The sequence below is a fragment of the Pseudomonadota bacterium genome (genome assembly GCA_018823285.1).
In the GTDB taxonomy this organism is placed as follows: Bacteria; Desulfobacterota; Desulfobulbia; order Desulfobulbales; family JAGXFP01; genus JAHJIQ01.
In genome coordinates, this window is record JAHJIQ010000042.1 from 1 (window position 1) to 115,343 (window position 115,343).

Here is a 115,343-nt window from a genome sequence, read left to right on the forward strand (position 1 = left end):
TTCACTCTTCACTCTTCACTCTTCACTCTTCACTCTTCACTCTTCACTCTTCACTCTTCACTCTTCACTCTTCACTCTTCACTCTTCACTCTTCACTCTTCACTCTTCACTCTTCACTCTTCACTCTTCACTCTTCCGTCCGGTAGATTCGTAAGAAAATCGTCGATCCCGGCGAGCATTTCCCGGTATTTCGGGTTCCAGGTCAAGCGGCGCATGGTTCCTTTGGCCAGGTGGTGGCGAGTGATCTCGCCATAGGGGATGTTTTCGCCGGTGCGGCATTCCTCGGATTTTGCCGAGCTGAAAAAATAATGGAGACAGTTCAGGTAATCGCCGTTTGCGCCGTAGTGCGTATCCGTTGGCGGAATGGTGATGGCGGTGTGGGCGGAACTGAGAATGTTTGCTGAAGTTCCACCAACGGCAGAGACCGTGATTCTGGGATCGGAAAAAGAGTTTGTGCGTTTATCACCATAGATCAGGAGCCGGCTTTCCGGAGACGGGATCTTTTTCATGAAAAAATCAATGGTGAACTCCGAATCGACCGTCCGGTCCTCCCGGCTGAGCACCGTGAAAGCAGGGAGGGTCAGGCGGTTCTCCGCAGAGAGGGAGGCGATTTCCCTGGTCAGGAGGTAAACCTGGGCGGCGCTGTTGGCGGCAAAGGATTCATACCTCGCATAATCGACACTTTTTCTGGTGATCAGCCAGGTTTTGAATGTGCTCAAGGTCCCGGCAAGCCGGTCGAAGCCGGTGTTCACTTTCAGGCAGGGAGAGAAGAGAAAGAGCCCGGCGACCCCGTCGGGATTTTTCAGGGCGTGCAGCACGGCAAGCGCCCCGCCGGTTGAAAAGCCGCCGATAAATACCCGGTCGACCTCCCGTTTCAAACTGCTCACCCCGTATTCGGTGGCCTTCACCCACTCCTCCATTGTCACTTCGGTCTGGTCGCCCGGAACGGTGCCGTGACCGGGGAGGAGGATGGCGCGGACCAGAAAGCCACGCTCGCGAAAATGACGGCCAAGGTCCCGCATATGATAGGGGGAATCGAAAAGCCCGTGGATCAGCAGGATGCCGTTGACCGGTTTCCCGTTCTCCTCGGGGACCATTTCAAAGGGCAGGTTTGCTTCAATGATTTTCTCCCGGTCCGGCCCGTCAAGATCGATTCGACTTCCCTCGATAATCTGCCGGTAATGGCGGATATAGGTCCGGAAATCAGAATCCGGTGTGAGCGTGAAAGCGCTGTTCAATCCGGAGGGTTTAAGACCCGGAACCTCTTCATTGCAACCGGGCAGAATGATGAGAAGCAACAGGATCAGAAAGTGAGAGCGGTTTTTCATTTGGAAGTCGGAAGCCGGAAAAATAGTGGAGATCGGTAACAACGGTGATTACTCAATCTTTCTTTCCCGTGTCCTCAGGCATTTGTTGGTGAAGCTGTCGAACTCACGGCATGAGATGCTGATAAAGAGGGAGTTTCTTCTGTCAAAGCTGCAGGAGGTGGTGTAGTGACAGGTTTTGCTGAAATCGTCCCAGTGCTGGCATTCTTCCGTGCAGGTGAGGTCGCCTGCACTGATGATCTTTTTTTCGTGCAGGCAGAGTTTGTTGAAGTCATCCCAGATCTGGCATTCGGCAATGACCACAGGCTCAGCGGCGCTGCTCCGGTTTGCAGCGCAGATGACATTCAGGCCATCGGAATGGTAGTTTTCTCCCGGAGTGAGATAGATGTTCTTCGCAACGGACAGAGTCGGAGTGGACAGAAGTAAAATGATTGCAACTAGGCTATAGCTGTTCCGCATGCTGACTCCTGGTAATGTTATGTCGGCCGCCCGGGCCGAAAGCCTCAAGCTCAGGAAAATCCGGACCGGGAGGAGCATCCGGAAAGGGCCCCTGCCGGAATGGAAGATTTTCCCGAACCAACCCGGTAACTCCCGGCGGAGATGGTTTTGCTGACATTGGTGCTGCCGCATTTGCTGCATTCAATTTTTTCGCTATCTTCCGAAGAGGTTGCAATGACTTCGAAAACCTTACTGCATTTATTACATTTATACTCAAAAATAGGCATGGTATTTCTCCCTGGAGTGATGTTTTCGAGCTGTTTAATGAAAGTCTAAAATAACTATTCGGAGGGAGTTTGTAAAGAATCGGGTTGCTGATTTTTCCGATATTTTGATTTACGGATTCCGCGGTCGGAATTATAAAACTCTTCCAGTGACTCTTCGACAGTCCGCCTGGCTCAAGCTTACCCTTCGACAAGCTCAGGATGAGCGGGATTCGGCAGGCTCAGGGGAAGCGTGAGTTCGGCGAACTGTCGAAGGATGGCCCAATTTATTTCCGGAGAAAACTGATGAATACTGAAAATGGCCCCCTCTCCAGACCGGTGGTGATTCTCCTCACGGCGGCATCTTTCGTTGTGGTCATTGCCGGCCTGAAATCCGCCCAGAGTATTCTGGTTCCTTTTATGCTTGCCGGGTTCATCGCCATTGTCTGTGCGCCGTTCCTCTTCTGGCTGAAAAAGAGAGGGCTGCCCGACTGGCTGGCACTGGTCGCTGTTATTGCTGTCGTCTCCCTGATGGGGACGATGGTTGTAGCCCTGGTGGGTAATTCCGTAAACGATTTTACAAAAAACCTGCCTGCGTATCAGGCGCAACTGGAAGCCAAAGCAACCGCTCTTACCGCTGTTCTCGACCGGGTTGGGGTCGATCTGTCACAAGGAGGGATTACCGAACTCGTTGATCCGGGGGCATCGATGCGTTTTGCCTCATCGCTGTTGCGTGGTCTCGGCAATGCGCTTTCCAATGCCTTTGTGATCCAGCTCACCGTGATCTTTCTGCTTCTTGAAGCGGCCGGATTCAGGGACAAGGTGCGATCCGCCCTGGCCGAGCCGGAATCTTCACTGCAGGGTTTTGACCAGTTTGTTGAGAGTGTGAACCGCTATATGGTGATCAAGACCTGGGTGAGTCTGGCTACCGGTCTGGTGATTGCCCTGTGGCTGGTGATCCTCGGTGTTGATTATCCGCTTTTATGGGGGCTTCTTGCCTTTCTTCTGAATTACGTGCCGAATATCGGTTCGATTATCGCTGCGGTGCCGGCGGTGCTGCTTGCTGCCCTCCAATTCGGGTTGGGTTCGGCGCTTCTGGTCACCGGAGGATATTTGGCGGTGAATATGGTCGTCGGCAACGTGGTGGAGCCCCGCTTCATGGGCAAGGGGCTTGGCCTGTCGACCCTGGTGGTTTTTGTTTCCCTGGTCTTCTGGGGCTGGGTGTTCGGCCCGGTGGGCATGCTCCTCTCCATGCCCCTGACCATGGTGGTGAAAATCGCGCTGATGAGTTCGGACGAGACCCGCTGGCTCGCGATCATGATGGGCGGGGAGGGGGTTAGGAATGAAGAGTGAAGAATGAAGAATGCAAAATGTAAAATGCAAAATTAATGGGTGAGAGGAAAAGAAATTCCAGCGGATGAAGTGAGTTTTTTTAAACGATTTCAGCCGTTTATATTTAAAAAAATGCTTGACACCGGAACAAATCAGGCCAAGATTTCTTCACTCTTCACTCTTCACTCTTCACTCTTCACTCTTCACTCTTCACTCTTCACTCTTCACTCTTCACTCTTCACTCTTCACTCTTCACTCTTCACTCTTCACTGCCCTTCCTCTATTCCACCACCGGCAGGATAACGGTGAAGGTGGTCCCTTTGCCGACCGTGCTGGTCACAATAATCTCGCCCTCGTGTTTTTTGATGATGTCGTAGGCGATGCTCATCCCGAGACCTGTTCCCTTGCCGACCGCTTTGGTGGTATAGAACGGCTCGAATATCCTGCCCAGTTTGTCCTCGGGGATGCCGCAGCCGGTGTCTGAAATTTCCACGAAGAGCTTGTCGTGTTCCCGGCCGGTCCGGATCTTTATTTCCCCACGCTCCTCAATGGCCTGAGCGGAGTTGATCAGGATATTCATGAAGACCTGGTTCAGTTCCATGGGGAAGCATCTGGTCTGGGGGAGTTCTCCATATTCCTTGATCACCTCGGCCTTGTATTTCAGCTCATTCCAGATGATCTTGAGGGTGCTTTCCAGGCATTCATTGAGGTCGGCCGGTTTCATGACCTGTTCGTCGAGCCGGGCAAAACTCTTCAGGTTTCTGACAATTTCCGTAACCCGGCCTGCCCCGTCGATGGATTCCGTCACCAGGTCCTTGATATCATGCAGGACGTGGTCCACCTTGAATTTTTTCTTCTGGTTCGCGATCTCTTCCATGGTGGTCCGGTCAAGTTCAAGGGGGGCCAGAATAGCGGAAAGGGCGGTCATGAAACCACTCAGCTTGTCTCCGTATTTGTCGAGAGTGTTCAGGTTGCTGGTGATAAAGCCCATCGGGTTGTTGATCTCATGGGCGACCCCGGCGGCCAGCTGGCCGATGGAGGCCATCTTTTCCTGCTGCAGGAGCCGGGTGTGGGTCTTTTTCAGTTCATCGTAGGCCGTGAGCAGTTCCGCATTTTTCATCTGCAGAATATGCATCATGTTGTTGAAATACTCTCCGGCCCGGTGGACCGGATCGACGGTCGCTGAAAGGAACACCTCGCATTGCATGCAGGTGTCATGTTTATCCACAAAGGTCCCCTGGGGAATCCCGCCGCAGAAGGTCCCGGCAATCTGCCAGCAGCGCATTCCCGACGGTTCGCCATAGCATTCACAGTCTTTGCTGGTGCAGTTCTTGGTTTCGTAGCATTTGCCGAGGGTGGGATTATTGTACCTGACCTGCAGGTCCTGGAGATTGATTACCGACAGGATGTGGGTCGATATCTCATCCAGCGCCTGCTGCAGTTTGAAACGGTTTTCTTCGATTTCCCTGTTTTTGACCTCGAGATTCTGCTGGCTTTCCAGAAGTTTCCGCTCCGCCTTCTTCCGCTCGGTGATGTCGATGGCAAATTCAATCATCCGGGTCAGCGTGCCGTCTTTATCGAACAGGGGGTAGCCGTGGACATCGTAATGTTTTTGCCGTCCCTCCTGGTCAAAATGAATATGTTCCAGGGTGACCGGGCCACCCGTTTGCCGTACTTTATCCAATGGGCAATGACAGCCGCCGTTACGGCCGCAAGGGGTTTCGCTTTTGTGGGTCAGGGCGTGGCAGGTGGTGTTCCGCCAGGTGGCCGGATCACCGGTGGCCGGGTTGGCCATCTCGATGGAGTAGTCGGCAACGTTGATCACATAAAAGGGATAGGGGATGGCGGCGAGCACTTCATTCAGAAACTCGCTCTGGCGCTGGAAGTCTTCCTTTGATACCGTGGTCACCCGTAAGTTTTCGACCATTTGGTTGAAGGATTTGCCGAGGCGGCCGATTTCGTCATCACTTGAAACCTCGGCCCGTACGGCAAGATCGCCCTCGCCGAGTTTTTTGGCGGCGTCCGCCAGTTCTGAAAGAGGGCGCGTCAGCCTGTTGGTCAGAAACCCGCCGAGAATGGTCACAATGACCAGGGCCAGCAGGATCAGGCCGACGATCAGCCAGAGTATGTTGTCGGCGCTCCGGGTGATGATTTTCTCGGACAGGCCGACATGGGCCCGGCCGAGTTTCCCCTCCATGATCGGCGCAGCGATATCCAGAACATCTACCTGCCCCATCCGGAACGGCACGATCCTCGTGTCGTCATTCCCGGTTGCCGGATTAAGATCTTTCAAGGCCTCGGGGAAGCCCATCGCGAAGGTATGGGCGACGATTTCGCCCTCCTGGTCCTGGACGAACATGTAGATGGCGTCATTGTCGTGTAGGGAAAATTCGCTGACCGCAATGTTTAGTCTGACAAACTGTTTTTCGAGGAGGTAATCGACACTCATTTCGGCCAGGTGTCTGGCGATAAACTCTCCCTTTTCAGAGAGTTCCTTTCGCAGCTTCTCCTTCAGCACGGGGACGACCAGGGTGACAAGGAGCAGACCCAGGACCGATACCGAACCGATCAGGAGAAGAAATATCTTTGCCCGAAGAGTCTTTATTTTCATAAATCGTCGCAAGTAAAGGGGCCTGTTTATTGATCCGGGTTTTTGTGTTTTGCCAGCCAGGTTTTCATTTCCCTGACCGAGTCGTAACGGCTGTCTTCAACGGGCCCGAATTTTTCGATCATCATCCCGGCCAGGATTTCCCGCCCTTCGGGGTCTCTGTGCGCATTGAGAAAGACCTCCCTGATCCGGGACAGAAGCTCCGGGTCCATGGCCGAGCGCACCGCCACCGGCGGGATGCCGTACGGCGGGGATTTATGGATGACCTTTGTTTTCGAGGTGTGGACCGGATCTTTCCGGTTCGCGTATTCCCAGATCAGGCTGTCGACGGCGGCGCCGTCAACGAGCTTCATGGCCACCGCCTTGATCGATTTGTCGTGGGCATAGGTGTATTCGTAGCTGCTGAAAAATGAATCCGGGGTTTCATTCATCTTTGCCAGCATATAGGTTGGGACAAGGGTCCCGGTGTTGGACTGGGGGTCGGTGAAGGCGAATTTTCTGCCTTTCAGTCCGGCGAAATTTTCCACCGGGCTGTCAGCGGGGACGATCACATAGGAATAGTAGACCGATTCGCCGTAAGCTTGAGGTGCGGCAAGCGGTTGAAGGTTGAATTCCTCAATGCCGTCCACATAGGGGCCACTGCAGACAAAGGCCATATCGAGCTTTTTCTCGCGGAGCAGGTCGTTGATCTCGGCATAACTTTCCTTGTCGACATACTCAACGGGGCGGCCGATTTTATCCGCGAGGTAGTCCAGAAAGGCGCGGTAATAAACAAGGCCCTCCCTGGGTGTAATCATGCCGCCCACCGCAAAGCGAAGTACTTCCGAGCTTGTCTTCTGGCCCGGGTCGGGTGTCGGAACCGTTTTCGTCATGTCGACGGTGGGTTTCGAGTCGCAGCCGGAGACCAGCAGAAACAGGGAGAGAACGAGGATTCTTGTAAACAGGCAGGTTCCGGATTTCCTGGAGAGTCGGCACATGGTTTCACCCGATATTCAGTCGCTGAATTAATGAAATGATTTGGTCCCCTGTAAACGGTCTCAATTTTCTGATTTATCTTAAGGTATTGGTTTGCTGTTATAAAATGATCCCAAGTCATGGTGGCATTCCATGATTAGAATCAAGAAGCCAGAAGCCAGGAGCCAGAATGACTGATTTTTTCACCCTTCGGGTACTCACTTCAGTACCCCCTTGAAGGGTATAAGTCTCGATGTCTCGCAAGCTCGCTTTCGCCCAGGGGGCATAAGTTTCGTATAAGCAGGCACGCTGCTTAACTTAACGAATCGGTACGAGCAGACAAGCTGCTCGACTCAGCTATAAGCTTTCTCCTGGCTTCTGCCTTCTTGCGGGATACAGGAGAGAAAAAATCGCCATACCCCCTTTATTATTGGGAGGTTAACCTGGCTCAGAAAGTTGAGTAAACGGTGAAAACCCCTGCAATTCTTCTTCATCATAGAGTTTTGGAGAACCACATGTCAAATAGATCGGATCAGTTGTCTGACTCGTCACTGATCCGGACGATCTTTTCCTGGTCACAGTAATAGGTGATCAGCTGGTCGAAAAGATCCTCCCGGCCGGTATAGATGCGGTTTGAACCGCTTAGGATCTGCTCCAGCGCTTCACTGTAACTGTCCACCCCGACGAGGCACTCATGGATTGCCCGGTCGCCCTTGCGGCTTTCCATCATCTTTTCCAGATAGCGGTTGACATTTGCCCAGTAGAGATGGTTTTTGCGGAACTGCGGGTCGTTCTTTTTGGCTTTTTCAATCTGGGCGTCCATGACCGAGCTGAGTTCCTGCCGGAAAAGATGATCGTAGATCCTGCCGGCAATCTTCACCGGGCCCTGGGTGGAGGTGCCGACGCTCTTGTGGCCGCCGGTGTTGGTGGTGAAGGAAACGATCATGGTCAGGTTCTTGTCCTGATGGTCAAGCCGGTTCCGGTAGGGGTTGAAATGGCTGACAAAAAGGGATGACCGGCCGGTAGGCGAGGTGCCGGTCTTGCCGGAGACGAGGTCCCGGTGGAACCTGAACTCGTGATTCATCGACGCCCCGGTTCCCCGGTTGCAGATCTCGTAGAGCGCTTTCATGGTGTCGTCCCGCTCCTGTTTCGCGTCAAAGAGCAGCACCGGTTTTTTCTCCGGATCTTCCGCCCGGTCATAGATCACGTTGCCGTTTACCCTGATCCGTCTGACCAGGGACGGTTCGCGGTAATAACCGTCGAGAAAGGCGCCGTAAATGCCGAGCCACTGCTGGACCGGCACTTCCGAGGCGCCGATCCCGAAGGGCCAGAAACGGGCGTCATCCTGGTTGTAATCAAGGCCTGCCTTGTCGAGGCCGACCAGCATGGAACTGCGCAGGGCCCGGTTTGAGTAGAGCCGGGCAAAAATTGTGTTGATGGAAAGGACCTGGGCGTCCAGCAGGGTGTATTTTCTTCCCAGATACCGGTTTCTTCCGGTGCCCTCGGCGTCATAGCCGTATGAGTTCCTGGGCAGCCAGATCTTGCGTCCTTCGCTTTCCACATATTTGTATTCGATCGGTTTATCGGCAAAGAGGGTGGAAAGGTTGGCATTGTTGTTGACCATCGCATAATAGGCGATGATCGGTTTGATCGTTGATGAAGGGGTGATTTTTGCATTCTTGTCCATCAGGTCGATCAGGATGTTGCCACCATCCCCCTTGTCCTGGGTGTTTTTGCCGAGGCTGAATTCCTTGCCGCCGATATGGGCGATCACGTCCCCTTCATGATCGATGATCATCACTCCGACATTGAGATGGCGGAAGAGATTCTCCATGAATCCGGTAAAATTGCTGTATGGGGGGTTCGTGTTCCGGTCCTGATAGGATTTCAGGTCTTTCAGCCAGATGTTTCTGTTGCGCTTCTCGAGAATCTGCCGGTAGCTGCGGCTGGTCAGAAAGTCGGTGATGGTTTCCTTGATGGTCCCGGCCAGGGCAAGATCGACCTTGGTCTCGATTTCCACATCGCCGGCCACATCCAGCAGGAGCTGCGGCCCGGTCACCCGGTTGCCGTTCAACAGATATTCCCTTGAACAGATGTCCCTGATAACGTTCCATGAGGTCCAGCCTTCCTCTCCGTAAAGCGGGGAGTTGAACGGGCGAAGCCCTATCCGCCTGATCGATTCCTCGTCGTCCAGATACCACTCCTGATATTCGGCCGGGCTGATCTCCTCTCTCTTGAGCATATAAGCGAGAGCGAGGTTTACTTTGCTGAGCGAATCCTGTGCATGTTTCCGCATGCCCGGGTCAAGTTCAGCAAAACTGCTGCCGGTGGAGATTGAGTACAGGGCGATCTGGCGGTTGTGGTTCGGGATGAATGAGGCGATGGTGAGGAGCTGCTGGATGGTGAGTGAATCGAGGTTTTTCCGGAAGTAGTTCTCGGCGGCGGCAGGGAAGCCGTAGATGTTCTGGCCGACGGGAACGGTATTGAGATAAAAATCCAGATTTTTTTCCTTGCCGAAAATTGACACAAGCTTGTAGGCGGTGATCATTTCCTTCAGCTTGTTGGCAAGGGTCCGGTCCGTGTTGCCGAGCACTTTTTTGGCATTCTGCATGATGATGGTGCTGGCGCCGCGTTTCCTTCCCCGGAGAGTGTCGATGGTCGCCCCGATTATATTGGGCCAGCTCACCCCGGCATGGACCATGAACATGTTGACGTACCAGGGGTTGTTTTCATGGGGAAGAAGGAAATGGTCCTCGCAGGCGAGGAGAGCGTTTCTGACCCGGTCGGGGATCCGGGCGGTCACCGTTCGTTTCCCGTATGATTTTATGATCTCGCCGGAGGTCCCGACAATATTGGCGGAATGGGCATATGACTCAAGACTGTCCGGCAGTCTGTCGAGCATTGCGGTGTCATAGAGGGTGTGGGCGATCATGACCTCGATGAAGTGCTGGGTCGGCCCCGGGAAATAATTGAGGATAAAGAGTGTGACGAAGGTGATGCTCCCCCATTTCAGACTGCGGGGAATCCAGATCCCGAGCCAGAAAAGAAAACGGCGAAAGGGGCTTTCCCAAGGGAAAACCATTTTTTTCCGGGGGTTTTTTTCCAGTTCTTCCAGATACTCATGGTAACTCTTTTCGAGGTTGCGGCTCTCTTTGAGTTTCTTGTGGAGTTTTTTTTCATCCACGATGCCCTGCAGGTCGGCCTGTGAGAACAGGTACCTGAAGGCTTTGTACCTGACGGCGCTCTGCTGGCTGTCAAGCGGCGGCGGTTCAGGGGCCGCATGGTCATTCGCTTTCCTGTCGGGGCCGTTATCTTTTGGGTCAATGGTCAAAATATCGTTCTGGGTGAAATCGGTTTGTTTTTTTGCGCTACTTCAGATGATCGCATCTGCTCTCAAATCCCCCACCTGTCAGAATTTATTATAGATGGAGCGACAACAAAAAGTGAAATCATAATTACCGGTCTTGCAAAAAGCCACGAGACGGACGGACAGTGCCATCTCACTTGTTACCTTATTGCCGGCCAATCCGGTCATCCGCCTTTTTACGAAACCATCATAATCCGGAGTCCACCATTTTTCTGTCAGAGGGGTTGTCTCTGCAATACCTATCGGCATGAATGAAGGAAGAGTTGTGAAAAAATGCATCTGATCCGATCCGGAAACCGGCATAAAGCGAGCTGGCGTGACATCAAGACTTATACCTCAAGGGGGTACTGAAGTGAGTACCCGCATGGGTGAAAGCTGCTGGATTCCTGGTAAATCCCGGAATGACAGACCGGTTGGAATCGTGTGATAAACAAGAAAACGATTTTATTTGATAAAAGGACCAGGAAATCAGAGAATGGTTACGGGAAACTATTTCTGAAGATTAATCAGGTGACCGATAGAGTATTGAGAGCGGTTTGTTACCAATACCAATGACGGGTTTGTTTGAAATTGATAGAATTCCATTGCCATAAATGCGGTTTTAAGCGGGGCGCGGCTGCCAGGCACCAGGGGCGGAGGGTGAAATGCCCGGGGTGCGGGGTGCCGGGCGTTATCGGTGTTTCCGCTGACAGGATTGCCGCATTTTTCTGTGGTTCCTGCGGATTGGTCAAAAAGACCGGCATAGTCAATCTGGGGCGGAAAAGGGGGTGCCCAGAATGTGGAACATCCGGAGAGGTGATCGATATCACCAACGGTGTGCCTTCAGTTGGACCCTCTAAAGTATCCACGTCTCCGGCAGTTGGAGGCGGGGTTGGCGATCTCTTCAGGAGGCCCTGGTTTAAAACCGTTCTTGCGACCGGCGGATTCATGTTCATCTTTCTTGTTGCCTACCTGTTCGTGGGCGGGCAGGCGGGATATCTTGCAGCGACGATCAGCATCCCTTCCCTGCAGGACCGGAAACCGCCCCCAGCTCAAACCAGGGATTCCTCCCAGGAAAGAAACCGTCTGGTTGATATCCAGCATCTGTTGAGCACGACCCGGGATCTCTCCGGTCGTGATCTGAACCGGGTGAATTTTTCGACCCTTGACCTGCGCAAGGTCAATTTCAGGTCTGCAAATCTCCAGGGGGCCGATTTTTCCAAGACCAATCTCCAGAAAGCAGATCTGCGTGATGCGGATCTCGGCGGCGCCAGACTGTTCAATGCCGATCTTTCGGGGGCGGATCTCACCGGGGCAATTCTCGCCGGGGCTGTCCTGAATAAAGCCGATCTCACCGGGACAATCCTGGCCGGGTCTGATTTCACCGGAGCCGAGCTGATCAAGAGCAGTATGGTTGAAATCAATGCAACCGGAGCGGTTTTTGCCGAGGCCATTGTCTACGAGGCGGACTTCAGCAGGGCGCGACTCCAGGGAAGTTCTCTTGCCGGGGCCACCCTGACCAGGGTGAATTTTTCCGGCGCTGACTTTTCCGGCGCCAATCTTTCAGGAACTAATCTTACCGATTCGAATCTTGCCGATTGCACATTTGCCGAGGCTGATCTCCGCAAGGCAAACATGGTGGGGCTGACTCTGGACAGGTTGAATTTTCAGAAGGCGGACCTGCGCGGCGCAAGGCTTTACGGGAGCAGTCTGATCAAAACGGATATCCGCGAGGCCGATCTCTCCCACGCCGATCTCAGCATGGCACGCCTCGAAAAGGCCAATGGTGTACGGGCGATACTGAATTCCGCGAACCTGCATGGGGCCGACATGAACAATATGATTGCCAGGTTTGCCGAGTTCAAGGAGTCTGACCTGAGCGGGTCTGTCCTTTCATATGGCGACCTGAACGGTGTGGTAATGAGTGGCGCCAATCTGACCGGAGCTGTTCTGGAGCATGCGATCCTCACCAGGAGCAATTTCAGCCGGGCAAACCTGACCGGTGCGGTGTTGCGCGAGGCCAGGCTTGCCGATGAATCGGTGCTTATTGAGGCAAACCTTACCGGCGCCGATCTTGCCGGAGCAGACCTCAGAGGGGCGGACTTCACCAGCAGCAATCTGACCGGCGCGAACTTGCGAAAAACCCGTCTTACCCGAACCCTGTTAAAAAATGCCTGGCTGAACAACGCCGATCTCAGCCAGGCTGATCTCACCCATGCCGATCTCTCGAACGCCGACCTGAAAGGGGCAAATCTGACCGGGATCAATCTTACCTCGGTCACCAATCTGCGCCTTGATGGTCTGCGTTCGGCGGTGCTGAACGATGTCAAACTCACCCGGTTTGATCTTCGTCATGCCAATCTGGCGGAGGCGGTTCTTGTTCATGCCGACCTCGAGGATGGTGATCTGTCCAATGCCGACCTTTCCAATGCGGACCTTAGCAAGGCGAATCTTTCAGGGGCGGACTTGCGGTGGGCCAATCTGACCGGCGCCAATTTTTCCGGCGCCGATCTTTCCGGCGCGAATTTCAACGATGCCGATCTGAACCGGGCCGACTTTAAAAATGCGAATCTTTCAGGAGCAAGTCTCCTGAACGTCAAGAATCTGAAACGCGCCAGGAATATGGATGGGAAGGTGTCAGCCGCAGAAAACGCTTCTTCCGGAGAAGAGCATGAGGTGCATGAAAGTATTGGTGCCGAATCTCAAGCTGTAGAAACTAAATCGGAAAACGGGGTCAAGATCTGGGGACTTGATGTTGAAGGGTATGGCCTCTTTACCGACAAATATCTGCATGTGGCCGATCCCGGAAAGCTCTACGAGAATTTAAGCGAGGTCGAGGTCAATCTCCTGAAACACCAGATGTTTTCCAGGAGTAATGAGTTGGCTGAAGGAGGCGGCGCGGTTGCCGGTATTCTTTATAATGTGAATTTCATTCCGGCAAATCGGGAAATCCCCCTTGATATCCAATGGATTTCACCCGACGGGTCGGTGGTGTCAGCCTCGGCCGAAGTGGTCAAATACCTGCAAAGGCGGGTTGCCGTCGCCAGATTTGCTTCCGGACGCAAGTTCCGGCCGGGCGCCTGGAAAGTCAGATTTTATTCCGCCGGAAAGTTGATTGCCGAGCAGGGCATGGATCTCCTCACCCCGGTCAAACAGGTTGCAAAAGAAAGGTCAGACGCCCCACCGGTTGAGGAAAAGGAGCAGATTGCAAGCCTCACCAGCAGCAAGAAGCGGAAGGTGCGATAAGGGCAATGAAGAATGGAGAATGAAAAATGAAGAATGATTGGTACGATTCGAGGGGACGAACGAAACCGCAATGACCTGCCAGTTCTGTCTCGGTCTTGAAAATCCGGAATAAAAACCATTGTTGTTGCATGCTACGTTGTGGTAGTCTTGTTCCTGGCTTCGATTCCTAAGGGTTCAGTGAAAAGGGGGGAATGATGAACCATGTTTTTTTCGTTTCGTTTCACATTCTGCTGTTTGTAATTGCTTCGGTAACCACCGCAATTGCTGATGGATTTTGGCAGGATCCGGCAACCGGAATGGAATTTACCCGCATCCAGGGCGGCTGTTTTCAGATGGGGCAGGGTGAATCCGAAAAAGAAACCCTTGAGCGTTTGCCGAGCCTGTTCTCAAGCCGCGCCAATTTCGGGGATGAACTGCCCCGGCATGAGGTCTGTGTCGGTGACTATGCCCTTTCCAGCCACGAAGTAACCGTAGCGGAGTTCCGAACATTTACCGAAGAAACCGCCTACCGGACCGATGCTGAAGTGGATGGCGGCTGTATGGAATATCCGATCCCCGGATACCGCTGGAAAACAGCGGACCGGACCTGGCTCGACCCCGGTTTCCGTCAGAAGGACAATGAACCGGTGGTCTGTGTTTCATATTATGATGCGGTCGCTTTCGCAAATTGGCTCTCCGAGAAAGACGGGAAAAGAAAATTCCGGCTTCCCACCGAGGCGGAATGGGAATATGCGGTGCGCGAGGGTGGCGGTGACAAAGTGTATGGCGCTGCCGATGAACTTGGTGAGACAGGCTGGTTTGTTGAAAATTCTCCCAGGAGAACAAGCCCGGTGGCCACCGGAAAAGCGAACGCTCTGGGAATCAGTGATCTGAACGGCAATGTCTGGGAGTGGGTCGGTGATACCTATGCCGGCGACTATTACCGGACAAGTCCCCGCCAGAACCCGACCGGCGCCGCCGCAGGCCCCTTCAAGGTGGTCCGCGGCGGCAGCTGGAACAGTTTCGCCTGGCATTGCCGGGCAGCCAATCGTGAGTTTCTGCAGCCGGTTCATCGGGACACGGCCACCGGGTTCCGCCTGCTCTTTACCGAGTAAACTCCCCCACCAGCCCCGGAATAAATTTACACCACGGTGATTGCGCTGTCTCCGGGGTCGGTCACTTCGCCGATTATCGCAGCGGTATGGGCACCCCGGGCAATGATTGCTTTCAGCGCTCGTTCGGCCTGGGCCTCCGGGATCGAGAGCAGCAGCCCGCCGGAAGTCTGCGGGTCGAAAAGCAGTTCCTCGGCAGAGCCCGACAGTTCTGTTCGCAAACACAGATGTTTGGCGGAAAGCGCCCGGTTGGCCTTGTTGCTGCCGGTTGTTTCACCCTTCCGGTACATATCGAGAGCGCCGGAGAAGATCGGGATGGCGGCAAAGGTCAGAATCATGGAGACTTTACTGCCCCCAGCCATTTCCAGGGCGTGTCCGGCAATCCCGAACCCGGTGATGTCGGTGCAGGCATTGATCTCGAACTCTTCGGCGGCCTCGATGGCCGGACCGTTCAGGGCGGCAATGAGCGGCAGGGTTTCCCGCTCGAGTTGCCTGAAAGTGAATTTGCCCGAGCGGACCGCATTGAACAGCACCCCGGAACCGATCGGTTTGGTCAGGATCAGCTTGTCGCCGGGTTTTGCCCCGACATTTCTGATCAGGCTCTCCGGGTGGACAATCCCGTTCACGCACAGGCCGAACTTCGGCTCCTCATCGTCAACGGTATGGCCGCCGACCAGGGACGCCCCCGCTTCCACCACCTTGTCGTGGCTGCCTTTAAGGATGTCCGCGAGAATCCCGATATCAAGCAGCTTGCTCGGAAACATCACCACGTTCAGGGCGGTCAGGGGCCTGCCACCCATCGAGTAAACGTCGGAGATTGAGTTTGCCGCGGCGATCTGCCCGAACCAGTAGGGATCGTCCACCGGCGGGGTGATGAAATCAACGGTGTTGATCATCGCAATCTCATCGGAAAGCCGGTAGACGGCGGCATCGTCCGACGTTTCATAGCCGACCAGAAGATTTGCATCATCCGGAGGGGTGAGACCTTTCAGGGCGTCCGACAGGACCGTCGGACCGATTTTGGCCGCTCAGCCGCAGGTGCGGGCAAGGCCGGTCAGGGTTTTTTTCTTCAGCAGATTTTTGAACATTTACGTTTCCTCGAATTCGTTGTCTCGCAAACAGTCGTTGCCCGAACTTACCAGCCGGATGGAGGATGGTCAATCATTGTTGCGCTTCCATCTCACCATTATCTTGAGCCTGGATATTCAGCTAATATGCAGGGATGTGGGGCGCGGAAAAGTAAAAGGCTTGACAGGCATGACCGACTTTTCATACCCTGATGTAAGGGAAAGAGATCGGATGTCGGCATGTGGATCAACTATCAGGAGGGACAGATGGCACGCTGGTATGATGCCCATGAAAAACTGGGCAAAAATATTGACAAACTGAAATACACCGAGAAGAACCTGCGCGATTTTCTGCTCTCGAAAGTGATGCGGATGATCAAGCAGCACGATCCCCACCTGCTCGATAAATTTGTCGACCGCTTCCCCCTCGATATCAAGCGCCGCCGCTGGTACGATCAGGACCCTTATCTCTGGCTGATCATCAACGGTCTTGAATATGGCAGGCAGGAACTGCTTGACGAGGTGGGTAATCTTCTGGAAGAGGAACAGGCGAGACAGGCGGCGGACAAAGAGAGTGAAGAGTGAAGAGTGAAGAGTGAAGAGTGAAGAGTGAAGAGTGAAGAAATCTTGGCCCGCACCGTTTTGGTGTCAAGCATTTTTTTTATAACCGTGCGAAATCGTTTAAAAAAGCTTTATTTCATCCATTGGAATTTCTTTTCCTCCAGCCCATTAATTTTCTGAATATCACTATATTTCAACTATTGACCCTTCGCCAGGCTCAGGGTGGACGAACTGCAGTCATACCGATCATCCTGAGCCTGTCGAAGGATGGCCCGGCCTGCTTGCCACCTGCATGGCCTGATCTTAAATATGACGCCGTTTCGAGATGTTATAGAGGTGCGTTATAAGCTGGCTGAAGATGAGTGGTAATCAGATAATAAAATGAATAGTAGAAATTGTAACGGGGCACTATCTTTTCCTGGCTCCTGGCTCCTGGCTCCTGGCTCCTGGCTTCAATTATTCCAGAAAATGCCGGCCCCGGGCGGTTTCCTGAAACGAATCCACTTCCCGATTAATGCTGCCTCCGCCCCTGTTTATCCCTGATTTTCCTCCAATCAGGTTGTCGAGCGATTCGATCATCTCATCAAGATGACGGACCCCATCGCTCAGTTCACCGGCGGTTTCGGCAAATTCGCTTGCGTCGGCCGCGTTTCTCTGGACCATCTGGTCCTGGCTGCTGACGGCGGTGCTGACCTGATTGACGCCCTTTGCCTGTTCACCGGAAGCAGAGGATATCTCAGCCATCATCGTTACGGTTTTACCGATCAGTTCTTCAATCTCGGAAAAGGCGTAGCTTGTCTTTTCGACCATATCGACACTCTGTTCGACCTTGCTTGAGGTGTTTTCGATAAGCTGCTCGGAGTCTTTGGCAGCAGATGCCGCGCGCATGGCCAGGTTGCGGACCTCATCAGCTACCACCGCAAAACCTGCCCCGGCCTCACCGGCCCTGGCTGCTTCGACAGCGGCATTCAAGGCGAGGAGGTTGGTCTGGAAGGAGATATCGTTGATGGTCTTGTTGATCTTCGAGGTTTCCACACTGGCCGTTGAAACCTGTCCCATGATGCTGGTAAGTTCTCTCATCAGAAGATTGGCCTCTTCAACCTTGTCGTGGACCTGGGAAATGAAGGTGTTGGCCTGATCGGAGTTTTCCGCGTTCTGTTGAGTCATCGAGGAGATCTCTTCCAGAGAGGCCGATGATTCTTCAAGAAAAGATGCCTGGGCGGTGGCGTTGTCGGCCAGGCTGGCGCTGGCGGCGGTGATTCGGTCGGCCAGGGAGCTTACCTGGGCGGAATTGTTCTGCAATCCGTTAACGGTGCCGCTGACCGGGGTTACGACCCATTTCTTCACGAAAAAGGCCATGACCCCACAGATCACGATCAGAACCAGCATCATGCCGAATGCGGTTTTGGTCAGCAGGTTGGTCTTGCCATCAAGAATGGCCTGGCCTGCGGATTCGGTTGCTTCCGCCTCCGATTTTTTTGCCAATGCGTTTATCCTGGCCAGCAATTCATTATTTTCAGTGTCGATCCTGGTGAAGATGTTTTTAACCTCCTTGACGGCCTGAAGCCCGTCAAGGCTCACCTGGATATCCACCTTCAGGAAGGTGAAGTCCTTCTTGATCCGATGGGAGTACGTTTTGGCCGCCCCTTCAGCCTTGTTGCCGAATGTGTACAGATCCGAAGGTTTCGGGTTTTCTGAAATGGTGTACTGGATCCATTTGACCGCCTTGGCATTGGTCAGCAGCTTATTGATGACCTCATTGGCCGAATCGAAATCATAGCTCTCCACGTGGGGAAAGATCTGGTTGCTGATGGCCGTGACCAGGGTCTCGTAGGAGGTGTCGTATAGCTCGCTGATGATGCTTTCAGTCCGGTTGCCGGCTTCACCGAGTTTTCCGATCATCCCTTCAAGATTATTATTCAGCAGAATTCCGGAGCGCTCCTGATTTGTCCTGACTACATTCAGCAGTGTGGAAACCACTGACCGTGAATTGTTGTTGGCGACGATATTGACGCCTATGGTTACAAGAGTCAGCGCCACCAGCAGGATTGAGGTGATTCCCAGAACGAATTTTTTCAGGATGCTCATGGTGAAACCCCTAAAAATGTTCCCTGCAAATGCGGGGCCTTTCGTTGAATTCGGTCAATGAAAGAGCCCGCGCATAATCCTGATCGGGTCGGATTCGCTTTTACCAGCTGTAATTCAGCGGATCGATCTTTCCTTTTGCCATCAGATCCAGGGAGAACTTGAGGTGTGAAGTATCGAAGGCGGCCATATTGGGACTCCCGAAGGCGTCTTTTGCGGCGATTGCCGCGTCTTTGATCCTGGCGGCAAGGACCGCAGGGACCGCCTTGGACACGGTTAAAACATTATCCGGATTTCCTTCGATGGAAATACCCGGCATTCTGTACATGTCAAGTTCCGGGAATTTGTCCTTGTTGCCGTTCCACCACCAATTCTTGACCACCCCGGCCTTGGCTTTCCCTGCTTTCACCGCGCCGCAGGTGGCGCCGTGGTTGGCGGTCGGGATGGAGGCCAGGCCGTTGGTGGCTGCTTTGGCGCTGGATTCTCCTGATGAGGCGCCCTTGGCAAAAGCAATTTCAGCCGGGCTGTTCTTGAGAATGGCTTCAGGGTCGCCGCCTTTTGGATAGACCAGCACGCCGGAATAGAGTTCCTTGCCGTCCATGTTCTGGACCAGGGCGGTGCCGATACCGCGGGCGTTGATGATCGCCTGAACGAAGGAACCGACATAGACGATATTCATTTCTTCCCTGGTGAAGGCATCAAGGATCTGGGGGTAGTTCTGGGCGATAATCGGCCTGATGGTCAGGCCGGACTTTTCAGAAAGGGCATCGGTGATCGCTTTGGCCTGCGGCGCCTTGCTTTTCCAGCCCGGCGGGAACCAGCAGGTCAGGGTTTCGGCGCTGGCCGCAGAGGCGGCGATGCAGCCGAGGAATATGAATAACGCAGCCAGAAATCCCACGGTCTTTTTGAACATGTTCACTCCTCCCATATTGTTTGTGATGCCGGTTGATGCCGAAAAAATTGTATTCAAACAAAAGTCTAGCACAATATGGCAGGTGTTTTACAAGTGGTTTCTTCCAGAAATATTGAATGTTTCAGGAGGGCGATTGTCTCTTGATAGGCAATATGTGAATCTGGCCGTCGAAAGTCGTCAAAGAATGTAGGATCAATATGTTATGGACGCAACCTTTCTGCGTGGTGCAAACAGTCGTGGATACTCTGAAAAATAAAGGGGCTGCCGCGATATGCACCTCGCGGCAGCCCTTGTGTCGGTAAATCTGTTCTGTCTGGTCAGATCTCTTCGGAGAGGGCCATGACCATGGCGCCTTTGGCTGTGGTGTTCAAGGGGTTTCTGGCGATCCTGACCTGGGAGATTTCCACCGGCAGATTGTAGTTCTTTAAAGATTTGCTGAACATCTCCTGGAAACCTTCGGGCATCACGGTGCCGCCGGACAGTGCGATCGGGATCGGCTGGGCGATCTTCGGAATCTTGTCCGACGACTGCAGAACATCCTCAAGACTCTGCAGCAGGGAATCGATCAGGTCCTGATAGTAGATATGGAGGGCGGTTTCCACCCGGTTTGTCGGCGGTTTGCTCAAGTTCAGTGACGCCTCCTTGATCACCTTGACCTTGGTGGCCGGTTCGCCGAGCGACAGGCCGACCATGTTGTCGATATAGTCGCCGCCTTTCTGGATCGAGTAAGTAATGACCGGCACTGAAAGATATGCCAGGCAGATATTGCACATCCCGCCGCCCATGCTGATCCCGATGCCGGTGAAGTTGTCATTGGCGAGCTCCGACATCACCGTGGCGAGCCCTTCGTTGATTGAAATGGGTTTGTAGCCCTTCTCGGTCAGGAACATCTTGATGATCGATTCATGATAGACCACCGAGTTTGTGCCGCCGACGGGCTCTCCCGGCATCGAGAAGCAGATGGTCTCCCCGTTGCCCTTGGATTTTTTGATCAGGGTGGAGATAATCGACTTCATCACCGTGACCCCTTCCGGCTCCTTCGCTGACAGCAACCCCTTTTCCATGGTCCGGCGGGTGTTGGTGTTGAACATGTTGGCGAAGTTGTCGGCCGAGTAGCCGAGAATATAGAACTGCTTGTCCTTTTCAAAGAAACTGACATCGTTGTCGAGCAGAATCTTCTTGGTGAACTTGGCGTAGGGGATGGTGAAAAAAGCGTTCAGCTGTTTCACGGTATTGATGTGTTTGCCGTTGTTCTGGGCCATGACGATGTGGCTGGTGCCGATATCAAGCCCCACCGGCCCGGAGGGGAGGACCGCCTCCTCGCCGAGTTCCTTCTCTCTGGAGACGACTGATTTCTTTGCAGCGGCGATAGCGGTATCGATGTTGCCCATTTCTTCACTCATGGTTTTGCTCCCTTTGATCTTCTCGACATGCTGCCGACAGTTGACCGTTTCAGCTGCAGATGTCGAATTTGTCTTTTCCGAACTGGTTGCCCTTAAACATTCTGTAAAAAGCTGCTATGATCAGCAGGCGAAAATACCGGGAAATGAGGACCTGTTACCCTTTCATCGTGCTTTTTCCCTTAAATCTTTAATTATCCTCTCAAAATTGAATGAAATGTTCAAACAAATAAATTATCCCCGGGATTTACCGGTTGCCGCAGCACGGGAAGAGATCGTGGCCGCTATCCGGGAAAACCAGGTGGTGATCCTTGCCGGCGACACCGGTTCCGGCAAGTCGACCCAGCTGCCGAAGATGTGTCTGGAGGCGGGGCGGGGAGCGGAGAAGATGATCGGCTGCACCCAGCCCAGACGGCTTGCTGCAACCTCCGTTTCCGCCCGGGTCACCGAAGAGCTTGGCGAAGAGGGGAGGGAACTTGTCGGCTGCAAGATCAGGTTTGCCGACCGGACCGGCAGCGCGACCCGGATCAAGTTCATGACCGACGGGATCCTGCTGGCCGAGGCGAGGCGAGACCGGGAGCTTCTCGCCTATGACACGATCATCATCGATGAAGCGCATGAACGAAGCCTGAATATTGATTTCCTGCTGGGCATCCTGCGCAGGCTGGTCGACAGGCGGCCCGACCTGAAAATCATCGTCACCTCGGCCACCATCGATACCGCGAAATTCGCCGCAGCGTTTTCCGGGGCGCCGGTCATCCAGGTTGCCGGCCGGACCTTTCCGGTTGAGACCATCTACTTACCGCCGGAAAAAGATGACGAGGAAGGAGGCCATGTCGGGCAGGCGGTCGAAGCGGTCCTTGATCTGCACAAACGAGATCTCTCGGGCGATATCCTGGTCTTCATGCCGACCGAAAACGATGTCCGGGAGTCGGTCGATCTCTTGCGCAAGGCCCTTGCCCACGACCCCGGGGTCAAAAGGGAAGCGGTGGTCCTGCCGCTTTTCGGCAGGCTGTCGGGTAAAGACCAGAACCGGATCTTTCACCCGGTCCGGGGAAGAAAGATCGTGGTGGCGACGAACGTTGCCGAGACCTCGATCACCGTTCCCGGCATCCGCTATGTGGTCGATTCCGGACTCGCCAGAATCTCGATTTACAACGCCCGGGCGCGGACCAGAAAACTGCCGGTGCGCCCGATTTCCAGGGCGAGCAGTGATCAGCGGCGAGGCCGTTGCGGCCGGACCGGGCCGGGCATCTGCGTGCGGCTTTATTCCGAAGAGGATTATCTGAACCGGGATGAGTTCACCAGGCCCGAGATCCAGCGGTCCGACCTTGCCGAAGTGGTCTTGCGGATGCTCTCCCTGCACCTTGGCGATCCGGGGACTTTCCCCTTTATCGACCCGCCTTCACCCCAGGCGATCCGTGATGGTTTCAGCCTGCTCTTTGAACTGGGGGCGATCAGGATGAAAGGGGGTGACCGGCGTACCGCCCAGCTTACCGCACGGGGCAAGATGATGGCGCGCCTTCCCCTTGACCCGAGAATATCGCGGATGATCCTGGAGGCGAAAGAGCGCAACTGCCTGCGGGAAATTTCGATTATCGCTTCCGCCCTGTCAATCCCCGACCCCCGGGTCCGGCCTGCGGAACATGAAAAAGAGGCGGACGCAGCCCACGAGAAATTTTCCAAATCCGGCTCGGATTTCCTTTCATTTCTGGCCATCTGGGATGAGTGCGGCCGGCTGCCGAGTTTGGGACGCTTGAGCCGCTTCTGCCGGCAGAATTATCTGTCATACCAGCGGCTGCGGGAATGGCGTGATATCCATGGCCAGATAGTGTCTATCCTGCAGAGGGAAAAGGGGTTCCCACTGAACAGCGGTGAGGCCCCCCTCGATGCGGTCCATCAGGCGATCATGAGCGGCAGCCTGCGGAACATCGGATTCATCAAGAGCAAGAACATTTACCAGGGAGGGCATGACAGCGAGGTCATGATCTTTCCGGGGTCGTCTCTGTTCAACAAGGGCGGCAAATGGATCATGGCCGCCGAGTTCGTGGAAACATCGAGGCTCTTTGCCCGCTGCGTCGCGAACATCCGGCCGGAATGGATCGAGCCGATGGCCCGCCATCTCTGCCGCTACAGCTGGAGTGAGCCGCACTGGGAAAAGAAGCGGGGCCAGGTGGTGGCCTTTGAGAATGTGACCCTCTTCGGGCTCATCATCGAGGCGCGGCGCAAGGTCAACTATGGGGCGGTCAAGCCCGAGGAGTCGCGCCAGATCTTTATTCAGGAGGCGCTCGTTGCCGGTGAGCTTGGCGGTGACTTCCCTTTTCTTTCGCACAACAAGGGACTTGCCGAAAAACTGATCGAGATGGAAGACCGGGTCCGGGAACGGGACATCATGGCCGACGACTGGACACTCTTCTCCTTTTATGAAGAAAGAATCCCGGCCGAGGTCTGGGACCGGAACACCCTGAAAAGGCTGCTGAAAAAGGTCGGTGATGATGCGTTCCTGATGATGCGGGAAGAGGACATCCTCAAAAATGAGCCGGGTGACGAAAAACTTGCCGCCTTCCCCGATGAAATCGAGATGGGCGGGTTTTCCCTGAAACTTTCCTACCGGTTCGAGCCGGGGGCCGAAGACGACGGAATTTCCGTTCATGTCCCGGTGGAGCTTGTCGAGCATATCGAACCCGGGCAAATGGAGTGGCTGGTGCCCGGCATGCTTGAGGAAAAGCTGGTCTTCCTTCTGAAAGCCCTTCCCAAATCCCTCCGCCGACCGCTGGTGCCGGTGCCCGACACCGCCGGAAAACTTGTCGCGGCTCTTCCCTTCGGCCGCGGCCATTTTTTCGGGGTGCTGCGTGACCATATCCGCGCCCTCTACCAGATCGATATCGAGCGCCATAACTGGCAGGTGGACGCTCTTCCCGACCATCTGCGGCCGCGATACTGCCTGCAGGACACCACCGGCAGGGTGATCAGGGCCAGCCGGGATTTTGCTGATATCGCGACGGCCCCGTCCGCTAAGGTGATCGGCGAATCTTCGGAGACCGTCGAAAAGATCAGGGGCCGGTACGAAAGGGAAGGAGTCTGCGAATGGGATTTTGAAGGGCTGCCCGAGAGAATCGCGGTCAAGGACAACCACGGCAGGTTGCAGGGTTTTCTCTGGCCCGCCCTTGAGGAGAACAGTCAGGGCGGAGTCAACGTCCGGTTGTGCTCAAGCCGCACGGAGAGCCGGGCTCTCACCCGGCGAGGGCTGCTTGCCCTTTATCGCCCCCTGTTCAACAACTTCAAGGGGGTCAAAAAGGAATTCGCGGTCTCCCAGGAAAACTGGGCGCTTTTTGAGGGCTTGCCGGGCAGGGTGGAATTCAATGAATCCTTACGCTGGTTCATTCTGGAGGAAGTGTTTTCCACCAGGGAGGGACGGATTCCAGGGCGTGATGAGTTTGAGGAGAGAGCGGCCGCGGTCAGGGGTGAAGGCATCTTCCGCCTCGGCCGTCGGCTCCTGGACCAGGTGGTTGCCCTGCTTAAGGAAAGAAGAGCGGTTCTCGACCTGATTGTCCGGTTTCATGGGATTACCGTCAAGGGTCGCAAGGAGGTCTCGGCGGATTTTCACGACCATCTCGCCAAAGCGGTGCCCGATAATTTTCTCGACATCTTCGACGGAGCGAGGATGAAGGCCGCGATCCGATCCCTGAAGGCGCTGCAGATCCGGATCGAAAGAGAGCATGCCGACCCCGCCAGGGACCGGGTGCGGTCCGGGAAGGTGAAAATTCATGACGAGAGGCTGGCCGTGGCCATATCCCGGCAGGTCTTTTCGCCCGAGTATGACCGCCAACTGGAGGAGTTCCGGCAGATGGTCGACGAATACCGGATCTCGGTCTTCGCCCAGGAACTGAAAACCGCCTTCCCGGTTTCTGAAAAAAGACTCGAAGAGAAGTGGCGGGAATTGAACGGGCTTTTGTAAAGAAGCGTCGGAGGTGTGAGAGGCGATTTGTGAGACGTAAGGTTAAAGGGTGCAGAATGAAAATGCCCAGCGAGTGCCTTCCCCGCAGCTTGTCGAGGGGAGGTTTCAAGAGAGAAATACTGATTGTGGTCACAACATTACTTATTGATATCAAGTGGTTATCAGTATTCTTACACCAAAAGAGGCCCTTCGCCGGTGGTTTCTCCTGTTATTCACCTGGGTAGAAAATACCTTGCTCCAAACAGCCTCGATAAAATTGGAATTATCGAGGGATTAACTTTGGCTGAAAATTTTACCCATTGGGATAGCGCCGACTACCTGAAAAACGAAGAAGACTCGGTTCTTTATTTCAAAGCCTGTGCAGCCTGATTCGCCATGCCTTGGGCGTTATTGCCCGCGCCAGGGGCATGAGCCAACTTGCCCGGGAAACCGGCCTGGCCCGGGAAGGTTTCTTTCAGCCCTTTCGGAAACAGCGGGGACAGTTTATGTGACTACTGCTACCTCCCGCGGTCTCCGTGGGGACGCAGCCGTCCACTAGAATCAAACAGGCTCAAAACAGGGGGCAGTCGTAGAGTTTGAATTTCGGATCGTTGGTCATGACCGGATAGTTGTTAACCATACTCTGGGCAACAATCAGCCGGTCGAAAGGATCTTGGTGATGAAAAGGCATATCCTTGAGAGGCAAAACGTCTTGGCCCTTGAGATCGAGGATTTCAAAGCCGCTCTCGAGGCAAAGTTCCACGACATCGAAATCGACAACCAGCTTACCCAGCGATGCTTTGATCATTAACTCGGCAAGAGAGACCGAACTGACGTAGATCGTATTGGTCATGGTTTCAAGGGCAGCCCGTTGTCTCTCATCCAATCGTGTCGGCTCCGCCGAGGCCCAGAGCAGGATATGGGTGTCGATAAGGATTTTCATTTCACCCTTCTGGTATAAGTCTCGAAGTCTCGCAAGCTCACTTATCAGTATGAGTAGCCGAGCTGCTCAACTCAGCTTTATCGTCACCGTAAAACATCGCGTTGATCGTTTCGTCTTCATCCATGATGTCGTCCGGCACCTTGAGTTTGCCGGCCAACAACCCCAGCCGTCGTTTTCCCTCGGGCTTGTGGGGCACCAAGTCAACCAGGGGCAGGTTGTTCTTGGCGATGACCACCTTCTCGCCGTGATAGGCCATACTGATCAATTTTGATAAATTTGCCTTGGCTTCCGAAATATTGACGATCATCGTGCACCTCTCTGAATATGCTTATGACCTACCGTACCAAAGTTGGTCAAGTTGGTCAATCTTGAAAAAGGAAACGAAAAGTCAATACTGAAGTTGATAAGTGAGAAGGAAATTAGAGTCGGGGGGCTCCTTACCTATTGAGATGGTGGATCCACAACGATCAATGTGAATGTGCTGCTTGGTCAAGCTTATCCGCTACCCATTGGTTAATACTTTTCCCGCTCACTTCCGCAGCTTGAGCAACTGCCGCATGGACCTTTGGCGGGATACGCAGCATCAATTTACCGGAAAATGGCTTTTGGGGTTGCTTGCCCGCTTTTTTGCATGTCTCCAGATAGTCGTCAACCGCCTCCGCAAATGCCATGCGTAATTCACTCACGGCTTCACCGTGAAAGCCGACAACATCACTAATACCTGCGATGTGGCCGATAAAGCAACTATCTTCATCACTGTATTCAATGCGGGCGCTATACCCTTTATGTTTCATCGTTTTCATGCCTTCACTCCTGCTTGTTTTAAAAAAGAACGTGCGTCCCTTACCTGGTAAGGTTTTGCTTCTTTGTGAGGATGTGGTCTGTGAAAACTTACCACGACATCGTTTAAGACAAATCGAACTCGAGAACCATCCCCTTCTATCAATTTTGCACCTAACGCCAGAAACAGTGATTCCATCCGTTTAAAATCAAGGTTCATCGGAACTGGATTTGTGAAAATAGCTCGTAATGTACTTTGCTGTTTACTGTTCATGTTTGGCATGATAGCAATAAATGATATCAGAATCAAGCTCGAGTCTTTGCGCTTTTCGTAAAAACCAGGACACTCCCCGGTTTCTAAAAAGTGAAAAAGGGGCACATCAGTATGCTTGGCTAGTAACAGTTTATTCCCCCCTGGCATTTAAGGAGTGAGGAGGGACATCCTTTAGTAATTCAGTTTGCTGCCGGATCACAATCAGCTCATTCTTTCCAATGCCATTCAGATTATCCGTTGAGGGCGGAGAATTAAGACCATGAATTCTCTAGGTTGAACATCTACAGTCCAGACTCCACCCTTGTCGCCCGTTCCCCACCAGAGGGGGCAACAAGGGTTTTCATGGAGTGAGGTATTTTCAGGTCAGATCAGTGGATGCGTGACTTTTCACTGCCTGCTGATGTTTCCCGGGTAACGGTCATCTCGGACATCTTCTCTTCCGGGCTATTTTTCGGGATGAGAAACATCTCATACTCCAAGGTATTGTCGTCCACAAACCTGGTGACACTACGCCAGGTCACGTGACCTTTGTCCGGATCGTCATAACTGCTCTCCTGGGTGATGGTCTTACCGTCGCTTCCGATAACACCTTCGAAATAATAGATGCCGGTGCTCATGGTGTCGATCCAGATCGACTCAAAACGCTCTTTCTGGTTGTCGAAACCGATGAGATTGATGCCGGAGAAGGGTTCTCCCATCATCTCGCCGGTGTACTCCTGTTGAAGGTATCTCCCGCCCAGGATCATCGTCTGTACGCAGGTGCCGGAAGTCTCTACCGGCGGCTGATCACCTCCCATCCAGGCCCTGGTATGGGTGACCCAGTGGCCTTCCAGTCCGGCCAGGAGCTTATGCGGAGCTCCGGGGGTGGCCATTTTCTTGAAGTTTTCCATCATGGATTGGATATCCGTCTTGCCTTGCAGGTTCTTTTCAGTCGTCATATCACACCTCCTGTCATTGTCACCAATCGCGGCGAATCTGCCGGGGTGCATGAGGAGAATTAAGATGAATTTCTTCTTTCCTTCTACCTGTTGAAAAAAGTATTCACTTCCCGGTTCCGACGCCAGATCTAAATAGCTTGTTGCGCGAGCATCCAGGTCATAAAGGAGACTTTTCAGAGGGTCGGTGATGGATCATAATGGGGAATGGACATGTTTTGTAATCATGAAGATCGCAAAGATTTTAGAAGGGTACCGGGGTTGACATTTTGACATTTGTTTCATTGCGCTATCGAAGGAAAAGCAAAGGGGGCACCTTCATTGCCATCTCCGGAAAAGTCATGACTGATTGATCCGGAATGCGTGCCGAAAAAGCCAGCCATGAATCCGTGAGCGTTTGAGAACGGAGCAGACCCAAGGCGACCAGGAATTTGCAACCAACCCGTCTTGATGATGGAAATCTTCTCCGCCCTCTCCTGCCTCATCGCCGCAGGCGCTTATTTGAAATTTCAGCCTGCTTCACACCGCCCCTCTTCCGGAATAGATCTTTCCCTTGCAACCGCAAATCATTACGTTGACATTTTCCAGGAACTTGTGCGAATATCATAAGTAATGATTTTTTACGCAGGGACAGGGAGTTGAGAACCCTTCCGTGAAAGAGCGAAGAGGACAACTGTGGAATATGTCGGATGGCATAATCGACCAGCCATGAATCCTCAATAAATTTACGCAGAAATGATCAGACAACCCGGGATGAGTACCCCTCAAGGTCAGATGACAAAGCTGAAAGATTTAGGAAATGCTTTGCAGGATTGCGAAAGGAGATATGACGAACTCCTGCGGGCGGTCACCGATTATACCTATACCGTGACAGTTGAGAATGGGGCCGCCGTTAAAACAGTCCATAGTGAAGCCTGTGTCGGGGTGACCGGATTTGCCTCGGCCGAATATGATGCGCAACCCTATCTCTGGCTGGATATGATTCACCCGGAAGACAGGGATGTGGTTCTGCGACAGACCGCCGACATCCTGGCCGGACAGGACTCTTCGATCCTTGAACACCGGATCCGCCACAAGGACGGATCGATCAGATGGATCCAGAACACCCTGCTGCGCCGCCATGACCCGAATTTTAAACTCATCGCCTATGACGGCCTGATTCGGGATATCACGCAAAGAAAAAATGATGAGGCGATCATTTCCGAGCGGACCAGCGAGCTTGAACGGATCAATGAAGAGTTGCGGCTGGAGATTATCGAACGGCAGGAGGCGGAAAAAGCCCTCCAGGAAAGCGAAAACAAACTGAAGAATATCTTCAACACCTCCATTCCAATCTGCATCACCAACACCGACTACCAGATCATCTTGTCCAACGAGGCATACAAAAATCTGCATCATCTGAATGAGCAATGTGAGTATCCGGTGAAGTGTTTCGATTCACGCCCGGGACCGACCTGCATGACCGATGCCTGCCCGATGATTAAAATCGCCGGTGGTGAAAGGGAAGTGCTTTGTGAATCGACAAAAATAAATGATGACGGCAGCAAACAATATTTCATCGTCACCGCCCGGCCGTTCCTCGACCGGAAGGGCCGACTGATCGGGATGATCGAATGCTTTCAGGAAATTACCGAAAGAAAAACCGCGGAAATTGAACGGGATAAACTCATTGAGGAATTGCAGACCGCTTTATCCGAGATCAAAACCTTAAGAGGGATCCTGCCGATCTGTTCCTACTGCAAAAATATCCGCAATGATGAAGGATATTATGAACAGATCGAAGGGTATATCCACAAACATTCCGGGGTGGATTTCAGCCATACGATCTGCCCCGAATGCTACAAGAAAGAACTGCAAAGAATAGAGGCGCACAAGAAAAAGATTTGATTCCGCCAACCGCCTGGGCAAAGGGTTGATTCCTGACCGCGGCCTGTAACTTTCCCGTCGGTCTCAGGGGAAATCAGAGGGGATCCGACCTCTCCTGCCAAGGATCCTGCACCCGATATCGATAATGATCCTCCTGTAAAATCCGCACGAAGGACGGCGCTTGGCAGATCGTTATTCAATAATCATCACCGCGCAGTGTGAGGCATGGTGGAGGAGTTTGCTTGAGGTGGAACCGAAGATGAACTCTTCGTTATGGGTGAGTCCTCGCCGGCCTGCTACCACGATACAGCAGCGCAACCGCGCCTGTTCTTCCAGGATTGCGTCACCGATGGAAACGCACTGCCGGACGGAGAGCCGCGTATCGATCCGGTTTTCCGGAAAACCCGCGTCCTGCAGGATTTTGTGGTAATCGGCAAGGGCCTTTTCCACGGTCAGTTTTTTTTCTTGCAGCCAACTCACGCGTTCCGCATCGTTCGGGAAATAATCCTCGGACGGTTCCGGGATGATCGAGAGCAGGGTGACGAACACATCCCGGTAGTCCCCGAAAAAATCAGCCACATACATCACCGCCCTTCGTGAGTTGTCGGATTCGTCAACGGCCAGCAGCAGATGCCGCTCCCGGTCTCTCCGGGCAAGATCGGTAAAGTTGTCCTCGCTCATGACGTCCTCCCTGTCAGTGAAACCAGATCGGCCCGGGCCCTTGCCAGGTCATCGAGCATCTGGTCCGTGGTTTCATAGAATATGTTTGCCCCTCTGGAAAAATGGAGCAGAATCCGGTTCAGGGACTCCGGAACATACGGATAGATCTTCCGTAGATTTGCCACCCTGTTCTTGTACGAGATGTTCAGGTCTTCGCCCCACAGGGTATCAAAGAGTTCCTTCTGATCATGGTAAAGGTCCGCAACCAGAACGTCGCCGCGTCCGGTCAGGAAGATCAGAATATTGCCGAGTCCCTGCAGGTCGAAGCTGAACAAGGACTCGCCGTGCATGAAGTTGTAGTCGAAGTCGATCCAGCGGTTGATGTTCAGCTCCCGGTCGCGGATGATGTGGTCGCGCCTGATGTCGCCGTGTTTTTCCCCGTGGTCATGGAGAAATTTGATCGCTTCGACCAGCTGGATGTATTCGTTCAGGACCTGGGGGAAATAATGGTGGAAATAGTCGTGATGATCTTCGCCGTAGCCGGTGATGAGTTCGTCGTAGCGGCGGCCGTAGATGTAATCAAGGATGCGGACATTGTTGCCGGCCGCATCGAGGACCCAGCGACCGTGCATGAAATTGTCGTGATTGCGGACCAGATCCAGGATGCGGCCCTCTTTTTTCGGGCTGCGGAAGCATTTGATGACGACCTCGCCGATCTTCGTCTCGAATTCTTCATGGAACACGAGTTTGAGGATTCTGGTCGCGCCGTCGGTGAGATCGATGGCCCGGCGGACCCAGTATTTCGGCTCATCGTCCAGGCCGAATCTCCCTTCCTTCTCATACCCCTTGACCAAAAAAGGCGTGTCGCCGAGCAGGACCACGTCATTATATTCGACCCGGATGAAATCGCTGGTGTCGGTGATGACCTTGAACCTGTCCGGTATCCTTTTGGGATCGGTGTGACGGGCCATGAGCTCGCGGAGCACAGCTCTGGAGAATGTTGTCGATTCGTCCATGGGGATACCATCCTTTGTTTATGGTATCACCGACGCCGGGGGGGAATGCAAAGTTTTTCTTGGTGTATCGGGAGGCGCGATGGTGTCAGGGAGACTGAGCGCACCATCGGGGAAGGTTCCGGTTTGATATCGATCATCCGGTGGGTGTCGGTCGGGGCCTGCTGTGAGCCTGTGGGAAAGAGCTATCGGATCTCGAATAATGGTGGTGAAGAGTCACGCCCGTCGCTGAAGGTGGAATGGATTTCGGCGAACCCCCGGTTTGTCACGGAAGGATGGACATCCGGGCTGGGGGAGCTGGCAGTGTAGGAAATGAGGGCGTCCGTCCCTGCAGATGAATCCAGTAATTTTCTGATCCTGTCCTGGTCCAGATTTTCAATCAGTCCCACCAGACCGGGATATATTTTCGCGTGATAGCCATAGCCGCCGTGGGTCATCTCATCCAATGCCCGGGACTTGGACCAGTTGTTGAAAATGATCCGGTAGGCGGCAATCATGACTCCTGTCCTGTCCGAACCATGCCAGCAGTGGATCAGGATCGGGCCTTTCCTGTTCTTGATAATCCGCAACGCCTCGATGATCTGTTCTTCCGTGATATTCCCGGTGTTGATTTTTATCCGGTGAAGCAGGAAATTTTCATCGGCCAGGTCATCCGTATCACTGTGGTATTCCCTCAAGTTCAGAACTTCCCTGATGCCAAGGGCAAGAAGGTCGCTGATGTCTTCCTCGCCGGGTTGTTCCGAGCGGAAGACCCCTTCGTCCACCGCGTGCAGATTTTCTAAATTGGTGCCGATGATCGGCCGGGCCCATGTTTCAGGCCTGATCCGGGGATTCGCGTAACAGATGGACGAGATGAGGAGAAAAAAGAGCAGGAGGTATATTTTCATAGTGACATTCTCCATGATGAGAATCCAGAAGCCAGAATGACTGATTTTAAAGCTTTTCTCCTGGATTCAGACTCCTGGCTTCTGGATTCTGGTGGAATACAGGCACGAACAAATCGCTAAAACCCCTTTATTGTCGGGATATCAACCAAACTCAGAAAGTTGAGTCAGTATTTACTCAGAATGTAGACGATGTGCACTCCGATCCCTGCGATGCCTGCGCCGATGTAGCGAAGTGTCGCCGACCCCGTTGCGGTTTTACCCGAAACAATGCCGATCAGCACCCCGGCGATGTGGATGCCCGCGGTCCCCGAGAGAAATCCTGTTGCGTAGATGATCGGGGTGACGATGGTCGGCATTTCGGTGCCGTGGGCGTGGCCGTGGAAGAGGGCGAAAAAACCGACAAAGAGCATGGCCCAGACCTGCGGCAGTTTCTTCTCGAGAGCGAGCGCGATGCCGAGAACCAGGACCGAGATCGCGATACCGTATTCCACCCCGGGGACGTTGATGTTCCGGGTGCCGATCATTGCGCCGACCGCCATTACCGCGACAAAAGTCGAGGGGACGGTCCAGATGGCCCGGCCGCCCATCTGGGCGCTTAAGATGCCGACACTGAGCATCGCCAGCAGATGATCGAAACCGAGCACCGGGTGGGTGAGTCCGGAGAGAAAGCTGCCGTCGCTTCCCATGGTATGGGCGAAAGCGGGGGTGGGCAGGAGAATGGTGGTGAGGATGATGATGAGCGTTCTCATGATTTTCCCTGTTGCTTGAAGATGGATTGCCGAGTTCGCAAAAAGTCGGGAGAGATGACCGGCGTGATCTTCGACATGCTTACCCTTCGACAAGCTCAGGGTGAGCGGAATGACAATCACCAGACAAAACCGCTCATCCTGAGCCAGTCGAAGGATCTACCTGAGCCAGTTAACCCCCCGCTCATCCTGAGCCTGTCGAAGGATGGGTTTTTTGACCTTTTGCGAGTTTGTCATGTCTTGATTCTCGTCTGTTTTTCGGAGAGGGAAACTTCAGCCTCCGAAGGCCTTACATAGATCGGGACCATGGTAGCCGGGTCGCCGATTTTGTCATCCTGAAAATATCCCGAACCGATCATCCCGACGGTTGCTGCCCGGGGCATGAAGGAAGCGACCGGAGCGGGCAGGTATTTCCCGCCAAGCTCCCTGCGGAAGAGTTCCCCGTACACCTCGGTGCCGTTGCCGATAAAGAGGGTTGGAGACTCGATCATCCCGGTCAGGTCTCCGGGGTGGATGACCAGGTATTCACCGGCCAGCGCCGGGCGTCCGTCGCTGTCGCATTTGTACAAAGCACAGTAGATTTCGTTTTTCCGGGCATCGATCACCGGGCAGATCATGGTCCCCGGCTGCCCGGTCATCTGCAGGGCCAGCGCGTCGAGAGTCGGGACGCCGACCAGGGGGATCTCGCAGGCCATCGAAAATCCCTTGGCGGTGCTGAGCCCGATCCGCAACCCGGTAAAGCTGCCGGGCCCGAGGCTCACCGCGATACAGTCGAGGTCAACCCACTCGACCCCGCACTCGCGCATCACATACTCAATCTGGCTGGTGATTCTGCGGGAATGGGTGGTTGTGGAGTTGATCGTGTTTTCGGCCAGACAGACATCCCCGGCAAGCAGGGCGACGCTGCCGCACTGGGTGGCGGTCTCGATGGCAAGCACTTTCGGGCCGGGATCTCTGCCCTGATCAGGTCTCTTTACGGTCATGGTCAGCTTGCTCCGGTCAACCGGTAGTGAAAACTCTGACCAGATCATTATAAAAAACAAAGACCATCAGCGAGGCAAGAATGACCAGGCCGAACTGCTGACAGATTTCCTGGGCCCGCAGTGAAACGGGTTTGCGCCTGATGGCTTCGTAGGTGAAGAACATCAAGTGGCCGCCGTCTAAAATCGGGATCGGGAAGAGGTTCAGGATTCCCAGATTGACGCTGATCAGCCCCATGAAATAGATGAGATTCATCCAGCCTGCTTCCATCTGCTTGCCGGCAAGCTGGGCGATGAGAATCGGGCCGCCGAGTTCGCTGGCCGGGATGACCGACTGGATCATCTTGACGATCCCGAGCAGGGTCAGATAGATGAAACCCCAAGTCTGGTTGAAACCGGCAAAAATGGCCTCGATAATGGAAATCTTTTCATAGGTGACTTCATCGCTGCGGACGATTCCCAGCATGTATCTTTTCTCAACCTCTTCTCCGAACAGGTTGCGGCTCGGCAGGATCTCGGGGGTGGCGGTGATCGTGAGTTTTTCTCCCTTCCGTTCAAGAAGAATGGTCACCGGCTCACCCTTGCTGTGGCTGATAATATCGGAGACATCGGTCCAGCTCATGGTGTCCTGATCGTTCAGGGAAAGAATCCGGTCTCCCGGTTCGATGCCCGCCCGGCTGGCCGGAGATTCGGCGGTGATCCCGCCGATCACCGTATTGTCAACCGGGGTGGGAAGACCGGCGATGGCGAAAATCATAAAAAAGAGAAAGACCGCGAACAGGAGGTTGAACAAAGGCCCGCCGAAAACAATGAGAAAACGCTGCCAGACCGGTTTGTCGGAAAAAGAGCGGGCCTTGTCCTCGGGAGCTACTTCCTCGCTTGGCTGCTCGCCGAGCATTTTCACATAGCCGCCCAGCGGAAAGGCGCTGAGCAGATACTCGGTTTCACCGGCAAAAAAGCCGGTGACTTTGGGGCCGAAACCGAGGGAGAATTTCAGGACTTTGACCCGGAAGAGTTTGGCGAAGAGGAAATGGCCGAATTCATGAACGAAGATGAGCAGGCCAAGGACGATGATAAAAGAGATCACTGAATTCATGGTTTTGTTTAACTTGAGATTAGAGTTGATTCTGTCTGATATTCCCGCATTCTGTGTTGCAGAAGAAACCGCTCATTTTGGCGATTGAAGGATTCAGTCGGCAGAATTAAGTAGTTTGAATGCAATTTTCGCATTCAATTTCATACGGTTATTTCGTCGTTCCGGAGTTAACCCGAAATGTCGTAATGTGGCCTAAAAATTGAAATTTTCTAAAATAATAAGTTTTCAGCTCGTACCTTTCAACTGACTATACTTGATATGCAGAGATTCAACCACCGATTCGGCGAGAACTCTCGCTTCGATGTCGGCGGCCAGGATGTTTTCCAGGGTGGAGGCGTCACCCGCTTCCATTCTGCTCACGGTTTCAGAAACGGTCAGTGAGATCTCGGGAAATCTGATCCGGCCGTCGAGGAAGGCATTGACTGCGACCTCATTGGCGGCGTTCAATGCCGCCGGCAAGGTCCCCCCGCGTTTGCAGACCTGATAGGCGAGTTTTAAAGCCGGGAACTTTTTAAAATCGGGGGCCAGGAACTGGAGATCAGGAGCCTTGGCCAGATTCAGGCGGGGCAGCGGCAGTTTCAATCTTTCCGGGAAGGTGAGGGCGTATGCGATGGGAATCTTCATGTCCGGGACACCGAGATGGGCGATCACCGAGCCGTCAAGAAATTCAACCATCGAATGAACGATGGACTGCGGATGAATGAGGACCTCAATTTCTTCGATGTTCATTCCGAAAAGAAAGTGGGCTTCAATAACTTCTAGACCCTTGTTCATCAGGGTCGCCGAATCGATCGAGATCTTTCTGCCCATACTCCAGTTGGGGTGGGCGAGGGCCTCTTCGGGAGTCACGTCCCACAGTTCACGCTCCGGCCTGCTGTAGAAAGGGCCTCCGGAGGCGGTCAGGATCAGGTGGGTCACGTCTTCGCGGCGGCCTGCATCAAGCCCCTGGTCAATGGCGCTGTGCTCGCTGTCGACGGGGTGGATGTGGACCCGTTTCCGGCGGGCGGTCTCCATCACCAGATTCCCGGCCATTACCAATGTTTCCTTGTTGGCCAGGGCGATGTTCTTGCCCCCGTTGATCGCGGCAAGGGTCGGGGTGAGGCCCGCCGCCCCGACAATGGCCGAAACCACCATATCGGCGGAAGGGACACAGGCGACTCTTTCATTCCCCTCGGAGCCGGAGAAAACCCTGCTCCGCCATTTTTCCGGCAGAATTCCGATCAGTTCACCGGCAAGGGCTGGGTCGGCCACCGAGACAAGTTCCGGGTCAAAGGCATCGATCTGTTCCTTGAGAAGCCTGATATTGCTGCCGGCGGCAAGCCCTGCAACCCGGAAGCGCCCCGGATACTGCCGGACCACTTCGAGTACGTTACGGCCGATTGATCCGGTCGATCCGAGTATTGATATGTTCCTGGCCATGGTCGGGTAAACGTACTCCGGATGAATGGATCAGCTGGTGAGAAAGCCGAAGTGAATCATATAGAAGAGAACCGGGGTGGCGATCATCAGGGAGTCGAGCCGGTCGAGAACCCCACCGTGCCCGGGGAGGATATTCCCGGAATCCTTAACGCCCATGGTTCTTTTAATCACCGATTCGGTAAGGTCGCCCATGATGCCGACAAAGGTCAGGAAGATGGTCAGAACGGACATTTTTACGATTGAAAACCCTGGAAAAAGCAGGATGCAGACGATGATCGCGGCGGTAATGCTGCCAAGCAGTCCGCCGATGAGCCCTTCGATGGTTTTCCCCGGGCTGATCGCCGGAGCGAGCTTGTGGCGGCCGAGATATTTGCCGGAAAAGTAGGCTGCGGAGTCGGAAAAGACGGTGATGATGGTCAAAAGGAAAAGCCAGTGGGTTCCCTTGGGAACGGTGAGCAGCAATGTGAAATGGGAGAAGCTGAAGCCCACATAGAAAATGCCGAAGCCAAGCCTCTGCATCAGCACAAAACCGTTCATCTGGCTGTTGACGTCGTTTAAGGTGGTATACCGGGAAAGGGCATAGACAATCAGAAAGAAAAGAGCGATGAAGAGGGCGGCGGAAACCGTTTCCGAATTGCCTTCGTAGGCGGCCAGAAGCGGGAAGAGACCGAGCAGAATGCCGGTGATCCTGTCATGGCGGCTGAATTTGGCCAGGGTCATAACGTAATATTCGTTCAGGGCCATCGCGCCGAGGCCCACGAACACCAGCCAGAAAAACCAGAAAGGCCCGTAGAGGAGAAGGGCCAGCCAGCCGATGCCGATGATAACCCCTGTAATGATTCTGGTTCTGGTCATTTTGCAAGCACCTGTTCAGAAGTTTTGCCGAATCGCCTCTGCCTGGATTGAAAATCCTTCAACGCGTCGATGAACTGCTCTTTCCGGAAATCAGGCCACAGGGTGTCGGTAATCAGGATTTCAGCATAAGAAAGCTGCCAGAGCAGGAAATTGCTGAGCCTCGATTCCCCGCCGGTCCTGATCAGCAGATCCGGGTCCTTCAGGCCTGCGGTATCGAGATGGGTAGAAATTGTTTCTTCGGTGATCGCCGTCGGAGAGAGCGCCCCCGTGCGGCATTGCTCCGCGATTTTCCGGACCGCCCTGGTCAGTTCGTCACGTCCGCCGTAACTTAAGGCGAGATTAAGAACCAGGCCGTCGTTATCCTTTGTTCTTTCGGAAACCGAGACCAGGATCTCGCGAACCTCAACGGGCAGCCTGTCGATCTGTCCGATAGTGCGCAGGGAGACATTGTTTTTGACCAGAGCGTCGAGTTCGCTCCGGAGAAACGTTTTCAGGAGTCCCATCAACGCCTGTACTTCGACCGCCGGGCGGTTCCAGTTTTCGGTTGAAAACGCATAGAGGGTGAGTGCTTTGATCTCCAGTTCCCGGGCGGCGGTGACGATTTCCCGCACCGAAACTACCCCCTGCTTGTGGCCGAGAGGTCTGGGCATGCCCCGATTCTGGGCCCAGCGCCCGTTCCCGTCCATGATGATGGCCACATGTCCGGGCAGCCGGGTCGGATCCAGTTCGGGTGATTCAGTCATCTTTTGCAGAGCCGCCTTCTGTAGCAGGAAGGAAAGTGAAGAAGGTGGTCAAACCTCCATGACCTCGTTTTCTTTGGCAGCCATCAGGTCATCGATCTGTTTGATGAACTTGTCCGTTTCAGCCTGAGACTCATCCTGGAGGCGAAAGAGATCGTCCTCGGTGATTTCTTTATTGTTTTTCTGCTTTTTCAGGGTGTCGATGGCATCCCGGCGGGAATTTCGAACGGCGACCCGATATTCCTCGGTGATTTTTTTGACCTGCTTGACCAGGGTTTTGCGTCTTTCTTCGGTAAGCTGGGGGATGCTGACCCGGATCAGCTTGCCGTCATTGACCGGATTCAATCCTAGCTCAGCCTTATGGATGGCTCTTTCGATATGTCCAAGAAGCTGGGTGTCCCAGGCCTGGATCTGGATCAGCCTGCTTTCGGGGATGGTCAGGGTTGCGACCTGGTTCAGGGGCATTGATGAGCCGTACGCATCAACCTTGACACTGTCGAGTAAGGACAGGGACGCTCTGCCGGTACGCACCTTCGAGAGTTCACGTTTGAAAGACTCAACGCTGTCTTCCATCTTTACCTGCATCAACTCAATCACTTCACTCATTTCCCCTCTCCTTTAATGATTGTCCCGGTATTCTCGCCGCAGACAGCCTTGCGGATATTGCCCGGTTTGTTCAAGTCAAAGACAAGGATAGTTTTGCTGTTGTCCCTGGCAAGCGAGATCGCAGCAGAATCCATGACCCGCAGCTGCCTGCGGAGAACTTCGGTATAGGTCAGCTCATCAAATTTTACGGCATCGCTATGGACGAGGGGGTCTTTGTCGTAGACCCCGTCAACCCTGGTCGCCTTGCAGATCACTTCGGCATCGATCTCCAGGCCCCGCAGGACCGCCGCCGTATCGGTGGTGAAAAACGGATTGCCGGTCCCGGCGGCAAAGATCACCACTCTCTTTTTTTTAAGATGGTGCATCGCCCGCTGTCTGGCATAGGGCTCGCAGACTGTCTGCATCGGGATGGCGGAGAGAACCCGGCTCGCGATTTTTTTTCGGGACAGGGCCTCTTTCATTGCCAGGCAGTTGATCACCGTGGCGAGCATGCCCATATTGTCGGCGGAGGTCCGGTCCATCCCGTCGGAAACCCCGGCGACACCGCGGAAGATATTGCCCGCGCCGATCACCAGGCCGACCTGAACCCCGAGCTCGGTGAGTTCCTTGATCTCACCGGCCACATAGGCCAGCATCTCAGGATTGATCCCGTAGGATGATTTGCCCATCAGCGCTTCACCGCTGAGTTTTAACAGGACCCGTTTGAACTTGTTTTCCGCCAACTGGTATTCCTTAGATAAGAGCTGTTATTATTTCGCTTGTTTCTGAATTCTGACTTCTGACTTCTCTATTAATCTCAGACGCCGACCTGGAAGCGGGCGAATTTTTTCACGCTGATGTTTTCACCAAGTTTGGCGATGAGTTCGTTCAGCAGATCCTGAATGGAAACATCGGGGTTCTTGACGAACTTCTGTTCCATGAGGCTGACCTCGGCGAAGTATTTATCAAGCTTTCCGGTAACCATCTTCTCGGCAATGTTTTCGGGTTTGCCGGATTCCATGGCCTGGGCCTTGAAGATTTCCTTCTCCCGGTCAACAAGCTCCTGTGGAATGTCTTCCCTTTTGATCGATACCGGATTGCTGGCGGCGATGTGCATGGCGATGTCCTTGGCAAAACCCTGGAATACATCCGATTTGGCAACGAAATCGGTTTCGCAGCCGACCTCGACCATCACTCCCAGTTTCCCGCCTGCATGGATATAGGTTTCGATCACGCCTTCGCTGGTGGCCCGGTCCGCTCTTTTCTGCGCGACGGCAAGTCCTTTCTGGCGAAGGTAGTCGATTGATTTCTCCATGTCGCCATTGTTTTCGGCCAGTGCCTTTTTGCAGTCCATCATTCCCGCGTTGGTTTTATCGCGGAGTTCCTTAACCATCTGACTTGTTATTTGCACGACGAATACTCCTGACCCAGATAATGGGAAGTTTTTCAGGCCCTGAACAAGACCTTTTGTTATTGGAATATAGCTTGAAACCCGTCACTGACCAAGCCGCAGCATCCGCTTATGAAAACGGATGCTGCGGGCCTGTGGTCTGGAAGAACAAATACTTTGTACTGATTTTATTCTTCAGTGTCATCCGCAGAGGTTTCAACAACCTCCACCGGTTCGGTGACTGCAGCGGCAGCCATTTCCGGCTTGGCATCGCTGTCGACTTCCTGGAAATCCTGTCTCTGCTCCTTGCCGGCGATGACTGCGTCGGCAATTTTTGAGGTGATGAGCTTGATTGATTTGATCGCATCATCATTGGCCGGAATCGGGAAATCGATGCCGTCGGGATCGCAGTTGGTATCGGCCATGGCGATGACCGGAATCCCAAGACGGTTGGCTTCGTCGACGGCGATGTTTTCACGTTTCGGATCCACCACAAAGAGAGCTGCGGGCAGCCCCTTCATGTTTGCGATACCGCCGAGGTTGCGCTCAAGTTTCACAGCTTCCTTGGTCATCATCAGGACTTCTTTCTTCTTGTACTGGTTGATGGTGCCGTCTTCCTGCATCGCCTTAATGGATTTCAAGCGGTCAATGGACTTGCGGATGGTCTGGAAGTTGGTCATCATGCCGCCGAGCCAGCGGTTGGTAATATGGTACATGCCGCAGCGTTCCGCCTCTTCACGGATGATGTCCTGGGCCTGGCGTTTGGTGCCGACGAACAGTACGGTGCCGCCCTTGGCAACCGCTTTCTGGACGGCCTCGTAGGCTGCGTTGAACATCGGCAGGGTCTTGTCGAGGTTGATGATATAAATCTTGCTGCGTGCGCCGTAGATGTACGGACGCATTTTCGGGTTCCAGCGGTGGGTCTGATGACCGAAGTGCATTCCGGCCTCCAGCATATCCTTCATGTTGATGTAAGACATTTCCTGCTCCTTTCTGGTTGTTCGTCCACCCCGTGTCCCGACCCTTTTCAGGGCACCAGTGGGATACGTTATCCGGGGTGTGTGAATTTGCCGGCTCCCACGCTGCGCAGACCTTCATGGTCCGGGCAGATTCATGTGAGCCGATGTAAAAAAAACGATGACAAATATAAAACGGACTTTAATAACATTATGGTCAATAATTTGCAAGACTGAAGGGGGGCTGCCGAGATAAAAACCTTGACGGCGCCGGACAAAGAAATAAAATGGCAGGTTTCCTGATCCCGAAAAGATCCTAAATCGACCACCAACTGCTGGAACAGATGCTGACTGACGACCTTAAACCTGACAAGATCCTGATCAGATCCACCAACTGGATCGGCGATGCCATTATGACTACTCCTGCTGTCAGGACAATCAGGGAGAATTATCCGGAGGCGATGATTTCAATCCTCGCATACCCTTGGGTTGCCGACATCTTCCGTAACTGTCCCCATGTTGATGAGGTGATCATTTTTGATAAGAAGGGGGTTCATCAGGGGCTGCAAGGTTTGTGGCGGCTTGCCGGGGAGTTGCGGTCCCGGCGCTTTGATCTGGCGATTCTGCTGCAGAATGCCTTTGAAGCGGCCTTTATCACCCTGCTTGCCGGAATCCCTGCCCGGGCCGGATATATCAGGGACGGACGGCGACTGCTGCTGAATTATCCGGTCGCCATCAGACCGGAAGTACGTAAACTGCACCAGGTCCACTACTATCAGTGGCTGTGTCGAGATCTCGGCATGACCGCCGGACCCGATGAACTTTTCCTCCAGGTGTCTTCCGAGGCGGCACAATGGGCCGCAGACTTTGTCGCCGGTGCGGGCACTCGCCCGGTGATCGGGTTGAATCCCGGTGCGGCGTATGGGCCTGCCAAATGCTGGCCGGTTGAACGATATGGCGAGCTTGCCGCTGTGCTTACGGAAAAATATAATGCGGTGATTCCGGTGTTCGGCACCGGGGCGGACCAGACGACTGCTGAAACGATCCGGAGTTTTGCCCCTGAACATGTGATTGATCTTGCCGGAAAGACCTCACTTGGTGAAGCCATGGCCCTGATCGCTTCCTGCGACGTTTTTGTGACCAACGATTCCGGGCTGATGCATGTGGCTGCCGCGCAGAAAACGCCCCTGGTCGCCATCTTCGGCTCCACCGATCCGGTAGCGACCGGGCCTTTTGCCGAGGACGTCCTGATTATCCGGAAGGAGATGGAGTGCCAGCCCTGTTTCAAGACGCACTGCCGCACGGATTTCAGCTGTATGAAAGAAATCGGGGTCGCAGAAGTTTCCGAAGGGGTCGCCCGGATGCTTTCAGCCGGAAAAAAAAGGTGACGATCATGCACAGTGACAAAAAGAAGCGCGCCGTTTTCCTCGATCGGGACGGCACTATCAATGAGCAGATGGGGTATATCAACCATCTTGACCGTTTCGTCATGCTGCCCGGGGTCGCCGGGGCGATTCGCCGCCTCAATGAAAAGGGGATCCCGGTCTTCGTGGTGACCAATCAGTCCGGTCTGGCAAGGGGGTATTTTCCGGAGTCTCTGCTGGTCGAGGTTCATGAAAAAATGAATCGCGAGCTTGCCGAAGGTGGGGCGAAAGTGGACGGAATCTACATCTGCCCGCATCATCCCGAGGCGAAGGAGGAAAGGTTCAGGATCAACTGTGACTGCCGGAAACCGAAAACCGGCCTCTTTCGCGCGGCGGCGGCCGATTATGGGATTGACCTTGCCTCCTCATATGTGGTGGGCGACCGCTGGTCCGACCTGAAGGCGGCGGCGGCCTGCGGCGCCAGAGGGGTTCTGGTCCTTACCGGGTATGGACGCGGGGATTACCAGTACATCGGCCCGACCCGGAAGGTCCAGCCGGACTTTGTGGCGGAGGATCTTGCCGCAGCGGTGGAATGGATCATCGGCGAGCTGGATAAAAAAGAAGCCGGAACCGGGAGTTAGAAGGATCTTCACCAGACCTCCTCTTCAACCGGCGGGGGCTGCTAATGCTCCTTGGTTTTAGAAAAATCAAAAACAAGTTCGTTCTTTCTGACCAGTCCGAATTTTTTGCGGGCGATCTCTTCGAGATATACCGGGTCGCTGGTCAGGCGGGTGATCTCTTCCTCAAGAAGCCTGTTTTTCTCAATCAGCTCCCGGTTGCTCTGCCTGACGGTTTCCAGTTCATTATTTATCCGGACGTGTTTGACCAGCCCCCATGGTGAGAAGAGGATCCAGATGACCAGGAAAAGAAGGGCGGCAATTATGATATTGCCGAGTTTTCTTTTTTCCCGTATGGAAAAATCTAAGTTCACAGAGTCTCCGGTTCAGGTACAGGGTTCTGGAAAACAAGTTGCGGCAGCGGTCGCGGACAGACGGTTTTTATGTCCGGCAAAGATTTTTACCAGTAATTCGTTTCAGTTGCGATGAGATTATACCAGGGATTTTAGAAAGCATGGTTGCTGAGCGCAAGAAAATATATCTGGTCAGCAGCTGTCTGATGGGGTTGAAGACCCGTTACGACGGGGCTGCAAAGCCGTCTCCGCAGTGTATGGAATTTCTTGAAGGTGCGGTCTGGGTGCCGGTCTGTCCCGAGCAGCTTGGCGGGCTCGCCACCCCGCGGCTGCCGGCGGAGATCGTGGATGGTGACGGAGATGATGTTCTGGCAGGGAACGCCGGAGTCGTCAACAGCGGCGGCGTGGAGGTGACCGGAAAATTTGTGGAAGGCGCCCGCCAGGTGCTGTTCATCGCCGAAAAACTGGGTGTGGATGGAATTCTTCTCAAAAGCGGGAGCCCCTCCTGCGGCTGTGGAGAAATATTGGGGGTCACGGCCGCATTATTGCGGAACAACGGTTTTCCGGTGAGAGAATTTTAATCTCTATCCCTCGGCCAGATGTCGGTTGATGGTTGCGATCAGGTCGGCTCCTTTAAATGGTTTCGGCAAGATGTCGCAGAACCCGTATTCCCGGAAGCGGGAGATAACCGGATCATTGGAATAACCGCTTGAGACAATCGCCTGGACATCCGGATCGATTTCCCGCAGCCTCTGCAGGGTTTCGATGCCGCCCATCCCTCCGGGGATTGTGAGATCCATGATCAGGAGGTCGAAGGGGGTCTTTTTCTCCATCTCCTCCCGGTACTTCCGGATGGTCGTCTCGCCATCCGGAGCTGTTTCCGCATCATGGCCGTACATCATGATAATTTCCGCAAGTGATTCCCGGATGAGTTCCTCATCATCCATGATCAGAATTCTGCCGCCTGATTTTTCGCCGGTCGGTAATGATTCGGCCGGACCGGGATTCGGCGGAAATGCAGCAGCCGGCAGGTAGATATTGAATATGGTTCCTTTGTTGCCGGTCGATTCAACACCGATGAGTCCGCCATGATTTCTGATGATCGAATAGCAGGCGGCGAGTCCGAGACCCCGGCCACTTCCCTTGGTAGAAAAATAGGGATCAAAAATATTCTGCTGCTCGTCCCTGCCGATCCCTTTTCCCTTGTCGATCACGGAGACCAGCACGTAGTTTCCCGGTTTGAGAGCAGGGGTGTCCCGCTCGGAAATCGTAACATTCCTGGCGGTGATGGAGATGATGCCGCCTTTGGGGGAGGCTTCCTCTGCGTTCAGCACCAGATTCTGGATGACCTGACTGATCTGGTCGGGATCGATATCGACCGGCCAGAGGTCGGAGGGAAATTGATGGTTTACCCGAATGTCTTTGCCGCTCAGAACGAAACCTGCCGAATCGGCAATGATCTCATCGATCGGGGAGGATTTTTTGATCGGAGCGCCACCTTTGGAAAAAGTGAGGAGCTGCTGGGTCAGGCCTCGGGCACGCATCACCGCGTTTTCGCAGGCGGTCAGTTTGTCGAGAAAAAGTTCAGGGTCCCGGTGGTGGGTTCTGGTCAGGGAAAGGGTGGTGCTGATGGCGGTGAGGATATTGTTGAAATCATGGGCGATGCCTCCCGCGAGATGCCCGAGGGATTCGATTTTGCCGGTGGCGAGAAGTTCCCGTTCCATCGCGGCCCGTTCCCTGATCATTGAGTTGAAGGCGAGGATCGCGTCCGAGACCTCGCCGGTGCCTTTTGTTGCGAGGGGCTCGACCTCTTCCTTTTTCCCGAAACGGTCAAGGGCGTGAGTCAGATTGATGAGGGGCCGGAAGTAGCTTCTCGCCGCGAGAACGGAACAGATGAGCAGCAGGATTAAAAAAGTTGAGATAAAGATGGTTGCCGGCCTGATCACGTCATTCACATGGCCGGCGATGATCCTTTTCGGTGCCTGAACAAAGACGGTCCAGCCGGAAAGTTCAACTTCGGAGGCGGATGAATACCATTCTTCACCCTGGTAGAAATACCTGTCCAGTCTGGAGACGTTGCCGCCGGCAAGCATTGTGGAAACGGCAGGGTGGGTGCTGAAGTCGAGAGGCTGCAGGTTGTTCCGGTCGATGGTCTGGTGCGAGTGGGCGATCAGCAACCCCCTTTTGTCAACCAGGAAAACCTGCCATTCGTCCGGCAGGGAGGCGCGGGTAATCGCATTGTACAAAATCGGATTTCGATCGGCAAAACCGATGGGGGCCGACAAAACACCAAGGGGTGCGCCATCTTCACCGACAATGGGGGTGGCAATATGAACCGAAAGGTTTCCGGAGCGGGAGACCTGGGTCTCGGAGACCATTGACTTCTGTTCGAACATCGGCACCCTGAAGTAATCGCGGTCGGAACGGTCGGCACCTCTTCTTTCCGGTTTGGAATGCCGGGAAATGACGGTGCCGTTATGGTCCATCACCATATGCCAGAGGAAAAACGGGCTGATGGTGGACACTTCCTGCAGGTAGGGGTCGAGAATGCTCCGGTCCATGGAACGGACTTTGGTTGTCCTGGCAACGGCCTCAAGATTGGCGGCGGCCTGGGCAAGGTTGTGGTTGAGCTTGCCGGCCACTGAAGAGGCATAGTTTCTGATGATGTGTGATTCCTGAATAAGGATGCTGTTTTTCAGGGTTGTATTCATCGAGGTGAAGAGTGCCAGTACGGAGCAGAGAAAGATGATCGACAGTCCGGTAAGGACCTTCCCCTGAATCGATCTGAAAAACTTTCCTGGCATACCCCCCCCTGGCTCGATTGAACTGGTTCAGAGAACTGAAGATTCCCGGTCGCTAAATGATCAAAAAAATTCTCTCAGCGAGGATCTGTGATCGGGAATCAAATGCAAACAGAAGATTTATACCATATACGATAATGTCAGGCAATTGACTCTCCAGGCGGAGCGGTATCCTAACTGGACGAAGGAATGTTTCCCGCCTTACGATAACTTCTGCAGGAGAATATCTCAATGACCGGAAGGGACAAAAACGAAGTCGGCAAGCTTGATGAACCAGGCGGCAGACTGTACCTGGATGATGTAGGAGATGGTGATGATCAGGGCTGCATCCGAACCGGTGCTGCCGAAGGTGTTCATGGCGATGGCCAGGGCGATCGAAAGATTGCGGATCACCGTGCCGTAGACCAGGGCGACCGCATCGTCCCGGGTAAAGAAGAAGCGGCCGATGAGGGTGCTGACTGAAAAATTCACCACGTAGAAGATCAGGAGCGGGGCAACGATGGCGGCGAGAATTTTCGGGTTGGCGGTGATGGTCGAGGCCTTCATCGCCAGGGCGACAAAAACTATGGCAAGGACGCCGATGGTTGAGAGGGCAGGGAACCTGGGAGCGACCTTTTCCTTGAATTCTGTCGGGGAGAATCGGGAAAGCAGCATTTTTCTGGTCAGGTAACCGGCAATCATCGGGATAAAAACTATATAGAGGATCTGTCTGCTCATCATCACCGGGTCGACATCAACCCTGGTGCCCATCAGCCACTGAATGTAGAGAGGGGCGGCCAAGGATCCCGCCAGCAGGCCGATCGCGGTAAGATTAAAAGCAGCGCCGGTGTTGCCTTTGGCGAACCCGGTCCAGGAGATGGTCATGCCGCTGCTCGGCAGCAGGGCCACCAGCAGGAGGCCGAGGGCCATGTAAGGGCGATCGGCGAGAAAAAAAGTGCCGAGCGCGTAAGCGAGAAAAGGGATGATCATAAAATTGATGATCAGGGCGCTGATCTGGATTCTGAAATTGCTGATCCCGTCCTTCAATCGCTTGAAATCAAGGGTCACCATCATCGGGTAGACCATCAGAAAGGTCAGGGGCAGGATCAGTTTCCGGAGGCTCCGGACGATTTCCGGATCCTGGCTGACCCCAAAGAGAAATCCCGCAGTCATCATGACCGGAATGGCGATCACCAGTTTTTTATTTACGGCGGCAAGCAGTTTCCACATGGGTTTTTGACTCCGGAAGGTTGGTGCGGGATCTGGGTTGACTGTTTATACACCACTCAGATCTTCAGTATCCTGATTACGATGATCCCGAATTCGTACAAAAGATAGAGCGGGACTCCCATCAGCAGCATGTTGACCACATCCGGGGTCGGGGTCAGGAGGGCGGCGATGATGCTGATCGCGAGGATGGCGTAGCGGCGGTTTTTTTCAAAGGATTGCCGGGGGATAAGCCCTGATCTGGCGCCAAAGACCATCAGGATCGGCAGCTCGAAGATGATCCCGAAAGCCAGAATGAACACGGCGACGAAGGTGACGAATTTGCCGATGGAGATAATCGGCTGCAGCTGGGCGGACTGGAATTCGAGAAGGAATCTGACCCCGAACGGCAGGGTGATTGAATAGCAGAAAAAGGCACCGCTGTAAAAAAGAAGACAGGTAAAAAGAACAAACCAGCCGATGGACCCTGCCGACATCGCAAACGGCTTGGCCGCCGCCTTCCAGCCGCAGAAGATGATGCCGGGCATCAGAATGAAGAGTGCCGCGATCAGGGCCAGTTTGACGTGGGCCAGAAACGGTTCGGCGACGGAGAAAAATGCGAGCTTTTGCTCAAGGTGGTCCTGGAAGAAACGGAGCATCTGCGGGGAGAAAAAATAAAGGACCACGGTCACCACCGCAAGGGCGATGGCAATTCCCAGGATATATTTGCGGACTTCATTGATTGCCCGCACCGCCAGCAGGGCGGGGGAAGGGGTTGCGGCGGTGTCGGGCTTTTCGGTCATGGACGGTCGTTCATCAGCGGTGAAGAGGATTCGGAAAGAAAGTTAAGCTGAGTTGAGCAGCTCGTCTGCTCGTAGGAAACTTATACCCCTCAAGGGGGTACTGAAGTGAGTACCCGAAGGGTGAAAGAATGATGAGTGAAGAGTTAAGAATGAAAAGAACCTGCACTCAGTTCCTGTTGAAATCACCTTTTTCAACCTTTCCTACAGATTTTCCCTGATATAGTTGACCCCGTTTCTGAACAGGGCCACACCCTGGCCTTCCTCGGGGAGGTCCTCCCTGGTCCAGCGGGGATGGTTTGTCCGGTGCAGAAATGCTTCGGGATGAGGCATCAGTCCGAAAAGGCGGCCGCTCGGGTCGCAGATACCGGCAATGGCGTCCGGCGAGCCGTTGGGGTTCAAAGGATAGTCCATGGTCGGTTTGCCGGTTTCCGGATCGGCGTAACGCAGGGCCACCAGTTTGTTGTCGAGGACCGATTGCATGACCTTGTCATTCAGGGTGACGAATTTCCCTTCGCCATGCCGGATCGGGAAATAGAGGGCGTCAAGCCCCCTGGTGAAGACACATGGTGAATCCGGGTCAACCTTCAGAGTCACCCAGCGGTCTTCAAAACGGCTGGAGTCGTTGTAGGAAAGACTGACCTGCCGGTCGTGGTAATTTCCGTTAAACCCGGGCAGAAGCCCGGTCTTGACCATCAGCTGGAAACCGTTGCAGACCCCGATAATCAGCTTGCCGTCATTGATGAACCGAACCAGCTGGTCCATCAGTTTCTCGCCGGTTTTCTTGATCACCACATGTTTGAATCGGTGGGCGCCGGCCTGACCGGCCCCGAGATCATCGCCATCGAGAAAACCGCCCGGCAGGTTTAAGAAATGGTAGTCATCCAGCGAATACTCCCCGTGGATCAGTTCGCTCATGTGGACAATATCAACCTGGTCGGCGCCGCCCAGCCTGCAGGCATGGGCCATTTCCATTTCGCAGTTGGTCCCGTATCCGGTGATGACTATCGCTTTAACTTTTTCGGGCATCGGGTTCTCCTCCGTTTATTTCCATCTCAAGTCGGGCAAAAAATTCAACCATGAAATCATGTCGTTCATCGGCCATCTTCCTGCCCGGCGGGGTCAGCATTCGCTCCCTGATCCGGATCAGTTTGACCATGAATTCACGGTATGCGGTATCTTCAACCGTATAAGGGCTGGTTTCTGTGACATCTGCTTCCGTATTATGAAGGCGGGCTCCCACCTGACCGGCAAAAAGAAATGCCCGGCCGATGCCGATTGCGCCGATCGAATCCAGTTTGTCGGCATCAAAAAGAATCCTGGCCTCCAGTGAGAGCGGGGGGGTGTTATCGCGAAAACGGTGTGTGGCAATACAGTGGCAGATCTCGGAGATCTCACCGGGATGAAAAGCGTTCGCCGCGAGAAGCCCGGCAGCAAGTTCCGCGCCGCGTACAGCGTGGCAGATTTTGCCTTTGCTTGCATGTTCATCTCGCCGACCGATATCGTGCAGCAATGCGGCAGCGCTTAACACCTCAAGTTTTGCTCCCATCTCCCTTCCTATTGCCAGTGAAGTGGCATGGACCCTTTCGGAATGGTCGATCCCGTGGCACCCTCCATCGGCGTCGAGGAATGAGGTTGCAAGATCACGCAGTTTCCTGGTGAGAGCCTGGCCCAGCGGATAATCCGGAAAGCATTTGTCGCAGGGCGGCCGGCATGAAGCCGAAGACTCGATTTCTCTAGGTAAACAGTTCATATTGAAGCTGGTGGATTACCCTTTTGAGCAGGGCTTCATCATCAAGGCCGGCAAATTGGCTGTTCCCCTCCATGTTGCAGTTGTTGAGGGTTGGAATGGTGTTCTGACTTTTCCTGAAACCATCGAGATCGTAGAGGACCATAAACCTGTTCATCTGCTCCCGGTCTGGCCTGAACCCTTCCCTGATTTTCGGATGATGGGTAATTTTCATCATCAGGTCATTGATGCGATTGTATGCATCAAGCCCCTGGTCATCGCTCCAGGTTGTGACCGTTCTCTCCTCTCCGTCGGAGAAACCGCGGCAATGGGGTTCAGTCAGGAGAACGAAGAAATCAGAGGGTTTGCCGTCATGATCGAGAAAGGCGGCGCGGCCGACCGGATATGCCCGGCAGGCGCCCGGACGGTCTTGGTAAACCGAGCAGCCGGTATCGGTGACAAAGGGGCAGCTCGCCCTGCCGTCATCGATCATCGCCAGAAAGACCTGGGGAAATGCCTCGCCTTCCGCAAGTTCCACCACCGTGTAGCGGTCGAGGAACTCGCCGGATGTGATCCGCAGACCCTTGCGAAGCCTTAAGACATCATACGGGGTGAGAGCCAGATCAAGCTGGCGGCAGCATTCATTAAAACACCGGACGGTCGGACCGCAGCGGAAGGAAAACTTTTCATTCTTTTCGAGTTCGCAGACGTGTTCCGGCAGATCCAGGCTGCTCATTGCATCAGCCATCCCGTATCAGCTCTTGCGCCAGAGGTGCAGGAGCGGGCTGGCGGTAAAGATTGAAGAGTAGGTCCCGACCATGATACCGAGGAACAGGGCCAGGGAGAAATCCCGGATCACCACCCCGCCGAGGATCAGCAGGGCCAGGAGGACCAGACCGGTGGTCAGCGAGGTGACCACCGTCCGGCTGATGACCTCGTTGATACTCTGGTTGATGATTTCGATCAGGTTTGCGGAAGAACCGGACTTCTTGGTGTTCTCCCGGATCCGGTCAAATACGACCACCGTGTCGTTCAGGGAATACCCGGCCAGGGTCAGGAGCGCGGTGATGATCAGCAGGGTGATCTCGATATCGAGAAGAAAACAGAGGCCGAGGACCACGAGGACATCGTGGAAGGTGGCGATAGCTGCCGCGACCCCGAAGCGGATGTCAAAACGTAGCGCCAGATAGCAGATCACCCCGATAAGCGAGATGAAAATTGCCTGCAGGGCCTTGTTGCGGAGGACTTCGCTGATCGAGGAGCCGATGGATGACTCGCTTTCCATCTCAAACTGCGCCTCCGGCATTTTCTCCTGCAGCAGGTTTGTAATGTTGGCGGTGAGGTCGCCGACAATCTTCTGCGACTTCTTGACCCTGACGATCAGGCGGTTTTCGTCCTCTACCCGCTGGGGCTGTGCGCCTTCAAGCTCGCTGGAGTTCAGGGCCTTTCTGACATCTTCCAGGGCGAAAGGCTGGGCGGCCTTGTACTGGACAATGGTGCCGCCGGAGAAATCGACCCCGAGGTTCGCCTCCCCTCTCAGGATCTGGACAAAGGCGAAGAGCCCGATCAGGACCATGATCCCGGAAATCGAAAAAGTGATGTTCCGGATGCTCATGTAATCGAGTTTCGGTTTTTTGAACAGTTCGAAGAATCGAAGCGGTTTCAGCCACTTTTTGCTGTGCAGGACATCATAGACCAGTCTGGTGCCGAAGAGGGTGGTGAAGAGATTGAAGGTGACGCCCAGAGAGAGGGTGATCGCAAAACCCTTGATCGGTCCGGTGCCGAACAGGAAGAGGGCGAGGGCGGTGATCAGGGTGGTTACCTGGGAGTCGACAATGGTCCAGAACGCCTTGTCGTAGCCGCCTTCGACCCCGGATTTCACCGATTTGCCGAGGGCGAATTCCTCCCGCATGCGCTCAAAGATCAGAATGTTCGAGTCAACGGCCATGCCGATTGAAAGGATGATACCGGCGATACCCGGCAGGGTCAGGGTCGCGTTCATCGAGGCCAGACCGGCGAAAAGCAGCAGAACATTAAAAACCAGGGCGGAGTTCGCGATCACTCCTGAAAGACGGTAATAGAACATCATGAACAGGAAGACCAGGGCGGTGCCGAGTAAGCCCGCCATCAACCCCTTGTGGATCGAGTCCCTGCCGAGGGAAGCGCCGACGGTCAGGTTCTGGATGATTGAAACCGGCGCCGGCAGGGCGCCGACCCGGAGCACGATCGCCAGGTCGGAGGCCTCTTCATAGGTGAAGCTGCCGGAGATCTGGGCCTTGCCGCCAAGGATCCGTTCCCGGATGACCGGCGAGGATTTGACGATCTCGTCCAGGATGATGGCAAAGCGCTTGTTGACGTTTTTCTCGGTGATCTGGCCGAAAAGTTTGCCGCCGTAACTGGTGAAATCCATGGAGACATAGGGTTCGTTAAAGGTCCCGCCGATCTGCGGCTGGGAATCCTGGACCATGTCACCGGTCATCATGACCTGGCTTTTGATCAGCAGCGGGGTGACGGTCTCAATTTTAATGCCGGTCGCATTTGACACCTTTTTCTCAAAATAGATCTCGGTGTTTGCCGGCAGGCGGCTCTGCAGAATGGAATTGAGCTGTTTGCGGCCTTCGGTCTGGGTGAGGTAGGCCTGCCGCTTATCAGCTTCGCTTCTCTGATCCTGCGGGTCGCTCCAGGTCGGCCAGACAATCGATTGTTTGGCCTGCTCAATCAGCCCGGTCAGGTCAACCCCGCCTTCCTCGTAGAGAAGTTTGAACTCAAGCTGGGCGGTTTTGCCGATGAGGTCGAGCGCGCGTTTCGGGTCTTTGACCCCCGGCAGCTGGACCACGATTTCATCGGCGCCCTGGCGGATGATCACCGGCTCGGCGACCCCGAACTGGTCGATCCGGTTGCGGATAATCTCAAGAGACTGGTTGACCGCATTTTTATTGATGAAATCGATCTTTTACTCACTCAGCGAAATGGAGATCTTCGGGAAGGTGCCTGCTTCGGACTGAATGTTGATCGCGAGGTCCGGGAAGTCTCCCTTCACGACGTCGCGAACGGTATCAACCGCACCGACGTTGGGCAGGGTGAACACGACTTTGTTCGGGTCGTCGGACGGGGTCCTGACCACGGTGATCTTCTTTGCCGTCAAGTTGTCTTTAAGGTTCCCGGCGGCCAGGTCAAGGGTGTTCTCAATCGCTTTTGCCAGGTCAACCTGCAGGACCAGGTGCATGCCGCCCTGCAGGTCGAGACCCTGTCGCAGACCGGCAGGGGCGAGATATTTTTTCCACCAGTCAGGGACGTCTTTTTTGAAAGACGGGATAACGGTCAGGGCGGAAATGAATATGATGGAAATGAGCAGAGCAACTTTCCATTTCAGAGATGTTTTCATCAACTACTCCTTTGCTATCGTATGAGGCAGACCGAGATGTTCAATCTGCCGATATGAGTGAGGTCGGCCTGTGGATCAGGTGGGTAAAATACCCGTTTATGATCTGTCGGGAATCAATGGAGCGGGATTATAACTCAATAAGTAACTATTTAAAAGAACAAATACGGTCATGGATCGGTGGCGTAAAATAGCCCGTAAAACCACAATTTTAAAGGGATGATGGTGGGAGGAGATGGTGAACGGACGAGGTGTTTTTTTCAGGGTCGGGTGGTTTTTTTCAGATGACTGTTGAGAAGTGGCGACAAGCCTAGTATTGTATCACGTTCTGCAGCGAATGGGCTATATAGGTAAAACTCCGGAGAAACTCTGTGGGAAAGGGTTTGCGGTGGGTCCAGGTCGCAATAAATATTACAGGGATGTCCCTGAAAATGTCATCCCGGGGAGAACCATGAAAAGAATCAAGAAATCACTGGCCGATCTGGAAATCTCGGAGCTTCTGGCCAGAATATATCGTACTGTTTCAGAGAAAAAAGCTGAGAAACCGGTCATCCTCGATGTTCGGGGGATCTCCGATTTTGCGGACTATTTTGTGATCATGAGCGGCACCTCCACCCGCCACGTGCAGGGTCTTGCCGAAGCCGTCGACGACGAGATCGGCAGCAGGAGGACCCGGGAAGGGGACACCGAAGGGTTGAGCGAAGCACGCTGGGTGCTGCTCGATTATAACGATATCATCATCCATGTCTTTCACTATGAAGATCGTGATCATTACGATCTGGAAGGACTCTGGCACGACGCCCCCCGTCTCGATCCGAAAAAACTGCTGAATCCCGGGAAAACAGTATGAAAAGCAAAGGACCGGTGCTGCTGGCAATCCTCGATGGCTGGGGGCTCGGCGGAAACGTTGAGACCAACGCGGTCTACGCGGCAAAAACACCCAATATGGACCGGTGGTGGAATGAATACCCGCACACGGCTCTTGTGGCAAACGGCGGGATGGTGGGGTTGCCCGAAGGCCAGATGGGGAACTCCGAAGTCGGCCATCTCAATATCGGCGCCGGCAGGGTGGTCTATCAGGACTATTCCCGGATCAATATCGCCCTTGAATCGGGCGAGTTCATGACCAACCCGGGTCTCCTCGCCTCCATGAATAAAGCCAAAGAGCACTCGGGCGCATTGCATCTTCTCGGTCTTGTTTCCGATGGCGGGGTGCACAGCCACCTCAGCCATCTGATCGGACTTTTGCAGATGGCATCGGCTCTCGGGCTTGAGCGGGTCTTTATCCACGCTTTCATGGATGGACGTGATACGCCTCCCAGAAGCGGCCTCGGGCATCTCGAAACTCTTCAGAAAGAAATCGATCGTATCGGCACCGGACGGATCGCGACCATTACGGGCCGTTATTATGCCATGGACCGGGACAACCGCTGGCAGCGGGTCGAGCTTGCCTGGAAGGCCCTGGTCAGTGGTGATGGGGTCGCGGCAGCCGACCCGGTGCAGGGTGTCCGCGACGCTTACGACCGCGGTGAGTCCGATGAGTTCATCAAGCCGGTGGTCATGGTCGAAAACAATCGGCCGCTGGGAACCATTCAGGATCATGACTCGGTCATCTTTTTCAACTTCAGGTCCGATCGGGCCCGGGAACTTACCCGCGCCTTTACCGAACAGGGCTTTACCGGGTTTGATACCGGAAAGAGGCCTGAACTTTCCCGTTACCTGACCTTTACCGAATACGACCGGGATTTCACCCTGCCCATCGCCTTTCCTCCGGCGGAACTGACCAGGATTCTGGGCGAAGAGGTCAGCCGCGGCGGTCTCACCCAGCTTCGCATTGCGGAGACGGAGAAATACGCCCACGTGACCTTCTTTTTCAACGGCGGACGGGAGGAACCTTTTCCGGGTGAGGAGAGGCTTCTGGTTCCCTCCCCCAAGGAAGTTGCGACCTACGATCTGAAGCCGGAGATGAGCGCCGGGGAGGTTACCGATCGGTTGCTTCAGAAGATCGGGCAGCAGCATTTCGATCTGGTGGTGCTCAATTATGCCAACGGCGATATGGTCGGCCACACCGGGATGCTCCCTGCGGCGATCAAGGCCTGCGAGACGGTGGACGCCTGTCTCGGCCGCCTGGTTGAGGAATTCCTGGCCCGGGAAGGCACCGTGCTGATCACCGCCGACCACGGCAATGCCGAACAGATGGTTGACCCGGTGAACAGTGGGCCATTTACCGCCCATACCAGTAACCGGGTGCCGTTTATTGCGGTCGGCGACACTCTTGCCGGTCATTCCATTGAAGGGGATGGCGCGCTCCGGGATATCGCGCCGACGGTTCTCACTTTGCTTGGCCTTCCGGTGCCTGAAGAGATGACCGGGAGAAATCTGCTGGCGGATGCAATGCAAAATGAAAAATGAAGACCAAACTTTCTGATATGTTTTATGGTGTTGAATTGCTGTTTAAAATGGTTCAGAGTCGTTGTGATATTCCATAATGAGAATTCAGAAGCCAGTAGCCGGAAGCCAGAATGACTGATTTTAAAGCTTTTCTCCTGGCTTCTGACTCCTGGCTCCTGGCTACTTGTAGAACACATGCACTAACAAATCTCCGAAACCCGTTATTGTCGGGAGATTAGCCAAACTCGGAAAGTTGTGATGAAAAATTTTTGAGACGGTAAACTTCAGGCACTTTTAACTTCAGCTCACTTTAGGCACTTACCATGAAATACATCAGCACCAGAGGGGGGATTGCCCCCGTCAGTTTCAGGGAAGCGGTCATGATGGGTCTTGCCACCGACGGCGGGCTGCTCCTGCCCGAAGAGATCCCGGTGATCGATCAGAAGACGCTCGATTCCTGGCAGGGTCTGAGTTTCCCGCAGTTGTCCTTCGAGGTCATCTCCCGCTTTGTCGACGATATTCCTGCAGATGACCTGAGAGAACTGATCAACCGGTCGTACAGCACCTTCACCCATCCGGAGACGGTGCCCCTGGTCAGGGCAGGCGGATTCCAGATCATGGAGCTTTTCCACGGGCCGACCCTGGCATTCAAGGATGTTGCCCTCCAGTTTCTCGGCAATGTCTTCGAGTACCTTCTCCAAAAATCAGGCGGCAGGATGAACATCCTCGGGGCGACCTCCGGCGATACCGGCAGCGCAGCCATTTACGGAGTCCGCGGCAAGGAAAACATCAATATTTTTATCCTCCATCCCCACCGGAGGGTCAGCCGGATCCAGGAACTGCAGATGACCACCGTCACCGACGCCAACGTCTTCAATATTGCGATCCGCGGCACCTTTGATGACGGGCAGGCAATCGTCAAAGCGATCTTCAATGATATCCCCTTCAAGGAGGAGTTCAATCTGGGGGCGGTCAATTCGATCAACTGGGCGAGAATCGTTGCCCAGGTGGTCTATTACATTTACGCAGCTTTGCGGCTCACCGGTAAAAAATCCCCTCTGGTGGATTTTTCCGTACCTACCGGCAATTTCGGGGATATCTTCGCAGGTTATGTGGCCAGGAAAATGCTCCCCGAAAAAATCCGCAGGCTGGTGCTGGCCACCAATGAAAACGATCTGCTGGCCCGGTTTGTCAATGACGGGGTTTATTCGGTGGGGCAGGTGGTGCAGACCAGCAGCCCTTCCATGGATATTCAGGTGGCCAGCAATTTTGAGCGGTATCTCTATTTTCTTTTCGACCGGAACCCCGTCCGTACCCGGAAAGCTCTGGAGGATTTTTCGGCATCCGGCAGAATGGACTTTGATGCCTCTTTGCAGAAGAAGATCCGTGAAGATTTCCGGGCCTGTCGGGTGAGTGAGGAAGAGACGTTGCAGGTCATCAAATCCAATGAGCAGGAAGGCTATCTCCTCGACCCTCATACGGCGGTAGGGGTCAGGGCTGCATCAAACTTTGTGGAGGAAGGGGTCCCGATGGTCTGTCTGGCCACCGCCCATCCTGCCAAGTTCGGCGACGCGGTAAAAAGGGCGATCGGTCGCGAACCGGATCTGCCGCCGGCGCTTGCCGCCCTTCCGGAGAAAGAATCACGATGCGAAATTCTCGATGCCGGAACGGAGGTGATTAAACAATTTCTGAAGATTAATGCCCGGTGATTGCTATTCACCGATTTATCCTTTATTATCTTTGAAAACAGGCATATTGAAGGGGAATCCAATCATGTTTCAATCGCCTGTTGCTGTTATCCGGGGGGGCTGCAGCAATTTATTGATTTTTCCGGACCACCTTTGTTTCTTTGCAAACGTTCATCTTCTGAGGGAGTGGTTTTGATGAAACCTGAAGAACGAGTCAAATACCTCAGTACCATCGATCTGTTCGAGCATTTTTCACACGAGGAGTTGTCGAATTTTGCCGAAAAGGTTCAGGAAGTCAGGATCAATGCCGATGAGGTTCTCTTCCACGAAGGCGCTCCCGGCGATGATATGTATATCCTCCTTGACGGCCAGCTCAAGGTCAACAAGGACGCCAAGTTTATCACCAACATCAAACCGGTGGAGTACATCGGCGAGATGGCGATCATCGAATCCAAACCCCGTTCGGCAACGGTGCAGGCCGTTCTCGATTCAACCCTGCTCAAGATTACCTCGGCGCAGTTTCAGGAGTATTTCTCCACCCAGCCCGAATCCCTGGTCTCCCTGATGCGGACCCTGAGCCACCGGATCAGGCGCAACACCGAGATCATTGCCGAGGAATTCGAGAAGGCCAATATCCTGATCCACGACATGAAAAACCAGATGGCCTCATTTCTCTTTCTTGATCTGATGGCCCGGGAAACCAAGGTCGAGGGGCAGCTCAGGCTGCTCAAGGTGATGCAGAACAGCCGCGACAACCTCACCGCGATGATGGCCGAGGCGCTGGCCCTGGCCAAAAGACAGAACCTTCCCCGGAGTTACAAGATCGATTCCCTGCAGGAAATGATGCATGAGGTCAGGGACTCGGAGGTCACCGCCCATCCCGATCTGAAAGACCGGGAAGTAAACTTCGTATTCGGAGAGAATGTGCCGCAGATCTTCTTTTGCCGGGTCGAGATGCACCGGGCTCTGGTGAACCTGCTGCTGAACGCCGCTCAGGCGAGCCCCAATGGCGGGCCGATCGATGTGGAGCTTTCCACCGACAACGGCAATGGTGTGATCAGGGTCATGGACCGGGGCACCGGCATTCCGGAAAAGATCCGGGCCAGGATTTTCGACACCCATTTCACCACCAAGGAAAACGGCAACGGCTTGGGACTTGCTTCCTGCCGGAATGTCGTCGAACGGCTGCATGGCGGGGAATTGAGCTTTCACGACCGAGACGGCGGCGGCACGGTCTTTACCATGGCTCTGCCCCTGAAGTCCGACTCCTGTTTTTTAGATGAATAGCGGGGGGAAACTTCTGGAGGTGATGTGTTAACGCAAGGCAAAGAATTTATATGTGGACAAACATCGTGCGGTGAACTTCATTTCTTAACTCTTAACTCTTAACTCTTAACTCTTAACTCTTAACTCTTAACTCTTTTTTTTTAACTCTCCTCAATCATGGTCAGCAGTTTTCTGATATCCAGCGGTTTCTGGCAGACGCCGACCACTCCCCTGGTAAGACTGTTCAGGCAATCGTCCTTGTAGAAACCGCTGATGAATATCACCCGGGCTCCGGAGTCGTTTTTGAGGATTTCGGTGAACGTCTCCACCCCGTTCATTCCGGGCATCTTGTAGTCCATCAGGATGATCCGGAATTTCTCTTTTCCGGCCGCAATAACCCCTTGTTCTCCGTTTGGGGCAGTCACCACCTGATAGCCCTTCATTTCCATAACATCGGCAAGGGTTTCCAGGATGGTCGGTTCATCATCAACAATCAGTATTTTTTGCCGTTTTTCCATTTTTCTGATTCTACACCGGGGTTGGCGGACAGACAAAGTATTTTTTGCCTCGCGTAAAGTTTGCGCAAATTTTTACTTTGAGTTCGAGTTTCCGGCTGTGATACGATTTTTCTGTTGGTGATTTACTGCAGAAAATCCAAAAATATGCCAGGCGGAAAATGAAATGGAAAATATAGGTGTGTTGCTTGTCGATGATGACCCCGGTCTGCGAGAGGTTTTTGCCGACATCTTTGCCATGCACCGGGAGTACTTTCTCGACACTGCCGCCAACGGGGCTGAGGCGCTGGAAAAGGTACGCAGGATAAACTTTGATCTGGCCCTGGTCGATATTTCCCTGCCCGATTATGACGGGATTGCTCTCACCGCTGAACTGAAGAAGATCAACCCGGACTGCGTCTATATGATCATCACCGGTCATAATTCCACCGACTATGTGATCAAGGCGATGCAGGTCGGGGCTGACGACTTTTTCATGAAGCCGATCCAGTTTGAGGAACTCTTCATCCGGATCAGGAAAAATATTCAAGCCAAACGCCTGGCCCTGAGGGTCAAGGAGCTGAACCGGTTGCCGAAGGTGATTCTCGATTCGGTCAACGCCGCCATCTGCATCATCAACACCCACGATCTGACCATCGCCAGCCTCAACAAATTCCTGCTGGATGATCTTGGTCTCAGCGAAGATGAGGTTGTCGGCAAATCATGTCATCAGCTGCTGCACCACAGTCCGGTGTCCTGTAAAGGCGAGAAGGATTGTCCCCTGCAGAAAACCTACACCACCGGTGAACATTCACAGTACGTGCATTCCCACACCGACAAGTCCGGCAGGGAGTATATCGCCGAAGTGAGCGCCTCTCCGATCTTTGACGATACAGGCAAGGTTGTCCAGGTTGTCCATGTTTCCCGTGATATCAGCGACCGGCGCGAACTTGAGGACTCTCTCAAAAAAGAAAAGAAAAATCTGACCCTTGCCAACCGGGAGCTTGAGAATGCGCTCCACGAACTCAAGAGCACCCAGGGACAGATCGTCCAGCAGGAGAAGATGGCCTCCATCGGCAGCCTGGCCGCCGGAGTGGCCCACGAAATCAACAACCCGATGGGTTTTATCGGCAGCAATCTCACCACCCTCGGCAAGTATCTGGGCAAGCTCAAGGAGTTCATCGAGCTTCAGGCGAAGGGGGTTGAGAATCTTCCCGAGAGCGGGCTGAAGGAAGAGATCGCCAATCAGCGGAAAAAACTGAAAATTGACTATCTGCTCGGTGATGTCGGCGACCTGATCAATGAATCCCTGGAAGGCGCCGATCGGGTCAAGACCATTGTCCAGAACCTGAAATCCTTTGCCCGGGTGGATGATGTCAAACCGGCGCCGGCCGATGTCAACAACTGCCTCGAATCAACCTTGAACATCGTCTGGAACGAGCTGAAATACAAGTGCACGGTCAATAAGAAATACGGTGAAGTCCCGCGGGTCATGGGCTTTCCGCAGCAGCTGAACCAGGTGTTCATGAATATTATGGTCAACGGCGCCCATGCCATTGAAACCAAGGGCGAGATCACCATCGAAACCTTTACTGAAGAAGACCGGGTGAAGGTCAGGATCACCGATACCGGTTGCGGCATCCCGGAAAAGATCCGGGGCAGGATCTTTGAGCCCTTTTTCACCACCAAGGAGGTCGGCAAGGGCACCGGGCTCGGAATGTCGATTGCCTACGACATCGTCAAGAAGCACGAAGGGGAGATCTCTTTTGAAACGGAGATCGGCAAGGGAACGGCGTTCACGGTCAGCCTGCCGGCGGTGGCGGAGGAGATTTGAGGGTGAAAAATGATGCGTGAGGTGTGAAGAATGGTGGGGATCATTCAGGATCTTACCGACGGAAAGAGCACGAAAACCGCCCTGCGTGACAGTGGGGATCTGTATCGCTCGCTGGTGGAATCCACCTCGGCCGTAGCCTGGGAAATGGACATGCAGAGCCTGAAGTTCACCTATGTCAGTCCGGCGGTTGAAAAGGTTCTCGGATACAAGCCGGAGGAATGGGCCGATTTTGATTTCTGGGCCGATCGTGTCCATCCCGGGGACCGTGATCAGGCGGTCAACTTCTGCATGGTCGAGACCAGGGAGGGGCGAGACCACGAGTTTGAATACCGTTTCATTGCAGCAGATGGGGATGTGGTCTGGATCCGGGACATTGTTTCGCTTGTCCATGAGAACGGAGCTGTCAGCGCCCTTCGCGGCTTTTTTCTGGATATTACCGCACTCAAGGAAACTTATGCGCGACTGGACAGGTCGAATAAAGAACTTGAGGCGCTGGTCGAAGAGCGGAGCAGGGAAACCATGGACCTGCAGAAAGAGCTGCTGATCCAGGAAAAACTTGCTGAAGTGGGCCGTCTCGCTGCCGGGGTCAGGCATGATCTCAGAAACCCCCTGGGGGTGATCAGCAATTCGATCTATTACCTGAAGATGAAACTCGGTGGATCCGGAGATGAAAAGGTCCTGAAGCACCTCGCCCTGATTGAAAAAGAATCCGATCGCTGTAACGAGATCATCAGCGAGCTCCTTGATTTCTCAAAGGTCATGAGTCCGAACAAGGTGGAAACAGTGATGAGTGCATTTTTACAGGAACAGCTGGAAGTCATGAATCTGTCGCCGGGGATTGTTGTCCGGTTTGCATGCGAAGATGCATGCCTCAAGGCGATGATCGATCCCGGTCAGATTTCCAGGGTGGTCAGAAATCTCGTCGGAAATGCGGTCCAGGCCATGGCGGGGGAAGGTGAACTTGCGGTCTCCTGTTGCCGGCAGGGAGAGCTGGTTGCCATGTCCTTTACGGACAACGGCAAGGGAATTCCCGCCGGGAACCTGATCCGGATCTTCGACCCTCTTTTTTCCACCAGGGAGAATGGAATGGGGATGGGGCTTGCCAATGTAAGAAACTTCGTCAATCTGCACGGAGGAGATGTTGAAGTGATCAGTGAAGAAGGGCACGGGGCAACCTTTACCGTTCGACTCCCGGCCTCTTGATGACTAAGAGAAAATTTCATCGGATCGGGTACTCAATTTTATGAAACTGAATCGGATCATTCTTTTACTGACTGCGATAACCCTTGCCGCGATCATTGCCAGCGGGTCGCTGTTTTATTTCAACCTGCATAACAGTGCGCTCAGCGAGACCCATCTTGCCGCCGAAATCAATGTCAGGAAGCTTGCGGAAAAACTGGATACGGTGATCATGGACCATCACCAGATCATTCTGGCCATTGCCGGGGTCTGGGAGGTGAAAAAGGCGGTCAGGGAAACCGAGAAGGACCTCCTGGAATTCGCCAACGAGGCCCTCAAACATTTCCAGACCTCCCTGAATGGTGAGGTGCTGTACCTGATGGACCAGGACGGAACCGTGCGGGCGTCGTCAAACTATGACGAGGCGGGGAGTTTTGTCGGCAAAAACTATGCTTTCCGCCCCTATTTTAAAGAGGCGATCAACGGAAAATTCGGGGCGTATCCAGCCCTGGGGGTGACCACCAATCAACGGGGGCTGTATTTGAGCTGTCCGGTTTACCCCGATGAGAACGGCGTGGTGGGCGGGGTCCTGGTGTTCAAGATCTCGACGGACCATTTCCAGGATGAACTGAGTGTTGATACCGACGGGCTTTATCTTCTGGCCAGCCCGGAAGGGTTGATTTTCATGTCGACCTTTGAAAAGTTCAATTCCGAAACCTTGTGGCCGCTTGATAAGGATACGGAAGGAAAAATCATATCGGGCCGGCAGTTCGGCAAAGGCCCCTGGCCGTGGAGCGGGTTTTCGTTTTCGCCGGGGAATCGGATGGAGCACAGGGTCCGTGATCAGGAAGGCTCCGGTTTTATGGTCCATAAACATGAAGTGAAGCGGCTCCCCGGCTGGCGAATGATCTATCTTCACGATACGGGATTGATCTTCGAACGCACCGAGAAGCCGATGCTCAGAACGGTCGGTTCGGCGGTGCTCGCTCTCTGCCTTCTTTTTTCCCTTCTTGCCACATTTCTCTATCGTTTTGCCACCAAAGAAATCATGCGGCGCCAGCATGCCGAGAAGGAACTGCAGAACGTGTTCAGCGCTGTGGAGAAAGCGAAAAAGGAATGGGAGGGAGCGCTGGACAGTATCGATGACATGATCGTCATTGTTGATGAAAGCGGCATCATTAAAAGACTGAACAGGCCGTTTGCCAAATTCACCGGCGACTCTTACCGCGAGATTATCGGCCGGGAGTGGTCCGCGATTTTTGCCCGGTATGCTCTCTCAACCGGGAAGGAGTTTGTGCCGACCGAACCGCAGAAGCTCTGGCACGAGAAATCAAAAAGCTGGCTCGTTGTGACCCGGTTTGATCTTGAAACAAAAAAGGGCGACGGGGTTTCCGGTTTTATCATGACGATCAGTGATGAAACTGCCCTCTACGGCGTAATCAGCGAACTCGACCAGCGGAACTATCAGATCGAGGAAAACCGGGCCAAACTTGAAAAGGCGCTCGAAGAGTTGTCGTCGATCATCAGGAAGGTTTCGGAGGAAAAAGACTTCAAGGTCCGGTTCCGCACCCCTGATTTTCCGTCGTGCTTTGAAATCCTGGGATGTACCAAAACCGATTGCAAGTGCTACGGGGAAGAGGGCGAATACTGCTGGATGGTTTCGGGGACTCTCTGTGAATGCAGTGCGGAAGATGGAGTGGAAAACGGGGTCAAGAAGAGCTGTCTGGGTTGCGAAGTATACAAAACAGCCTCCCGGGATCCGATCTGCCGGATCGGTGAAGAGTTCAACCACATGATGCATATTCTCGAACACAAGAACAATGAACTGCAGGGTGCATATCAGGAACTGAAACAGGCGCAGTCGCAGATCCTCCAGCAGGAGAAGATGGCCTCGGTGGGGCAACTGGCCGCGGGGGTCGCCCACGAGATCAACAACCCGATGGGTTTTATCGGCAGCAATTTAACGAGCCTCGGCAAGTACAGCGAAAAGCTGACCGAATTTATCAGGCTGCAGGGTGAAATGCTCGAAAAATTAAACGATCCGACAACCATGGCCGAGCTGCAGGAGGTCCGGAAAAAGCTCAAACTCGATTTTATCGTAGAAGACATGCACGACCTGATTACCGAATCCCTGGACGGCGCCGACCGGGTGAAAAAGATCGTCATGGGGCTCAAGAATTTTTCAAGGGTTGACCAGGCCGAACAGCAGATGGCGAACATGAACGAGTGCGTCGACTCAACCCTGAACGTGGTCTGGAATGAACTGAAGTATAAATGCACGGTGGAAAAGGACTACGGCGATATCCCGCAGATCATGTGCTTCCCCCAGCAGTTGAACCAGGTCTTCATGAACATGCTGGTCAACGGGGCCCAGGCCATTGAGGAGCAGGGGGTGATCACCATCAGGACCTTCGCGGAGGACGGGTTCGTGAACGTGGCGATCAGCGACACCGGCTGCGGCATTTCCCCCGAACACCGGAAGCGGATCTTCGAGCCCTTCTTCACCACCAAGGACGTGGGCAAGGGCACCGGGCTCGGGATGTCGATTGCCTGGGACATCGTCAAGAAACACGGCGGCGAGATCCTGATCGACAGTGAAATGGGTAAAGGGAGCACGTTTACGGTCAAGCTGCCGGTGGAGAGGGAAGCGGGAGTCCAAGGAACCGATGAGGAAAGTATTTGAAGCGCCTCCGGGTGTGCAGAGTAATACCCGTGTGGAGTAGAACTTAAGTTTGGCGATCCTTCGACAGGCTCAGGATGAGCGGGCTTCGACAGGCATGGGAGATGATAGATATAAATAGTAATTCCGCTCACTCTGAGCCTGTCGAAGAGTCATTGGCTGAAATTGAGCGGTAATCAGATAAAAAGATGACAGCTCTCATTGGAATGTCTTTTCTCTTCAGGCACTGCATTTCGATCTTGCAGGTCAGTCATAGAAAAGGAAACAAATGCAGTCGATAAAAATACTCATAATCGATGACGAAGCGGGGATCTGCGAGACCCTGGTTGATATTTTAGAAGCCAAGGGGTTTCTCCCCGTGGCCGTGCAAACCGGCCGGGATGGAGTGAAGATCGCAGGAGAAACAGAGTTTGATGTGGCGCTGATCGACCTCAAGCTGCCCGACATGGATGGTTTCGAGGTTTTCAAGGCCCTCAGGCAGGTCCAGCCGGAACTGATCTGCATCTTTATCACCGGCTACGCCTCGGCCCAGAATGCCATCACCGCATTAAAGCAGGGAGCGGCGGGCTACTATATCAAACCGCTGGCGATCGATGAACTCCTGCACGGGATCAAGGAGGCGCTGGAAAAGAGAACGCTGCGGGAAAATCTGGCCGATTCCGAATCCCGCTACCGGGAGCTGCTGAGTGCCTCGAAAGACGCCATTGTTTCAGTGGATGACCATGGCCTGGTTTTTCACTGGAACCAGGCGGCAACCACCATCTTCGGCTATACCGTAGAGGAAATGATGGGTCGTTCGGTGTTCCTGATCATTCCGGAGCGCTATCGTGAAAGACATGCCGGGGGCATGGAAAGGGTCAGGGAAAACGGGAAGACCATCTACAGTGGCAATGTTTTTGAAGTCTTCGGTTTGAAAAAAGACGGCACGGAAGTCCCCCTCGAACTCTCTCTTTCAAGATGGCAGACCGGGCGCCAGACATATTTCACCGGGATTGTCCGGGACATCAGTGAACGGATCAATCTGGAACGGCAGCTCCGGCAGGCCCAGAAGATGGAGGCGATCGGCACCCTGGCCGGCGGCATCGCCCATGACTTCAATAATCTCCTGAGCATTATCGGCGGCTATACGGAAATGGCCAGACGGGCGCTTGCTCCCGACAGTGAAATCTATGCGGACCTGACCGCCGTGGCCAATGCCACCCACCGGGCAACGGAGCTGGTCAAGCAGATCCTGACCATCGCCCGCCAGAGCGAGGGCAAGGGGAAAAAGCCGCTTCTTCTCCAGAGTTTATTGAAAGAGACGGTCAAGATGCTGCGCGGCACCATTCCGACCACCATTCAATTCAAGATTGAGATCAATGAATATTGCCGGCCGATCATGGCCGACCAGAGCCAGATCCATCAGGTCCTGATGAATCTCGCCACCAACGCCTACCATGCGATGCGTGATGAAGGGGGCATCCTGTCGGTGAAACTCGGCGAGATTCATGATCCGCCCGGATTACCCGGAGGAAATTATCTGTGCCTGGAAATCTCGGACACGGGTTGCGGGATTGAGGAACATATTCTCGAACGGATTTTCGAGCCCTATTTCACCACCAAGAAAGTGGGCGAGGGGACCGGCCTCGGTCTTGCGACCACCCACGCCATCGTTCAGGCGCATCACGGGTATATTGATGTTGAAAGTGAACCCGGCCAGGGGACCGGTTTCAGGGTCCTGCTGCCGGTTCTGGAGGAAGCTGCCGGGATCCTTCCGGCGGAGGACAGACTGCAGAAGATTGCTTCATTCGACGGGATGCTGCTTCTGGTCGATGACGACGGAAACATTCTTGCCGCCTGTGCAAAAATGCTTTCGGTAATGGGCTGCGGCGTTGAAACCTGCCACTCCGGCGCTGAGGCCCTCAAGGTTTTCAGGGCTGATCCCGACAGGTTTGATCTGGTCATCACCGACTTTGTGATGCCGGAAATGGACGGTCTCGACCTGGCCGGGAAGATGCTCGATATCAGGCCGGAACTGCCGGTGGTCATGATCACCGGCTACAACGAGAATATCAATGAGGAAAAGGCCCGCATGGCGGGAGTGAAGGCGCTTTTGCATAAACCCCTGGACATGAAGATGCTGTCGGACACCCTGAAGAAATATCTGCACGTTGTGAAAGATACCTATGGAGGCCTGCATGGGAAGGATCTGGATAGATTATAAGTTTTCCTGGCAGGGCGGCAGGGCAGCCTTTGCCCTGGAGCTTGATGACGAGACCATCTCTCTCTGCAACAAGGAGCTTGCCGAGCCTCCGTTCTGGACCAGGCTTGATTTCTACCAGTGTCCGAACTGCCCCCTGCAAACAGACCGGGTGACCTATTGCCCGGCGGCCATTGCCCTGATCCCGGTGATCAACTGTTTCGAAGGGGTTGTCTCCCATGACGAGATGCATCTTGAGGTGATCACCGAAGAGCGGCGGGTTCTGCAGAAGACCTCGGCCCAGCGGGCGATCGGCTCGATGATGGGGCTGGTCTTTGCCACCAGCGGCTGCCCGCACACCAAGTATTTCCGGCCCATGGCCAGGCACCATCTGCCTTTGGCGAACAGCGACGAGACCATCATGCGCGCCGTTTCCATGTATCTGCTGGCCCAGTACTTCAGGGCGAACATCGGTGAAACGCCGGACCTCAAGCTGGAAGGGCTGGGGAAAATCTACAAGGAGATCCAGGTGGTCAACATGGCGATGGCGGAAAGGCTCCGGGCCGCGGTCGGCGCCGATTCGTCGATCAACGCGGTGATCCTGCTTGATATGTACGCGAAGGCAATGCCGTACGTGATCGAGGATGCGCTGGAAGAGATCCGGTATCTCTTCCGGGCGTATCTGGAATGAGAGGTGGTGATTGAAAATGCAAAATGCAAAATGCAAAATGCAAAATGTAAAATGCAAAGTGAAAGGATGATCCTTCGACAGGCTCAGGATGAGCGGGTTTCGACTGACTCGGGATGATCCTTCGACAGGCTCGGGATGAGCGGGTTTCGACTGACTCGGGATGATCCTTCGACTGGCTCAGGATGAGCGGGATGCGACTGGCAGCGGGGAGACAGGCATGCCGGCTTCCGCACTTCCGCTCACCCTGAGCTTGTCGAAGGGAGCCAGTCGAAGGGAGCTTGGCGAAGGATGCCTGGATATGGTGTGCCTGCGGAATTGTCAAGGAGCAATTGGCTGGGATTTTGTGAAAATCATTTTGCATTATTTACTTTTCAGTCTCTTCTTTTGCCTGCCGCCTTCTGATTTTCATTTTGCTTATGGCTAAGCCATCGTGATAGGATTTTTAAAGATGTGAGAGGTGAGATGTGATTTCTTGAATCGATAGGAGCTCGGACTGAACTGATATGGAACTGAAAGAACTGATCAAAAAGAGCCGGGACCTGCCGTCGCTGCCCACCATTGCGGTGCAGATCAATGCCGAGATCGCAAAAGAGTCCCTCACCGCCAAATCCATTGCCGCCATCATTTCCCGTGACCTGTCTCTGGTCGCTAAAATTCTGAAGATGGCGAACTCCGCTTTCTACGGCCTGTCAAGCCAGGTCGATACCATCGAGAGGGCGGTGATGGTCCTCGGCATGACTTCGGTCAAGAGTCTTGCGATGACCCTTTCCGTCTCCTCGTTTTTCAGGGAAGAGGCCTCCGGCACCATCGATATGGAGGGATTGTGGCATCATAGTCTGGGGTGCGCGATTACCGCCAAAAGCCTGGTCAAGCACGACAAGAATCTTGCTGAAAACGCCTTCATCTGCGGCATCCTTCATGATATCGGCAAGATCGTGATCGCAAATCTGATGCCCGAAGAGATGATGATGATCATGGGGACCGTTGCCGAAAACCATATCAGGCAGAGTGATGCCGAGAGGGAGGTGCTCGGGTTTGATCATGCTCAAGTTGGCGCGGAGCTTGCCAGGAGCTGGCATTTCCCGAGGGAATATATCGACGCCATCGCCCATCACCATCAACCCTCCTTTGCCGGAGACGAAACACCGGGTGGCAGAATCATGGGCGCCGCCCTGGTCATGGCCAACCGGATCAGCAAGGTGAAGGCGCTCGGGATGAGTACCGACCCGGAGAAAGACCTGGTGCCGCAGGAAAGAATGCAGGCGCTGAAGATCAATGATGCGGAACTGGTCGCCCAGGTGGACCTGGCGATAGCCGAATTCGCGAAGCTTCTCGAAGCATGGGGGCAGTGAAATGGCGGGTGAGAGAATGACCGGAGCCGAAGAGCACATCCTTTTTGTTGATGATGAGAGAAACATTCTCAAAGCGGTTGCCCGTCTTCTTGATGATACTCCCTACAGGCTGCTGGTGGCGGCAAATGGTGTGGAAGCGCTGGACCTGGTGAAAAACAATATCGTCAGTGTGGTCGTTTCCGACAATATCATGCCGGGGATGCTGGGGGTGGAACTCCTTGCCCGGATTCGGACGCTATCTCCCGATACCATCCGGATCCTGCTCACCGGCCAGGCGGACCTGCATACCGCCATCGATGCGATCAATCACGGCGAGGTTTTTCGTTTTCTCCTCAAACCCTGGGACAATCATGAACTGCTTGCCGTGCTCCGGGAGGCAAGCGACCGTTTTGCCCTGGTCAACAAGCTTCGCCGTTCCGATGAAGCGACCCTTCTTTCGCTCGCCCAGACCGTGGAGCTGAAGGATGCCTATACCCGAGGGCATTGTGACAACGTGGCAAAGTACAGCCTGATGATTGCCGAAGAGCTTGGTCTTGCTGATGAGGTTGTTGAAAATATCAGGCATGGCAGCTGGCTCCATGACATCGGCAAGATCGGGGTGCCGGAGTCAATCCTGAACAAAAACGGGCCGCTCACCGAAGAGGAGTTTGCCGTGGTCCGCCACCACCCGCGCTGGGGAGCCGATGTAGCGCGACAGGCCAGGCTGCACCATACCGTGATCGATATTATTCTCTACCATCACGAAAAATTCGGCGGCGGTGGCTACCCCACCGGAATCAGCGGCGAGGAAATCCCCCTGGAGGCCAGGATCGTCGGGGTGGCGGATGTGTTTGACGCCCTCACCACCGACCGGCCGTATCGGGAAGCCTACAGTATTGAGAAGGCGTGCGGGATATTGAACGACATGCGCGGTTCATCGCTTGAACCGCGGCTGGTGGAAATCCTGATCGGCAAGGTCGGGGCATGAAGGGTGTTGCCGGGGGCTGAATATGGCGGATGCCGGTGCTTTCAAAATCTGCCCCAGTTGCGGGACCGTCTGGAACGCGAGGGAGGAATTCCTGGCCGACCGGACCCTGGTGATGAATGGCTATCAGGCGGATTTCCGGACCCTGGAAAATGGTCTGTTTCTTTTTACCCATAAGCAGGAGGGATGCAACTCCACCATGGCCGTCAGAGCGGGGGATTTTTCCGATCTGTACACGGGAGTGAAATATACGGAACCGCGGACCGGAATGGAAGATTGCCCGGGGTACTGCAAAAAGGAAGCACAGCTCGACCGCTGTGCGGCATTGTGTGAATGCGCCTACGTGAGAGAAATTATCCAGATTATCAGGGAAGAATGAAGAGCGGGTAACGGGTATGGATGAAAGCGTTAAAATTCTTTGTGTCGATGATGAGAAGAACGTCCTGAAGGCGCTGGAAAGGCTTTTTCTGGATGAGGATTACGAGATCATCACCGCCGACTCCGGAGATCAGGGGCTTCAGGTCATGGAGGCGGAGTATCCGGTGCAGGTAATTATCTCCGATTACCGGATGCCGGGGATGAACGGGGTCGATTTTCTGAAAATCGTCTGCGAACGATGGCCGGAAACGGTGCGGATCGTCCTGTCGGGTTACGCCGACACCGCAGCGGTGGTCGCGGCGATCAACGAGGGCCAGATCTACAAGTTTATCCCGAAACCCTGGAACGATGATGAACTGAAGGTGACCATCGCCAAGGCGATCGAGTCGTTCTTCCTGGTCCAGAAAAATATCGAGTTGACCAGAGAGCTGCAGGATTCCAATGAGGAGCTGAAGGCCCTCAATGAGAATCTGGAAAACATGGTTGAAGAACGGACTTCCGAGGTGATTTTTCAGAACAAGGTGCTGGCCCGCTCCCAGACGATTCTTGATTCACTGCCGGTCGGGGTGCTGGGTGTCGCCCCGGAAGGGATGATCGTCCAGTGCAACAGAGTGGGCTGCGAACTCCTGGGGAATGACATTTCGGCGCTTTTAGGCCATGAAGCTTCTTCGGCCCTGCCCGCAGCTCTTAATGATCTTCTGGCGAAGCTTGGGAATGAGAAGCACGCCTGCGGGGCAGCCGTGATCGGAGATTGCAGGATCATGGTGGTGGCATCGGCTATGTCGTGCGACTGCGGCCAGGCGGGCCGCATCCTGGTGCTGGTGCCGGAAGAGCGATTGAAAATGTAAAAAAATGCAAAATTGAAGATGGATAGGAGCTTTGGCGCGGCTGAAGCAGCTTTATCACGGTGATGGATTAGTCGCCGGATCAGGAAAAACTTTGGTGCAATTATGAGTCAACCGGTCATTTTATTTGTGGATGATGAGAAGAGTATTCTCAAGTCGCTGCAGAGGCTGTTTATCTCCGAGGATTATGATGTGAACCTGGCCAACAGCGGGAAGGAGGCCCTTGAGATGATCGATAAAGGGCTGAATCCGACGGTGATCGTTTCCGACCAGAGGATGCCGGAGATGGGCGGAGCGGAGTTTCTCGCCAAAGCAAAGGAAAAGGCGCCGGATTCGATCCGGATGGTCCTGACCGGCTATGCCGATATCACTGCGGCGATGGATGCCATCAACCTTGGCGGCATCTATCGATATCTCGTCAAACCCTGGAACGATGACGATCTGAAGCTCTCGGTCCAGGACGCCATCGAGCGCTACAACCTGGTTGAGGAAAACCGGAGGCTGACCCGTGAGTTGAAGGAGATGAATGAAGAGCTGGAAAAGAAGGTGGCCCAGCGGACCGCCCAACTCCAGTTCAAATTGAAGGAGTTGGAAGGAAGGGACCGGATCCAGCAGCACCTAATGACCATTCATCCCATCGAAGAGTCGATGAGTTTCATCCTGGAGGTGATTGCCACGGTCATCAGGTTGAAATGTGCGGCAACTTATCTGCCGTCCGGGGACGGCAAGGGAGTAAATGTCACCGCCACGCTCCCGGAGAACTTTCCTGCCGGGTCGGCTGCCTTTTCGGAGCAGGTGGCCCTGGTCATGAAGGATGGGGAATCAAAGGTTGCAATCATCGACAGTGAGGCCCTGGACAACGAAATTGAAGAGTTGACGGTCGCGGTCCTGCCCATAACCGTGCCGGGCCAGATTCTCGGGGCGATCCTGATCGGCCGCAATGGGGAAGCGAAATTCGGCAGCGCTGAGCTGCATACCATGGAAGGATTTGCCATGCAGGCGGCGATCGCGGTCAAGGATGCCAATATGGGCAGCCAGCTGCCGGAACTCGAATCGAATCTGGATGATATCTTAAAAGAGTTGAAGGGATAGGGAAGTCATGAGACAGGAGCCAGGAGCCAGGAGGCAGCAGAAACGAGTGAAAAGTTCAGAATGTATAATGATTATCCACTCGATTTCAGCCATTGACCCTGTTGAAGCCCGCTCATCCTGAGCTTGGCGAAGGGTCATCTTGAGCCTGTCGTAGGATGGCACAACGATCGGGGCCGCAGAATCTGATTATATATGACGCAATTTTAGGAAGATAGGCAGGTGGGCCAAAGGATGGCCGAGGCTGAGTGGTCCTCAGATTTTTGCATGTGGTGTGTTTTTGCTCTTAAATCCGGCTCCTGACTACTGGATTCCGACTAGCGGATTCTCAAAAAAATATCGTGAAAGAAGATCCCCACAATAAAGAACCCGAACCATCGGAAGAGCTTGAGTTTCTCGATATCCTCCGGGAAGCTTTTTCCGCGGGCAAGGCGGGAGACGAAAAAAAATCCGGCGACACCGTCATTGAACCCCTGCGGCCTAAAGAAAAGCCGGTGCCCGCTTCACCAGAGGGCGCAGCACCTCAGCCGCCTGAAAAAAAACTTCACCCCAGAGTAAAGGCAGATCCCACCTCCGGTCTTGAGATCCTGATCGGCGAACAGGGCATGAAGGCGGTTCTCCGCGGTCGTGACGCCAAATTCTTCACTTCCCAGACCATCATCGATGAACTGACCAAGCGCAAAATCATCTCCGGCATCAAACTTGAGGCGATCAGGAAGGTGACGAGCCTGGTCAAGACCGAGGGCACCTGGACCGGAGAAGAGGTGATTGCCGAGGGGGTTGCTCCCCAATCGGTGGAGAGTATCAGTTCTGCGATATTTTCCCTGAAAGAGGGGACAACCATCGATAACCCCCAATGGCTGATCGAAGGGCAGGAACTACCGCTGGCCGGGCTGGTGGATTTCATGGCGGGGGGCAGAAAAGGGGTCCTCGAGATTCCGGAAAATCTGGTTGCCCGGGCGGTGGCTGTCGGAGAGGTGCTTGCGACCATTAAAGACGGCGGCAAATCGGAACCGGGGTTCAATATTTATGGAGATATGATCGAGGCCGGCGGCAGTAATCTCGTTCCCGGGGAGAACGTCAAGCAGAACGTGCAGAACGGTTGCTATGAGGCGATGATCTTCGGCTACCTGTATATCTCGAGAAGCAGGATCTCGGTCCTGCCGCCGATCAAGATATCCCGTGATGAGATGTCGGCCTATTACGTCAACATCCCCCAGATCGGGGAGAAGAAAATCCCGTCGCCCATTGAACTGAATACCAACCTGATGCTGATGGGGGTCAAAAGCGCCTTCATCAATACCAAGAACATCGGCCAGCTCTGCGCCCGGCTTGAAGATGGCCGGGAGGTGCCGTCGCATGTGAAAATCGCGGCCGGGGTGCAGCCGGTTGACGGGGTCGATTCAGATTTCACACTTGCGATCGACATCGAAAAGAAGGCCGGTGCGATCAAGGAAGACGACACCATCGACCTGAAGGAAAGGAATATCATCACCAGTGTCGAGGAAGGTGAATTCCTGGGCGAGAAGAAACCTGCAACGAAGGGCAAGGAAGGGTGGACGATCTTGGGGAAAAAGATCAAGTCCTATACCGGTGTGGACTCGGAAATATATATCAAGGGCGCGATCACCCGGACCAGGGAACCGAAATCCATCAGGTATTATGCCCGGAAAGGAGGGAATTTCAGCTTTAAGGGCAACACCCTGATTTTAAGCGATATGTTCCGGGTCGATGGTGATGTTGATTACAAGACCGGCAATATCGAGGTGAAGACCGGACTCGCCGTAACCGGCTCGGTGCTGGCCGGGTTCTCGGTGAAGGCGGGAGACAATACGACCATCGGCGGCACGGTGGAAAATGACGCCACGGTCCTGGTCAAAGGTGATCTGAAGATCAGCAACGGAATCATCGGGGAGAAGACGAGGGTCGTGGTGCTCGGAAACCTGCAGGCGAAGTTCATCCAGGACGCCGATGTGACGGTGCAGGGCAATATCATCATCGACAGTTACATCTTCGGGGGCAAGGTCCGGTCCGGCGGCACGGTGACCGTCAGAAGGTCTGCCGGCAGTCGAGGCGGGCGGATTGTCGGGGCGAAGGTGAGCGCGACCAGGGAGATCTTGTGTACGGCGGTCGGCTCGGAGTCGAACCAGAATACCGAGGTCATCATTCAGAAAGATCCGAGGCTTCTCGCGGGTCTTGAAAAAGTGCGGCAGGAAATTGTCTATTGCACTGAAAATATTAATAAAATGATGAGAACCATCCAGATCACTTCGGTAAATGTGACCGCCATCAAAGAGCTGCTGGACCAAGTGCCCCCTGCCAGGCGCGAACTCTATCTGCAGATCCTCGACAACCTGAACAAATTCATCAAGCACCGCAAGGAACTGCAGGAAGAGGAGAACGCGATCGAAGTCACTGCGGCGGACACCCTGCAGAAAGCGGCCATCCGGGTGATCGACAAAGTCTATCTCGGCAACACCGTCCGGATCGGGGAAAGGGGGTTCAAGGCGAAAGACGATATGGGGTCATCGTATTTCCAGCTGCTCAATGACAAGATCATTCATTGAAAATGCAAAATGCAAAATGCAAAATGAAGAATTTGGAATGCAGAATGCAAAATGAAAAAATGCAGAATGCAAAATGCAAAATGCAGAATGCAGAATGTAAAATGCAAAATGGAAGGCAGGCTCGCTCAATTCTCGGACAGGAACGGCTTAGGGTGGCTTCGACCGGCTCACCCTTCGACAGGCTCAGGGTGAGCGGAAGTGCGGGAGTGCGGAAGGGATGATGTCTGTTTACAGTCCCTCCTCTTCAAGAGCCTGGCGATACCGCTCGTCCTGAGCTTGTCGAAGGATCATACTGAGTCAGCCGAAACCCGCTCATCCTGAGCATGGCGAAGGTTGTCCCAACTCAAGTTCTACTCCACACCGATATCGGTATAAACCAATAATATCAATGACTTGCCTGGAGGTCCAGCAAGCAGGCTGAGTCTCGGTGGTAATCAGATTGTCAATTCGCGTCTCCTGCATTCTTACCCCGCGTATTTTTTTGTTTCCTGTCCATTATTCATCATTCATCATTTTGCATTTTGCATTTTACATTCTGCATTGTCGTTTCCCCCTCGCCATGCCAATTTCGTCCCACGGTTAGATAAGAAAAGCCGAAAAACACGTTGACTTTCAGATAACCCGTTGTGGTAGCATTTAAACAGTATGCGGCTGCGGCTTGGGGTGAATGTCGATTGTCACGCCTGGAATACAATTGAAGAGAAGGAGAGCCAATCAATGCTAGCGAAACTGAAACTGAGTCATAAGATTCTGGGTGGGTTCGGATGTGTTCTTTTAATGATGGCGATTGTGGTCGGGATTTACCAGTATGCGACCACCTCCTGTACATCCCGTTTCAACAACCTGCTGGATGAGGATGTAGAGATGGTGGTCCTTGCGGGTGATATCGATGTGATGATGCTCCAGGCAAGACGGAATGAGAAAGATTTTCTCCTCCGGAAAGACCTGAAGTATCTTGAGATGAATCGCAAGACTGTTGCCACCTTGATTGAAAAGGGTGAGAAGATAGTTGGAATTGCCACCCGGACTAATGATGTCGAGCATCTTGAAGAGGCTAAAGCGATTATCGGTTACGCAGAGGCTTATCTGAAATCGTATGAAAAAACGGTTGCTCTCTATCAGGAAGCGGGGCTGGACGAGAATTCGGGCTTACAGGGCGAGTTCAGGGATACGGTTCATAAGGTTTCTGAATATTTTAAAGGGGATGATATCGAGACCCTTGGGCCGAGATCGCTCCTGCTTGAAGTCCGCAAGCATGAAAAAGATTATATAATGCGGAAAGATGCGAAATATGTCGAAAAGGCTCACAAGGTAATCGATAAACTTTCTAAAGAGCTGGAAGGAAACTCCCTTCTCAGAGACAAGGTTGGTGAGATCCGGAACGGATTAATCGCCTACAAGCAAGGTTTTGACAAGATGGTTTCGGTGGACGGGAAGATCGCCGGGGCGATAGCTGAGATGCGGGATAATGTGCATAAGATCGAACCGTTGGTGGAAGCGCTTCACGAAAAGGCGATTAAGGGAGCCAATATCCTTGCAGCTGAAACAAGCACCAGCGCTGTTCGCATGGCGTGGCTTGCCATGACGGTGGCCATCATAACCTTTGTGGTGGCAATAGTGCTGGCCTTTCTGCTGGCCAACGGCATCGCCGGGCCGATCAACACTACGGTAAACGGGATGATCTCCGGGGCCGAGCAGGTGGCGGCGGCTTCTTCCCAGGTCGCCTCCGCGAGCCAGACCCTGGCCGACGGCTCGACCACCGCGGCGGCGGCCCTTGAGGAGACCTCTTCCTCGATGGAGGAGATGTATTCGATGACCAAGGGCAATGCCGAGAACGCGACCCAGGCCGATGCGCTGATGAAGGAGGCGCGGAAAATTGTTGGTTCGGCCAATTCCTCGATGGGCGAGATGACTTCTTCCATGGGCGAGATTTCCAGGGCCAGCGAAGAGACCTCAAAGATCATCAAGACCATCGACGAGATCGCCTTCCAGACCAATCTGCTGGCCTTGAATGCCGCAGTCGAAGCGGCCCGGGCCGGTGAAGCGGGTGCGGGGTTTGCGGTGGTGGCCGACGAGGTCAGAAACCTTGCCATGCGGGCGACCGAGGCGGCCAAGAATACGGCGGCGCTTATTGAAGGGACCATCAACAAGGTCAACGGCGGCACCGAAATTGTAAAACGGACCAATGATTCCTTCTCGGAGGTCGCCGAGAGTATCGAAAAGATGGCGACCCTGATCGATGAGATCGCCTCGGCCTCGAAGGAGCAGGAGTCGGGCTTCCGGCAGATCAATCAGGCCACCACCCAGCTCGATTCGGTGACCCAGCAGAACTCGGCCAGCGCCGAGGAGTCGGCGGCGGCCGCAGAGGAGCTCTCCGCCCAGTCTGAGCAGATGATGGGGTTGATCAAAAACCTGCAGGCAATTGTCCATGGCGCGGGGTCCGCCGATTCCGGAGGGCACAGGAGTGTTCGATACTCCGCCGCTGCCGGAAAAAGCGGGAAAGCGAAAACGAAGCAGCCGGTCAAGGCGCTCACTCATACTCCGGCAAAACCCGGGAAAAAGAGCAAACCGGAAGAGATCATCCCGATGGGTGATGATGACTCTTTCGAAGATTTCTGATCACTGAATATTCAGTTCTCAATTAAAAAAAAGCGGTGGTTCTGAACGGGACCGCCGCTTTTTTTTGATCAAAATTGACCACCGCCTGGTTTGGCGGACACTTGATGATCGACAAATAAATTGAGGGGGAAAAATCATAAAAAACCTTGACCCTGACTCCGGAATTTTGAGATGATTTTGCATATGGGAGAATGATGAAACAGTTCAGGAGGGAGACTATGAAGATCGATGAAAGGGCGCGGGACAGGGTCAGGAAGTCGCTGGAACACGAACTTGGTCGGGAGGTGACGGAAGAAGAAGTTGCCGCATCGTACCGGAGAATCAATCTTTATCTCGCCGCCATCGATCTGAACCCCCCGAAAGAACGGCACATGTTGTCCGGTTTCGAGACGCTGACCGGATGGTTTAAGTAAAACGGTGGCTCAGATGGCGACCATTCTGCTTATCGATGACGACGACGTCTTCAGGGAAACCCTCAGCGAAGTCCTGTTGATGAACGGCTATGAAGTGATTGAGGCCGAAGACGGACGAGGCGCGCATCTGACCTGCCGGAATGAAGATATCGATCTGGTCGTGACCGATATCCTGATGCCGAACCAGGAGGGGATCGAAACGATCATCCAGATCCGCAGGGAGTGCCCTGATATGAAGATTGTGGCGATTTCCGGGGGAGGCAGAAACCTCCCGGCGGATTACCTGTATTCAGCGGTGCGGCTGGGCGCCGATATGTCTTTCAGTAAACCGCTTGATCCCCCGCGGTTTCTCCAGGCACTCGAAGGTTTACTTGCCTGAAAGCCCGGCACGTCTTTTTGGCCCTCGCATCATGGCTTATGAGCTTATCAGATGCACATCCCGCTGCGGGAACGGAATGCTGATATTGTTCGCACCAAAGGCCTTGTAGATGGCGGTAAGCAGATTGTGGGTTTCAAGCCCCTTGAGTCTCGGATCATCCACCCAGCAGAGAAGTTCAAAATTCACCGACGAATCAGCGAAGGCGCGCAGCCTGACCCGCGCTTCAGGTTCCAGGGCCACATTGGGATTATTCGCGGCAACTTGAAGCAGCACCTCCTGAACCTGGTCGAGATCGCTGCCGTAGGCGACCCCCACCGGCACCCGGATCCGGAATCTCGGGATCGGCGCACTCTCGTTGATGATCTTCGAATTGGCCAGGATTGAATTGGGAATCGTGATCAGCACGTCGTCCCTGGTCTTGATTCTGGTTGAGCGGATGCCGATTTCAACCACCTCGCCCCTTTCCCCGCTCTCAAGGATAATGTATTCGCCAAGCTTGAAGGTCTTGTCCATAAAGATGGAGAGCCCCCCGAAAAAATTCGCCAGGGTGTCTTTGGCGGCCAGAGCAATGGCGATCCCGGCAATCCCGGCCGAGGCGAAGAGCGGGGTGAGGTCGATCTGCCAGATCGCGAGCAGCCAGAGGAGCCCTGCAACCAGCACCACCACCCGGATCAGATTTTTCAGGAGCAGGGAGAAATCCTTGCCCAGCTTGTCGGTTTTCAGATCTCTGGTGATATTGAGCTCGGTCAGCCAGTTGAAAAAACGGGCCAGGGCGAGCAGGAAGACGAAGAGCAGCAGGCTCTTGGTTGCGGCGGGCAGAACTGTCTGCCAGGGTGCGTTCAGCCGGGCCACCGACAGGGCGTGAAGGATTCCGACCAGAAATATGGTAAAACAGGCGGGGGCATGCAGCAGATCAATCAGTTTGTCATCGGAGCTGAAGCTGGTCCGGCCGGCGATTTTCCTGAATATCCGGTCGATCACCAGATCGGCGATCTTGGCCAGAACGGCATAAACGATAACGATGATCAGCGGTTTGAGCAGCGGGTTTTCCTGAAATGATTTGATGTTGTCCAGCAACTGGTTGAAATCCATGGTCTCACCGAGTTGAATATGGAAATGATTCGGAGTTGTTTTATATTTCCGGACACTTTATTAATTGTCGCTGGAAATAGCAATATCCGATGCGGGCGGTTTTTCTGGAGTGAAGAGTTGATGAGTCGTCTTTAAGGAATGAACAGGTGTCATTGTGATGGATGATTTTGCCGGATACCGGGAGAGGGTTGATGAGGGGGTGCGGTTTCTCGAAGGCCGGCTTCCGTTTGTTCCGGAATACGCGATTGTTCTCGGGACCGGGCTTGGCTCGATAACCGGGATGATTGAAGAGGCGCAAATCATCCCCTATGAGGATATCCCGGGCTTTCCGGGATCCACGGTCGTCGGACATGCCGGAAACCTTGTCTGCGGGAAGATGGTCGGGGTCCCGGTGGTGGCCCTTCAGGGCAGGCACCATTACTATGAAGGGTATTCGACCAGGGAACTGACTATCCCGATAAGGGTTCTATCGCTACTCGGGATTAAAAACCTTGTCATCACCAATGCCGCCGGGGGATTGAGAGACGATCTATGCCCCGGAAGCATCATGGTTGTCAAGGACCATATCAATCTGATCGGCGACAACCCCTTGCGCGGCCCCAATGTCGATGGCTGGGGGGAGCGGTTTCCCGACATGTCGAAAGCCTATGACGAAAAGCTCGCAAAACGATGCCTGGACGCGGCGGCGGAGCTCGGGATGAAAAATACCTGTACCGGCATCTATTGTGCTGTGCCGGGGCCGAGTCTTGAAACCCCGGCCGAGACCCGATATCTCAAGACGCTTGGCGTTGATGCGGTCGGGATGTCGACGGTGCCCGAGGTGATCGTCGCTCGCCACGCGCAAATGAAGGTGCTGGCGCTTTCAGTCATTGCAAACGTCAATGACCCGGACAATTTTCAGCCGATCATGGTGGCTGAGATTCTTGAAAAGATGGCGGCGGCATCATCTGACGTGGGGCGGCTGTTGCAGAGGGTTGTGGCCGGTTGATGTCCTCGAAAAGGCGAAGTGTCGGCGGCTGAAATCAGGTGGCAGCAGGATCTTCCTCCGGGTGTCGTTTCACTGAGTGCGCGAATTGCTTTGCCATCAATTTTTTTTTGCGGTAGATTTCATTGGTTCGGATCATTCAAGGAATATTTTATAAGTTAATATACGGAGAACAACATGTTTGGACTTGGCATGCCGGAACTGATCGTGATTCTGGTGATCATCGTCATTATTTTCGGGGCCGGAAAGTTGCCTGAGATCGGCTCCGGGATAGGAAAGGGAATCAAGAATTTCAAGGAAGCCACCAAAAAAGAAGAGGAAAAGGAAAAGATCGAAGAGAAAAAAGACGACAACTCTTCCGATGCCTGATCCCTTTAATACAACGACTCGTCACATGGTGAAATTATGTTTGGACTGGGTACCCCTGAGCTGATTGTTATTTTAGGGATTGCGTTTCTGGTGTTCGGCGGGAAAAAACTGCCGGAAATCGGGGCCGGTCTCGGCAGAGGGATCAGCTCTTTCAAGAAAGGGCTGCGTGAAGTCGAGGAGAGTGTTCCCGGAGTCAAGGAAGCCGCAGCTATCAAGGAAGAGGTTGACAAGGTCAAGGACCTCGGCCGGATCGTCGGCAAATAGAGCAACGGTTTTTTCTGGAGTTGATTTGAAAAACCGGGTTTGCCCCCGGTTTTTCTGTTTTATGTGCGACGGCAGGCAATAAACCGCAGGGCTTCAGACTGTCACCCCTTCAGGATGAAGGGCTCTTGGTCGGGGTATTTGGCGGACCCGTTCCGTGTTTGAGGAGGAAGAGGTGACAGTCTGAAACCCTGCAGGCGCTAGAATTCCTCGATTCTGGTCCTGAACCAGCGGATCAGCTTTTCTTTGACAATCTTCATGTCCAGGTGATAGATCTCCAGGGGGAACAGCAGTTCCGCCACCCCCGAATCAAAAATCCGTTTCACCTCGTATTCATCGTGGGCCACATCCTTCTGGTACATATAGTTCAGATAACTCTCGTTGGTGTGGACGATGAACTCGACCCGCATTCCTCCCATCCGGGCGAAGAACTTGAGCATCGGCGTTTTCTCCGAACTGCCGATATTGCCGTTATGGTGCACGTCGCCCTGCAATGAATCACTGACCTCTTCAAGGACCATGAAAGAATTCGCCTCGATCGCACTCCGGGTCAGGTGTTTCTGGAAGGTCTTTACTTCAAGCTGGGTGTCGACAACCGCCATCAACCCAAGCTCGTCATCGACCGCGACCGCGGGGTTCTCCTCTCCCTTGCGTAACAGTTTCAGAACCTTGGCTTCCGCGGGCTTCTTGCGGATGCTGACGTAGATCGGAATCTCCTTTCCTCTGACCCGGAAACTTCTTCTTTTGATCAGGGTCAGCTTGCGCCCCTTTCCGGCTTTGATCTTTGCCGCTTCGGCAGGGCTGATTATCTTCAGGCCGGTGGTGGTGAAGTTCTCCGGTTCATGCGTACTCAAGATATACACCGGATCAAGATCGCCGATCAGATTTTCCCTGCTCCAGACGTGATCGTTTAAAAAATCGAGAAAGTTCGCGAATTTCGCCTCGATCTCCGTTTCCCTTTCCCGCTGATCAATGGATGCGGCCAGCAGCATCAGCAGGAGTTTGCGCTTCGCCTCGAAGCGCGCTTTCTTGGAATACCTTTTGTTGTAGGTGATCAGCAGCAGTTCAACGGGGCTCGTGGAAATATCGATCTCGTTGGTGATCTCCACGTGCGATGCATAGTTGGCGAGGACCTTGTTGCGCAGATAGCGGATCACCCCATCGGCAGTCCGCGAGTAGCCATCGACCCTGTTGATGATTTCCCGGTCATTTCCTTCTATCCCGAACATGTTGGCGAGCAGCCGGTACGACCTGCGGTTGATTTCTTTTTTCCTCTCGGGGTTGCCGAGCAGCTTTTCAATGTCCCCGTATGAACGGACGTCCAGAAAATCAAAAATCTGGTCGCGGATCACCCGGTATCTGGTCGCAACCTTGCTGTTGCGAATGTGCCGGACCAGGTCCCGGTTGGCGCCGGAAAAGAGTCTGCCGTCCGGTGGATGGTCGCCTGTGGCAAAAGGTCCATCCTGGAGAAGCAGATTGAATATGCTGTCTTTGGGCGATGTACTCATGGTCTTTTATATCTTACGCCATATTTTCGATTGTTCGGAGATAATTGTCAAAGATCAGTTCAAATTCACAGCCGGTTTCCTGGGAGCATTTTTCGGCCGCGCTCAGCACTTTTCCCGGGTTGACCGGATCGGGCAGGGAGTTCAGCCACTCGCGGTCGTGAATCAGCCATTTGGCAACATCGTTTGGCGCCGCCGACTGGTTGTCGAACTGAAAACCGACGATGTGCGGCCGGTTCACCACCGAAATCGCTTCAATCTGACACTCCCGCGAGGTCAGCAGAATCTCAAGATGCCTTGGCAAGGGTTCCTGTACCGCATAACGGTGCCATTTGAAAATCGGCAGGCAGCATGGGAGGTTCGCCAGCACCGGGTGGTTATAGCCGTTGTGGGTCACAAAGCCGGTAATGAAACCGATGCTTGCCTGGTGATTCGGTCCGACCTCGGCCCCCATCGCCTCTGCCAGAAGCTGGTGGCCTAGACAGAAACCAAGGTACGGCCTGTCCTCCGCAAGTGACTGGCGGATGACCCTTTTTTCTTCTGTCAGAAATGGATAAACATCCTCCTGGTCCACATTCGGGCCGCCGCCCAGCACCATCAAGCAATCGTATGGCGAGAGACTCGGGATTTTTTCTTCCCATACCCGGCAGACGTCAAGCAGAACATTGTTCTTTGCCGCGCTTTTGAACACATACTCGCCGGGGACTTCCCATTCATTATGTTGAAAAACAAGGAATTTTCTGGCCACGGGGTTTGTCTTTTTCACTCTTCGGGTAGTAGTTTCGATGTTTCGCGAACTCGCTTTCGCCCAGGGGCATAAAGCTCAAGTTGTGCAGACGAGCTGCTCAACTTGAGCGGTATCCGGTTATAAACATTTTGTTGAAACTCGTTCTCCCCCGGATATGGCCGGCTCAACCGGTCGTATCCGGGGGAGAGAAAGGAATTGAGGAGGGCTTACTTAGAATGCCAAACTTGCCGAAATTCCGCCGTAAAAGTGGTTGTCGTCATTATCAGCGCTGCCGGCTTTTATATTCGTTTCCGAGTCACTGGTAAGGGCGAAAGAGTAGTACAGTTCGGGGGTTACGGAAATATATTCAGCGACCGCGAAGCTCATGGAAGCACTGAGCAGAGCATCATGGAACTCATTGTAGGAGGCTCCGTTATCCAGGTAACCGACCTGGGCCCCCAGATCAAGGGCCATTCCTTCCGCCAAAGGCAGTGAGTGGCTGATGCCGAGGGTAGAGTAATATGCCGAAGTGTCCTCAAGGTTTACATACACGGTCAGGCTCGGGGCAAGGATGGTATCAACGCTTACCGATACATAGCCTTCCTGGGTGTCATCAGCGCCATCCACTTCATAATAAATCCAACCGGCTCCGTAGCCGATTTTGCCGGCTGAACCTTCATAGGAAAGGGTCATGTCCGTTTCCAGCCAGTTCTTCTCGTCGGTATTCAGATAATCTGTATCGAGGGAACCCCAGAGATTGGCGGCAAAACCTTTGTATGAAACGGTCATGGATGGCTGGATCACAACACTGTCGTCACTCAGGGCATATCCTCTCCAGACATAATCGCTGTAGATGCCGGTTGTAAAGTCTGCCGTTGGTTTGTCCTCGGCCAGAGCCATGGCGGGAATTACCGTCATGGTTGACATCAGGATTGCGCTTGTCAGGATAAGTTTTTTTGTAATGGTGTTCATTTGCAGGTCTCCTTTTTTGGTTTATGAATTCGATACGTTGTTTTCAAAATTCTACTTGGTTATCTGGAAATCGTTGTATGCATGTCCGCCGTGCTCGGCGATGTCCACACCCATCATCTCTTCTTCTTCGCTGACCCGAAGACCGACTGTGGCGTTGATCAGTTTGAAGAGGATAAAGGCAACCCCGAAGGACCAGACAAAGGCTGAACCGACACCGATCAGCTGAGTGGTGACGATCTTTGCCGTTACCCCTTCGATGTTGAAGAGCCCGGCGGCCAGGGTGCCCCACGCGCCGCAGACCCCATGGACTGATACCGCGCCGACCGGATCATCGACTTTGATCTTGTCAAAGAACAGGACCGAAAAGACAACCAGGATCCCGGCAATCAGACCAATGATGATTGAGCTGCCGGGAGTGACATTTGCACAGCCGGCGGTAATGCCGACCAGGCCGGCAAGCGCACCGTTCAAACTCATGCCGATCTCAGGTTTGCCGAACCTGAACCAGGAAGTAAACATTGCGGCTGCAGCACCCGCCGCGGCGGCGAGATTGGTGTTGACGAAAATCATTGCGATATCCTTGTTCCCGGCAGTGGTCGAGCCGGGATTGAAGCCGAACCAGCCGAGCCAGAGGATAAATACGCCCAGGGCGGCAATCGGGATGTTGTGACCGGGAATGGCCACGACCTTGCCTGATTTTGAATACCTGCCAAGTCTCGGTCCGAGAACAATGGCCCCGGCAAGAGCTGCCCAGCCGCCGATCGAATGAACAACCGTTGAACCGGCAAAGTCAATAAATCCAAGGCCTTCAAGCCAGCCGTTGCCGTTTAACAGGCTGCCCCAGGCCCAGCTGCCGTAAACCGGATAGATAAAGGCGCAGAGGGCGGCGCTGTAGATAAGATAGCCGGTGAACTTGGTCCTTTCAGCCATTGCTCCTGAAACGATGGTCGCGGCAGTGGCGGCGAATACACACTGGAACATCCAGAAAGCAAGGACCCACGGGTCGCCGCCGACCTTGAAGTCGGAGAGGAAGAAGCCGGTTGTGCCGAACCAGCCGGTTTTGGTGGTGCCGAACATGATGCCGAAGCCGATGGCCCAGAAAAAGAGGGAGCCCATGGAAAAATCCATCAGGTTCTTCATCATGATATTGACGGCGCTCTTGGCTCTGGTGAAGCCGCTTTCAACCATCGCAAATCCGGCCTGCATGAAAAAAACAAGGGCGGCGGCGACCAGAGTCCAGACGTAATCCAGATGGGTCTGCACGCCTTTAATCGCTTCGGCGTTTGAGGTGATTGTCGGCGGTGCTTCGTCAGCTGCGCCAGCCAGGACCGGCAGCAGCAGCACCGATAGAAACAGGGCTCTTTTAAGTAATGTGCGTTTCATTGTGTAACTCCTTGATTGTATTGATTAAGTTCAGTTCTGTCAGGGAGCTAGATTGCGTCCTGATCTCTTTCGCCGGTCCTGATCCTGCAGACTGTATCAACCGGGATGATGAAGATTTTTCCGTCCCCGATTTTGCCGGTGTTTACAGTGCTGATGATCATTTCAACCACCTTGTCGACCATCTTATCATTGGTGACAATCTCGACTTTTACCTTGGGGACGAAATCAACATCATATTCAGCCCCGCGGTAGATTTCGGTATGCCCCTTTTGCCTGCCGAATCCCTTTACTTCAGTAACTGTCATGCCGAAGACACCTAGGGTGTGCATTGCTTCTTTGAGTGCGTCAAGCTGAAATGGCTTGATGATCGCTTCAATTTTTTTCATGGTAAGGCCTCCTGTAATTGGTTTTGATCAATCTTATTACAAGGAGCGTGCCATGAATGGTGTTGTCGAAAAATGAGGTGATAATTATCTGAAAACATTACATATAATCGTTCTGGGGTAGCGTCATGACGAGGTCGTGGGTCTGCTATATGTTACATATATGTAAACTTGCTATTTACACAGATGACAAATATGTGATTATTTCCAGAAGTGTTTTGGGGTAGGTTTTCATTCGGGCATGGGAAGCTTCAATTGATGGTAATGAAAGGATGCGGGCGGGCCGATATGATCAATCCGGGTTGTCCGAATCTGAGGGGCGAAAACGAACCTGAAAGAATTCGGGCAACCGATTCGTATCTATAGATGCGGATGGTCAGCGCGGCTGACGATAAAAGGGAGGGGCAAAGTGTTCTTCCGGGGATGGCGGCAGGGGCTTAGATGATCCCCGATTCCTTCCTCATTTTTTCGGCGCATTTCGGGCAATAGGCATGGGTCAGCTTGGCGGTGGTTTTTTTCGTCAGAAACTCATCGACCCTGAGCCAGGAACCCGTTCCGTTGGCAACGCCATCGTCGTCGCGGATCATATGGCAGCTGCAGCAGATGGGCAGGAACTCCTCATAGAGTTTGATCTTTCGCAGGGCATCGAGTTTTTCAAGGACATTCTGGATCCGGATGACCATTTCTTCCGTTTCCCAGGGCTTGAGCAGGTAGTCGTCCGCCCCGAGTCGTAATGCCTCCACCGCGGAATGGACCAGACCGCCATGGCCGGTGATGATAACAACCCCCATGAACGGATCTTTGGCCTTGGCTTTTTTCAGCACATCAAAACCATCGACATTATCCATGATCAGGTCGGTGATGATCAGGTCGAAATTTTCCAGGTTGATCAGTTTGATGGCGTCGTCGCCGTTCGACACCGAAAGAAGATTGGTGTAGTTCAGCGCTCTCAGGCTCCTGCCGATGATCTCAAGGACCGATGGGTCATCGTCGACAAGGAGGATGGATTTGTCCTCAGGTTGATAGTTCATGGTTCTGGTCTCCCCCCGGAGTTGAATTACTGTTCCTGTGCTTTTTCCCGTTCCTTTTTTTCGGCAACGCAGTAGATGCCGCCCTCCTTAATGCCGGGGATGAAACAGCCGTTGCAGGAAATGCATCTTGCCTTGGTTGTTTCACCAAGTCGCCAGCGTTTGGCAAGATCGGGCTCTCGGATAAATGGTCTGGCCATGGAAAAGCAATCGGCGGCATGATCGGCGAGCGCTTTTTCAATAACGGAAAGTGAGCGAAACCCTCCGACTGAAAAGACCGGGCAGGTGACGTGCTTCTTGATATCGGCGGCGAGGGAGAGGTTGTAGCCCTCCTGCTCTTCACTACTGATCTTTTTTCGGGCCGGTGTCTGCTCGCCGGAAGCGGGGGTTCCGCCGCTCACCTCAATGGCGTCAATGCCGGCTTCATCCAGGTATCGGGCAACGGAGAGGGCCTCCTCTCGATCGAGTCCTCCGGCCAGAAAATCAGAACCGTTCAGCTTGATCAGTACCGGATAATCGGGGGTGACCGCTGTTCTCACCGCTTCATACACCTCGCGCAGGAAACGGAGGCGGTTCACGGCAGTCCCGCCATAGAGATCGCCACGGCGGTTGGTGAGTGGTGAGAGAAACTGGTTGATCAGGTATCCGTGGGCGCCATGGAGCTGGACCGCGTCAAATCCGTATTCCTTGGCCCTTCGTGCGCCGTCACCGAATGCCCTGACCACATTGCTGATGTCATCGGCAGTCATCTCGGCCGGGATCTCCGGGTACTGGGCGGATGCAATGGCGGATGGGGCCAGGGGCTTACGGCCTGCGTTTCCGGAGTCGGTCTGGCCGCCGGCATGGACGAGCTGGAGGCATATTTTCCCGCCTGCGTCATGCACGGCATCAACCATGGATTTGTAGTCTGCAGCAAAGGTATCCGTGTGAATGCCCATCTTGCCGGGAAGCTGTTTCCCTTCCGGACTTACAAAGGTGTAACCGGTAATGATCAGTCCGACTTCACCCAGGGCGAGGGCGTGATAAAACTTTGTGAGTTTGGGGGTTGGGCGGCCGTCTGTTTCACACATGCCTTCCCAGGTGGCGGAGCGTATCAGTCTGTTGCCAAGTTTGAGTCCGTTGATTTCGATGGGGTCAAACAAACCGGGCATAAGCGCTCCTTACAGACAGGTTGTCGAGATGATCTGAGAGGAAATTCGGTCAGATAGCAGCAATCTGTCTGATATTATTAGCCCTTTTTGGAAATTGTGGCAACCGTTGAGCGAAAATAAAAAAGCAGACCCCCTGGTTGGCGTCTGCTTTTTTTTTAACCGACAGTTCGGTGCCGGTCAGTCGTCAAAGTTGCCGGCCGGGCCCTTGTCGGTATCAAGGGTGGCGGCCATCCGGGCAATCTTGTCACCGGTCCAGTCGGCTGGATTCTCGGTTCTTTCCGCTTTATGCCCGGGATCGTAGCTGCCTGATTTGAGAATAGTCTCAATGGCTATCGGAGCGGATCCTTCGGCGTTAAAAACATTGACGAGCATGTTGTAGACAAAATCACAAACCCGACCGGCCATCCGGTCGCGGATGCTTTTGGGCTGCCCGAGGATCTTGTTTTCAAAAGGCAGGTTCAGGTTTTTGTAATTGCCCCCTTTCCAGCCGTTTTTGGTGGCGTATTCCACCATTTCCTGCCAGAGAACCTCGGTGACCCCTTCGGTTTTCACTTTTTGGAAATTGCCGTCACCATCAAGAATGGCGTTGCCGTAATCGTTCACTTCAAGACCCCAGGAAACCATCTGCAGGGCGGTTGCCACATTGGCCTTGGTGGTTCTGGTTTTCGAGGCGATGTCACGCAGGCGGTCGGAACTGTTCCCGGAAGTGCCGTGCTGGGCGCCGGAAACGCCATAGGGGGTCAGCACTTTATGGATGGAGGCGGTCAGTTCGACCTGGATGCCCTGGCCGCTGGCTTCGATACCGTGAGTGGTGCCGTTGTTTAGGGCAATCCAGTCGGGGAAGATATCGTGGGCATTCAACCCTCTGATCAGGAACAGGGCTTCGTCTGCAGAAGAGAGTCCGTCGCTGCCTTTGATCTCGCCGATTTCGGTTTCAAGACCTGCCCAGGCGGGAACGAATTGTTTCAGGGCCAGATTGGCCAGAAGGTTCTTGTCGTCCGGCATATGGGAGGCGTCGATGGCAATGGAGGTGATCCCGGCTTCAAACATGGTGGGGATTTCTACCTTGGCATATTCGAGGTCGCTTTCCTTTTTGATCCCGTAATGATCGGCGTGGATGGCCACCGGCACCGTGATCCCGAGTTCATTGCAGAAAGCATCCACCTGGCGGGCCATATTCCAGTAATTGGTAGGGCAGTAAGCCTTGGCGCCACCTTCGGAACGGGCGATCTCGATGATAATCGCGGCATCGGCTTTCTGGGCGGCCATCAGTGCGCCGCGGATCACCAGGCTGCTCCGGCCATTGGCGGCAATGGTCATTGCCTTGCCCTTGGCGAGAAGCGCCCGGTCGATAAATTTACCGCTGACCAGAAGAGCTTTCGAGTTCGGGAAAAGTTTTACAATATTGGGTGGTCTTCCTGTTTCAATGGCCTTCAGGAAGTCTGCGGAGTAGCCGGACATAATAATCTCCCTTAAAAAATTACGGATCAAAAACAGTTATCGGTTAATGAATTTGCAACATGTGTTAAACTCTTCTACCCAAATGTGCAGATGTTGTAAACTGCCCTTGGAATTTATCAATAGTTGATCCCGGTAGGCCTTAACCGGCCCTGAGTGGATAAAGAAATCTGTTCTAAATGTATCGGCGGTTCTGTAAACTTGTGAACATAATAGAACGATTCTACTACATCGGCAGGTCTGGAAAAAATAAAAAATAGTTATCGCATGCAGATATTATTCTGAGTCGAAGCAAAAGATGGAGAAACAATATGACGGGTGAGCGTTTCAGGGCTCTGGTGGTCAGGGAAAACCAGGAAGGGGTTTTTACGAGAGGCGTTGAAGAGAGAAGTGTTGATGATCTGCCGCCGGGCGAGGTGCTGGTCCGAGTGATGTATTCTTCCCTCAATTACAAGGATGGCTTGTCTGCTTCGGGGAACAGGGGGGTCACCAGGAGATACCCTCATACCCCCGGGGTCGATGCGGCAGGAATTGTTGCAGAATGTGTCGGCGGAGAGTTTCGTCCCGGGGATGAGGTTGTCGTTTCCTGTTATGATCTCGGGATGAACACCTCCGGCGGGTTTGGCCAGTATATCAGGGTGCCTGCCGGGTGGGTGATGAAGCTCCCGGACGGTTTGAGCCTTAAAGAAAGCATGATTTACGGAACCGGCGGTTTTACGGCCGCCCACTCGGTATGGCGTCTGATTCAGGGCGGGGTAAAGCCTGAACATGGAAAGGTTCTGGTGACTGGAGCTACCGGCGGGGTCGGGATATTCAGTGTCGGGATTCTGGCTAAGGCAGGGTATGAAGTAACGGCGGTGACCGGCAAGGAGTCGGCGGTCCCGTTCCTGAAAGAGCGGGGTGCGGCGGCAGTCATCACCAGGGAGGAGGCGACGGACCGGAGCGGCCGGATGATCCTGAAAGGGCGCTGGAGTGGGGTGGTCGATACCGTGGGCGGCGAGCTTTTGTCAACGGCATTACGGTCGGTCAGATACGGTGGGGTGGTTACCTGTTGCGGCAATGTGGCGGGGCCTGAGTTTTCGGCGAATGTCTTTCCCTTTATCCTGCGGGGGATCTCGCTGCTCGGCATCGATTCAGCGGAATGTCCGATGGCGTTGCGGAAAGAGATCTGGCAGAAGATCGGTTCGGACTGGAAACTGGGTAATCTGGAATCCATTTGCCGGGAAGTGGATCTTGATGGTCTTGATGATGAGATCAACAGGATCATGAAAGGCGGTATCCAGGGCAGGGTGGTTGTTAGAATATGAGGAGAGGGAGTGATCAATAATTCAGCGAGGGAATAATTATGGAAGATATTATTCTGTTTGTAGATGATGACGAGAAGATTCTGGCGGCCATGAGGCGGGAGTTGATGGATGAGGATTTAACGGCGCTCACAGCCGGTTCGGCGAGCGAGGCTTTGGAAGTATTGGCCAGAATGCCATGCAAGGTTATTGTCGCCGATGTGAAAATGCCGGGGACCAACGGGTTCGAACTTCTTGAAATGGCAAAAGAGATCAATCCGAAGATTGTCAGGATGATTCTCTCGGGTCATGCCGATGTGGAGCTGATTCTGGCTGAGGTGAATAGAAAGGGGATCGACCGCTATATTGTCAAGCCATGGGATCCGGGGATATTGAAAAAACTGCTTTGTGATGGAGTCGAACTGTATGATTTACGCCAATCCGCCGGTTCCTGATCGAGGACCTCTTCTTAACTTTGAACATGATTGATTTCACTCCTGATCATGAGCTTGCCGCTCTCCGTGATATTCTTGATGAACAGGAATCGGTTCGACTGCACCCTTTTGCCACCTTGAGCCGGGATTCCATCCGACGTCGTCCCGAAGAAAAGGCGGGGCATCGCCAGTCATTCTCGCTTGACTGCGACCGGATCCTCCACTCCAGGGCCTATACCAGATATATCGACAAGACCCAGGTCTTTTCGCTGGTCACCAACGATCATATCTCGCACCGGGTTCTGCATGTGCAGCTGGTTTCCAAGATCGCCCGGACGGTTGGCCGCTTCCTTGGTCTGAATGAGGACCTGATCGAGGCCATTGCCCTGGCCCATGATCTTGGCCACCCGCCCTTCGGGCATGAAGGCGAGCGGCTCTTGTCGGACCTGTGTCTCTCCCATGGGATCCCTGAATTCCACCACAATATCCAGTCGGTGGTCTTCATGGATCGGATTGAAAAGGGCGGGCGGGGCTGGAATCTTTCTCTGCAGGTTCTGGACGGCATCCTGTTTCATGATGGCGAAACCCACAGCGATGCCCTTCGACCATATCGGACAAGGGGCTTTGAAGAAATTGACCGGATCGTCTCCCAGAAAGATGAGGTGCCGCTGACCCCGGAGCAGAGGGTGCCGATGACTCTTGAAGGGTGTGTGGTGAGGGTGTGTGACACGATCGGGTACATCGGGCGGGACATCGAAGACGCTATCGAACTGGAACTGATTAGCCGCGAGGATATCCCTGAAGAGTGCGTCGAAGTCCTCGGGCCGACCAACGGCACCATGGTCTATCGACTGGTTGCCGATCTGATCAGAAACGGTTGCCGTGAAGACAGAGTATCCTTAAGTCCGGAAATTTCTAAAGCTCTTGCGAAACTGAAAAGGTTCAATTACGAGCGAATTTATTTAAATCCTGTTATAAAGGCCGGGTTCAATGATATTGCCTCGTGTTATCAGGCACTTTTTACGAAATATCTGGACGATGTCCGTCGGGGTGAAAAGAACACGGAGATTTACCGTGAGTTTCTTTCCGGGATGGGAGAAGAGTATCTGGACAGCTTCGGTCCTGCGGTCAAGGTCAGGGATTTTATTTCCGGCATGACCGACGAATATCTGCTGGTCAGGGCAGCCGAGCTTGGATGCCGGGTGCCGCGGAAGGTGGTCAGACCGGTTGCGGGTTGAGTGCCAGAAATGATCTGAAGTCTGGAACGATGGAAGTCTTATGAAGGTCGGCAAAGTATTAAATATCACCACCCTTGACCTGACCTTGCCGGGCAGGCTCAAGAAATTCCTGCCCGGGGAAAACTCCCTGATGGTGATTATCGCCACGGCAATCGGTGTTGCGGCCGGTATTGCCAACATCGCTTTCCGGACGGTCACCGAAATCGTCCATGACATGATTTTTGTCCCGGGCCACGCCCTGGCAACCCTTGGCGGCTGGCACATTCTGCTTCTGCCACTGGTGCCGATGGCCGGGATGGTCCTGCTGATTCCTCTTTCCCTGATGTATCCCGGCAAGGTCAATGGCTATGGATTCCCGAAGTTCCTGCGCAAGGTGAATCTTGAGGGCGGGATCATCAAGTTCAGAACCATCGTTGTCAAAATTCTTTCCACCGCCCTCACTATCGGCAGCGGAGGCTCGGCGGGAGTCGAAGGGCCGATTGCCCAGGTCGGCGGCGCCCTTGGTTCCCAGGTGGGCCAGTTTTTCCGGATGTCCGGGGCCAGGATGAAGGTCTATATTGCCGCAGGCTGTGCCGGAGGTGTCGGCGCCATGTTCAACGCCCCCATCGCCGGGGTGTTTTTTGCCTCCGAAATAGTTCTGCTCGGCAGTTATGAAGTCTCCTCCTTTGCGGCCCTCGTGATCTCTTCGGCCATCGCGACGGTTATTTCCCGGGCCTATTACGGAGAGTCCCCCGCTTTTCCGATTCCCGACTATCATCTGATCAATCCGATGGTTGAAATCCCCCTCTATATCCTGATGGGGGTGATTATCGGTCTGATCGCGGTCTTTCATATCAGGATATTCTATGCGATCAGGGACCGCTTTGCGGAGCTGAAAATTCATCCGCAACTCAAACCGATCTTCGGCGCCTTTCTGGTTGGCTGTCTGGCGATCTTCTTTCCCCAGATCATGGGTGACGGCTACCATTATATTGAAAGTGTCCTGTTTGGAAACGGGGTGGTCTGGGTGATGGTTGCCCTGATCTTCATGAAGATCGTCGCCACCGCCATTACCCTCGGTTCAGGAGGGGCCGGAGGGGTTTTTGCCCCGGCGCTGTTTATCGGAGCAGTGATCGGCGGCGCCTTCGGTGGGGTGGCCCACGAACTGCTGCCCGGACTCACGGCCAATCCGGGCGCCTACGCGGCGGTGGGGATCGGGGCATTTCTCGCTGCCTCCACCCATGCCCCGGTCACGGCAATCTTTCTTCTGTTCGAAATGACCGGCAACTATCTGATCATCATCCCGATCATGCTGACCAGTATCATCGGCACCGTGGTCGCTTCGAAGTTCAATCAAGATTCCATCGACACCGTTGATTTCAGCCGGGAAGGCATTGACATCCACGAGGGGATGGAGATGGCGATCATGAAATCGATCAAGGTCGGCGCGGAAATCACCGAAGATGTGGATTTTATCAGTGAAAAAGCCAATATCGATCAATTGCTGGCGATTTTCCGGATGGCCGAACGCAGCTTCTATTTTCCGGTGATCGACGAGACCGGCCGGATGACCGGGATTATCTCCATGCAGGATGTGAAATGGATCCTGCACGATGAAGAGCAGCGGATGGAAGCCCTGGTGGGAAACGTCTGTTCAAAGGATGTTATTGTTCTCACCCCGGATGACAATCTCTATACCGCGATGACCCTTTTTGATCTGAAGGGGATTGAAGAGGTGCCGGTTGTCGAGGCGACCGATAACCGCTGGGTTGTCGGGATGCTGAAGCGGCGCGACGTGATCAGTCGATACAATCAGGAAGTTCTGAAACGGGGGATCAGCGAGAAGAAATCCGCCCTGCAGTTAAAATAAAAGATGTGCGCGCAAGGTTGGTTTTTTATCTAATGATTTCAAGCAGTTGTCAAAAAAACTTGACAGCCGGGAAGCGATGGGCGAGTCTTCTTCACTCTTCACTCTTCACTCTTCACTCTTCACTCTTCACTCTTCACTCTTCACTCTTCACTCTTCACTCTTCACTCTTCACTCTTCACTCTTCACTCTTCACTCTTCACTCTTCACTTCAATGACAACAATCCATCTGTAAAAATACGTCCACCACTTCGGGGTCAAAATGGGTGCCGGAGCGTGACCGGATATGTTTCCGGGCTTTTTCCTTCGACCAGGGCTCGTGATAGCGCCTTTCACTGACCAGGGCGTCCCAGGTGTCTACCAGCGAGAATATTCTGGCCGCCAGTGGAATCTCCTTGCCTTTCAGGCCCCTCGGGTAGCCGGTGCCGTCCCATCGTTCATGATGGCAATAGGGGATGTCCAGGGCCGGTTTCAGGTATTCGATCTTTGAGAGCATCTCGTAGGCATACAGGGGGTGCTTGTGCATCTGCGCAAGTTCTTCACCGGTCAGCTCACCTTCTTTCAGCAGCACCGTGTCGGGTACCGCCATCTTGCCGATGTCGTGGAGCAGGGCGCCGCGGGTGACATGAACAAGCTCCTCCTCGGTCATCCCGAATTCTATACAGATATCAACCGTCATTCTGACCACCCTTTTGCTGTGACCTTCTGTTTCCCGATCCCGCAGTTCAAGAGCGTGTCCCCAGCCCTCGATGGTTGTGTCATAAGCTTTGGTCAGTTCAAGGTTGCTCTGCTCAAGTTCAAGATTGATTTTTTTCAATTGCCGTTCGTTTTCGGCAATCTGACTCAGGGAGTGGAGAGTAATCCGGGTGATCACAAAGACAAAGAGGCCGCCGCCGAAAAATACGGCGGAAGTAAGCACCTCAAGGGGGAAATCGGCGTGAAAGATCTGGATTGCCAGAAAAAGAAGATAGCCGATCAGAAAAGATCCCATCAGAACAGAGATCAGCTGCCATTTAACGACTATTTTTTTAGGGATATCATCAACGGAACGTAACTGGATGACGAGAGCTGCGCCGAGAAAAAGGCTGCCGACGACGACAGCTGATATGATCAGGAATGACAACGGGTTCATGATGGTTTTTTTTACTCTTTATGGGACAGAGTTGCCACTATGGAAAGCAAAAAAAAAAAGCCCGGACCATGTTGATCCGGGCATTTTTTGTTAATTGTGAATTGAAATCTCAGTCGAGGAAGGCGATGTCGACCGACGGGCGCATGGTGGCGCAGGTGGCCAGAGCACCGTGGATCTTGTGGTTTTTAAAGGCGTCGATCAGCTTGGCATCGGCGCCCTTGCCGGCGTCATACTCACAGAGAGCCTGCTGGGAGAGGTTGTAATCGAAGCGCGGCGCCCATTTTCGTGAACCGAGGCGGGCGGTGGTTGAGCAGTTGTCAACCATGAAGGCCACCCCCTTATGATGCATATAGGGGTTCAACGAGTCAACGGCCTCGATGACCGACTCATTGGCAACCTCGCTTAAGCAATGCCCCTTCTCGATCAGAAGATCGATCTGGGCCATCATCGTTGCGCAGTACATCCCTGCGGTGAAAGGATCGATCCTGATTTCTGCTTCGGTCCGGTTGGCCCGAACTTTCTCGCCGACCTGCCACATTCTGGTGCCGTCGATCTTGCCCATCGGGAAACGTTTGTGTCTCTGGCCGGCCATGACCACGCTTCTGATCTCGTTGCAGCTTGAGACTTCATCGTACATCTCAAGAAGAATATCGAAGGCCGGACCATAGGAAAGAGAGTAGATCCGCTCAAACACCTTTTTGTCGTCAGCGTTCAGCTTGTTGTAGACGGCGATGATCCCCTCATGGGAAATGGTCTTGCTGATCGGTCCGGTGATGTTCTCGACGGTGGCGATGAAGGCTGCCGTTTCATCCATCCCCTTTTCCATGACATAGCGGCGGTACAGCGCTTCAACGATCCCGTGGACGGCGCCGAGGAGGATGCCGCGCTCGCCGAAGATGTCGCTCCTGAACTCGTACCCGAGAGTAGTCATGAACATGTAGGGTGAACCGAGGGCGACCGCCCAGCCGAGTGCATGCTCGGTGGCCTTGCCGTTCACATCCTGCTCAATGGCGAAACTTGCGTTGATCCCGGCGCCGTTAACTTTCTTGCCCTGAACGTACAGGCGGCGAACGGAAGGCCCCATCCCTTTCGGGCAGACTCCGACCACATTGACATTGGGCGGGAACTTCTTGCCGATACTTTCGATATAACCGAGAAGGAATCCGTGGGAAAGGCCAAGGGTCGCGCCATCTTTCAGATTATCGAAGACCTGCTGGTAATTTTCGGCCTGAGCGGCATCCGAGATCAGCAGGATCACCATGTCTGACTCGCGGATAACCTGGTACATTTCGCCGAGGGTATTGTTCTTTTCAGTGAAACCGGCCTCACGGGCGGCGGCCATGGAAGAGCTTCCCTCACGAAGACCGATTTTGACCCTGACGGAGGTGCCTTCAAGCGAATCACGCAGGTTCTGTGCCTGGGCAGGACCCTGGGAGCCCCAGCCGATTACGCCGATCTGCTTGATTCCGGCGAAGGCTTTGGGCAGCAGGGGGAATTTGTCCCGGCCGCCGACCACGACCATTTCTTCGGTTTCGGCGAGTTTTATTATTTCGGTGTCAAAAACCTCTGTCTTGAATGTAAGACCCATGGGGTGCCTCCAGTAAAGATGGTGTTACCGCGCAAATGTAATCGGTGTTCAGCGGGGCAATATATTTAATAAAATGAATCGATCAGTTGAGCTTCCCGTCCGGAGTGTTTTTATTCACCCGGGTTTTATTCAGGGAAACCAATTTATATAACCGAATGAGCGTCAACAGTAAACAATATATGCGCCGCTGTCGGAAAAAATGGCAGGGTCCGATACTTTTGTCCTGCTATGACATTTTTCGGGTAAGTGGTTGCGTTGAATATGAGTTGAATCCCTGGTCATATTTCACTAACATTTGAACATACCCTGATTATTTTTATCCGTTCCTCTTCATCCATTCATGAGGGTCCAATATGGTTGGAAAAATTATGATCTTTCTCTGCTGTCTTCTTCCGGCCCCGATGATTGCTTCCGCCAGCGTCGTCTCATTTGAAGAAAGATATGTCTATGATGCCGGCGAGGCAGACAGCAAGCTCACCTGTCGGGCCATATCTCTTCTTGAGGTCAAAAAGCTCCTTCTGGAAAGACTCGGCACCTATGTGCAGAGCAACACCGAAGTGGTCAACCTGCAGCTTACCAGGGACGAGGTGACAACCTTAAGCGCCGGAGTGGTGAAGACCGAGATCATTGATGAAAAATGGGACGGCATGAGCTATTCGCTCACCGCCCGGGTCGAGGTCGATCCTGACTCGGTGGCAAGGATGATCAGCGAACTGATCAAAAGTGACGAGGGCGGGGAAAAGATTAAACAGCTGGAAAGCATGAACAACGAAGCCGTCAGCAGGATTGAGGACCTGAAGCAGCAGATGGCTGCAGCTCAGAATGACCTGATCGCCATCAACCGTGACTACCGGCAGGCGGCTAAAGTAATCGATTCGCTCGGCGCCTTTGAAAAAGGCATGGACCAGATGCGGGAAGAGAAGTTTGGCGAGGCTGCTGAAAGTTTCAGCAAGGCCATAGAGATGGACCCGCGCTATAATAACTACCTGATGCGGGGGAAGGCATACCGCTCGAGCAGGAAATTTGATCTGGCCCTGGCTGATTTCAACAAAACCCTTGAATTGAAGCCGACCGCGGCTGAAGCGCTCTTCCAGAAGGGGCGCGTTTATCTGGAAATCGGGGACAAAAGAAAAGGGGTTGAATTGATCCAGGATTCCGCCAGGCAGGGGAACGGCAAGGCCAGATTGTGGTTGAAATCAAAGGGGAAAAGTTATTGACGTCAATCAAGTGGTATCGGAACAAATCTGAAATATTGCAGTTCAGACGGCAACTTCCTGCTGCACAAAACGGGAGTGAATTTTCTTCATCACCTTGCTGAAACATTTCGGGCAATAGGCATGGGTGATTTGTTTGCGATTGTCCGGCAGCTGTTTCTTCCAGCTTTTGCCTTTCTTGATATGGTTGCATCCGCAACACATGATTTCCATAACGTTCTCCATTTTCCGCAAATTCTCTTGATGCTCAGGGGTTCAGTTCATCCACTTTGACAACCGTTTCCTGACAACTAACTTATTATGGGAATAAAAAAAATGTCAGGTCAATATTTTTTTTTGCATGCTGAATAAAAGATTGGTGTCATCCATATCCTGGAAAATGATTTTCGGTATGAGTTCAATAGACCAGTTATACCTCTTTTTGAACCGGCAGAACTGAAAAGGGGACATCCGTTTTTTCATGTTGGCGTGGAGGTCTGGCTGCCAAGGGACCGGGAAACAGGGTCGGGTTTGGCATTGGAAATGTTGTTAGGGGAGGTTTGTGCCAAGCGCCGGCGGTGATTGAAGCTTCCCGCGGCAGATAGCGGATAGCGTGATACTTCGGGCTAAGAGAATGAGTTTCGCCTGGCATGTTCATATCAAGCGGGAAAGGTTGCGGGTAGTTAGCTGAAGAACCGGCCAGGAAAATTGGGATGTCCTTTCAGGAATTGTTGCAGAAATCCCCGAAAAGGTATTCGTCGGTCAATCATCAACCATCTTTTCGCACCACTTTCTTTTTACGGCGTCAATCTGGTCCAGATATGCTTCGGTACGACTTTCCTGTCCGCAATCCTTGCAGACGACTCCGGCATTTGCTCAGCGCCCTTTGATGAAGGCCTGTCCGGAACAGTATATACAGATCAGTTCGATATCGCTTTTCATGAGTCACTCAGGGCAAACAAAAACGGGCCCCTGAAATCAGGGACCCGTGAAATTTCTGGGGTGAGTGATGGGATTTGAACCCACGGCCTCCTGGGCCACAACCAGGTGCTCTAACCAGCTGAGCTACACCCACCATGCGTTGTTTTGCAGCTGGAACTATTTACTAGATCGCTTCTTTTTTGGCAAGAGCTAACTCACACCCTTGTGCAAATGGCCGGCGCAAAGTTTTCAGCCGACTTCCTTGCCGCATTCTTTGCAGATTTTGGCCTGCGCCTTGATGATCTCGGCGCAGAATTCACATTCCTTGCGGTTGTGATTTTTCAGGATCGTAGAGATGGCAATATTGGCTTTCTGGCCGATTTCCGTATGTCGGAACTCATGCCCCCGGATCGGATCGATACAGTCGAGATCGTTCAACTCAGCCAGCAGGTCACAGGCGCGGTTGCGGGCCTCAAGATTGGCTTCTTCATCGATGATCAGGCGGATTACCGGGCTCAGGTTCTTTTCGGCGACACAGCTGGCAAGCTGCGCGACGGCCTCTTTCTCCTTCTGGTAACGTTCGTTTGATTGATCGAGTTCATCGGGATCAATAATAAATCCTGTAAAGGCGACCTTGCTGCCGACCATCATCGGGCCGCCTTTTGTCTCGTTGGGCAGAAGCATGTAGCGGCATGAAGCTGAATGGCCGTAACGCTCTTCGAACTCGTCCCAGCTGCCGTTGAATATCTTGCATTCGTCATTGAGGCAGATGAAGAATATTTCGGTTCCCCAGCCAAGTCCGTCACCAACGTGGTATGGCGGAGTGCGGCAACAGGAGAGTTCTTCTTTGCAGTGCGGGCAGATGTGTTTCTGCCTTGCTATTTCGTAACAGCGTTCGTCCATAAACATGTTGAGTGTGCCTCCGGGTAATGAAACGGGGCGGCAGGGATACTCCCCGGGCCCGAATGTCAGCTGAGCGGTAAGAAGCTGAATTGAGGGTCACAAAGGTAATGCAGATTAGGGAATCGGTCAATGGAGCAGGCAAATATTAATCGGAGTTGTGGTTCTCTTCAGCCGGTTTACTCATCATTACGGGCATGACCACGAACCGGCTCTTTCCGGGGAATATTTTTGTGGATTCCGGGACCACGGAAAAATATTGATGAAATACAACGGCTCACTATGAACTCTCCTCAGGTTGTGGTAGTTATATACCAGAATCATTTAATGTGCTTAGTTTCAGGCTGTAAAACTGTTTGACTTTTGCCGGTCCGGCCATTAAAAAATGCAGTTTTCTCTGTGTCGCACGGTTTTATCGATCCGGCGACAGGTTCAATAACTATCTGGAACAATTAGGAATTATGGAAAAAAATACCAAGTCTCGATATGTTGAAGCCGGCGTCGATATTGATAAAGGCAATGACTTTGTTGAAAGGATTAAACCGCTGGTCAAGGACACCTTCCAGCGAGGGGTGCTGACCGATATCGGCGGGTTCGGCGGGTTGTTTGCCCTTGGCGGGGACCGCTATAAAGATCCGGTGCTGGTCTCATCCACCGATGGGGTTGGCACCAAATTGACAGTTGCCCAGCTTTGCGGCAAACATGATACCATCGGTATTGATCTTGTGGCCATGTGTGTGAATGACGTGATTGTCAGCGGCGCCAGGCCCCTTTTTTTCCTCGATTATTTTGCCATCGGCAAGCTTGATACCGATCTGGCAACCGACGTTGTAAAAGGAATTGCCAAAGGGTGCAAGATCGCCAAATGTTCTCTGATCGGCGGTGAAACAGCCGAAATGCCGGGGCTTTATAAACCAGGAGAGTATGACCTGGCGGGTTTTACGGTCGGCATCGCCGAGCGGGACAATATCATCGATGGTTCGGGAATAAGGGTGGGGCACAAGATAATCGGGCTCGCATCAAGCGGTGTCCACAGCAACGGTTACTCCCTGGTTCGCAAGATATTCTTCGATGAGAAAGGTCTCGGGGTCAACGACCACATCGAAGAACTGGGGTGTACCGTCGGTGAAGAGCTGATCAAGCCCACCCGCATCTATGTCGACCCGCTTCTGAATATTATCAAGAACTTCAAGGTTCACGGGATGGTCCATGTGACCGGCGGCGGTTTTTTCGACAATATTCCCAGGGTTCTCCCCAAAACCTGCAAGGCGGTGATCGAGAGCGGCAGCTGGGCGATTCCCCCGGTATTCAGCTATATGTGTAAAAACGGCAATGTTTCCCCGGAGGAGATGTTCAGGACCTTCAATTGCGGGATCGGGATGGTGCTGGTGGTTGAGGAAGAGCAGGCCGAGGATATCTGTTTTCAACTGGCAGCTCTCGGTGAAACCACCTTTACCATCGGAGAGATTGCAACCCGGGAAGGGGATGGTGACAATCCGGTAGAAATCGATTGTGGGGCCAATTTCGCCTGATCCGCTGCTTCAAATCTAATAAAAAAAGCTCCGGTACTCCCGGAGCTTTTTTTTGTTCTGGTAACGGCAGGTGTTGATTTGCCGGCCGTTCTTCCCGGATTATTCTTTCTCAACCCCGGCCTGGGCGATGATCTTGTCGGCCATATGTCCGGGGACTTCTTCGTAATGTGAGAATTCAATTTTAAACGAGCCGCGGGCGCCGGTAATGGAAGTCAGATCCTGAGCATAGAGCTGTACTTCCGCCATCGGCGCCTGGGCGGTAATCACTTCATGTTTGCCTTCGGAATCCATTCCCATGACCTTGCCGCGCTTGCCGTTCAGGTCGCCGATGACATCGCCGACACAGTCTTTGGGCACCATGATCGTCATGTTCATGACCGGTTCAAGGAGCACCGGCTTTGCCTCCAGAGCGCCTTTTTTGAAAGCAAGTGAGCCGGCAATCTTGAAAGCCATCTCTGAAGAGTCAACCGCATGGTAGGAGCCGTCGACCACGGCCACTTTTACGTTGACCACCGGGTAACCGGCGATGATGCCCTTCTCCATCGCTTCGAGGACACCTTTTTCTACGGCCGGGATATACCCTTTGGGGATGACTCCGCCGACGATCTTGTCTTCAAATTCGAACATCTCTCCGTTTCGTAACGGTTCGATTTCGAGCCAGCAGTCTGCAAACTGGCCATGACCGCCGGTCTGTTTCTTGTGCTTGCCCTGAACCCTTGCCTTGCCTTTGATCGTTTCCTTGTATGGAACTTTGGGGATCTCAAGCTTCATCTCGACCCCGAATTTACGCTTGATCCGGTCCCCAATTACCTCCAGGTGCACCTGGCCGACACCGGAGAGCAGGGTCTGCCTGGTCAGCGGATCTCGGGTGAGGAAGAGCGTGGGATCCTCTTCGAGCATTTTTGTGATCGAGGCAAAAAGTTTCTCCTCATCTTTTTTGTTTTCAGTGGTGACGGAGTAGGAAATGTTGGGAGGGGTCGGGACAAGTTTTTCGAAAAGAATCTTGTGGTCTGCGGCACAAAGCGTGTCGCCAGTGACGGTTTCTTTGAGTTTTGCAACCGCCACAATCATGCCGGGCCCGGCACCGTCGATAGGTTTCTGTTCCTTGCCTTCCATGACCAGAAGCTGGCCGAATTTTTCATACTTGTCCTTGGTGGAATTATGAAAGGAGTCTCCCCTCAAGGTTCCCGAGACCACCTTGAAGATTGTCAAGCGACCCGCGTATGGATCAGCCATGGTCTTGAACACCAGACCTGAAAAAGGTTCGTCCGGAGCTGGTTTGCGCTCGACAATGTCTCCGGTTTCGGGGTTCGTTCCAACCACCGCCGGTCTGTCTGAAGGGGTTGGCAGATAGTCATTGATCAGATCAAGGAGCAGTGAGGCACCAAGGTTCCCGGTTGCGGAACCTGCGGTGATCAGAGAAATTTCACCGGATCTTGCTGCGGCCCGCAGGCCGATCTGCAGTTCCTCGTCGGAGAGTTCGCCTTCTTCGAGAAATTTTTCAATCAGCTCATCATCGGTTTCCGCAACCATCTCCATCAGGCTTTCGCGGTAGATGGCAACCTCGTCGGCCATCCCGGCGGGAATTTCCGCCTTGGTCACTTTGCCGCTGTTCCCATCAAACATGAAAGCCTTCTGTTTCAGAATGTCAACCAGGCCTTTGAAGTTGTTTTCAGCGCCGATGGGGAGGTGGACCACCGCAGTCTTGAAAGGAAGCTCACTTGTTACCTCGGCAACGGTATTCTCGAAATTGGCGCGTTCCCTGTCCATTTTGTTGATAAAGATGATGGTCGGCAGGTTCTGTTCTTTCACGAAGGATGCTATTTTTTCGGTTTGACTTTTGATTCCTGAAGTAGCTTCCACGACGAAAATCGCCGAATCGGCAACCCTGGCTGCGAACATTGATTCATTGAGGAAATTGTCATCCCCGGGGGTGTCGATGATGTAGATTGCGTGTTTGTGCCAGGAGAGCTGGTTGAAGGAGTTGTTGATTGTTGCTTTTCTGGAGATTTCTTCCGGGTCGAAATCCATAACCGAGGATCCGTCATCAACCAGGCCGAGTCTGGTATTCTTGCCGGCGGTGTACAGCATGGCCTCTGCCAGAGATGTTTTGCCGCTTTTGCCGTGACCGAATAACGCAACATTCCGAACCAGGGTGATGTCCTGCATGTATGCCTCCGCTATGTGTGAATTAGATGACTGTTATATCCCGAAAGTAATGTGTTTTCTTAGTCTGATCTCACCTGTGAAAGCCGGGGAATATGCCGCAGGGATTACGCCCGACAAGGAGTTCCAAAGACTACTTTTTACTATCAGGAGCCTGAATCGCAAAGGAAAATTTTCTTTTCCGGGAAAAATTTCCGGGGTTGGCGGCTTGCAAACCGGTGTCGAGTCGTGATCCGGAAAAAGTGGCGATGATTGCTTCTTTCGTGGCCGGTTTACGTCATCGCTGTTGTCAACGGATGGTTAAGCTGATAAGTTTGCTTACGACCTCTTTAGGAACACTTGATCAACAGGCTTCAATGAAAGAACCAGCAAAAGATACCGGGCTGATTGCCCGTTCCGCCGGGAAGGTGAGCGGAGCCGTGATGTGCAGCCGGATTCTCGGGCTGGTCCGTGAACAGGTCTTCGCCTTTCTCTTCGGTGCAGGCTTTGCCTATGACGCTTTTGTGGTCGCCTTCCGGATTCCCAACCTGCTGCGTGATCTTTTCGGGGAGGGCGCTCTTTCTGCGGCATTTGTCACCGTCTTTTCCGATTATGATACGAATCGGGATAAAGAGCAGACCATGCGCCTGGCCGGGAACGTGATCATTTTTTTTCTCATTCTCCTGAGCATCATTACGCTCCTCGGGATCTGGCAGGCGGAAAACATTGTCCGACTGATGGTTGAAGCGGAGTTTGAAAATGTGCCGGGAAAGGTCGAACTCACCAGACTGATGACGATGATCATGTTTCCGTTCCTGATCCTGATTTCGATGTCTTCGGTGTGCATGGGCATTTTGAACAGCCGGGGGTATTTTTTTGTGCCTTCTCTCGCTTCCAGTTTCTTCAATATGGGCTCCATTGTCGGCGGGGTCGGGTTGGCCCTCCTGATGCCTGCCATCGGTCAACCGGCCATCGTCGGCATGGCCCTGGGAACATTGATCGGCGGGGGCCTGCAGCTGGTGGGCCAATTTCCATCCCTTAGGAAAGCTGGTTTTGTGTTTCGACCCGCGCTTGATCTTTCTGATCCCGGTCTCAGGCGAATTCTCAAACTGATGGTCCCGGCGGTCGCCGGGCTTGCCGCTTTACAGTTGAATATCTTCATCAACAGCTTCTTCGCCTCGTCATTGCAGGAAGGAAGTCTCTCCTGGCTGAACTACGCCTTCCGTCTCTTCATGTTTCCTTTAGGTGTTTTCGGAGTGGCGATCTCCATTGCCGCCCACCCGGTGATGGCACGTCAGGCCGCATCGGGCAGTATGGACGCGCTGAAGGAGTCATATGTGTCCACCCTCACCATGGGCTTCAGTCTGACCATCCCGGCGGCGGCAGGGCTCATCATGCTTGCCGAACCGGTGATCCGGCTGATCTTCCAGTATGGCCGGTTCGATCCGTATTCGACAACGATGACCGGTGAGGCCCTGGCCTATTATGCCCTGGGTCTCGCGGCGTACGCCTCGGTCAAAGTAACGGCGCCGGTCTTTTACAATATCAACGAGACCAGATACCCGGTGCTCGGCAGTTTTCTGGCGGTGGGGGTCAATGTATTGGTGGTGCTCTTGGCCATCGATCATCTGCAGCACCGGGCCCTGGCCCTGTCGATCTCCTGTGCGATGACCGTGAACTTCCTTTTCCTCTTCACAATCCTGCACTGCAAGCTCAAAGGATTCTCCCTTTCCTATCTCTTCCAGGGGTTCTTCAAGGTTGTCCTGGCGACCGCGGTCATGGTTCTCTGGCTCTACGGGATGGGCGGATTTATGGCAGGCGGAGGCGTTTTCCGTAATCTGATTGAGGTTGTGGTCCAGGTCGGCAGCGGAGCCCTGGTCTATGGAGTTGCTCTTTATTTCCTGAAACTTCCGGAATTGCGGATGATGGTGGAAAGTTTCAGGAGCAGGATGCGTTAGTCCGGCGGATTCTAATCTGCAGCCAATTCCCGCAGAAGCAAGATTTGCGAAAGGATGGCGGGGACGGCCGTGTCAACCCGCAGGATTCTCGGGCCGAGAGAAAATGTTTCCAGTCCCTGCTTTCTGAACAGGTCCACCTCAAAATCAACCCAGCCGCCTTCGGGGCCGATGGCCACCAGGGCCGGAGTTTCCCGGTTTGCGAAAACCGGCCGGGGTTCCCCGCTCTCCGGATCGGGATGGGCCAGCAATCTGATCGGGTAATTCGCTGCAATCTCCGGCAGGAGGTCTTCGGCGAAGGGTTTGAATTTCCGGTGCACCTGAATGATTGGCAGCCGGGTGTCCACCGCCTGTTCCAGCCCCAGCTTCAGGCAGTCACGGAGAGATTCTTTTTCCAGCAGGGAGGCTTTGAAAAAACTCTTCTCCACCCGGCCGGCCATGATCAGGTGGATCTCGGAGACCCCGAGAGAAGTTGCCTGCGCCAGAACCCTTTTCAGCATGATCGGCCGGGGCAGGGCCAGGACGAGGCAGAGCGGCGGCGGGGCTGTCGGCATCACCCCGATTTCGAGATCAAGAGCGACTCTTTCTTGATCGATTTCCCTGACAGTTCCCGAGCCCATCGGGCCGTTGACGATCCCGACTCTTACCGTGTCGCCGGGCAGAACCCGCAGGACTTTCCTCAGATGTTTTGCCCGTCTGTCGGCCAGAACGACTGAAGTGCCGTTTATTTCATTCTGCTCAAGAAGGATCAGATTCATGCTTTATAGTTTCCGGTAAAATGTTACTATGACCAGCGAACACCGACTATAACAGAACAAACAGGCTTGACCATAGCACCATGTTGATCATTTACAACCTTTTCCTGATTGCGATACCGGTCATCTGCCTGCCATGTCTGGCAGTGCTGCTGGTCTACGTCTATCTGACTCCGAAATACAAAGGGCGTCTTATGCGGAGGCTGGGGTTCGGTCTTGCGGATAAGGTTTTAGGCCTCCCCTCCGGCACGCCCCGGATCTGGATTCACGCCCTGTCGGTAGGGGAGGTGTCTTCCGCCAGATCGTTGGTGAACGGGCTGCGGAAGAAGTATCCCGATGCGGTTCTCCTGTTCTCGGCATCCACCCGGTCCGGTGAGGAATATGCCGCTTCGGTATTTAAAGATGCCGTGGATTCTTTCATCCCTTTTCCCCTGGATCTCTTCTGGAGTACGGAGAAGTTTGTGCAGACGGTGAATCCCGATCTCTTTGTGCTGGTCGAGACCGATCTCTGGCCGAATTTTCTCGGCTCGATCCGCCGCCATAAGATCAGATCGATTCTGGTGAACGGCAGGATGAGTGAAGAGTCGTTTGCCAACTATAGGAAACTCGCATTCTTTTTCGCACCGATGCTCTCCACCTTTGATTACCTGACCCTGCAGACCGATGCGGAAAAACGGAAAATGATGGAACTGGGGGTTAGTGAGGGGAAGATCAGATCCCTCGGCAATCTGAAATATGATGGTCTCGCGGGTGGCGGCAGGACCGGGAAGGGGGCAAATGATCCGGCCGATTCCGCCGGGGGGAAAACGATCTGGGTCGCCGGTTCGACCCATACCGGTGAAGAGGAATTGCTCCTGGCCGCGTTTGCCAGGCTGCGGAAGAAGTTTCCGGACCTGTACCTGGTCATCGCGCCCCGGAATGTGGAACGCGGCAGGGAGCTGTCCGCACTTGCCGCGAAGAGCGGTTTTCAGGCGGTGCGCCGGAGCGAAGGAGGCGACCTTGCCGGTGATCTGCTGATCCTTGATACCTTGGGAGAACTTGCCGGTTTTTACGAACTCTGCACAGTCGCCTTTGTCGGCGGCAGCCTTGTTCAGGAACGGGGGCATAATCCGCTTGAACCGGCAGCACTTGGCAAACCGGTGATCTTCGGACCCCATATGGAAGATTTTCAGGAGATCGCAGCGGATCTCGTGAACTGCGGCGGGGCAAAGGTTGTGACCAGGGTTGAGGAGATTGACCACACCCTCGGTGACTGGCTCTCCGATGATCTCGCTGCCTCCGGTACCGGAATGAAATGTGCCGAGCTTGTTAAAAGCATGCAGGGAGTCACCGAAAAACATCTTGAACTTGTCGAGCAAATCCTTGCCGGGGGAAACCCCTGATGAGCGGCATCCCACGAATGGCCGCACTGTTCGGCAACCCCTTTTCCCCGATTTACAGCGCTCTCATGAAGGTCCGGGCGACGGCGTACCGGACCGGCGTGTTTTCCAGCATCAAACTTGAAGTTCCGGTTGTCAGTATCGGCAACCTGACCATGGGCGGCTCCGGCAAGACCCCGATGGTCATGGCGGTTGCAAGACTCCTGCAGCGGCAGGGGAAAAAGCCCGCGATCATCAGCCGTGGTTATGGTGGGCGGGCCCGGGGAGATGTCAATCTGGTCAGTGATGGGGCGAAAATCTTCCTGAATGCGGAAGAGGCTGGAGATGAGCCTTTGCTGCTCGCGGAATCCCTGCCGGGGATTCCGGTCGTCACCGGTTCGCAAAGAAAGCTTACCGGTCCCTACGCGGTCAAAGAGCTGGGCGCCGATCTGATCATCATGGATGACGGTTTTCAGCATCTGGCGCTCTCGCGTGACCTTGATCTGGTCCTCTTCAAGGCCCCGTTTCTTCTCGGCGACGGCAGAGTTTTCCCCGGCGGGTATCTGCGTGAGCCGATTTCCGCCCTTGCCCGGGCCCACGCCTTTGTCATTAACGGAGTCGATGAGTTGTCTGCTGACCGGGTTGAAGAGTTTGCCGGATACCTGGCCGAGATATTTCCAGGGCGACCGATCTTTAAAATCGGGTATGGTTTGGGCACCCCGGTCGATATCCATGGCAAGGCGGTGACCACCCTGCAATCTGGTGAAAAGTGTTTTGTCTTCTGCGGTCTGGCTGATCCGGAGAGTTTCCGCTTGAGCCTTAAGCGGAGCGGCTATGAGATCGCCGGATTTCAATCCTTCCCGGATCATCATGCCTACACCGCCGGTGATCTTGAAAAGCTGGCTCGGAAGGCCTGCGGTCGCACATTGCTGACCACCGAGAAAGATCTGGTGAAACTGAAGGATATCAGTGGTGACGTTGCCGTCTACGCTTTGCCGCTCGCATTGAAACTGCCTCTCGGACTGGAGCCTTTTCTTGTGTCAAATCTTCTGAAATAACCGGTTTTTTTTCGGAAAATTGATGCATTCGCAGAAAGTCCTCTACGTCCGGATCGGCCGGCGACAAATCACTGATCCGGATGGCGTTGGCCGCCCGTCTCGTGGCTTTTTACGAGACCGACAAAATTAATTTGTCATCCGGGCCTTTATCCTCTACTATCTGTGCAAATTAATCGATATGTTTTCATGCGGAGATGATTTATGAAAATTGAAGGGAAAATCTGTTTTCTGGGCGGCGGGATGATGGCCGAGGCCCTGATCAGCGGCATACTCAAGGCAGGGCTGGTAACAGCAGCGCAGATTGTCGCAGTTGATCTTGCTCCCGAAAGGCGGCAGGTGCTGGCGGATAAGTTCGGGATCGAGGTCTCCGATCAGGCCTCTGCGGTTACCGGATGCGGGATTGTCATCCTCGCGGTGAAGCCCCAGGTTGTGAACGGCCTCTTAACCGCAAATAAAGGGCTTTTCACAAGTGATCATCTGGTGATCTCCATCGCTGCCGGTGTTTCAATAGATATTCTTGAGTCCTGCCTGGAAGGTCGCAGTTGCCGGGTTGTGAGGGTGATGCCGAACACTCCCGCCCTGGTCATGGAGGGAGCCTCCGCCCTGTGCGGCGGAACCCTGGCCGGGGAGGATGACCTGCAAACCGCCCGACTTCTTTTTGACGCGGTGGGCCGGAGTGTTGTGTTGACTGAAAAGGACATGGATGCGGTGACCGGTCTTTCCGGCAGTGGTCCGGCCTACGTTTTTTCCTTTATTGAGGGACTGATCGATGCCGGGGTCAAGGTCGGTCTGGCCCGTCCGGTGGCGGTGACTCTCACCCTGCAGACCGTTCTCGGGGCCACCCGCCTGGCCATGGAAACCGGGGAGCATCCGGCCCAGTTGCGGGCCATGGTGACCTCTCCGGGCGGGACAACCATTGCCGGCCTGCGAGAGCTTGAAAAAGCCGGGCTCGGCGGCATCCTCATGGATGCGGTTGAAGCGGCCACCAACCGGTCGCGGGAACTCGGGCGTCAGGCTCAGGAAAAATGAAGATCAGAAAGGCAGGTATCATTCTCAAGCAGAATTCCAGTGAAACGAGCCGCATCGGTGCTGAGATGGCGGGCTGGTTCAGGGACAAATCCATCGAGGCGCGTATCGACCGCATCGACCAGGATATGGATATTCTGGTGATTCTGGGCGGGGATGGAACTCTTCTCCATGTTGCGGACCAGGCAAGCCGATTCAGAATTCCGGTGGTGGGGGTGAATCTGGGCAGCCTCGGTTTTCTGACCGAGGTGGAAGTCGGTAATCGCTATGAGGCCCTTGAAGAGATTCTCTCCGGATCGGCGGTCATTGAAGACCGCCTGATGCTCAAAACCAGATTGCGACGCGCCGGTGGTGATTCCGAATGGCGCTATGCCTTAAACGATATCGTGATCAGCAAGGGGAATGTGGACCGGCTGGTCAGGATGGAGGCCTGGGCCGATGAGGAGTTTATCGCCTCCTACAAGGCCGACGGGCTGATCTTTTCAACCCCGACCGGCTCCACGGCCTATAACCTTTCTGCCGGCGGACCGATTGTCCATCCGGGGATGCATTCGATTCTTCTGACCCCGATCTGTCCTTTCATGCTGGAGAGCCGCCCCGTTCTGCTGCCGCAGACCTTGTCCCTGGAGACCAGGCTTGCCGGGCCGGTAAATGATGTGAAGGTGATTGTCGACGGCGCTTCCGCCTGGGAGATGTCGGAGAACGATCATCTTGAGGTGGTGGCGGCCGAGAACCCGCTCCGGCTCGTCTGCTCACCGCACAAGGGATATTTCGAGATCCTGCGCAGCAAACTGAACTGGGGCGGGAGGACCATTCCCGACTGACAGTTACTCTCTCAACTTTCTGACTTGCCTAAGATGTTGGTTTGCTGTCATAAAATAATCCCAAGCCATGGCGGCATTCCATGATTAGAAGCCAGAAGCCAGAAGTCAGAAGCCAGGAGAAAAGCTTAAAGCTGAGTTAAGCAGCTTGTCTGCTCGTACGAAACTTATACCCGAAGGGTGAAAAAATCAGTCATTCTGGCTCCTGGCTTCTGGCTACTTGTGGAACATATGCACTAACAAATCGCCGAAACCCTTTATTTCACCCTTCGGGTACTCACTTCAGTACCCCATTGAGGGGGACAAGTCTCGAAGTCTCGCAAGCTCGCGAACGATACGAGCAGGACAGCTGCTCAACTACTCTTTATCCGCCAGTGTAGCGGCAAGCGCTTCCTTCTCTTTCTGCATCGCCTCTTTCCCGGCCTCGATGGCGGAGTTCAGGGCGTGCTTCTTTTCGTCGAGATACTCCTGACTGTCGGAAAGGATGTCGTTGCCGTGATCGATCAGTTTCTTTCCCTGTTCGATCATTTCCCGGCCTCGGGAAATGGCCGCCGCCTTCAATTCTTCCGGGATGTTCTCCCTGATGGTGTTGCCGTAATCCACAAGAAGTTCACGGGTTTCCTTGCCGGTTCTGGGGGCGAGCAGCAGGGCTGCCGCCGCGCCGAAAAGGGCGCCGGTGAGAAAGGTTGTCAAACTTCCTGATCCGCAATCATCCCTGGCCATCTTTGTTATCCTCCTTTCTGGTTTTGGGGCTGGTGAGGTTGAGAAAAGTTAAAAAGGCCCTGACTCCTGAGCTGAGTCCGCCGACCTGGGTAATGACCGGAGCAACGGTTTTTCTGAACAGGTTGCTGGTCAGCAGCAATGATTCTCCCGCGAGCCTCAAGGTTCTGATCACGAAATCGGCGTCATCAAGCTTTTTGTTGATTGACCCGGTGAGGGTGTGCAGCTCATCGGCAGTCTGGTTGAGGGTGATGAGCAGCGGGTTCAGCTGCCGGTCGAGGCTGTCCATGGTTGTCTCCGCTTTCCGGACTGTCCGTTTGAGCTGGATCAGCAGAGGGACCAGGGCGGCGGTGATCAGGACTATGGCGGCAGCGGCAATGATCAGGAAAATTTCATTCAGGGTCAAGGGGGGTTACCTCATACTGTTGATCTCATATTTCTTCATCTTGTACTGGAGCAGGCTCTTGGTGATCCCCAGACGTTCTGCGGCATGGGCCTGGATTGACCCCGCCTCGATCAGGGCGGACTCGATCAGCTTCTTTTCAATCAGGTCAAGATATTCAGGCAACCTGACTCCTGCCGGAATGGTATCGACTGAAATCTTGCTGTTGTTGCCGAAGAGATCAAGAGGCTCTGCTTCCGGCTGGACATCGACGATTTCGATACGGTCGTTCTCGCAGAGAATGGCGGCCCGCTCCATGGTGTTCTCAAGCTCCCGGACATTGCCTTCCCAGGGGAAACGGGAGAGATACCGCAAAGCCTCACTGGAGATCCCGAGTTCCGGCCTGTTCAGCCGGCGGGCAAATCTCTCGATGAAATGGTTGACCAGAAGCGGGATGTCATCCGGTCTTTCCCGAAGGGGAGGGATGTGCAGGTTCAGGACATTCAAGCGGTAATAGAGGTCTTCCCGGAAAGTCCCTTTGCCGACTTCTTCCTTGAGATCCTTGTTGGTTGCCGCGATAATCCTGACATCGACTTTCATCGGTTTGGAATTGCCGAGCCGTTCAAAGGTTCGTTCCTGGATCACCCGCAACAGCTTGGCCTGCAGATTCAGCGGCATCTCGCCGATCTCATCGAGAAAAATCGTGCCGGTGTCGGCAATTTCAAAGCGGCCTTTTCTGAGGGTGACGGCCCCGGTGAAAGCGCCTTTCTCGTGACCGAAGAGCTCGCTCTCCAGCAAATGCTCCGGCAGGCCGGCACAGTTCAGGGAGATCAGGGGAGACTCGCGCCGTGGGCTGTGAAAATGAATGGCCCGGGCCACCAGTTCCTTGCCGGTACCTGATTCTCCGGTGATGAGCACCGAAGCGGTGGTCGGCGCCACCTTTTCGATCAGGCTGTAGATGTGCTGCATCTTGCTTGTCCTGCCGACCATATTGGCAAAACTGTTTCGGCCGGACATTTCACTGCGCAGACGCAGATTTTCCCGGACCACCGCATAATGCTCAATGGCTTTGCTGACACTGACCAGGAGCTCGTCGTTGTTGAAAGGTTTGGTGAGATAGTTGAAGGCCCCGGCCTGCATGGCCGCAACCGCTTTCTCGACTTCTCCGAAGGCGGTGATCATAATCACCGGCAGATCATGGTTGAAGATTTTAACCTCGGCCAGAAGTTCCATGCCGCCCATGCCCGGCATCCGCATGTCGGTGATGATCAGGTCAAGGTCTGTTTCCCTGATCACATCCATGGCGGTTTCGCCGGAGTCGGCGGTAAAGACCTCGTATCCCTCATCTGACAGAAGTTCCGAGAGGATCAGTCGAAAATTCGGTTCGTCGTCAACGACCAATACGGTCTTCATCAATAAAGCCTCATCCGGGTCAGGGGGGAATGGATCAACAAATTCCCGAAGAATTTCAAATGGGTAAATGACAATGGAACAGGATCAACCTGTAACTGCCTGATAACGGATAACCAGCCTGCTATATTATACTTCAGAAGATGAATATGCCAGAATTTTCCCGATGCGAGATGAAAGGTGCGGTCGGTGAAGAGGCCCATTGCGTGAAAATTGTGTGAAGGAGGAGGGGGCATTCGGGAATGTTTTTACTGCATGGGCAGATGGACCTGAAAGGTTGTCCCGCCTCCTGGATTATTATGGACTGAAATATTGCCCTGGTGTGATCTGATGATCCTCATGCAGGTGTACAGACCAAGTCCGGTGCCGGTGGGCGTGTTCGCATCGACCGGATCATTTCCCGCTTTGGCCTTGGTGGTGAATAGAGGGTCGAACACATGGTCGATGTTTTCGACCGGAATGCCCGGGCCATTGTCACTGAGGGCCAGATAGACGTTGTTTCCCCTGCTGGAGGTTTCTATTGATATGGCAGGCGCGGGATGGTTGTGCAGCGCGTCGATGGCGTTGCTGATCAGGTTGCTCACGACCTGGGCAAGTTCGGAGGGAATTGCTTTGACGGTTAAAGGTTTGTCGGCAAGCCTGATGTTTTTTTTGAACTTGTTTTTGAATGTGAGATCTGCGTTCAGGAATCTGAGCTCATCCTCGACTATTTTGTTGAGGTCGGTCATGACGAAGGAGCCTGAATTTTCCGCCCGGCTCCTTGACATCATGCTGTTGATCATCCCGGTCAGGCGTGCGGCGCCGCTATCAATCATTTCCATAGACTGACCGATGGTCTGGCAGAATGAAATTGCCTGGTCGTCTGTTTCGGCAAAATCCGCCGTTTTCAGGGAGAACCTGGCGATCTGGAGTCCGGCGCTTATTGCGGTGAGCGGGCCCTTCAGATTGTGAATGATCCCCTGAATCAGCTGCCCGAATGCGGCCTGCCGTTCAGCTTTGATCAGTTCGTGGGCCTCTTCCTCGACGATCTTCTCCAGATCGGATGAGTAGCGCTTGAGCTTGTCTCCGGCTTTTTTCAGACGAAGATGGTTTTTGACCCTCACCCTGACTTCACTGTCATTAAATGGTTTGGTCAGGTAATCGTTTGCACCTGCTTCAAATGCTTCAACCAGATCTTTTGTCTGGGTCAGGGCAGTGATAAATATGATTGGAATTTCCTGAAAATCCTGGTTGTCCCTGATCATCCGGCATACTTCAAAGCCATTGATCCCAGGCATCATGACATCCAGGAGCACCAGATCAGGGCGGATGTTGTCTATTTCGCTGATCGCTTTGGCGCCGCTATCGATTTCACTGATCTGATACCCTTCGTTTTCAAGGATCGAGGAGAGAATCAACCTGATTGAGGGTTCATCGTCGACGATTAATACCCTGCATCCGGAAGTTTCGAGTTTCATCAGTGGTCTGGATCGATCTCGGGCCGCTTCCGCCATGGTCATCTGGGATCTTGAAATATGCTCTGAAGCGCTGCAAGCAGGTGGTCAGCGCCTGACTTTAGACTTTAGTCTATGATGAGTTGAAAAGGCGGGTCAAGCATTTAATTCTTTTTCGTGTCCCGGAGGAGGAGATCCGGAGAAAGGGAGAATGAAAGGAAGGTCAGGGGTGGTTGATTCTTTCTTTCAGGTTTTCGTAGATTTTGTAGGGTACCGGCGGCATGACCGGGGCTCCACCGAGACTGATCGCTTTGATGGCGCCGTGGAAGTCGCTGCCGCCGGTATAGAGGAGACCGAATTTATCGGCAATCTCGATGAGTTCCTTGCAGGTCTGGCTGCTGTGACCGGGATAGATGGCTTCCAATCCGGCAAGACCTGCCTTGGTGAGGTTCCGGACAATTTCCGAGATAGTTGAAATGCTTTTGTCAATGGTGGTCGGATGGGCAAGAACCGCGACACCTCCGGCATCGGTGATGACTCTGATGGAGTCCTCGGCCGGAAACCTTTTGGCGGCTACAAATGCCTTGGCCCCTCTTTTCAGGTATCGCCTGAAGGCATCATCGACTGAAGAGACCAGCCCGTATTTCATCAGCAGCCGGGCAATGTGCGGGCGACCGGTGAGCCCGTGACTGGAATTTTCAAGTTCTTCCATGTTCAGATTGATTTTGAGCTCGGCAAGTTTTTCGAGAATGCGGCCGTTTCTGACCTTGCGGGCGTGCTGCAGTTGGGAGAGCAGTTCCTGAAGAGCCGGGTGGTTCTGGTCCAGGCCGTAACCGATGATGTGGACGGGCTCGGATTTGTAATTGGCGCTGATCTCGACTCCCTGCATGACTTCAACGCCGAATTCCTTGCCGGCCGCCACCGCTTCATCAACACCTGACATGGTGTCGTGATCGGTCAGGGCAATCG

98 protein-coding genes, 1 tRNA gene and 1 pseudogene (1 of these 100 running past the window's edge) are annotated in these 115,343 nt (G+C 53.8%); 42 read left to right on the forward strand and 58 right to left on the reverse strand.

Going from position 1 to position 115,343, the window contains the following annotated elements; genetic code table 11:
• Positions 1–113: 113 nt before the first annotated feature.
• The 3 genes from KKG35_09855 to KKG35_09865 are packed head-to-tail and all read right to left on the reverse strand — an operon-like array spanning position 114 to position 2,050.
• Positions 114–1,328, reverse strand: coding sequence for an alpha/beta fold hydrolase (locus KKG35_09855; GenBank protein ID MBU1738432.1), 1,215 nt, complete (start codon positions 1,326–1,328; stop codon positions 114–116).
• A 48-nt stretch (positions 1,329–1,376) separates the two neighbouring features.
• Positions 1,377–1,784 carry a hypothetical protein gene (locus KKG35_09860; GenBank protein ID MBU1738433.1) on the reverse strand — a complete coding sequence of 136 codons (408 nt, stop codon included), beginning with the start codon at positions 1,782–1,784 and terminating at the stop codon, positions 1,377–1,379.
• Between the two features lie 50 nt (positions 1,785–1,834).
• Positions 1,835–2,050: a zinc ribbon domain-containing protein gene (locus KKG35_09865; protein ID MBU1738434.1), complete on the reverse strand. Its 216-nt coding sequence runs from the start codon at positions 2,048–2,050 to the stop codon at positions 1,835–1,837.
• Between the two features lie 282 nt (positions 2,051–2,332).
• Here KKG35_09865 and KKG35_09870 point away from each other — a divergent pair, with 282 nt between their 5' ends.
• Entirely contained in the window at positions 2,333–3,379 is a 1,047-nt protein-coding gene (locus tag KKG35_09870; GenBank protein MBU1738435.1) for an AI-2E family transporter, read from the forward strand.
• A 259-nt stretch (positions 3,380–3,638) separates the two neighbouring features.
• Here the strand turns inward: KKG35_09870 and KKG35_09875 are convergent, their stop codons facing one another.
• From KKG35_09875 to KKG35_09885, 3 genes are all read right to left on the reverse strand, one after another.
• Complete coding sequence (locus KKG35_09875; protein MBU1738436.1) at positions 3,639–5,969, reverse strand: HAMP domain-containing protein; 2,331 nt, start codon at positions 5,967–5,969, stop codon at positions 3,639–3,641.
• Positions 5,970–5,995: 26 nt separating this feature from the next.
• The gene (phnD, locus tag KKG35_09880) at positions 5,996–6,838 is read right to left on the reverse strand and encodes a phosphate/phosphite/phosphonate ABC transporter substrate-binding protein (protein ID MBU1738437.1); all 843 of its coding nucleotides are present in this window, start codon (positions 6,836–6,838) and stop codon (positions 5,996–5,998) included.
• Positions 6,839–7,452: 614 nt separating this feature from the next.
• Positions 7,453–10,251 carry a transglycosylase domain-containing protein gene (locus tag KKG35_09885; protein MBU1738438.1) on the reverse strand — a complete coding sequence of 933 codons (2,799 nt, stop codon included), beginning with the start codon at positions 10,249–10,251 and terminating at the stop codon, positions 7,453–7,455.
• Between the two features lie 600 nt (positions 10,252–10,851).
• On the opposite strand from KKG35_09885, the gene KKG35_09890 reads away from it, so the two are divergent.
• Together KKG35_09890 and KKG35_09895 are read left to right on the forward strand one after the other, a co-directional pair.
• Positions 10,852–13,512, forward strand: a complete 2,661-nt coding sequence (locus KKG35_09890) for a pentapeptide repeat-containing protein (GenBank protein MBU1738439.1) — start codon at positions 10,852–10,854, stop codon at positions 13,510–13,512.
• Positions 13,513–13,703: 191 nt separating this feature from the next.
• On the forward strand, positions 13,704–14,606 hold the full coding sequence (locus KKG35_09895) for a formylglycine-generating enzyme family protein (GenBank protein ID MBU1738440.1): 903 nt from the start codon (positions 13,704–13,706) through the stop codon (positions 14,604–14,606).
• Positions 14,607–14,632: 26 nt separating this feature from the next.
• Here the strand turns inward: KKG35_09895 and selD are convergent, their stop codons facing one another.
• Entirely contained in the window at positions 14,633–15,622 is a 990-nt protein-coding gene (gene selD / locus KKG35_09900; protein ID MBU1738441.1) for a selenide, water dikinase SelD, read from the reverse strand.
• A gap of 315 nt (positions 15,623–15,937) precedes the next feature.
• On the opposite strand from selD, the gene KKG35_09905 reads away from it, so the two are divergent.
• Positions 15,938–16,255, forward strand: a complete 318-nt coding sequence (locus KKG35_09905) for a hypothetical protein (GenBank protein MBU1738442.1) — start codon at positions 15,938–15,940, stop codon at positions 16,253–16,255.
• Positions 16,256–16,687: 432 nt separating this feature from the next.
• Here the strand turns inward: KKG35_09905 and KKG35_09910 are convergent, their stop codons facing one another.
• From KKG35_09910 to KKG35_09920, 3 genes are all read right to left on the reverse strand, one after another.
• Complete coding sequence (locus KKG35_09910) at positions 16,688–18,319, reverse strand: hypothetical protein (protein MBU1738443.1); 1,632 nt, start codon at positions 18,317–18,319, stop codon at positions 16,688–16,690.
• Between the two features lie 100 nt (positions 18,320–18,419).
• Positions 18,420–19,229, reverse strand: a complete 810-nt coding sequence (locus KKG35_09915; GenBank protein ID MBU1738444.1) for a phosphate/phosphite/phosphonate ABC transporter substrate-binding protein — start codon at positions 19,227–19,229, stop codon at positions 18,420–18,422.
• 317 nt (positions 19,230–19,546) lie between these two features.
• Positions 19,547–20,632, reverse strand: a complete 1,086-nt coding sequence (locus KKG35_09920) for a hypothetical protein (GenBank protein ID MBU1738445.1) — start codon at positions 20,630–20,632, stop codon at positions 19,547–19,549.
• A 214-nt stretch (positions 20,633–20,846) separates the two neighbouring features.
• Here KKG35_09920 and hrpA point away from each other — a divergent pair, with 214 nt between their 5' ends.
• Entirely contained in the window at positions 20,847–24,587 is a 3,741-nt protein-coding gene (hrpA, locus tag KKG35_09925; protein MBU1738446.1) for an ATP-dependent RNA helicase HrpA, read from the forward strand.
• Between the two features lie 550 nt (positions 24,588–25,137).
• Here the strand turns inward: hrpA and KKG35_09930 are convergent.
• From KKG35_09930 to KKG35_09950, 5 genes are all read right to left on the reverse strand, one after another.
• Complete coding sequence (locus KKG35_09930; protein ID MBU1738447.1) at positions 25,138–25,509, reverse strand: type II toxin-antitoxin system VapC family toxin; 372 nt, start codon at positions 25,507–25,509, stop codon at positions 25,138–25,140.
• A 37-nt stretch (positions 25,510–25,546) separates the two neighbouring features.
• Positions 25,547–25,816, reverse strand: a complete 270-nt coding sequence (locus tag KKG35_09935) for a type II toxin-antitoxin system prevent-host-death family antitoxin (protein MBU1738448.1) — start codon at positions 25,814–25,816, stop codon at positions 25,547–25,549.
• A gap of 160 nt (positions 25,817–25,976) precedes the next feature.
• Positions 25,977–26,312, reverse strand: coding sequence for a type II toxin-antitoxin system HicB family antitoxin (locus tag KKG35_09940; protein ID MBU1738449.1), 336 nt, complete (start codon positions 26,310–26,312; stop codon positions 25,977–25,979).
• The gene (locus KKG35_09945) at positions 26,309–26,563 is read right to left on the reverse strand and encodes a type II toxin-antitoxin system HicA family toxin (protein MBU1738450.1); all 255 of its coding nucleotides are present in this window, start codon (positions 26,561–26,563) and stop codon (positions 26,309–26,311) included. The genes KKG35_09940 and KKG35_09945 overlap by 4 nt, the downstream gene beginning before the upstream one ends.
• A gap of 368 nt (positions 26,564–26,931) precedes the next feature.
• Positions 26,932–27,501 carry a DUF1579 domain-containing protein gene (locus KKG35_09950; protein MBU1738451.1) on the reverse strand — a complete coding sequence of 190 codons (570 nt, stop codon included), beginning with the start codon at positions 27,499–27,501 and terminating at the stop codon, positions 26,932–26,934.
• A gap of 771 nt (positions 27,502–28,272) precedes the next feature.
• Here KKG35_09950 and KKG35_09955 point away from each other — a divergent pair.
• Positions 28,273–29,385 carry a PAS domain S-box protein gene (locus KKG35_09955; protein ID MBU1738452.1) on the forward strand — a complete coding sequence of 371 codons (1,113 nt, stop codon included), beginning with the start codon at positions 28,273–28,275 and terminating at the stop codon, positions 29,383–29,385.
• Between the two features lie 171 nt (positions 29,386–29,556).
• Here KKG35_09955 and KKG35_09960 read toward each other — a convergent pair whose 3' ends face one another.
• From KKG35_09960 to rpsB, 13 genes are all read right to left on the reverse strand, one after another.
• Positions 29,557–30,045 (reverse strand): universal stress protein, encoded by a 489-nt coding sequence (locus tag KKG35_09960; protein ID MBU1738453.1) that lies wholly within the window; start codon positions 30,043–30,045, stop codon positions 29,557–29,559.
• Positions 30,042–31,040 (reverse strand): serine/threonine-protein kinase, encoded by a 999-nt coding sequence (locus tag KKG35_09965; protein ID MBU1738454.1) that lies wholly within the window; start codon positions 31,038–31,040, stop codon positions 30,042–30,044. Before KKG35_09965 ends, KKG35_09960 begins: the two co-directional genes overlap by 4 nt.
• Positions 31,041–31,222: 182 nt before the next feature.
• Positions 31,223–31,939, reverse strand: a complete 717-nt coding sequence (locus tag KKG35_09970) for a tyrosine-protein phosphatase (GenBank protein ID MBU1738455.1) — start codon at positions 31,937–31,939, stop codon at positions 31,223–31,225.
• A 149-nt stretch (positions 31,940–32,088) separates the two neighbouring features.
• Positions 32,089–32,676, reverse strand: coding sequence for a HupE/UreJ family protein (locus KKG35_09975; protein ID MBU1738456.1), 588 nt, complete (start codon positions 32,674–32,676; stop codon positions 32,089–32,091).
• A 227-nt stretch (positions 32,677–32,903) separates the two neighbouring features.
• Positions 32,904–33,653: a tRNA (adenosine(37)-N6)-threonylcarbamoyltransferase complex dimerization subunit type 1 TsaB gene (gene tsaB, locus KKG35_09980; protein MBU1738457.1), complete on the reverse strand. Its 750-nt coding sequence runs from the start codon at positions 33,651–33,653 to the stop codon at positions 32,904–32,906.
• A gap of 16 nt (positions 33,654–33,669) precedes the next feature.
• Positions 33,670–34,746 (reverse strand): RIP metalloprotease RseP, encoded by a 1,077-nt coding sequence (gene rseP / locus KKG35_09985; protein MBU1738458.1) that lies wholly within the window; start codon positions 34,744–34,746, stop codon positions 33,670–33,672.
• A 225-nt stretch (positions 34,747–34,971) separates the two neighbouring features.
• Entirely contained in the window at positions 34,972–36,165 is a 1,194-nt protein-coding gene (locus KKG35_09990; protein MBU1738459.1) for a 1-deoxy-D-xylulose-5-phosphate reductoisomerase, read from the reverse strand.
• A gap of 30 nt (positions 36,166–36,195) precedes the next feature.
• Positions 36,196–37,020 carry a phosphatidate cytidylyltransferase gene (locus KKG35_09995; GenBank protein ID MBU1738460.1) on the reverse strand — a complete coding sequence of 275 codons (825 nt, stop codon included), beginning with the start codon at positions 37,018–37,020 and terminating at the stop codon, positions 36,196–36,198.
• Positions 37,017–37,763 carry an isoprenyl transferase gene (locus tag KKG35_10000; protein ID MBU1738461.1) on the reverse strand — a complete coding sequence of 249 codons (747 nt, stop codon included), beginning with the start codon at positions 37,761–37,763 and terminating at the stop codon, positions 37,017–37,019. Before KKG35_10000 ends, KKG35_09995 begins: the two co-directional genes overlap by 4 nt.
• Before the next feature lie 48 nt (positions 37,764–37,811).
• Positions 37,812–38,366, reverse strand: a complete 555-nt coding sequence (gene frr, locus KKG35_10005; GenBank protein ID MBU1738462.1) for a ribosome recycling factor — start codon at positions 38,364–38,366, stop codon at positions 37,812–37,814.
• Positions 38,363–39,088, reverse strand: a complete 726-nt coding sequence (gene pyrH, locus KKG35_10010) for a UMP kinase (protein ID MBU1738463.1) — start codon at positions 39,086–39,088, stop codon at positions 38,363–38,365. The genes frr and pyrH overlap by 4 nt, the downstream gene beginning before the upstream one ends.
• A gap of 74 nt (positions 39,089–39,162) precedes the next feature.
• Entirely contained in the window at positions 39,163–39,756 is a 594-nt protein-coding gene (gene tsf, locus KKG35_10015) for a translation elongation factor Ts (protein MBU1738464.1), read from the reverse strand.
• 167 nt (positions 39,757–39,923) lie between these two features.
• A complete protein-coding gene (gene rpsB / locus KKG35_10020; protein MBU1738465.1) occupies positions 39,924–40,715 on the reverse strand; it encodes a 30S ribosomal protein S2 in 792 nt (263 codons plus the stop codon).
• Between the two features lie 320 nt (positions 40,716–41,035).
• On the opposite strand from rpsB, the gene waaF reads away from it, so the two are divergent.
• Positions 41,036–42,079 (forward strand): lipopolysaccharide heptosyltransferase II, encoded by a 1,044-nt coding sequence (gene waaF, locus KKG35_10025; protein ID MBU1738466.1) that lies wholly within the window; start codon positions 41,036–41,038, stop codon positions 42,077–42,079.
• A 5-nt stretch (positions 42,080–42,084) separates the two neighbouring features.
• Positions 42,085–42,696, forward strand: a complete 612-nt coding sequence (gmhB, locus tag KKG35_10030) for a D-glycero-beta-D-manno-heptose 1,7-bisphosphate 7-phosphatase (GenBank protein MBU1738467.1) — start codon at positions 42,085–42,087, stop codon at positions 42,694–42,696.
• 41 nt (positions 42,697–42,737) lie between these two features.
• Here gmhB and KKG35_10035 read toward each other — a convergent pair whose 3' ends face one another.
• Complete coding sequence (locus KKG35_10035; protein MBU1738468.1) at positions 42,738–43,046, reverse strand: septum formation initiator family protein; 309 nt, start codon at positions 43,044–43,046, stop codon at positions 42,738–42,740.
• 161 nt (positions 43,047–43,207) lie between these two features.
• On the opposite strand from KKG35_10035, the gene KKG35_10040 reads away from it, so the two are divergent.
• Complete coding sequence (locus KKG35_10040; GenBank protein MBU1738469.1) at positions 43,208–43,606, forward strand: DUF523 domain-containing protein; 399 nt, start codon at positions 43,208–43,210, stop codon at positions 43,604–43,606.
• A 3-nt stretch (positions 43,607–43,609) separates the two neighbouring features.
• Here the strand turns inward: KKG35_10040 and KKG35_10045 are convergent, their stop codons facing one another.
• From KKG35_10045 to secD, 7 genes and pseudogenes are all read right to left on the reverse strand, one after another.
• Complete coding sequence (locus KKG35_10045) at positions 43,610–45,829, reverse strand: response regulator (protein ID MBU1738470.1); 2,220 nt, start codon at positions 45,827–45,829, stop codon at positions 43,610–43,612.
• A gap of 225 nt (positions 45,830–46,054) precedes the next feature.
• The gene (locus tag KKG35_10050; GenBank protein ID MBU1738471.1) at positions 46,055–47,035 is read right to left on the reverse strand and encodes a bile acid:sodium symporter; all 981 of its coding nucleotides are present in this window, start codon (positions 47,033–47,035) and stop codon (positions 46,055–46,057) included.
• 56 nt (positions 47,036–47,091) lie between these two features.
• Positions 47,092–47,814 carry a twin-arginine translocase subunit TatC gene (locus KKG35_10055; GenBank protein MBU1738472.1) on the reverse strand — a complete coding sequence of 241 codons (723 nt, stop codon included), beginning with the start codon at positions 47,812–47,814 and terminating at the stop codon, positions 47,092–47,094.
• Positions 47,815–48,015: 201 nt separating this feature from the next.
• A complete protein-coding gene (locus tag KKG35_10060; protein MBU1738473.1) occupies positions 48,016–48,840 on the reverse strand; it encodes a phosphoribosylformylglycinamidine synthase subunit PurQ in 825 nt (274 codons plus the stop codon).
• Entirely contained in the window at positions 48,824–49,564 is a 741-nt protein-coding gene (locus KKG35_10065; protein ID MBU1738474.1) for an HD domain-containing protein, read from the reverse strand. Before KKG35_10065 ends, KKG35_10060 begins: the two co-directional genes overlap by 17 nt.
• The gene (locus tag KKG35_10070) at positions 49,548–50,288 is read right to left on the reverse strand and encodes a YkgJ family cysteine cluster protein (GenBank protein ID MBU1738475.1); all 741 of its coding nucleotides are present in this window, start codon (positions 50,286–50,288) and stop codon (positions 49,548–49,550) included. Before KKG35_10070 ends, KKG35_10065 begins: the two co-directional genes overlap by 17 nt.
• Before the next feature lie 6 nt (positions 50,289–50,294).
• Positions 50,295–52,925: pseudogene (gene secD, locus KKG35_10075) on the reverse strand (protein translocase subunit SecD).
• A gap of 448 nt (positions 52,926–53,373) precedes the next feature.
• On the opposite strand from secD, the gene rsfS reads away from it, so the two are divergent.
• The 4 genes from rsfS (at position 53,374) to KKG35_10095 (ending at position 58,288) form a co-directional block, all read left to right on the forward strand.
• Positions 53,374–53,772 (forward strand): ribosome silencing factor, encoded by a 399-nt coding sequence (gene rsfS / locus KKG35_10080; protein MBU1738476.1) that lies wholly within the window; start codon positions 53,374–53,376, stop codon positions 53,770–53,772.
• Entirely contained in the window at positions 53,769–55,334 is a 1,566-nt protein-coding gene (gene gpmI / locus KKG35_10085) for a 2,3-bisphosphoglycerate-independent phosphoglycerate mutase (GenBank protein MBU1738477.1), read from the forward strand. Before rsfS ends, gpmI begins: the two co-directional genes overlap by 4 nt.
• A 302-nt stretch (positions 55,335–55,636) precedes the next feature.
• A complete protein-coding gene (locus KKG35_10090; GenBank protein ID MBU1738478.1) occupies positions 55,637–57,022 on the forward strand; it encodes a threonine synthase in 1,386 nt (461 codons plus the stop codon).
• 174 nt (positions 57,023–57,196) lie between these two features.
• Positions 57,197–58,288: a cyclic nucleotide-binding domain-containing protein gene (locus tag KKG35_10095; GenBank protein MBU1738479.1), complete on the forward strand. Its 1,092-nt coding sequence runs from the start codon at positions 57,197–57,199 to the stop codon at positions 58,286–58,288.
• A 140-nt stretch (positions 58,289–58,428) separates the two neighbouring features.
• Here KKG35_10095 and KKG35_10100 read toward each other — a convergent pair whose 3' ends face one another.
• Entirely contained in the window at positions 58,429–58,785 is a 357-nt protein-coding gene (locus tag KKG35_10100; protein ID MBU1738480.1) for a response regulator, read from the reverse strand.
• A gap of 163 nt (positions 58,786–58,948) precedes the next feature.
• Between KKG35_10100 and KKG35_10105 the strand changes: the two genes are divergently transcribed.
• From KKG35_10105 to KKG35_10175, 15 genes are all read left to right on the forward strand, one after another.
• Complete coding sequence (locus tag KKG35_10105; protein MBU1738481.1) at positions 58,949–60,595, forward strand: response regulator; 1,647 nt, start codon at positions 58,949–58,951, stop codon at positions 60,593–60,595.
• Between the two features lie 30 nt (positions 60,596–60,625).
• Positions 60,626–61,798, forward strand: a complete 1,173-nt coding sequence (locus tag KKG35_10110; protein MBU1738482.1) for a PAS domain S-box protein — start codon at positions 60,626–60,628, stop codon at positions 61,796–61,798.
• 40 nt (positions 61,799–61,838) lie between these two features.
• The gene (locus KKG35_10115) at positions 61,839–64,457 is read left to right on the forward strand and encodes a PAS domain S-box protein (protein ID MBU1738483.1); all 2,619 of its coding nucleotides are present in this window, start codon (positions 61,839–61,841) and stop codon (positions 64,455–64,457) included.
• Positions 64,458–64,722: 265 nt separating this feature from the next.
• On the forward strand, positions 64,723–66,657 hold the full coding sequence (locus KKG35_10120; GenBank protein ID MBU1738484.1) for a response regulator: 1,935 nt from the start codon (positions 64,723–64,725) through the stop codon (positions 66,655–66,657).
• Complete coding sequence (locus KKG35_10125) at positions 66,632–67,324, forward strand: hypothetical protein (protein MBU1738485.1); 693 nt, start codon at positions 66,632–66,634, stop codon at positions 67,322–67,324. Before KKG35_10120 ends, KKG35_10125 begins: the two co-directional genes overlap by 26 nt.
• A gap of 217 nt (positions 67,325–67,541) precedes the next feature.
• Entirely contained in the window at positions 67,542–67,748 is a 207-nt protein-coding gene (locus KKG35_10130; GenBank protein MBU1738486.1) for a hypothetical protein, read from the forward strand.
• Between the two features lie 79 nt (positions 67,749–67,827).
• Complete coding sequence (locus tag KKG35_10135; GenBank protein MBU1738487.1) at positions 67,828–68,676, forward strand: HDOD domain-containing protein; 849 nt, start codon at positions 67,828–67,830, stop codon at positions 68,674–68,676.
• Between the two features lie 16 nt (positions 68,677–68,692).
• Positions 68,693–69,643, forward strand: coding sequence for a response regulator (locus KKG35_10140; protein MBU1738488.1), 951 nt, complete (start codon positions 68,693–68,695; stop codon positions 69,641–69,643).
• A 22-nt stretch (positions 69,644–69,665) separates the two neighbouring features.
• Positions 69,666–70,019, forward strand: a complete 354-nt coding sequence (locus KKG35_10145; GenBank protein ID MBU1738489.1) for a hypothetical protein — start codon at positions 69,666–69,668, stop codon at positions 70,017–70,019.
• A 16-nt stretch (positions 70,020–70,035) separates the two neighbouring features.
• Positions 70,036–70,866 (forward strand): response regulator, encoded by an 831-nt coding sequence (locus KKG35_10150; GenBank protein MBU1738490.1) that lies wholly within the window; start codon positions 70,036–70,038, stop codon positions 70,864–70,866.
• A 102-nt stretch (positions 70,867–70,968) separates the two neighbouring features.
• Positions 70,969–71,955 carry a response regulator gene (locus KKG35_10155; protein ID MBU1738491.1) on the forward strand — a complete coding sequence of 329 codons (987 nt, stop codon included), beginning with the start codon at positions 70,969–70,971 and terminating at the stop codon, positions 71,953–71,955.
• Positions 71,956–72,293: 338 nt separating this feature from the next.
• Entirely contained in the window at positions 72,294–74,519 is a 2,226-nt protein-coding gene (locus KKG35_10160) for a FapA family protein (GenBank protein MBU1738492.1), read from the forward strand.
• Positions 74,520–75,479: 960 nt separating this feature from the next.
• A complete protein-coding gene (locus KKG35_10165; protein ID MBU1738493.1) occupies positions 75,480–77,138 on the forward strand; it encodes a chemotaxis protein in 1,659 nt (552 codons plus the stop codon).
• Positions 77,139–77,356: 218 nt separating this feature from the next.
• Complete coding sequence (locus KKG35_10170) at positions 77,357–77,551, forward strand: hypothetical protein (GenBank protein ID MBU1738494.1); 195 nt, start codon at positions 77,357–77,359, stop codon at positions 77,549–77,551.
• Between the two features lie 13 nt (positions 77,552–77,564).
• Complete coding sequence (locus KKG35_10175; GenBank protein ID MBU1738495.1) at positions 77,565–77,930, forward strand: response regulator; 366 nt, start codon at positions 77,565–77,567, stop codon at positions 77,928–77,930.
• Positions 77,931–77,966: 36 nt separating this feature from the next.
• Here the strand turns inward: KKG35_10175 and KKG35_10180 are convergent, their stop codons facing one another.
• Positions 77,967–79,022 (reverse strand): mechanosensitive ion channel, encoded by a 1,056-nt coding sequence (locus tag KKG35_10180; protein ID MBU1738496.1) that lies wholly within the window; start codon positions 79,020–79,022, stop codon positions 77,967–77,969.
• Positions 79,023–79,179: 157 nt separating this feature from the next.
• On the opposite strand from KKG35_10180, the gene KKG35_10185 reads away from it, so the two are divergent.
• From KKG35_10185 to tatA (KKG35_10195), 3 genes are all read left to right on the forward strand, one after another.
• Positions 79,180–80,010 carry a purine-nucleoside phosphorylase gene (locus KKG35_10185; GenBank protein MBU1738497.1) on the forward strand — a complete coding sequence of 277 codons (831 nt, stop codon included), beginning with the start codon at positions 79,180–79,182 and terminating at the stop codon, positions 80,008–80,010.
• A gap of 174 nt (positions 80,011–80,184) precedes the next feature.
• Positions 80,185–80,376 carry a twin-arginine translocase TatA/TatE family subunit gene (tatA, locus tag KKG35_10190; GenBank protein ID MBU1738498.1) on the forward strand — a complete coding sequence of 64 codons (192 nt, stop codon included), beginning with the start codon at positions 80,185–80,187 and terminating at the stop codon, positions 80,374–80,376.
• A gap of 36 nt (positions 80,377–80,412) precedes the next feature.
• Positions 80,413–80,640: a twin-arginine translocase TatA/TatE family subunit gene (gene tatA, locus KKG35_10195; protein ID MBU1738499.1), complete on the forward strand. Its 228-nt coding sequence runs from the start codon at positions 80,413–80,415 to the stop codon at positions 80,638–80,640.
• Between the two features lie 197 nt (positions 80,641–80,837).
• Here the strand turns inward: tatA (KKG35_10195) and KKG35_10200 are convergent, their stop codons facing one another.
• From KKG35_10200 to KKG35_10235, 8 genes are all read right to left on the reverse strand, one after another.
• Complete coding sequence (locus tag KKG35_10200) at positions 80,838–82,145, reverse strand: hypothetical protein (GenBank protein MBU1738500.1); 1,308 nt, start codon at positions 82,143–82,145, stop codon at positions 80,838–80,840.
• Between the two features lie 13 nt (positions 82,146–82,158).
• Entirely contained in the window at positions 82,159–82,908 is a 750-nt protein-coding gene (locus KKG35_10205; protein MBU1738501.1) for a type 1 glutamine amidotransferase, read from the reverse strand.
• Between the two features lie 192 nt (positions 82,909–83,100).
• Positions 83,101–83,841: a hypothetical protein gene (locus KKG35_10210; protein ID MBU1738502.1), complete on the reverse strand. Its 741-nt coding sequence runs from the start codon at positions 83,839–83,841 to the stop codon at positions 83,101–83,103.
• A gap of 51 nt (positions 83,842–83,892) precedes the next feature.
• Entirely contained in the window at positions 83,893–85,224 is a 1,332-nt protein-coding gene (locus KKG35_10215) for an ammonium transporter (protein MBU1738503.1), read from the reverse strand.
• A 47-nt stretch (positions 85,225–85,271) separates the two neighbouring features.
• Positions 85,272–85,610: a P-II family nitrogen regulator gene (locus KKG35_10220; GenBank protein MBU1738504.1), complete on the reverse strand. Its 339-nt coding sequence runs from the start codon at positions 85,608–85,610 to the stop codon at positions 85,272–85,274.
• A 434-nt stretch (positions 85,611–86,044) separates the two neighbouring features.
• Positions 86,045–86,638: a response regulator gene (locus tag KKG35_10225; protein ID MBU1738505.1), complete on the reverse strand. Its 594-nt coding sequence runs from the start codon at positions 86,636–86,638 to the stop codon at positions 86,045–86,047.
• Positions 86,639–86,664: 26 nt separating this feature from the next.
• The gene (locus tag KKG35_10230) at positions 86,665–87,786 is read right to left on the reverse strand and encodes an NADH:flavin oxidoreductase (GenBank protein ID MBU1738506.1); all 1,122 of its coding nucleotides are present in this window, start codon (positions 87,784–87,786) and stop codon (positions 86,665–86,667) included.
• Between the two features lie 177 nt (positions 87,787–87,963).
• On the reverse strand, positions 87,964–89,247 hold the full coding sequence (locus tag KKG35_10235; protein ID MBU1738507.1) for a class II fructose-bisphosphate aldolase: 1,284 nt from the start codon (positions 89,245–89,247) through the stop codon (positions 87,964–87,966).
• Positions 89,248–89,555: 308 nt separating this feature from the next.
• On the opposite strand from KKG35_10235, the gene KKG35_10240 reads away from it, so the two are divergent.
• From KKG35_10240 to KKG35_10255, 4 genes are all read left to right on the forward strand, one after another.
• Entirely contained in the window at positions 89,556–90,551 is a 996-nt protein-coding gene (locus tag KKG35_10240) for a YhdH/YhfP family quinone oxidoreductase (protein MBU1738508.1), read from the forward strand.
• A gap of 38 nt (positions 90,552–90,589) precedes the next feature.
• Positions 90,590–90,982: a response regulator gene (locus tag KKG35_10245; protein ID MBU1738509.1), complete on the forward strand. Its 393-nt coding sequence runs from the start codon at positions 90,590–90,592 to the stop codon at positions 90,980–90,982.
• Between the two features lie 26 nt (positions 90,983–91,008).
• Positions 91,009–92,199 carry an HD domain-containing protein gene (locus KKG35_10250; GenBank protein ID MBU1738510.1) on the forward strand — a complete coding sequence of 397 codons (1,191 nt, stop codon included), beginning with the start codon at positions 91,009–91,011 and terminating at the stop codon, positions 92,197–92,199.
• A gap of 85 nt (positions 92,200–92,284) precedes the next feature.
• On the forward strand, positions 92,285–94,048 hold the full coding sequence (locus tag KKG35_10255) for a chloride channel protein (GenBank protein ID MBU1738511.1): 1,764 nt from the start codon (positions 92,285–92,287) through the stop codon (positions 94,046–94,048).
• Between the two features lie 208 nt (positions 94,049–94,256).
• Here the strand turns inward: KKG35_10255 and KKG35_10260 are convergent, their stop codons facing one another.
• Together KKG35_10260 and KKG35_10265 are read right to left on the reverse strand one after the other, a co-directional pair.
• On the reverse strand, positions 94,257–95,177 hold the full coding sequence (locus KKG35_10260) for an HD domain-containing protein (protein MBU1738512.1): 921 nt from the start codon (positions 95,175–95,177) through the stop codon (positions 94,257–94,259).
• Positions 95,178–95,286: 109 nt separating this feature from the next.
• Entirely contained in the window at positions 95,287–96,765 is a 1,479-nt protein-coding gene (locus tag KKG35_10265) for a ketol-acid reductoisomerase (GenBank protein ID MBU1738513.1), read from the reverse strand.
• Positions 96,766–97,118: 353 nt separating this feature from the next.
• On the opposite strand from KKG35_10265, the gene KKG35_10270 reads away from it, so the two are divergent.
• The gene (locus KKG35_10270; GenBank protein ID MBU1738514.1) at positions 97,119–97,982 is read left to right on the forward strand and encodes a tetratricopeptide repeat protein; all 864 of its coding nucleotides are present in this window, start codon (positions 97,119–97,121) and stop codon (positions 97,980–97,982) included.
• Between the two features lie 42 nt (positions 97,983–98,024).
• On the opposite strand, the gene KKG35_10275 is transcribed toward KKG35_10270, so the two are convergent.
• The 3 genes from KKG35_10275 to KKG35_10285 all read right to left on the reverse strand — a co-directional run bounded on the left by KKG35_10275 (position 98,025) and on the right by KKG35_10285 (position 99,782).
• Positions 98,025–98,192, reverse strand: coding sequence for a hypothetical protein (locus KKG35_10275; protein MBU1738515.1), 168 nt, complete (start codon positions 98,190–98,192; stop codon positions 98,025–98,027).
• 764 nt (positions 98,193–98,956) lie between these two features.
• Positions 98,957–99,033 (reverse strand) — tRNA-His (locus tag KKG35_10280).
• 95 nt (positions 99,034–99,128) lie between these two features.
• Positions 99,129–99,782, reverse strand: a complete 654-nt coding sequence (locus KKG35_10285; protein ID MBU1738516.1) for a zinc ribbon domain-containing protein — start codon at positions 99,780–99,782, stop codon at positions 99,129–99,131.
• A 458-nt stretch (positions 99,783–100,240) separates the two neighbouring features.
• Here KKG35_10285 and purM point away from each other — a divergent pair, with 458 nt between their 5' ends.
• Positions 100,241–101,311, forward strand: a complete 1,071-nt coding sequence (gene purM, locus KKG35_10290) for a phosphoribosylformylglycinamidine cyclo-ligase (GenBank protein ID MBU1738517.1) — start codon at positions 100,241–100,243, stop codon at positions 101,309–101,311.
• A gap of 99 nt (positions 101,312–101,410) precedes the next feature.
• Here purM and fusA read toward each other — a convergent pair whose 3' ends face one another.
• Positions 101,411–103,480 carry an elongation factor G gene (fusA, locus tag KKG35_10295; protein MBU1738518.1) on the reverse strand — a complete coding sequence of 690 codons (2,070 nt, stop codon included), beginning with the start codon at positions 103,478–103,480 and terminating at the stop codon, positions 101,411–101,413.
• A gap of 353 nt (positions 103,481–103,833) precedes the next feature.
• Here fusA and murJ point away from each other — a divergent pair, with 353 nt between their 5' ends.
• Positions 103,834–105,414: a murein biosynthesis integral membrane protein MurJ gene (murJ, locus tag KKG35_10300; protein MBU1738519.1), complete on the forward strand. Its 1,581-nt coding sequence runs from the start codon at positions 103,834–103,836 to the stop codon at positions 105,412–105,414.
• 11 nt (positions 105,415–105,425) lie between these two features.
• Here the strand turns inward: murJ and KKG35_10305 are convergent, their stop codons facing one another.
• Positions 105,426–106,169 (reverse strand): 16S rRNA (uracil(1498)-N(3))-methyltransferase, encoded by a 744-nt coding sequence (locus KKG35_10305; GenBank protein ID MBU1738520.1) that lies wholly within the window; start codon positions 106,167–106,169, stop codon positions 105,426–105,428.
• 80 nt (positions 106,170–106,249) lie between these two features.
• On the opposite strand from KKG35_10305, the gene KKG35_10310 reads away from it, so the two are divergent.
• The 4 genes from KKG35_10310 to KKG35_10325 all read left to right on the forward strand — a co-directional run bounded on the left by KKG35_10310 (position 106,250) and on the right by KKG35_10325 (position 110,432).
• Complete coding sequence (locus KKG35_10310; GenBank protein ID MBU1738521.1) at positions 106,250–107,548, forward strand: 3-deoxy-D-manno-octulosonic acid transferase; 1,299 nt, start codon at positions 106,250–106,252, stop codon at positions 107,546–107,548.
• On the forward strand, positions 107,548–108,582 hold the full coding sequence (lpxK, locus tag KKG35_10315) for a tetraacyldisaccharide 4'-kinase (protein MBU1738522.1): 1,035 nt from the start codon (positions 107,548–107,550) through the stop codon (positions 108,580–108,582). Before KKG35_10310 ends, lpxK begins: the two co-directional genes overlap by 1 nt.
• A 201-nt stretch (positions 108,583–108,783) precedes the next feature.
• Positions 108,784–109,611, forward strand: coding sequence for a pyrroline-5-carboxylate reductase (locus KKG35_10320; protein ID MBU1738523.1), 828 nt, complete (start codon positions 108,784–108,786; stop codon positions 109,609–109,611).
• Positions 109,608–110,432: an NAD(+)/NADH kinase gene (locus KKG35_10325; GenBank protein ID MBU1738524.1), complete on the forward strand. Its 825-nt coding sequence runs from the start codon at positions 109,608–109,610 to the stop codon at positions 110,430–110,432. Before KKG35_10320 ends, KKG35_10325 begins: the two co-directional genes overlap by 4 nt.
• A gap of 354 nt (positions 110,433–110,786) precedes the next feature.
• Here KKG35_10325 and KKG35_10330 read toward each other — a convergent pair whose 3' ends face one another.
• The 5 genes from KKG35_10330 to KKG35_10350 all read right to left on the reverse strand — a co-directional run.
• Complete coding sequence (locus tag KKG35_10330) at positions 110,787–111,152, reverse strand: YtxH domain-containing protein (protein ID MBU1738525.1); 366 nt, start codon at positions 111,150–111,152, stop codon at positions 110,787–110,789.
• Positions 111,139–111,555, reverse strand: a complete 417-nt coding sequence (locus tag KKG35_10335; protein ID MBU1738526.1) for a DUF948 domain-containing protein — start codon at positions 111,553–111,555, stop codon at positions 111,139–111,141. The genes KKG35_10330 and KKG35_10335 overlap by 14 nt, the downstream gene beginning before the upstream one ends.
• Positions 111,556–111,561: 6 nt before the next feature.
• On the reverse strand, positions 111,562–112,944 hold the full coding sequence (locus KKG35_10340) for a sigma-54 dependent transcriptional regulator (GenBank protein ID MBU1738527.1): 1,383 nt from the start codon (positions 112,942–112,944) through the stop codon (positions 111,562–111,564).
• 245 nt (positions 112,945–113,189) lie between these two features.
• Positions 113,190–114,440, reverse strand: coding sequence for a response regulator (locus KKG35_10345; GenBank protein ID MBU1738528.1), 1,251 nt, complete (start codon positions 114,438–114,440; stop codon positions 113,190–113,192).
• A 157-nt stretch (positions 114,441–114,597) separates the two neighbouring features.
• Positions 114,598–115,343, reverse strand: partial view of a PHP domain-containing protein gene (locus KKG35_10350; protein MBU1738529.1) — the 3' portion only. Its footprint extends 97 nt past the window's final position; 746 of the gene's 843 nt are visible here — the last part of the coding sequence; its start codon lies beyond the right edge, outside the window — the gene reads right to left on this strand; it ends in the stop codon at positions 114,598–114,600.

Excerpts from the sequence above, each read along its gene's own strand:
- KKG35_09855 (MBU1738432.1), bottom strand. The coding sequence starts at position 1,328 with ATGAAAAACCGCTCTCACTTTCTGATCCTGTTGCTTCTCATCATTCTG.
- KKG35_09860 (MBU1738433.1), bottom strand. The coding sequence starts at position 1,784 with ATGCGGAACAGCTATAGCCTAGTTGCAATCATTTTACTTCTGTCCACT.
- KKG35_09865 (MBU1738434.1), bottom strand. The coding sequence starts at position 2,050 with ATGCCTATTTTTGAGTATAAATGTAATAAATGCAGTAAGGTTTTCGAA.
- KKG35_09870 (MBU1738435.1), top strand. The coding sequence starts at position 2,333 with ATGAATACTGAAAATGGCCCCCTCTCCAGACCGGTGGTGATTCTCCTC.
- KKG35_09875 (MBU1738436.1), bottom strand. The coding sequence starts at position 5,969 with ATGAAAATAAAGACTCTTCGGGCAAAGATATTTCTTCTCCTGATCGGT.
- phnD (MBU1738437.1), bottom strand. The coding sequence starts at position 6,838 with ATGACGAAAACGGTTCCGACACCCGACCCGGGCCAGAAGACAAGCTCG.
- KKG35_09895 (MBU1738440.1), top strand. The coding sequence starts at position 13,704 with ATGATGAACCATGTTTTTTTCGTTTCGTTTCACATTCTGCTGTTTGTA.
- KKG35_09905 (MBU1738442.1), top strand. The coding sequence starts at position 15,938 with ATGGCACGCTGGTATGATGCCCATGAAAAACTGGGCAAAAATATTGAC.
- KKG35_09910 (MBU1738443.1), bottom strand. The coding sequence starts at position 18,319 with ATGAGCATCCTGAAAAAATTCGTTCTGGGAATCACCTCAATCCTGCTG.
- KKG35_09915 (MBU1738444.1), bottom strand. The coding sequence starts at position 19,229 with ATGTTCAAAAAGACCGTGGGATTTCTGGCTGCGTTATTCATATTCCTC.
- KKG35_09920 (MBU1738445.1), bottom strand. The coding sequence starts at position 20,632 with ATGAGTGAAGAAATGGGCAACATCGATACCGCTATCGCCGCTGCAAAG.
- hrpA (MBU1738446.1), top strand. The coding sequence starts at position 20,847 with ATGTTCAAACAAATAAATTATCCCCGGGATTTACCGGTTGCCGCAGCA.
- KKG35_09930 (MBU1738447.1), bottom strand. The coding sequence starts at position 25,509 with ATGAAAATCCTTATCGACACCCATATCCTGCTCTGGGCCTCGGCGGAG.
- KKG35_09935 (MBU1738448.1), bottom strand. The coding sequence starts at position 25,816 with ATGATCGTCAATATTTCGGAAGCCAAGGCAAATTTATCAAAATTGATC.
- KKG35_09940 (MBU1738449.1), bottom strand. The coding sequence starts at position 26,312 with ATGAAAACGATGAAACATAAAGGGTATAGCGCCCGCATTGAATACAGT.
- KKG35_09945 (MBU1738450.1), bottom strand. The coding sequence starts at position 26,563 with ATGAACAGTAAACAGCAAAGTACATTACGAGCTATTTTCACAAATCCA.
- KKG35_09950 (MBU1738451.1), bottom strand. The coding sequence starts at position 27,501 with ATGACGACTGAAAAGAACCTGCAAGGCAAGACGGATATCCAATCCATG.
- KKG35_09955 (MBU1738452.1), top strand. The coding sequence starts at position 28,273 with ATGACAAAGCTGAAAGATTTAGGAAATGCTTTGCAGGATTGCGAAAGG.
- KKG35_09960 (MBU1738453.1), bottom strand. The coding sequence starts at position 30,045 with ATGAGCGAGGACAACTTTACCGATCTTGCCCGGAGAGACCGGGAGCGG.
- KKG35_09965 (MBU1738454.1), bottom strand. The coding sequence starts at position 31,040 with ATGGACGAATCGACAACATTCTCCAGAGCTGTGCTCCGCGAGCTCATG.
- KKG35_09970 (MBU1738455.1), bottom strand. The coding sequence starts at position 31,939 with ATGGAGAATGTCACTATGAAAATATACCTCCTGCTCTTTTTTCTCCTC.
- tsaB (MBU1738457.1), bottom strand. The coding sequence starts at position 33,653 with ATGACCGTAAAGAGACCTGATCAGGGCAGAGATCCCGGCCCGAAAGTG.
- rseP (MBU1738458.1), bottom strand. The coding sequence starts at position 34,746 with ATGAATTCAGTGATCTCTTTTATCATCGTCCTTGGCCTGCTCATCTTC.
- KKG35_09990 (MBU1738459.1), bottom strand. The coding sequence starts at position 36,165 with ATGGCCAGGAACATATCAATACTCGGATCGACCGGATCAATCGGCCGT.
- KKG35_09995 (MBU1738460.1), bottom strand. The coding sequence starts at position 37,020 with ATGACCAGAACCAGAATCATTACAGGGGTTATCATCGGCATCGGCTGG.
- KKG35_10000 (MBU1738461.1), bottom strand. The coding sequence starts at position 37,763 with ATGACTGAATCACCCGAACTGGATCCGACCCGGCTGCCCGGACATGTG.
- frr (MBU1738462.1), bottom strand. The coding sequence starts at position 38,366 with ATGAGTGAAGTGATTGAGTTGATGCAGGTAAAGATGGAAGACAGCGTT.
- rpsB (MBU1738465.1), bottom strand. The coding sequence starts at position 40,715 with ATGTCTTACATCAACATGAAGGATATGCTGGAGGCCGGAATGCACTTC.
- waaF (MBU1738466.1), top strand. The coding sequence starts at position 41,036 with ATGCTGACTGACGACCTTAAACCTGACAAGATCCTGATCAGATCCACC.
- gmhB (MBU1738467.1), top strand. The coding sequence starts at position 42,085 with ATGCACAGTGACAAAAAGAAGCGCGCCGTTTTCCTCGATCGGGACGGC.
- KKG35_10045 (MBU1738470.1), bottom strand. The coding sequence starts at position 45,829 with ATGCCAGGAAAGTTTTTCAGATCGATTCAGGGGAAGGTCCTTACCGGA.
- KKG35_10050 (MBU1738471.1), bottom strand. The coding sequence starts at position 47,035 with ATGTGGAAACTGCTTGCCGCCGTAAATAAAAAACTGGTGATCGCCATT.
- KKG35_10055 (MBU1738472.1), bottom strand. The coding sequence starts at position 47,814 with ATGACCGAAAAGCCCGACACCGCCGCAACCCCTTCCCCCGCCCTGCTG.
- KKG35_10060 (MBU1738473.1), bottom strand. The coding sequence starts at position 48,840 with ATGCCCGAAAAAGTTAAAGCGATAGTCATCACCGGATACGGGACCAAC.
- KKG35_10065 (MBU1738474.1), bottom strand. The coding sequence starts at position 49,564 with ATGAACTGTTTACCTAGAGAAATCGAGTCTTCGGCTTCATGCCGGCCG.
- KKG35_10070 (MBU1738475.1), bottom strand. The coding sequence starts at position 50,288 with ATGGCTGATGCAATGAGCAGCCTGGATCTGCCGGAACACGTCTGCGAA.
- rsfS (MBU1738476.1), top strand. The coding sequence starts at position 53,374 with ATGAAAAGAATCAAGAAATCACTGGCCGATCTGGAAATCTCGGAGCTT.
- gpmI (MBU1738477.1), top strand. The coding sequence starts at position 53,769 with ATGAAAAGCAAAGGACCGGTGCTGCTGGCAATCCTCGATGGCTGGGGG.
- KKG35_10090 (MBU1738478.1), top strand. The coding sequence starts at position 55,637 with ATGAAATACATCAGCACCAGAGGGGGGATTGCCCCCGTCAGTTTCAGG.
- KKG35_10095 (MBU1738479.1), top strand. The coding sequence starts at position 57,197 with ATGAAACCTGAAGAACGAGTCAAATACCTCAGTACCATCGATCTGTTC.
- KKG35_10100 (MBU1738480.1), bottom strand. The coding sequence starts at position 58,785 with ATGGAAAAACGGCAAAAAATACTGATTGTTGATGATGAACCGACCATC.
- KKG35_10105 (MBU1738481.1), top strand. The coding sequence starts at position 58,949 with ATGGAAAATATAGGTGTGTTGCTTGTCGATGATGACCCCGGTCTGCGA.
- KKG35_10110 (MBU1738482.1), top strand. The coding sequence starts at position 60,626 with ATGGTGGGGATCATTCAGGATCTTACCGACGGAAAGAGCACGAAAACC.
- KKG35_10115 (MBU1738483.1), top strand. The coding sequence starts at position 61,839 with ATGAAACTGAATCGGATCATTCTTTTACTGACTGCGATAACCCTTGCC.
- KKG35_10120 (MBU1738484.1), top strand. The coding sequence starts at position 64,723 with ATGCAGTCGATAAAAATACTCATAATCGATGACGAAGCGGGGATCTGC.
- KKG35_10125 (MBU1738485.1), top strand. The coding sequence starts at position 66,632 with ATGGGAAGGATCTGGATAGATTATAAGTTTTCCTGGCAGGGCGGCAGG.
- KKG35_10130 (MBU1738486.1), top strand. The coding sequence starts at position 67,542 with ATGCCGGCTTCCGCACTTCCGCTCACCCTGAGCTTGTCGAAGGGAGCC.
- KKG35_10135 (MBU1738487.1), top strand. The coding sequence starts at position 67,828 with ATGGAACTGAAAGAACTGATCAAAAAGAGCCGGGACCTGCCGTCGCTG.
- KKG35_10140 (MBU1738488.1), top strand. The coding sequence starts at position 68,693 with ATGACCGGAGCCGAAGAGCACATCCTTTTTGTTGATGATGAGAGAAAC.
- KKG35_10145 (MBU1738489.1), top strand. The coding sequence starts at position 69,666 with ATGGCGGATGCCGGTGCTTTCAAAATCTGCCCCAGTTGCGGGACCGTC.
- KKG35_10150 (MBU1738490.1), top strand. The coding sequence starts at position 70,036 with ATGGATGAAAGCGTTAAAATTCTTTGTGTCGATGATGAGAAGAACGTC.
- KKG35_10155 (MBU1738491.1), top strand. The coding sequence starts at position 70,969 with ATGAGTCAACCGGTCATTTTATTTGTGGATGATGAGAAGAGTATTCTC.
- KKG35_10165 (MBU1738493.1), top strand. The coding sequence starts at position 75,480 with ATGAATCGCAAGACTGTTGCCACCTTGATTGAAAAGGGTGAGAAGATA.
- KKG35_10170 (MBU1738494.1), top strand. The coding sequence starts at position 77,357 with ATGAAGATCGATGAAAGGGCGCGGGACAGGGTCAGGAAGTCGCTGGAA.
- KKG35_10175 (MBU1738495.1), top strand. The coding sequence starts at position 77,565 with ATGGCGACCATTCTGCTTATCGATGACGACGACGTCTTCAGGGAAACC.
- KKG35_10180 (MBU1738496.1), bottom strand. The coding sequence starts at position 79,022 with ATGGATTTCAACCAGTTGCTGGACAACATCAAATCATTTCAGGAAAAC.
- KKG35_10185 (MBU1738497.1), top strand. The coding sequence starts at position 79,180 with ATGGATGATTTTGCCGGATACCGGGAGAGGGTTGATGAGGGGGTGCGG.
- tatA (MBU1738498.1), top strand. The coding sequence starts at position 80,185 with ATGTTTGGACTTGGCATGCCGGAACTGATCGTGATTCTGGTGATCATC.
- tatA (MBU1738499.1), top strand. The coding sequence starts at position 80,413 with ATGTTTGGACTGGGTACCCCTGAGCTGATTGTTATTTTAGGGATTGCG.
- KKG35_10200 (MBU1738500.1), bottom strand. The coding sequence starts at position 82,145 with ATGAGTACATCGCCCAAAGACAGCATATTCAATCTGCTTCTCCAGGAT.
- KKG35_10210 (MBU1738502.1), bottom strand. The coding sequence starts at position 83,841 with ATGAACACCATTACAAAAAAACTTATCCTGACAAGCGCAATCCTGATG.
- KKG35_10215 (MBU1738503.1), bottom strand. The coding sequence starts at position 85,224 with ATGAAACGCACATTACTTAAAAGAGCCCTGTTTCTATCGGTGCTGCTG.
- KKG35_10220 (MBU1738504.1), bottom strand. The coding sequence starts at position 85,610 with ATGAAAAAAATTGAAGCGATCATCAAGCCATTTCAGCTTGACGCACTC.
- KKG35_10225 (MBU1738505.1), bottom strand. The coding sequence starts at position 86,638 with ATGAACTATCAACCTGAGGACAAATCCATCCTCCTTGTCGACGATGAC.
- KKG35_10230 (MBU1738506.1), bottom strand. The coding sequence starts at position 87,786 with ATGCCCGGTTTGTTTGACCCCATCGAAATCAACGGACTCAAACTTGGC.
- KKG35_10235 (MBU1738507.1), bottom strand. The coding sequence starts at position 89,247 with ATGTCCGGCTACTCCGCAGACTTCCTGAAGGCCATTGAAACAGGAAGA.
- KKG35_10240 (MBU1738508.1), top strand. The coding sequence starts at position 89,556 with ATGACGGGTGAGCGTTTCAGGGCTCTGGTGGTCAGGGAAAACCAGGAA.
- KKG35_10245 (MBU1738509.1), top strand. The coding sequence starts at position 90,590 with ATGGAAGATATTATTCTGTTTGTAGATGATGACGAGAAGATTCTGGCG.
- KKG35_10250 (MBU1738510.1), top strand. The coding sequence starts at position 91,009 with ATGATTGATTTCACTCCTGATCATGAGCTTGCCGCTCTCCGTGATATT.
- KKG35_10260 (MBU1738512.1), bottom strand. The coding sequence starts at position 95,177 with ATGAACCCGTTGTCATTCCTGATCATATCAGCTGTCGTCGTCGGCAGC.
- KKG35_10265 (MBU1738513.1), bottom strand. The coding sequence starts at position 96,765 with ATGGGTCTTACATTCAAGACAGAGGTTTTTGACACCGAAATAATAAAA.
- KKG35_10270 (MBU1738514.1), top strand. The coding sequence starts at position 97,119 with ATGGTTGGAAAAATTATGATCTTTCTCTGCTGTCTTCTTCCGGCCCCG.
- KKG35_10275 (MBU1738515.1), bottom strand. The coding sequence starts at position 98,192 with ATGGAAATCATGTGTTGCGGATGCAACCATATCAAGAAAGGCAAAAGC.
- KKG35_10285 (MBU1738516.1), bottom strand. The coding sequence starts at position 99,782 with ATGGACGAACGCTGTTACGAAATAGCAAGGCAGAAACACATCTGCCCG.
- purM (MBU1738517.1), top strand. The coding sequence starts at position 100,241 with ATGGAAAAAAATACCAAGTCTCGATATGTTGAAGCCGGCGTCGATATT.
- fusA (MBU1738518.1), bottom strand. The coding sequence starts at position 103,480 with ATGCAGGACATCACCCTGGTTCGGAATGTTGCGTTATTCGGTCACGGC.
- murJ (MBU1738519.1), top strand. The coding sequence starts at position 103,834 with ATGAAAGAACCAGCAAAAGATACCGGGCTGATTGCCCGTTCCGCCGGG.
- KKG35_10305 (MBU1738520.1), bottom strand. The coding sequence starts at position 106,169 with ATGAATCTGATCCTTCTTGAGCAGAATGAAATAAACGGCACTTCAGTC.
- KKG35_10310 (MBU1738521.1), top strand. The coding sequence starts at position 106,250 with ATGTTGATCATTTACAACCTTTTCCTGATTGCGATACCGGTCATCTGC.
- lpxK (MBU1738522.1), top strand. The coding sequence starts at position 107,548 with ATGAGCGGCATCCCACGAATGGCCGCACTGTTCGGCAACCCCTTTTCC.
- KKG35_10320 (MBU1738523.1), top strand. The coding sequence starts at position 108,784 with ATGAAAATTGAAGGGAAAATCTGTTTTCTGGGCGGCGGGATGATGGCC.
- KKG35_10325 (MBU1738524.1), top strand. The coding sequence starts at position 109,608 with ATGAAGATCAGAAAGGCAGGTATCATTCTCAAGCAGAATTCCAGTGAA.
- KKG35_10330 (MBU1738525.1), bottom strand. The coding sequence starts at position 111,152 with ATGGCCAGGGATGATTGCGGATCAGGAAGTTTGACAACCTTTCTCACC.
- KKG35_10340 (MBU1738527.1), bottom strand. The coding sequence starts at position 112,944 with ATGAAGACCGTATTGGTCGTTGACGACGAACCGAATTTTCGACTGATC.
- KKG35_10345 (MBU1738528.1), bottom strand. The coding sequence starts at position 114,440 with ATGACCATGGCGGAAGCGGCCCGAGATCGATCCAGACCACTGATGAAA.